This window comes from Leisingera sp. ABD4_442 (assembly GCF_056160905.1).
This window is the reverse complement of sequence record NZ_JBSWYB010000002.1, coordinates 1-110,012: the sequence shown is the minus strand read 5'-3', so window position 1 is coordinate 110,012 and position 110,012 is coordinate 1. Positions and strand designations below refer to the sequence as shown.

Annotated in this window: 111 protein-coding genes, 1 tRNA gene and 1 riboswitch; of the genes, 47 read left to right on the top strand and 65 right to left on the bottom strand. The window is 62.9% G+C overall.

Translation table 11 applies throughout. The annotated features are described in order from the left end of the window. Position 1 precedes the first annotated feature (1 nt). Positions 2 to 520, bottom strand: a complete 519-nt coding sequence (gene def / locus ACXAHG_RS02415; protein WP_475055720.1) for a peptide deformylase — start codon at positions 518 to 520, stop codon at positions 2 to 4. Between the two features lie 111 nt (positions 521 to 631). On the opposite strand from def, the gene ACXAHG_RS02410 reads away from it, so the two are divergent. Together ACXAHG_RS02410 and ACXAHG_RS02405 are read left to right on the top strand one after the other, a co-directional pair. After that, positions 632 to 1,804 carry a MalY/PatB family protein gene (locus ACXAHG_RS02410; RefSeq protein ID WP_475055719.1) on the top strand — a complete coding sequence of 391 codons (1,173 nt, stop codon included), beginning with the start codon at positions 632 to 634 and terminating at the stop codon, positions 1,802 to 1,804. A 2-nt stretch (positions 1,805 to 1,806) separates the two neighbouring features. After that, positions 1,807 to 2,337 (top strand): L,D-transpeptidase family protein, encoded by a 531-nt coding sequence (locus tag ACXAHG_RS02405; protein ID WP_475055717.1) that lies wholly within the window; start codon positions 1,807 to 1,809, stop codon positions 2,335 to 2,337. A 6-nt stretch (positions 2,338 to 2,343) separates the two neighbouring features. Here the strand turns inward: ACXAHG_RS02405 and ACXAHG_RS02400 are convergent, their stop codons facing one another. Then, positions 2,344 to 2,712 (bottom strand): hypothetical protein, encoded by a 369-nt coding sequence (locus ACXAHG_RS02400; protein WP_475040738.1) that lies wholly within the window; start codon positions 2,710 to 2,712, stop codon positions 2,344 to 2,346. A 214-nt stretch (positions 2,713 to 2,926) separates the two neighbouring features. On the opposite strand from ACXAHG_RS02400, the gene ACXAHG_RS02395 reads away from it, so the two are divergent. From ACXAHG_RS02395 to ACXAHG_RS02380, 4 genes are all read left to right on the top strand, one after another. Beyond that, positions 2,927 to 3,901, top strand: coding sequence for a glutathione S-transferase family protein (locus ACXAHG_RS02395; protein ID WP_475055715.1), 975 nt, complete (start codon positions 2,927 to 2,929; stop codon positions 3,899 to 3,901). Positions 3,902 to 4,028: 127 nt separating this feature from the next. Beyond that, the gene (locus tag ACXAHG_RS02390; protein WP_475055922.1) at positions 4,029 to 4,991 is read left to right on the top strand and encodes a threonine-phosphate decarboxylase; all 963 of its coding nucleotides are present in this window, start codon (positions 4,029 to 4,031) and stop codon (positions 4,989 to 4,991) included. Then, on the top strand, positions 4,988 to 5,899 hold the full coding sequence (gene cbiB, locus ACXAHG_RS02385; protein ID WP_475055714.1) for an adenosylcobinamide-phosphate synthase CbiB: 912 nt from the start codon (positions 4,988 to 4,990) through the stop codon (positions 5,897 to 5,899). Before ACXAHG_RS02390 ends, cbiB begins: the two co-directional genes overlap by 4 nt. 46 nt (positions 5,900 to 5,945) lie before the next feature. After that, complete coding sequence (locus tag ACXAHG_RS02380) at positions 5,946 to 7,115, top strand: lytic murein transglycosylase (RefSeq protein WP_475040731.1); 1,170 nt, start codon at positions 5,946 to 5,948, stop codon at positions 7,113 to 7,115. 10 nt (positions 7,116 to 7,125) lie between these two features. Here ACXAHG_RS02380 and ACXAHG_RS02375 read toward each other — a convergent pair whose 3' ends face one another. The 4 genes from ACXAHG_RS02375 to ACXAHG_RS02360 all read right to left on the bottom strand — a co-directional run bounded on the left by ACXAHG_RS02375 (position 7,126) and on the right by ACXAHG_RS02360 (position 12,897). Then, positions 7,126 to 7,470, bottom strand: coding sequence for a hypothetical protein (locus tag ACXAHG_RS02375; RefSeq protein WP_475040730.1), 345 nt, complete (start codon positions 7,468 to 7,470; stop codon positions 7,126 to 7,128). Between the two features lie 70 nt (positions 7,471 to 7,540). Next, entirely contained in the window at positions 7,541 to 8,008 is a 468-nt protein-coding gene (locus ACXAHG_RS02370; protein ID WP_475040728.1) for a YbjN domain-containing protein, read from the bottom strand. Between the two features lie 59 nt (positions 8,009 to 8,067). Continuing rightward, a complete protein-coding gene (locus ACXAHG_RS02365) occupies positions 8,068 to 11,523 on the bottom strand; it encodes a chromosome segregation SMC family protein (RefSeq protein ID WP_475040726.1) in 3,456 nt (1,151 codons plus the stop codon). A 165-nt stretch (positions 11,524 to 11,688) separates the two neighbouring features. Further along, on the bottom strand, positions 11,689 to 12,897 hold the full coding sequence (locus tag ACXAHG_RS02360) for an aminotransferase-like domain-containing protein (protein ID WP_475055712.1): 1,209 nt from the start codon (positions 12,895 to 12,897) through the stop codon (positions 11,689 to 11,691). Between the two features lie 166 nt (positions 12,898 to 13,063). On the opposite strand from ACXAHG_RS02360, the gene ACXAHG_RS02355 reads away from it, so the two are divergent. Further along, on the top strand, positions 13,064 to 13,834 hold the full coding sequence (locus ACXAHG_RS02355; RefSeq protein ID WP_475055710.1) for a FadR/GntR family transcriptional regulator: 771 nt from the start codon (positions 13,064 to 13,066) through the stop codon (positions 13,832 to 13,834). Positions 13,835 to 13,873: 39 nt separating this feature from the next. On the opposite strand, the gene ACXAHG_RS02350 is transcribed toward ACXAHG_RS02355, so the two are convergent. From ACXAHG_RS02350 to ACXAHG_RS02320, 7 genes are all read right to left on the bottom strand, one after another. Further along, on the bottom strand, positions 13,874 to 14,431 hold the full coding sequence (locus ACXAHG_RS02350) for a hypothetical protein (protein WP_475040721.1): 558 nt from the start codon (positions 14,429 to 14,431) through the stop codon (positions 13,874 to 13,876). Positions 14,432 to 14,651: 220 nt separating this feature from the next. After that, positions 14,652 to 15,209 carry a F0F1 ATP synthase subunit B gene (locus ACXAHG_RS02345; RefSeq protein WP_475040719.1) on the bottom strand — a complete coding sequence of 186 codons (558 nt, stop codon included), beginning with the start codon at positions 15,207 to 15,209 and terminating at the stop codon, positions 14,652 to 14,654. 4 nt (positions 15,210 to 15,213) lie between these two features. Beyond that, a complete protein-coding gene (locus ACXAHG_RS02340) occupies positions 15,214 to 15,741 on the bottom strand; it encodes a F0F1 ATP synthase subunit B' (RefSeq protein ID WP_475055708.1) in 528 nt (175 codons plus the stop codon). Positions 15,742 to 15,824: 83 nt separating this feature from the next. Then, positions 15,825 to 16,061 (bottom strand): F0F1 ATP synthase subunit C, encoded by a 237-nt coding sequence (locus ACXAHG_RS02335; protein ID WP_008553903.1) that lies wholly within the window; start codon positions 16,059 to 16,061, stop codon positions 15,825 to 15,827. 87 nt (positions 16,062 to 16,148) lie between these two features. Then, complete coding sequence (locus tag ACXAHG_RS02330) at positions 16,149 to 16,949, bottom strand: F0F1 ATP synthase subunit A (protein ID WP_039132155.1); 801 nt, start codon at positions 16,947 to 16,949, stop codon at positions 16,149 to 16,151. A 40-nt stretch (positions 16,950 to 16,989) separates the two neighbouring features. Next, entirely contained in the window at positions 16,990 to 17,334 is a 345-nt protein-coding gene (locus tag ACXAHG_RS02325; protein ID WP_409201577.1) for an AtpZ/AtpI family protein, read from the bottom strand. A gap of 195 nt (positions 17,335 to 17,529) precedes the next feature. Further along, positions 17,530 to 18,426, bottom strand: coding sequence for a DMT family transporter (locus tag ACXAHG_RS02320; protein ID WP_475055706.1), 897 nt, complete (start codon positions 18,424 to 18,426; stop codon positions 17,530 to 17,532). A gap of 90 nt (positions 18,427 to 18,516) precedes the next feature. Here ACXAHG_RS02320 and ACXAHG_RS02315 point away from each other — a divergent pair, with 90 nt between their 5' ends. Beyond that, complete coding sequence (locus tag ACXAHG_RS02315; RefSeq protein ID WP_271907605.1) at positions 18,517 to 18,861, top strand: ArsR/SmtB family transcription factor; 345 nt, start codon at positions 18,517 to 18,519, stop codon at positions 18,859 to 18,861. A gap of 10 nt (positions 18,862 to 18,871) precedes the next feature. On the opposite strand, the gene ACXAHG_RS02310 is transcribed toward ACXAHG_RS02315, so the two are convergent. The 3 genes from ACXAHG_RS02310 to ACXAHG_RS02300 all read right to left on the bottom strand — a co-directional run bounded on the left by ACXAHG_RS02310 (position 18,872) and on the right by ACXAHG_RS02300 (position 21,165). Continuing rightward, positions 18,872 to 19,282, bottom strand: a complete 411-nt coding sequence (locus ACXAHG_RS02310) for a universal stress protein (protein WP_475040713.1) — start codon at positions 19,280 to 19,282, stop codon at positions 18,872 to 18,874. A 111-nt stretch (positions 19,283 to 19,393) separates the two neighbouring features. Beyond that, positions 19,394 to 20,299: a DMT family transporter gene (locus tag ACXAHG_RS02305; protein WP_475040712.1), complete on the bottom strand. Its 906-nt coding sequence runs from the start codon at positions 20,297 to 20,299 to the stop codon at positions 19,394 to 19,396. Then, positions 20,287 to 21,165: a LysR family transcriptional regulator gene (locus tag ACXAHG_RS02300; RefSeq protein WP_475040710.1), complete on the bottom strand. Its 879-nt coding sequence runs from the start codon at positions 21,163 to 21,165 to the stop codon at positions 20,287 to 20,289. Before ACXAHG_RS02300 ends, ACXAHG_RS02305 begins: the two co-directional genes overlap by 13 nt. A 124-nt stretch (positions 21,166 to 21,289) precedes the next feature. Here ACXAHG_RS02300 and ACXAHG_RS02295 point away from each other — a divergent pair, with 124 nt between their 5' ends. Together ACXAHG_RS02295 and ACXAHG_RS02290 are read left to right on the top strand one after the other, a co-directional pair. Further along, a complete protein-coding gene (locus ACXAHG_RS02295) occupies positions 21,290 to 21,871 on the top strand; it encodes an FMN-dependent NADH-azoreductase (protein ID WP_475055705.1) in 582 nt (193 codons plus the stop codon). A gap of 126 nt (positions 21,872 to 21,997) precedes the next feature. Then, positions 21,998 to 22,750: an aspartate/glutamate racemase family protein gene (locus ACXAHG_RS02290; protein ID WP_475055704.1), complete on the top strand. Its 753-nt coding sequence runs from the start codon at positions 21,998 to 22,000 to the stop codon at positions 22,748 to 22,750. Here the strand turns inward: ACXAHG_RS02290 and ACXAHG_RS02285 are convergent. Continuing rightward, on the bottom strand, positions 22,747 to 23,274 hold the full coding sequence (locus tag ACXAHG_RS02285) for a prolyl-tRNA synthetase associated domain-containing protein (RefSeq protein ID WP_475055702.1): 528 nt from the start codon (positions 23,272 to 23,274) through the stop codon (positions 22,747 to 22,749). The two genes, ACXAHG_RS02290 and ACXAHG_RS02285, sit on opposite strands and share 4 nt — an antisense overlap. Positions 23,275 to 23,381: 107 nt before the next feature. Beyond that, positions 23,382 to 25,289: an elongation factor G gene (locus ACXAHG_RS02280; protein ID WP_475055701.1), complete on the bottom strand. Its 1,908-nt coding sequence runs from the start codon at positions 25,287 to 25,289 to the stop codon at positions 23,382 to 23,384. A 276-nt stretch (positions 25,290 to 25,565) separates the two neighbouring features. Here ACXAHG_RS02280 and ACXAHG_RS02275 point away from each other — a divergent pair, with 276 nt between their 5' ends. The 15 genes from ACXAHG_RS02275 (at position 25,566) to ACXAHG_RS02205 (ending at position 37,430) form a co-directional block, all read left to right on the top strand. Beyond that, complete coding sequence (locus ACXAHG_RS02275) at positions 25,566 to 26,093, top strand: hypothetical protein (RefSeq protein WP_475055700.1); 528 nt, start codon at positions 25,566 to 25,568, stop codon at positions 26,091 to 26,093. A 210-nt stretch (positions 26,094 to 26,303) separates the two neighbouring features. Further along, entirely contained in the window at positions 26,304 to 27,824 is a 1,521-nt protein-coding gene (gene ffh / locus ACXAHG_RS02270; protein WP_475055699.1) for a signal recognition particle protein, read from the top strand. 3 nt (positions 27,825 to 27,827) lie between these two features. After that, positions 27,828 to 28,379: a GNAT family N-acetyltransferase gene (locus ACXAHG_RS02265; RefSeq protein WP_475055697.1), complete on the top strand. Its 552-nt coding sequence runs from the start codon at positions 27,828 to 27,830 to the stop codon at positions 28,377 to 28,379. 149 nt (positions 28,380 to 28,528) lie between these two features. Then, positions 28,529 to 29,095, top strand: coding sequence for a GNAT family N-acetyltransferase (locus tag ACXAHG_RS02260; RefSeq protein ID WP_475055696.1), 567 nt, complete (start codon positions 28,529 to 28,531; stop codon positions 29,093 to 29,095). 61 nt (positions 29,096 to 29,156) lie between these two features. Further along, positions 29,157 to 29,759 (top strand): GNAT family N-acetyltransferase, encoded by a 603-nt coding sequence (locus tag ACXAHG_RS02255; protein WP_475040694.1) that lies wholly within the window; start codon positions 29,157 to 29,159, stop codon positions 29,757 to 29,759. A gap of 114 nt (positions 29,760 to 29,873) precedes the next feature. Then, positions 29,874 to 30,182, top strand: coding sequence for a chorismate mutase (locus ACXAHG_RS02250; RefSeq protein ID WP_475040692.1), 309 nt, complete (start codon positions 29,874 to 29,876; stop codon positions 30,180 to 30,182). Between the two features lie 59 nt (positions 30,183 to 30,241). Further along, positions 30,242 to 30,610 carry a 30S ribosomal protein S16 gene (gene rpsP, locus ACXAHG_RS02245; protein WP_475040690.1) on the top strand — a complete coding sequence of 123 codons (369 nt, stop codon included), beginning with the start codon at positions 30,242 to 30,244 and terminating at the stop codon, positions 30,608 to 30,610. A 4-nt stretch (positions 30,611 to 30,614) separates the two neighbouring features. Continuing rightward, a complete protein-coding gene (gene bluB, locus ACXAHG_RS02240) occupies positions 30,615 to 31,253 on the top strand; it encodes a 5,6-dimethylbenzimidazole synthase (RefSeq protein WP_475040688.1) in 639 nt (212 codons plus the stop codon). Positions 31,254 to 31,404: 151 nt separating this feature from the next. Further along, a complete protein-coding gene (gene rimM / locus ACXAHG_RS02235) occupies positions 31,405 to 31,908 on the top strand; it encodes a ribosome maturation factor RimM (protein WP_475040687.1) in 504 nt (167 codons plus the stop codon). A gap of 173 nt (positions 31,909 to 32,081) precedes the next feature. After that, a complete protein-coding gene (trmD, locus tag ACXAHG_RS02230; protein ID WP_475055695.1) occupies positions 32,082 to 32,891 on the top strand; it encodes a tRNA (guanosine(37)-N1)-methyltransferase TrmD in 810 nt (269 codons plus the stop codon). 127 nt (positions 32,892 to 33,018) lie between these two features. Further along, entirely contained in the window at positions 33,019 to 33,354 is a 336-nt protein-coding gene (locus ACXAHG_RS02225) for a YegP family protein (protein WP_475055694.1), read from the top strand. A 342-nt stretch (positions 33,355 to 33,696) separates the two neighbouring features. Next, positions 33,697 to 34,071, top strand: coding sequence for a 50S ribosomal protein L19 (rplS, locus tag ACXAHG_RS02220; protein WP_475040682.1), 375 nt, complete (start codon positions 33,697 to 33,699; stop codon positions 34,069 to 34,071). Between the two features lie 11 nt (positions 34,072 to 34,082). Beyond that, positions 34,083 to 34,304: a 50S ribosomal protein L31 gene (gene rpmE / locus ACXAHG_RS02215; protein ID WP_039132115.1), complete on the top strand. Its 222-nt coding sequence runs from the start codon at positions 34,083 to 34,085 to the stop codon at positions 34,302 to 34,304. A 114-nt stretch (positions 34,305 to 34,418) separates the two neighbouring features. Beyond that, entirely contained in the window at positions 34,419 to 36,509 is a 2,091-nt protein-coding gene (locus tag ACXAHG_RS02210) for a DEAD/DEAH box helicase (protein WP_475055693.1), read from the top strand. A 111-nt stretch (positions 36,510 to 36,620) separates the two neighbouring features. Next, positions 36,621 to 37,430, top strand: coding sequence for a division plane positioning ATPase MipZ (locus tag ACXAHG_RS02205; protein ID WP_475040678.1), 810 nt, complete (start codon positions 36,621 to 36,623; stop codon positions 37,428 to 37,430). Between the two features lie 18 nt (positions 37,431 to 37,448). On the opposite strand, the gene ACXAHG_RS02200 is transcribed toward ACXAHG_RS02205, so the two are convergent. Together ACXAHG_RS02200 and ACXAHG_RS02195 are read right to left on the bottom strand one after the other, a co-directional pair. Next, positions 37,449 to 38,678 (bottom strand): adenylate/guanylate cyclase domain-containing protein, encoded by a 1,230-nt coding sequence (locus ACXAHG_RS02200; protein ID WP_475055691.1) that lies wholly within the window; start codon positions 38,676 to 38,678, stop codon positions 37,449 to 37,451. Between the two features lie 51 nt (positions 38,679 to 38,729). Beyond that, positions 38,730 to 39,170, bottom strand: coding sequence for a MarR family winged helix-turn-helix transcriptional regulator (locus ACXAHG_RS02195; RefSeq protein WP_475040674.1), 441 nt, complete (start codon positions 39,168 to 39,170; stop codon positions 38,730 to 38,732). 71 nt (positions 39,171 to 39,241) lie between these two features. Here ACXAHG_RS02195 and hmgA point away from each other — a divergent pair, with 71 nt between their 5' ends. The 9 genes from hmgA to ACXAHG_RS02150 all read left to right on the top strand — a co-directional run bounded on the left by hmgA (position 39,242) and on the right by ACXAHG_RS02150 (position 47,545). Beyond that, entirely contained in the window at positions 39,242 to 40,597 is a 1,356-nt protein-coding gene (gene hmgA, locus ACXAHG_RS02190; protein ID WP_475055690.1) for a homogentisate 1,2-dioxygenase, read from the top strand. Between the two features lie 105 nt (positions 40,598 to 40,702). Next, complete coding sequence (fahA, locus tag ACXAHG_RS02185) at positions 40,703 to 41,959, top strand: fumarylacetoacetase (protein WP_475055689.1); 1,257 nt, start codon at positions 40,703 to 40,705, stop codon at positions 41,957 to 41,959. 36 nt (positions 41,960 to 41,995) lie between these two features. Beyond that, positions 41,996 to 42,478 carry a DUF2059 domain-containing protein gene (locus ACXAHG_RS02180; protein WP_475055688.1) on the top strand — a complete coding sequence of 161 codons (483 nt, stop codon included), beginning with the start codon at positions 41,996 to 41,998 and terminating at the stop codon, positions 42,476 to 42,478. Continuing rightward, positions 42,478 to 43,428, top strand: coding sequence for an MBL fold metallo-hydrolase (locus ACXAHG_RS02175; RefSeq protein ID WP_019296669.1), 951 nt, complete (start codon positions 42,478 to 42,480; stop codon positions 43,426 to 43,428). The genes ACXAHG_RS02180 and ACXAHG_RS02175 overlap by 1 nt, the downstream gene beginning before the upstream one ends. A 449-nt stretch (positions 43,429 to 43,877) precedes the next feature. After that, on the top strand, positions 43,878 to 45,488 hold the full coding sequence (locus tag ACXAHG_RS02170) for an FAD-dependent oxidoreductase (protein WP_475055687.1): 1,611 nt from the start codon (positions 43,878 to 43,880) through the stop codon (positions 45,486 to 45,488). A 5-nt stretch (positions 45,489 to 45,493) separates the two neighbouring features. Continuing rightward, entirely contained in the window at positions 45,494 to 45,709 is a 216-nt protein-coding gene (locus tag ACXAHG_RS02165; RefSeq protein WP_475034193.1) for a DUF2783 domain-containing protein, read from the top strand. Then, positions 45,706 to 46,248, top strand: a complete 543-nt coding sequence (locus tag ACXAHG_RS02160) for a VOC family protein (RefSeq protein WP_475040667.1) — start codon at positions 45,706 to 45,708, stop codon at positions 46,246 to 46,248. Before ACXAHG_RS02165 ends, ACXAHG_RS02160 begins: the two co-directional genes overlap by 4 nt. A gap of 58 nt (positions 46,249 to 46,306) precedes the next feature. After that, a complete protein-coding gene (gene maiA / locus ACXAHG_RS02155) occupies positions 46,307 to 46,945 on the top strand; it encodes a maleylacetoacetate isomerase (RefSeq protein ID WP_475055685.1) in 639 nt (212 codons plus the stop codon). A gap of 126 nt (positions 46,946 to 47,071) precedes the next feature. Beyond that, on the top strand, positions 47,072 to 47,545 hold the full coding sequence (locus ACXAHG_RS02150) for a nuclear transport factor 2 family protein (protein ID WP_475055683.1): 474 nt from the start codon (positions 47,072 to 47,074) through the stop codon (positions 47,543 to 47,545). A gap of 49 nt (positions 47,546 to 47,594) precedes the next feature. Here the strand turns inward: ACXAHG_RS02150 and ACXAHG_RS02145 are convergent, their stop codons facing one another. From ACXAHG_RS02145 to ACXAHG_RS02135, 3 genes are all read right to left on the bottom strand, one after another. Continuing rightward, complete coding sequence (locus ACXAHG_RS02145; RefSeq protein ID WP_475055682.1) at positions 47,595 to 48,578, bottom strand: GlxA family transcriptional regulator; 984 nt, start codon at positions 48,576 to 48,578, stop codon at positions 47,595 to 47,597. 22 nt (positions 48,579 to 48,600) lie between these two features. Then, entirely contained in the window at positions 48,601 to 51,075 is a 2,475-nt protein-coding gene (locus ACXAHG_RS02140) for a GcvT family protein (protein WP_475055680.1), read from the bottom strand. 152 nt (positions 51,076 to 51,227) lie between these two features. Further along, positions 51,228 to 52,748 carry a trimethylamine methyltransferase family protein gene (locus ACXAHG_RS02135; protein ID WP_475040658.1) on the bottom strand — a complete coding sequence of 507 codons (1,521 nt, stop codon included), beginning with the start codon at positions 52,746 to 52,748 and terminating at the stop codon, positions 51,228 to 51,230. Positions 52,749 to 52,843: 95 nt separating this feature from the next. Between ACXAHG_RS02135 and ACXAHG_RS02130 the strand changes: the two genes are divergently transcribed. Then, complete coding sequence (locus tag ACXAHG_RS02130; RefSeq protein ID WP_475055678.1) at positions 52,844 to 53,758, top strand: LysR substrate-binding domain-containing protein; 915 nt, start codon at positions 52,844 to 52,846, stop codon at positions 53,756 to 53,758. A gap of 1 nt (position 53,759) precedes the next feature. Here ACXAHG_RS02130 and ACXAHG_RS02125 read toward each other — a convergent pair whose 3' ends face one another. The 4 genes from ACXAHG_RS02125 to ACXAHG_RS02110 all read right to left on the bottom strand — a co-directional run bounded on the left by ACXAHG_RS02125 (position 53,760) and on the right by ACXAHG_RS02110 (position 57,404). Continuing rightward, positions 53,760 to 54,620 carry a metal ABC transporter permease gene (locus tag ACXAHG_RS02125; RefSeq protein ID WP_475055676.1) on the bottom strand — a complete coding sequence of 287 codons (861 nt, stop codon included), beginning with the start codon at positions 54,618 to 54,620 and terminating at the stop codon, positions 53,760 to 53,762. Next, positions 54,620 to 55,498 (bottom strand): metal ABC transporter permease, encoded by an 879-nt coding sequence (locus ACXAHG_RS02120; protein WP_475055920.1) that lies wholly within the window; start codon positions 55,496 to 55,498, stop codon positions 54,620 to 54,622. Before ACXAHG_RS02120 ends, ACXAHG_RS02125 begins: the two co-directional genes overlap by 1 nt. Next, a complete protein-coding gene (locus tag ACXAHG_RS02115; RefSeq protein ID WP_475040654.1) occupies positions 55,498 to 56,403 on the bottom strand; it encodes a manganese/iron ABC transporter ATP-binding protein in 906 nt (301 codons plus the stop codon). Before ACXAHG_RS02115 ends, ACXAHG_RS02120 begins: the two co-directional genes overlap by 1 nt. Before the next feature lie 98 nt (positions 56,404 to 56,501). Continuing rightward, positions 56,502 to 57,404: a metal ABC transporter substrate-binding protein gene (locus tag ACXAHG_RS02110; protein WP_475055674.1), complete on the bottom strand. Its 903-nt coding sequence runs from the start codon at positions 57,402 to 57,404 to the stop codon at positions 56,502 to 56,504. A 330-nt stretch (positions 57,405 to 57,734) separates the two neighbouring features. On the opposite strand from ACXAHG_RS02110, the gene ACXAHG_RS02105 reads away from it, so the two are divergent. Further along, positions 57,735 to 58,088 carry a hypothetical protein gene (locus ACXAHG_RS02105; protein WP_475040651.1) on the top strand — a complete coding sequence of 118 codons (354 nt, stop codon included), beginning with the start codon at positions 57,735 to 57,737 and terminating at the stop codon, positions 58,086 to 58,088. A gap of 27 nt (positions 58,089 to 58,115) precedes the next feature. Continuing rightward, the gene (locus ACXAHG_RS02100) at positions 58,116 to 61,052 is read left to right on the top strand and encodes a M10 family metallopeptidase (RefSeq protein WP_475055673.1); all 2,937 of its coding nucleotides are present in this window, start codon (positions 58,116 to 58,118) and stop codon (positions 61,050 to 61,052) included. 72 nt (positions 61,053 to 61,124) lie between these two features. Here ACXAHG_RS02100 and ACXAHG_RS02095 read toward each other — a convergent pair whose 3' ends face one another. From ACXAHG_RS02095 to ACXAHG_RS02070, 6 genes are all read right to left on the bottom strand, one after another. Then, positions 61,125 to 62,696 carry an alkaline phosphatase family protein gene (locus tag ACXAHG_RS02095; protein ID WP_475055672.1) on the bottom strand — a complete coding sequence of 524 codons (1,572 nt, stop codon included), beginning with the start codon at positions 62,694 to 62,696 and terminating at the stop codon, positions 61,125 to 61,127. A 142-nt stretch (positions 62,697 to 62,838) separates the two neighbouring features. Beyond that, positions 62,839 to 63,594: a maleate cis-trans isomerase family protein gene (locus tag ACXAHG_RS02090; RefSeq protein WP_475040645.1), complete on the bottom strand. Its 756-nt coding sequence runs from the start codon at positions 63,592 to 63,594 to the stop codon at positions 62,839 to 62,841. A 14-nt stretch (positions 63,595 to 63,608) separates the two neighbouring features. Then, positions 63,609 to 64,775 carry a M24 family metallopeptidase gene (locus ACXAHG_RS02085; protein ID WP_475055671.1) on the bottom strand — a complete coding sequence of 389 codons (1,167 nt, stop codon included), beginning with the start codon at positions 64,773 to 64,775 and terminating at the stop codon, positions 63,609 to 63,611. Further along, positions 64,768 to 65,958, bottom strand: coding sequence for a diaminopropionate ammonia-lyase (locus ACXAHG_RS02080; RefSeq protein ID WP_475055669.1), 1,191 nt, complete (start codon positions 65,956 to 65,958; stop codon positions 64,768 to 64,770). The genes ACXAHG_RS02085 and ACXAHG_RS02080 overlap by 8 nt, the downstream gene beginning before the upstream one ends. A gap of 2 nt (positions 65,959 to 65,960) precedes the next feature. Next, a complete protein-coding gene (locus ACXAHG_RS02075; protein WP_475055667.1) occupies positions 65,961 to 67,106 on the bottom strand; it encodes an amidohydrolase in 1,146 nt (381 codons plus the stop codon). A gap of 143 nt (positions 67,107 to 67,249) precedes the next feature. Then, positions 67,250 to 67,792, bottom strand: coding sequence for a hypothetical protein (locus tag ACXAHG_RS02070; protein ID WP_475055665.1), 543 nt, complete (start codon positions 67,790 to 67,792; stop codon positions 67,250 to 67,252). 237 nt (positions 67,793 to 68,029) lie between these two features. Between ACXAHG_RS02070 and ACXAHG_RS02065 the strand changes: the two genes are divergently transcribed. Beyond that, the gene (locus ACXAHG_RS02065) at positions 68,030 to 68,509 is read left to right on the top strand and encodes a YHS domain-containing (seleno)protein (RefSeq protein ID WP_475040635.1); all 480 of its coding nucleotides are present in this window, start codon (positions 68,030 to 68,032) and stop codon (positions 68,507 to 68,509) included. A 108-nt stretch (positions 68,510 to 68,617) separates the two neighbouring features. Here the strand turns inward: ACXAHG_RS02065 and ACXAHG_RS02060 are convergent, their stop codons facing one another. The 12 genes from ACXAHG_RS02060 to miaB form a co-directional block, all read right to left on the bottom strand. Continuing rightward, positions 68,618 to 69,250 carry a (d)CMP kinase gene (locus ACXAHG_RS02060; protein ID WP_475055664.1) on the bottom strand — a complete coding sequence of 211 codons (633 nt, stop codon included), beginning with the start codon at positions 69,248 to 69,250 and terminating at the stop codon, positions 68,618 to 68,620. Next, positions 69,247 to 70,593, bottom strand: coding sequence for a 3-phosphoshikimate 1-carboxyvinyltransferase (gene aroA / locus ACXAHG_RS02055; RefSeq protein WP_475055662.1), 1,347 nt, complete (start codon positions 70,591 to 70,593; stop codon positions 69,247 to 69,249). The genes ACXAHG_RS02060 and aroA overlap by 4 nt, the downstream gene beginning before the upstream one ends. Before the next feature lie 86 nt (positions 70,594 to 70,679). Further along, a complete protein-coding gene (trmB, locus tag ACXAHG_RS02050; protein ID WP_475055661.1) occupies positions 70,680 to 71,456 on the bottom strand; it encodes a tRNA (guanine(46)-N(7))-methyltransferase TrmB in 777 nt (258 codons plus the stop codon). Between the two features lie 104 nt (positions 71,457 to 71,560). Further along, positions 71,561 to 72,205, bottom strand: coding sequence for a COG3904 family protein (locus ACXAHG_RS02045; protein ID WP_475055660.1), 645 nt, complete (start codon positions 72,203 to 72,205; stop codon positions 71,561 to 71,563). A 277-nt stretch (positions 72,206 to 72,482) separates the two neighbouring features. Next, a complete protein-coding gene (gene metK, locus ACXAHG_RS02040; protein ID WP_475055659.1) occupies positions 72,483 to 73,664 on the bottom strand; it encodes a methionine adenosyltransferase in 1,182 nt (393 codons plus the stop codon). 6 nt (positions 73,665 to 73,670) lie between these two features. After that, positions 73,671 to 73,720: riboswitch (SAM-SAH riboswitch) on the bottom strand. 61 nt (positions 73,721 to 73,781) lie between these two features. After that, the gene (gene lnt / locus ACXAHG_RS02035; protein ID WP_475055657.1) at positions 73,782 to 75,281 is read right to left on the bottom strand and encodes an apolipoprotein N-acyltransferase; all 1,500 of its coding nucleotides are present in this window, start codon (positions 75,279 to 75,281) and stop codon (positions 73,782 to 73,784) included. Continuing rightward, on the bottom strand, positions 75,278 to 76,177 hold the full coding sequence (locus tag ACXAHG_RS02030; protein ID WP_475040626.1) for a hemolysin family protein: 900 nt from the start codon (positions 76,175 to 76,177) through the stop codon (positions 75,278 to 75,280). Before ACXAHG_RS02030 ends, lnt begins: the two co-directional genes overlap by 4 nt. 22 nt (positions 76,178 to 76,199) lie before the next feature. Further along, positions 76,200 to 76,712, bottom strand: a complete 513-nt coding sequence (gene ybeY / locus ACXAHG_RS02025) for an rRNA maturation RNase YbeY (RefSeq protein WP_475040624.1) — start codon at positions 76,710 to 76,712, stop codon at positions 76,200 to 76,202. A gap of 80 nt (positions 76,713 to 76,792) precedes the next feature. Continuing rightward, positions 76,793 to 77,803, bottom strand: a complete 1,011-nt coding sequence (locus ACXAHG_RS02020; RefSeq protein ID WP_475040623.1) for a PhoH family protein — start codon at positions 77,801 to 77,803, stop codon at positions 76,793 to 76,795. Between the two features lie 141 nt (positions 77,804 to 77,944). After that, positions 77,945 to 78,250 (bottom strand): hypothetical protein, encoded by a 306-nt coding sequence (locus ACXAHG_RS02015; protein ID WP_475045208.1) that lies wholly within the window; start codon positions 78,248 to 78,250, stop codon positions 77,945 to 77,947. Positions 78,251 to 78,263: 13 nt separating this feature from the next. Further along, positions 78,264 to 78,809 carry an OmpA family protein gene (locus ACXAHG_RS02010; protein ID WP_475045206.1) on the bottom strand — a complete coding sequence of 182 codons (546 nt, stop codon included), beginning with the start codon at positions 78,807 to 78,809 and terminating at the stop codon, positions 78,264 to 78,266. 308 nt (positions 78,810 to 79,117) lie between these two features. Continuing rightward, on the bottom strand, positions 79,118 to 80,440 hold the full coding sequence (gene miaB / locus ACXAHG_RS02005; RefSeq protein WP_475055655.1) for a tRNA (N6-isopentenyl adenosine(37)-C2)-methylthiotransferase MiaB: 1,323 nt from the start codon (positions 80,438 to 80,440) through the stop codon (positions 79,118 to 79,120). A 126-nt stretch (positions 80,441 to 80,566) separates the two neighbouring features. On the opposite strand from miaB, the gene ACXAHG_RS02000 reads away from it, so the two are divergent. Beyond that, the gene (locus ACXAHG_RS02000; protein WP_475040620.1) at positions 80,567 to 81,436 is read left to right on the top strand and encodes a glycosyltransferase family 2 protein; all 870 of its coding nucleotides are present in this window, start codon (positions 80,567 to 80,569) and stop codon (positions 81,434 to 81,436) included. A gap of 70 nt (positions 81,437 to 81,506) precedes the next feature. Here ACXAHG_RS02000 and ACXAHG_RS01995 read toward each other — a convergent pair whose 3' ends face one another. The 8 genes from ACXAHG_RS01995 to ACXAHG_RS01960 are packed head-to-tail and all read right to left on the bottom strand — an operon-like array spanning position 81,507 to position 90,465. Then, positions 81,507 to 82,301, bottom strand: coding sequence for a hypothetical protein (locus ACXAHG_RS01995; RefSeq protein ID WP_475055653.1), 795 nt, complete (start codon positions 82,299 to 82,301; stop codon positions 81,507 to 81,509). Next, positions 82,301 to 82,675: a hypothetical protein gene (locus tag ACXAHG_RS01990; RefSeq protein WP_475055651.1), complete on the bottom strand. Its 375-nt coding sequence runs from the start codon at positions 82,673 to 82,675 to the stop codon at positions 82,301 to 82,303. The genes ACXAHG_RS01995 and ACXAHG_RS01990 overlap by 1 nt, the downstream gene beginning before the upstream one ends. A 7-nt stretch (positions 82,676 to 82,682) precedes the next feature. Then, positions 82,683 to 83,642 (bottom strand): dynamin family protein, encoded by a 960-nt coding sequence (locus tag ACXAHG_RS01985; RefSeq protein WP_475040614.1) that lies wholly within the window; start codon positions 83,640 to 83,642, stop codon positions 82,683 to 82,685. Further along, positions 83,639 to 85,684 carry a dynamin family protein gene (locus ACXAHG_RS01980; RefSeq protein ID WP_475055650.1) on the bottom strand — a complete coding sequence of 682 codons (2,046 nt, stop codon included), beginning with the start codon at positions 85,682 to 85,684 and terminating at the stop codon, positions 83,639 to 83,641. Before ACXAHG_RS01980 ends, ACXAHG_RS01985 begins: the two co-directional genes overlap by 4 nt. Positions 85,685 to 85,741: 57 nt before the next feature. Beyond that, positions 85,742 to 86,962, bottom strand: a complete 1,221-nt coding sequence (locus ACXAHG_RS01975; RefSeq protein WP_475055648.1) for a hypothetical protein — start codon at positions 86,960 to 86,962, stop codon at positions 85,742 to 85,744. Then, positions 86,959 to 87,930 (bottom strand): PP2C family protein-serine/threonine phosphatase, encoded by a 972-nt coding sequence (locus ACXAHG_RS01970; protein WP_475055646.1) that lies wholly within the window; start codon positions 87,928 to 87,930, stop codon positions 86,959 to 86,961. Before ACXAHG_RS01970 ends, ACXAHG_RS01975 begins: the two co-directional genes overlap by 4 nt. Further along, positions 87,914 to 89,263, bottom strand: a complete 1,350-nt coding sequence (locus ACXAHG_RS01965) for an FHA domain-containing protein (protein ID WP_475055644.1) — start codon at positions 89,261 to 89,263, stop codon at positions 87,914 to 87,916. Before ACXAHG_RS01965 ends, ACXAHG_RS01970 begins: the two co-directional genes overlap by 17 nt. An 11-nt stretch (positions 89,264 to 89,274) precedes the next feature. Next, positions 89,275 to 90,465: a serine/threonine protein kinase gene (locus tag ACXAHG_RS01960; protein WP_475055919.1), complete on the bottom strand. Its 1,191-nt coding sequence runs from the start codon at positions 90,463 to 90,465 to the stop codon at positions 89,275 to 89,277. Between ACXAHG_RS01960 and ACXAHG_RS01955 the strand changes: the two genes are divergently transcribed. Then, positions 90,391 to 90,606: a hypothetical protein gene (locus ACXAHG_RS01955; RefSeq protein WP_475055928.1), complete on the top strand. Its 216-nt coding sequence runs from the start codon at positions 90,391 to 90,393 to the stop codon at positions 90,604 to 90,606. The genes ACXAHG_RS01960 and ACXAHG_RS01955 overlap by 75 nt on opposite strands. 374 nt (positions 90,607 to 90,980) lie before the next feature. Continuing rightward, positions 90,981 to 92,942 carry a sensor histidine kinase gene (locus ACXAHG_RS01950; protein ID WP_475055642.1) on the top strand — a complete coding sequence of 654 codons (1,962 nt, stop codon included), beginning with the start codon at positions 90,981 to 90,983 and terminating at the stop codon, positions 92,940 to 92,942. A gap of 4 nt (positions 92,943 to 92,946) precedes the next feature. Here the strand turns inward: ACXAHG_RS01950 and ACXAHG_RS01945 are convergent, their stop codons facing one another. From ACXAHG_RS01945 to ACXAHG_RS01900, 10 genes are all read right to left on the bottom strand, one after another. Further along, the gene (locus ACXAHG_RS01945) at positions 92,947 to 94,275 is read right to left on the bottom strand and encodes a sigma-54-dependent transcriptional regulator (protein WP_475040602.1); all 1,329 of its coding nucleotides are present in this window, start codon (positions 94,273 to 94,275) and stop codon (positions 92,947 to 92,949) included. 11 nt (positions 94,276 to 94,286) lie between these two features. Next, positions 94,287 to 94,412, bottom strand: a complete 126-nt coding sequence (locus ACXAHG_RS01940; protein WP_475040600.1) for a hypothetical protein — start codon at positions 94,410 to 94,412, stop codon at positions 94,287 to 94,289. Beyond that, a complete protein-coding gene (locus ACXAHG_RS01935; RefSeq protein WP_475055640.1) occupies positions 94,409 to 95,689 on the bottom strand; it encodes a c-type cytochrome in 1,281 nt (426 codons plus the stop codon). The genes ACXAHG_RS01940 and ACXAHG_RS01935 overlap by 4 nt, the downstream gene beginning before the upstream one ends. Then, positions 95,686 to 96,885, bottom strand: coding sequence for a formate dehydrogenase subunit gamma (locus tag ACXAHG_RS01930; RefSeq protein ID WP_475040598.1), 1,200 nt, complete (start codon positions 96,883 to 96,885; stop codon positions 95,686 to 95,688). Before ACXAHG_RS01930 ends, ACXAHG_RS01935 begins: the two co-directional genes overlap by 4 nt. A 110-nt stretch (positions 96,886 to 96,995) precedes the next feature. Then, positions 96,996 to 97,589, bottom strand: a complete 594-nt coding sequence (fdh3B, locus tag ACXAHG_RS01925; RefSeq protein WP_255105806.1) for a formate dehydrogenase FDH3 subunit beta — start codon at positions 97,587 to 97,589, stop codon at positions 96,996 to 96,998. A gap of 12 nt (positions 97,590 to 97,601) precedes the next feature. Further along, on the bottom strand, positions 97,602 to 100,499 hold the full coding sequence (locus ACXAHG_RS01920) for a formate dehydrogenase subunit alpha (protein WP_475055638.1): 2,898 nt from the start codon (positions 100,497 to 100,499) through the stop codon (positions 97,602 to 97,604). Between the two features lie 113 nt (positions 100,500 to 100,612). Beyond that, positions 100,613 to 100,798 (bottom strand): twin-arginine translocation pathway signal protein, encoded by a 186-nt coding sequence (locus ACXAHG_RS01915; RefSeq protein WP_475055636.1) that lies wholly within the window; start codon positions 100,796 to 100,798, stop codon positions 100,613 to 100,615. Between the two features lie 82 nt (positions 100,799 to 100,880). Continuing rightward, positions 100,881 to 101,486: a TorD/DmsD family molecular chaperone gene (locus tag ACXAHG_RS01910; RefSeq protein ID WP_475055634.1), complete on the bottom strand. Its 606-nt coding sequence runs from the start codon at positions 101,484 to 101,486 to the stop codon at positions 100,881 to 100,883. After that, positions 101,483 to 102,115: a DUF3306 domain-containing protein gene (locus ACXAHG_RS01905; RefSeq protein WP_475055633.1), complete on the bottom strand. Its 633-nt coding sequence runs from the start codon at positions 102,113 to 102,115 to the stop codon at positions 101,483 to 101,485. The genes ACXAHG_RS01910 and ACXAHG_RS01905 overlap by 4 nt, the downstream gene beginning before the upstream one ends. After that, on the bottom strand, positions 102,112 to 102,645 hold the full coding sequence (locus tag ACXAHG_RS01900) for a DUF3305 domain-containing protein (protein WP_475055917.1): 534 nt from the start codon (positions 102,643 to 102,645) through the stop codon (positions 102,112 to 102,114). Before ACXAHG_RS01900 ends, ACXAHG_RS01905 begins: the two co-directional genes overlap by 4 nt. A gap of 373 nt (positions 102,646 to 103,018) precedes the next feature. Here ACXAHG_RS01900 and ACXAHG_RS01895 point away from each other — a divergent pair, with 373 nt between their 5' ends. Continuing rightward, positions 103,019 to 104,968 carry a 4Fe-4S binding protein gene (locus ACXAHG_RS01895; RefSeq protein ID WP_475055632.1) on the top strand — a complete coding sequence of 650 codons (1,950 nt, stop codon included), beginning with the start codon at positions 103,019 to 103,021 and terminating at the stop codon, positions 104,966 to 104,968. Here ACXAHG_RS01895 and ACXAHG_RS01890 read toward each other — a convergent pair. Beyond that, complete coding sequence (locus ACXAHG_RS01890; RefSeq protein ID WP_475055630.1) at positions 104,962 to 105,702, bottom strand: hypothetical protein; 741 nt, start codon at positions 105,700 to 105,702, stop codon at positions 104,962 to 104,964. The two genes, ACXAHG_RS01895 and ACXAHG_RS01890, sit on opposite strands and share 7 nt — an antisense overlap. Before the next feature lie 59 nt (positions 105,703 to 105,761). Between ACXAHG_RS01890 and ACXAHG_RS01885 the strand changes: the two genes are divergently transcribed. The 5 genes from ACXAHG_RS01885 (at position 105,762) to ACXAHG_RS01865 (ending at position 109,645) form a co-directional block, all read left to right on the top strand. Continuing rightward, complete coding sequence (locus ACXAHG_RS01885) at positions 105,762 to 106,820, top strand: Mrp/NBP35 family ATP-binding protein (protein ID WP_475055629.1); 1,059 nt, start codon at positions 105,762 to 105,764, stop codon at positions 106,818 to 106,820. 23 nt (positions 106,821 to 106,843) lie between these two features. Beyond that, on the top strand, positions 106,844 to 107,512 hold the full coding sequence (locus tag ACXAHG_RS01880) for a biotin/lipoate--protein ligase family protein (RefSeq protein WP_475055627.1): 669 nt from the start codon (positions 106,844 to 106,846) through the stop codon (positions 107,510 to 107,512). Then, positions 107,509 to 107,982 (top strand): DUF6505 family protein, encoded by a 474-nt coding sequence (locus ACXAHG_RS01875; protein ID WP_475040584.1) that lies wholly within the window; start codon positions 107,509 to 107,511, stop codon positions 107,980 to 107,982. Before ACXAHG_RS01880 ends, ACXAHG_RS01875 begins: the two co-directional genes overlap by 4 nt. A 230-nt stretch (positions 107,983 to 108,212) precedes the next feature. Next, the gene (locus ACXAHG_RS01870; protein ID WP_475040582.1) at positions 108,213 to 108,350 is read left to right on the top strand and encodes a hypothetical protein; all 138 of its coding nucleotides are present in this window, start codon (positions 108,213 to 108,215) and stop codon (positions 108,348 to 108,350) included. 168 nt (positions 108,351 to 108,518) lie between these two features. After that, positions 108,519 to 109,645 (top strand): IS3 family transposase gene (locus tag ACXAHG_RS01865; protein ID WP_475055626.1). Its coding sequence is split into 2 segments (ribosomal slippage): positions 108,519 to 108,783 and positions 108,783 to 109,645, totalling 1,128 coding nucleotides; the frame shifts between segments, so codons are not numbered across the junction. Between the two features lie 148 nt (positions 109,646 to 109,793). On the opposite strand, the gene ACXAHG_RS01860 is transcribed toward ACXAHG_RS01865, so the two are convergent. Next, positions 109,794 to 109,870: transfer RNA gene (locus ACXAHG_RS01860), tRNA-Met, on the bottom strand. Between the last annotated feature and the right edge of the window lie 142 nt (positions 109,871 to 110,012).

The window sequence follows — 110,012 nt, the reverse complement described above, 5'->3', positions numbered from 1 at the left end:
CTCAGGCGCGGGCGCGTTCGCGCTTCAGCTTCTGCATCTTGCGGGTGATCATCTGGCGCTTCAGCGGCTTCAGGTAATCAATGAACAGCTTGCCGTCCAAATGGTCGATCTCATGCTGCACGCAAGTGGCCCAAAGCCCGTCAAACGTCTCGGCTCTCGCATTGCCGTCACGGTCCATCCATTCGACCTCCACCACCTTGGGGCGGGTCACCTCGGCGTATTGATCCGGGATCGACAGGCAGCCTTCCTCATAGACGTTGGTTTCGTCCGAGGAAGAGATGATCTGCGGGTTGAACATCACCAGCGGGCGCGGCTCGCCGTCTTCTTCCTTGACGCAATCAAGCACGATCAGCCGCTGCAGGATGCCGATCTGCGGCGCCGCCAAGCCGATGCCGGGCGCAGCGTACATGGTTTCCAGCATGTCATCCGCCAGCACGCGCAAGTCATCGCTCAGGTCCGGCACAGGCACACAGACCTTTTTCAGGCGGGGATCGGGATGGATCAGGATCGGTCGTTTCATGAGGTTCATCTATGCGATCAGCCGCTTTACCGCAACGCCCCCCTTGCGCGCAGCGCAGCAGCGATTAGCTTCGCTGGCAAAGTTACGGGCAACGACACGGGAGTCCACCGCATGAATTTCGACAAACCCGCCGACCGCCGCGGCACCCATAGCTCAAAGTGGGACAAGATGGAGCAGCTGTTCGGCGTCTCCCCCGATGACGGGCTGGCGATGTGGACGGCGGATTCGGACTACGAGACCGCGCCCTGTGTCATCGAGGCCGTCAAAAAGGCCGCGGAACATGGCGTGTTCGGCTACTCCTGGCAGCATCCGGAGTATCTGCAGGCCGTGCAATGGTGGATGAAGAACCGCCACAGCTGGGAGATCGAAACCGACTGGATCCTGACCACCCAGGGCCTGGGCAACGCGATTGCGCTCTGCTTGGATGTGCTGACCGCACCGGATGATGGCGTGGTCATCTTCTCGCCCGTCTACCATGAGTTTGCGCACAAGGTGAACAAGGCGGGCCGCAAGGTGGTGGAATGCCCGTTGGCACGCAACGGCGATGAGTACACCGTCGATCTGGACGATGCCCAGTCGCGGCTGGATGGCTCCGAGAAACTGCTCCTGTGGTGCTCGCCGCAGAACCCCTCGGGCCGGGTCTGGACGCCGGAGGAGCTGCGGGCGGTGGCAGATTTCGCCAAGCGCAACGGGCTGATCCTGGTCTCGGATGAAATCCACCACGACCTGGTCTATCCGGGCCACACCTTTGTGCCGATGGATGCCGCAGCCCCCGAAGCCCGCCCCTGGACGATTACCCTGACTGCCGCCTCCAAGACCTTCAACATCGCAGGCCAGCGCACCGGCAACATGATCATTGCCGACCCTGAGCTGCGCGCCAAGATGCGCCATCGCCTGAACACGCTGGACTATGACCCAAGCTCCCTTGGCGTGGCGATGATCACCGCCGCCTACTCGCCCGAGGGTGCCGAATGGGTGGATGCCCAGATCGCGCATCTGGAAGGCAACCGGAAACTGTTCGACGAGACCGTCAACGCCTTGCCCGGCCTGAAATCGCTGCCGCTGGCCTCCACCTACCTGGCCTGGGTTGATTTCTCCGGCACCGGGATGAGCCGCGAGGAATTCGTCAGGCGCCTGCGCGAAGACGCCAGGATCGCCACCTCGCCCGGCGATGGCTTCGGCACCGGCGGCGAAATGATGGAGCGTTTCAACCTGGCGACCCAGCGCTCGCGGGTGGAGGAAGCCTGCCGCCGCCTGACCGCCGCCTTCTCGGACCTTCAATAACCATGAAGCGCCTGCTGCACCTCTTGGCGCTGGTTGTTCTGACCGGCGCCGCCTGGATGGCCTGGCAGGCCTTTGCCCCGCGCCCGGCGCCGCCGCCCCTGGGCGCGGCGGTGGACAGGGTCGACCGCATCCTGATCGAGAAGTCCGCCCGCCGCCTGACCGCCAGCCGCGGCGGCGAGACGGTGCTGGAGTTTCCAATCGCGCTTGGATTTGCCCCATTGGGCGACAAGTTCCAGGAAGGCGACGGTAAAACCCCCGAAGGCATTTTCCAGATCGACCGGCGCAACCCGAACAGCGCCTATCACCTGTCGCTGGGGATCAACTACCCCAAACCCGAGGACAGGGCAGCGGCCAAGGCCGCAGGCGTCAACCCTGGCGGCGATATCTTCATCCACGGACAGCCGAACTCGGTCGGCAGCCTGATCACCCTGCCCGGCGACTGGACTGCTGGCTGCATCGCTGTCAGCAACGAACAGATGAAAACGCTCTGGCGCCTGGCGGACATCGGGACGGAAGTAGAAATCCGTCCCTGAACCGTTTCAGATCTTGCCCTGCGACTGGTCAAAGGGGATGAGCCCGGCAGGCCCGTCCGGCGACTTGTAGAAATCCACCGGCGCCTTGTCCGCAGCAGGGGTGGACCGCTTGAATTCATAACGCATCTCGCCGCCCTCTTCCTCGCCTGCCACGATCAGGCATTGCGAGACATGGCGGGCGCCGTCGTAGATATCGACCAGCCCGCGCAGCATCGGCGCGGTCTCCGCCTCGACCGAGAAGCCAGTCTTCCACAGCCGCAGCACCGGATACAGCTCATTATCCGCCATCACCCGCAAACGGCTCTTTTTCCGCATCCCTTGAAGGCGGGCGGTGTCCAGCGCTTCCTGCACAGCTTTGGGTACATAGGTGTTCATGGCAGCGGCCTTCCAGATGCTTCGGTTCACACGGGTCCTTCTTTCAACGGTGCGTCACAAATATATAAAATCAAGTGAACATTTCCGAAAATTTGACGGCCGCGCAATTTTGTTGCTCCTGTGCAGGGGTGCAGACGGCCTGCGCGCTGGCTTGCATAGGCGCGCAGGCTGTGTCTGCATATGTTTGCCCTGCACAGCAGCAGGAGCACACGTTATGGGCCTTTTGATCGACGGGAAATGGCACGACCGGTGGTATGACACCAAATCCACCGGCGGCGCCTTCAAGCGCAGCGAATCGCAGTTCCGCAATTGGATCACTGCCGATGGAAGCGCGGGCTCGTCGGGCAAGGGCGGTTTCACGGCCGAAAGCGGGCGCTATCATCTTTATGTCTCGCTGGCCTGCCCCTGGGCGCACCGCACGCTGATCTTCCGCCAGATGAAGGGGCTGGCGGAGCATATTTCTGTCTCCGTCGTGCATCCCGACATGCTGGGCGAAGGCTGGACATTTGAAACCGACGCGCACGGCGCCACAGGCGATGAGCTGTTCGGCAGCTCGCACATGCATCAGATTTACACCCGCGCCGATGCGGAATACACTGGCCGGGTGACGGTTCCAGTACTGTGGGACAAGGCGCAGAACACCATCGTCTCCAACGAAAGCGCCGAGATCATCCGCATGTTCAACTCGGCCTTTGACGGGATCACCGGCAACAGCGATGACTATTGGCCGGAAGAGCTGCGCGAGCCGATTGAGGCCGTGAATGCCCGCGTCTACAGCACCATCAACAACGGCGTCTACAAATGCGGCTTTGCCACCTCGCAGCAGGCCTATGACGAGGCCGTAGAACCGCTGTTCGATAGCTTGGACTGGCTGGAAGACCTGCTGTCGCAGCACCGCTACCTGCTGGGCGAGCGTATCACCGAGGCTGACTGGCGCTTGTTCACCACCCTGCTGCGCTTCGATCCTGTTTATCACACCCATTTCAAATGCAACCGCAAACGGCTGATGGATTATCCGAACCTCTGGGCCTACACCCGCGAGCTGTACCAATGGCCGGGGGTGGCCGGCACCGTGGGCATGCAGCACATCGTGCGCCACTATTACTTCAGCCACGACACAATCAATCCGCACCGGATCATCCCCGCCAATCCGGACATCGACTGGCAGGAGCCGCACGGGCGCGGCTGACACCTGACGTCGCGTTGCCCCACCGTAAATAGGGAGTTCACGCCCCCTGCAGCATAGGTTAATACGCGCAGTGCCTCATATGGCAGCCGGCAGTGGCCGGTGTGAACTCTCACCGGTGGCGACCGCGATGCATGACCTCTCTCACGACCCCGCAACCCTGCCCCGCGACCATGGCGGTAACCTGAGCGCCGCCATCGCCGAATTCGGCGGAACGCGCAGCGGCTGGATCGACCTCTCCACTGGCATCAACCCGCACCCCTACCCGCTGCCGCAATTCAGCGCCGGCGACTGGGGGGCGCTGCCGGATGCGGATGCGCTGGCAAATCTGGAACAGGCCGCCCGCAGCTTCTGGAACATCCCGGATCAGGCCGCTGTCCTGGCGGCCCCCGGTGCCTCTGCGCTGATTGCCGCCTTGCCCGCCCTGGCCGAACCGCGCTGGGTGCAGATCACCAAACCCACCTACAACGAACACGCCGCCGCCTTTGAGTCCCGCGGCTGGATCACCAGGGTGCACGGGCCCGCCGAGGCCAAGGTTGCGGTGCACCCCAACAACCCGGATGGCCGGATGTGGCGCGAGGACGAGCTTTCCGCACCGCTGACGATCATCGACGAAAGCTTCTGCGATGTGTGCCCGGGTGAAAGCCTGATCCGCATGGCTACCCGCCCCGGCGTTATCGTGCTGAAGAGCTTTGGCAAATTCTGGGGGCTGGCCGGGATGCGGCTGGGCTTTGCCATCGGCGACCCCAAGCTGATTGCGCAGCTCGCCACCTGGCAGGGTCCCTGGGCAGTCTCCGGCCCGGCCCTGCGCACCGGCGAACTGGCTTTGAAGGATCACGCCTGGGCAGAGGAAACCCGCACCCGGCTGCGTCAGGACGCGGCCCGGCTGGATGAGATAGTTCTGGCCAAGGGCGCCAGCCTGGCCGGCGGCACCGATCTGTTCCGGCTTTACAATGTGGATGACGCCGCCGCCTGGCAGCGGAAACTGGCCCGCGCCCATATCTGGAGCCGCATCTTCCCCTATTCCAAGACCTTCCTGCGCCTTGGCCTGCCGCCCGCAGACGGCTGGAACCGGCTGGAGGCAGCGCTGTGACCACTGCCGGAATGCTTGCCGTTGCCCTGCTGCTGGACGCTGTCCTGGGAGAGCCGAAATGGCTATGGTCGCGCCTGACCCACCCGGCGGTGCTGATGGGCAGGCTGGTAGGCTGCCTCGACCGCAAACTCAACACCGGCCCCAGCCGCCGCGCCAAGGGCGTGCTGGCGGCAGCGGCCCTGGTTCTGGCAGGTTTCATCGCCGGTAAGCTGCTGGCCCTGCCTGGCACGCTGGCGGAGATCCTGGTGGCAGCCGTCCTTATTGCCCAGCGGTCCCTGACCGAACATGTCGCTGCGGTTGCTCAGGGCCTGCGCAGCAGCCTGGAGGAGGGCCGCCAGGCCGTGGCGATGATCGTCAGCCGCGACACCGGCGCCATGACTGCGCCGCAGGCCGCACGCTCCGCCATCGAAAGCGGTGCTGAGAACATGTCGGACGGTGTCATCGCGCCTGCTTTCTGGTTCCTGATCGCCGGGCTGCCCGGCCTGATCATCTACAAGATGCTCAATACCGCCGACAGCATGATCGGCTACCGTAACGAACGGTACGGGGATTTCGGCTGGGCCTCTGCCCGGCTGGACGACCTGCTGAACCTGATCCCAGCCCGGCTGACCGGTCTGCTGATCGCCGCGGCCGGCGGGCAGCTGCGCCATTGGCGCGCCATCGCAGAAGATGCGCGCAAGCACCGCTCGCCCAATGCCGGCTGGCCGGAAGCCGCAATGGCGCGGGCGCTGGACACCTCCCTGGCAGGCCCGCGCTCCTATGACGGCGAAATGCGCGATTTCGCTTGGGTCCACGCCAGCGGCGCCAAAAGCGCCAGTGCCGAAACCATCACCCGCTCGGTCACATATTTGTGGCAAACCTGGGCGCTTGCGCTGGCCCTGACGGTTGCCATCGCCGCGGTTTTCTAGCACATAAGACCCTATGGGAGCGGTAAGACCAAGGAGCGCCAGAACCATGCGCCTATTGCCCTTTGTCCTCGCGGCGGCCCTGCTGCCCGCAGCAGCATCAGCCCAGTGCGGCGGCGGTTTTCAGAATTTCGTCAAGCTGATGAAAGACGAAGCCGTGCAAGCCGGCTATGACACCGCTACGGTCAATGCTTTCTTTGACGGCACCCGCCAGGATCAAAGCGTGCTCAAGGCAGACCGCGCGCAGGGGGTCTTTCAAAAGCCCTTCATTGAGTTTTCCCAGCGCCTCATCTCGCAGAACCGCCTCAAGCGCGGGCGCCAGATGGCACAAAAGCACGATGCCACCTTTAAGCGGATTGAGCGCACCTACGGCATCGACCGCGGTGTGCTGCTGGCATTCTGGGCCTTTGAAACCGACTACGGCGGCTATCAGGGCAACTTCAACACCCGCGACGCGCTGGTGACGCTGGCGCATGACTGCCGCCGCCCGGAGCTGTTCCGGCCGCAGGTTTTCTCGGCGCTGGAGCTGTTCAAACAGGGCGATTTCGACCCCAAGCGCACCACCGGTGCCTGGGCAGGTGAAATCGGCATGGTGCAGATGCTGCCCGGAGACATCCTGCAGCATGGGGTGGACGCCGATGGCGACGGCAAAGTCAGCCTGAAATCCTCAGCACCCGACGCGCTGATGTCCGGCGCGCGCATGCTGTCCCATCTGGGCTGGCAGCCGGGCGAACCCTGGTTGCAGGAAGTCACCATTCCGGAAGGGCTCGACCTGTCGCTCACCGGAACAGCCCGCAAGAAATCTGTGGCGCAATGGCGCGAAATGGGCGTCGCGGCCCGCGACGGCAAACTGCCTGAAAACACCATGCGCGCCTCGCTGCTGCTGCCGCAGGGGCACAAGGGGCCGGCCTTCCTCGCCTATCCGAATTTCGATGTTTATTTCGAGTGGAACCAAAGCTTTACCTATGTTCTGACCGCTGCCTATTTCGCCAACCGGCTGGAAGGCGCAGAGGTCTATAATGCCGGCAAACCGGACAATGGGCTCAGCGGCGCACAGATGAAGCAGCTGCAGCAGAAACTGCAGGCCCGCGGCCATAATGTGGGCAACATCGACGGCATTCTCGGCGCCCGCACCCGTGTCGCCGTGCAGAAGGAGCAAGAACGCCTCGGCCTGCCGGCGGATGCCTGGCCGACACCAGCGCTGCTGCAGAGACTTTAGGGGCCTGACCCTAACGAACCGGGAAACGGTCGCCCTTTTCAGTAATCAGGATCACCCTGCTGCCATTTCGGACATAGAGGTCGCAGCGGGACGCCCCATTGGCAAAATCCACGCAGATACTGCCATCGCCATTGATCCGGTAAGTGCCCCAGGCGGTGCCGCCGCCATTTTCCGGGGAGTAGGTGTAGGAATAGACACCATCCCTGCCATAAAGCGACTCGCCTCCGTCAAAGAACTGAAAAGACCGGCCGGGCAGACCGTCCAGCTCTTCGCGGGCGAACGGCATATCGCCAGTGCGCAGCGCCCAGCCCTCAGCCGAGGCAGCCGGGGCCAGCGCGCAAAACAAAAGGGGCATGATCCATTTCATGCCCCCACTCTAACGGTTTGCAATCTATACCGGAGTCACGATCCAGTGACGGCCGCGCTTACCAGTCGATGAAGGTCTCAAAATCCTGCATCGCCCGGTTCCAAATGCCAACCGCCTGAGCAAAGTCATCCGGGCTCATGCCCTTGTCGCCCAGGAACACATCCATTTCGATACGTGCAGAGCCTTCTTCGGAAATGTACCCGCGTACAAAGCGGTTCTCGTTGTTCCATTCGTTGATTTTTGCCAGCCGCACACTGCCATCGGTCTGATAGCCAGAGAAGAATTGGACTGCATCGCAGTCCGCATTGTTGTCGCAGCCGTAATAATAGACCGAAAAGTCGTTGCCGTAATATTCGACCTTCAGGTTCGGATCACCAACGCTGTCGGTGGTCACTTCGACCTTGGCACCTTCGTCCTTGAAAAAATTCGCGACGCTCTCGCCGGTCTTGGCCACCACGTTCTGCGCGGCAGCGGCCACCGGCATCATCAAAACCGCGGATGCGGCAATTACCTTCAGCATGTTCATTTCTTTCTCCACCAAATTAATTTCAGCAATACCTGGTGCCATCCCCCGTGGCCCCGGCTTCAGGCCACCATCGCCTCTGCCTTCTTGAGGTCAACCGAAACCAGCTGGCTGACGCCCTTTTCCTGCATGGTGACCCCGAACAGCCGGTCCATCCGCGCCATCGTCACCGCGTGGTGAGTGATGATCAAAAAGCGGGTGTCGGTCTGGCGGCACATCTCGTCCAAGAGGTCGCAAAAGCGGGTCACATTGGCATCATCCAGCGGCGCATCGACCTCGTCCAGCACACAGATCGGCGCCGGGTTCGACAGGAACACCGCAAAGATCAGCGCCATCGCGGTCAGCGTCTGCTCGCCGCCGGACAGCAGCGACAGGGTCGACAGCTTCTTGCCCGGCGGCTGGCACATGATCTCAAGCCCTGCGTCCAGCGGGTCGTCGCTTTCGACCATCACCAGATTGGCCTCGCCGCCGCCGAACAGATGAGTGAACAGCATCGCAAAGCTGTTGTTCACCTGCTCAAACGCGGTCAGCAGCCGCTCCCGCCCCTCGCGGTTGAGGCTGGAAATCCCGTCGCGCAGGGTCTTCACCGCGCCTTCCAGGTCCAGCTTTTCGGCAACCAGCGTGTCATGCTCGTTCTGCACCCCGCGGGCGTCTTCCTCAGCCCGCAAGTTGACAGCACCCAAGGCGTCGCGCTGACGCTTGTAGCGGTCCACATCGTGCTCCAGATCATCCGAGGCCGGCATTTCATCCGGTGACACGCCCAGCTTCTCCAGCAGCGCCTGCGGGGTGATCTGCTGCGCCTCGATGATGCGGCCTGCGGCCTGGGTCACGGCTTCCTTGGCCGCATCGCTGCGCGCCTCGGACCGCGCCCGCGCCTCGCGCGCTTCCGACGCCAGCCGCTCGCATTCGCGCTCCTTGTGGACCGCCTCGCGCAGCTCTGCCTCTGCCGCGATCAGGGCTTCGGTGGCGGCAGATTTGCGCGCTTCGGCTTCCGAGATCGCCTCGTTCAGCTCTTCCCGCTTTTCGGCAATCTCCGCCGGAACCGCGCCCGCCTCTTCCAGCTCCTCCTGCGAGGCCTCGCGGCGTTCGGCCAGTTCCTCAATCCGCGCCTCGGCGCTTTCCAGGCGGTGGCGCCAGCCGGACAGCTCCTTGGTCACCTCCTGCGCGCGCTTGGTGCGGGCCTCGCCCTCGCGGCGCAACTCGTCATGGCTGGAGCGGTGGGTCAGCATGGTGATCCGCGCCGCCTCCACCGCCTGTTTGATGTCCTCAACCGCGGTGCGCGCCTGGTCCAGATCGCCCAGATCCCCCAGCGCCTTCTCGGCCTCTTTCAGCTGCAGGCTGGCGTTCAGCGCGTCTTCCTCATGCCGCTTAACCGCAATGCCCAGGGTCTCCAGCTTGGCCTCTGCCAGATTGCGGTCGGCCTCCGCCCGGCTCAGCGCACGGGCCGCATCGGCCACTCGCTGATCCGCCACACGGCGCGCCTGCCGCGCGTTCTGGTCGGCCAGCGTCACCTCTTCCAGCTTGCGCAGCAGCATTTCATGCGCGGCGCGGGCGCCATCCGCCTTGGCACTGACGCGCTCCATTTCCTGCTTCAGCGCTTCCAGCTTGTTCAGCTGTTCCAGCCGCAGAGCCGCGGCACTGGGCGCGTCTTCGGCCCAGGCGCGGTAGCCGTCCCAGCGCCACAGGTCGCCTTCAACCGTCACCAGCCGCTGGCCCGGCTGCAACTGCGCCTGCAGGCCCGCTGCCGCATCGCCATCCACCAGCCCGATCTGCGCCACCCGGCGCGACAGGGCATCAGGGCCAGAGACAAACAGCGCCAGCGGCTCCACACCGTCCGGCAAGGGCGCATCGCGGTCATAGCGGGACAAGGCCACCCAGCCGGTCGGCCCGTCCTTGTCCGCCAGGGGCGCGCGCAGGTCATCGGCCAGCGCCGCACCAAGCGCCTTCTCGTACCCCGGCGAGACAGTCAGCTCATCCAGAACCTGACCGCCCTCGGCGGTATCACGCTCCACCAGCTTGGCCAGCGCCGTGACTTCAGCGCGCAGCGCGCCCAGCTCACCCTCAGCTTCCGAGCGCTGCGAGCGCGCCTCTGCCTCGCGGGCCTGGGTCTCGGTGCGCGCCTCATCCGCTGCTGCCAGCGCCTCTTCGGCTATCTCGGAGGCTTCACGCGCCTCCTCCTCAGCCGTGACTGCCGCCTCGAACTTCTCCGCCGCCAGTTCCAGCGCCTCCTGCGCCTCGGCTTGGGCGCCGCGGGCTTTCTCCGCTTCGCCCTCGGACCGGGCCAACGCCCGCTGGCCATCCTCAACCGCCCGCCGCGCCGACTGGTGCCGCGCCGCCAGGCGGGCCACATCCTCAGTCACCTGCGCCAGATGATCCTCGCGCGCCTGCAGGATCGAGCCCGCATCGCGCGCCAGTTCCGCGGCCTCCACCAGCTTGCCGTCATGCCCGTCGCCGGCCTTGGACAGCTCCCGCTGTTCCCACTCCAGCCGCTCAATGGTTTCACCGGCGTCCTTGTTCAGGCCCGCCTCACGCTCAATGTCGTTGCCCAGCTGCACAATCCGGCTGCTGAGCCGCTCGATGGTCTGACGCGCCTGCGCCTCTTGATCACCCAGCGAGTCGCGCTGCACCACCAGCCGTTGCAGGATGGCGGCGGCAATGGCCTCCTCTTCGCGCAGGGGCGGCAGTTTTTCCTCAAACGTGCCGCGCTGCGCGGCGGCGGCACGCACCAGCGCTTCCGCCTTGGCAGCTTGCTCAACCCGCACCCGCAGCTCATCCTCTGAGGCCAGCCGCAACTCATCCGCTTCGCGCCAGCGGCGGTACAGCAGCATGCCCTCAGCCAGCCGCAGCTTCTCGCCGATCTCGCGGTAGCGCTGCGCCTGCCGGGCCTGCTTGGCCAGCTGCGCCAGCTGTGCCGCCAGCTGCTCGATCACGTCATCGACCCGCAGCAGGTTGGCCTCGGTGTTCTTCAGCTTCAGCTCCGCCTCGTGGCGGCGCTGATAAAGCCCCGAAATACCAGCCGCCTCTTCCAAAATGCGCCGCCGCGCCTTCGGCTTGGCATTGATCAGCTCGGCGATCTGCCCCTGCCGCACCAGCGCCGGCGAATGCGCACCGGTCGAGGCATCGGCAAACAGCATCTGCACATCCCGCGCCCGCACGTCCTTGCCGTTGGACTTATAGGCGCTGCCCACATCGCGGGTGATGCGGCGCACGATCTCCAGACCGTCCGCATCGTTGAAGCCTGAGGGCGCCAGCCGCTCCGAGTTGTCGATGTTAAGGCTCACCTCGGCGAAGTTGCGCGCGGGCCTTGAGGAGGTGCCGGCAAAGATCACGTCCTCCATGCCGCCGCCGCGCATCGCCTTGGCGCGGGTTTCCCCCATCACCCAGCGCAATGCCTCCAAAAGATTGGATTTGCCGCAACCGTTTGGACCCACAACCCCTGTCAGCCCATCGGCAATGACCAGTTCGGTAGGATCGACAAAGCTTTTGAAGCCGTTCAGCCTGAGCTTGGAAAACCGCAAAGCTGCCCCTTCGTGATTCCGTATCGAGAAAGTTCAGCGGTTCCTACCCGTTGAGTCAACGCTCCGCACCCCCAAATCGGGGCGAATTCCGTTCAATTCACACCATATCTTGTGGATAACCCAAGCCAAGCGGCGATGTTTTGCCAAGCAGTGGCCTGACAGGCCTCAAACCTGCCGCAACAGCCGCCCCAGCCGGGCAATCCCTTCCTCGATGGCCGTATGGTTGGAATTGGAAAAGCTCAACCGGATCGTGTTCTGGCCGCTGCCGTCGGCGAAAAACGCCTGACCAGGGACAAAGGCCACCCGCTCGGTTTCCAGCGAGCGGGCCAGCAGCTGCGCCCCGTCCATGCCGTCCGGCAGAGTTATCCAGACAAACATGCCGCCCTCAGGCCGGGTCCACTCAACACCCTCCGGCATATGTTCGTCCAAGGCCATCAGCATCACGTCCCGGCGGCGCTGGTAGACCGCGTGCAGCTGCTCCACATGTTCGTCGAAACAAGCCTCGGCCACCGTGTGCACCGCCATCTGGTTGATGGTCGACGTATGCAGGTCCGCCGCCTGTTTCAGCAGCACCATCTGCGCAATCACCGGCTTTGCAGCCACCGCCCAGCCAATCCGCAGCCCCGGTGACAAGGTTTTGCTGAACGATCCGCAATAGACCGTGCGGCAGTCCTCGATTGAGCCCTTCTGCTCCATCTCCAGCGCCAGCACCGGCGGCACCGGTTCCCCGTCATAGCGCAGCGACTGATAGGCCGCGTCTTCGATGATGGCACAATCCAGGCTGTCCGCGATGTCCAGCAGCCGCAGCCGCCCGGCGTGGTCCAGCGTCTCGCCGGTGGGGTTGGCAAAATCCGGCGACAGATAGGCGAATTTCACCGCACTGCCCGCCTTTGCCGCGCCTTCGGCATAGCTTTCCGCGGTGCGGTTTCCCTTCAGCGACAGACGGTCATAGCGCGGCTCATAAGCGTTAAAGGCCGCCAGCGCCCCCAGATACGTCGGCCAGCCGGCCAAGGCAGTATCACCCGGCGACAGGAACAGCTTGCCCAGGTAATCCAGCGCCTGCTGCGAGCCGGAGGTGATCAGCACGTTTTCGGCCTCGCAGATGATGCCGATCTTCGCCATCTCCGCCACGATCCACTGGCGCAGCGGCAGGTAGCCCTCGCTCACCGAATACTGCAGCGCCTGCGCCTGCCGTTCTGGTTTCAACGCAGCTGTGAAAGCCTCGGCAAATTCATCCGCCGGGAACAGCGCCGGGTCCGGGATGCCGCCCGCAAAGGAGATGATATCCGGCTGGTCCAGCAGTTTCAGCAGCTCGCGGATTTCCGACGCCTTCATGCGGCTGTTGCGGGTGGCAAAGATCTGGTCCAACTGCATGCCTCTCTCCTGGCTGTTCTCGCTTGTGATCTAGGGTCACGGTAGGCAGGCTCAAATTAAAGTCAACAATGCTGACCTATTGTTACAGCCTTCGTGATACCGCCTGCCCTTGCAGCCGCCGCCCGCGCGTGGTCATATAAATTGACCAATCCGCCAGAGCGATCAGATGCCCTTCCAGAAAGTCCAGCCCGAGAAACTCTCCGCCTCCGTCGTCAAACAGATCGAGCAGCTGATCCTGCGCGGTGTCCTGTCTCCCGGCGAACGGCTGCCCGCCGAACGGGAACTGGCCGAACGGCTCGGCGTCTCCCGCCCTTCCCTGCGCGACGCCATCAGCGAATTGCAGGCACGCGGCCTGCTGGCCTCCAAGGCCGGCTCCGGCGTGTTTGTGGCCGATGTCCTCGGCTCCGCCTTCTCCCCCGCCCTGATCCAGCTGTTCGCCACCCATGACGAGGCGGTGTTTGACTACCTCAGCTTCCGCCGCGACATGGAAGGGCTGGCAGCCGAACGCGCCGCGCGATTTAGCTCCGATTATGACCTGCAGGTGATCCAGGCGATCTTTGACAAGATGGAAGCAGCCGGCAATCCCGCCGTGTCCGAGGAGGCCGCCAGGCTCGACGCCCAGTTCCACTCCGCCATCATGGACGCCAGCCACAACGTGATCATGCTGCACATGATGCGGTCAATGTTCGATCTGCTGCGCGAGGGCGTCTTCTACAACCGCCGGATCATGTTCCAGCAGCACACCACCTATGAGGCGCTTCTGGAGCAGCACCGCGCCATCAACGCCGCCCTGCAGGCCCGCGACCCGCAAGCCGCCCGCACCGCGGTCGAGGCGCATCTGGACTATGTGAAACAGGCCCTCACCGACCACCAGCGCGCCGAGCGCAACGCCGAAGTTGCAAAGCAGCGGCTGGAGCATGAGACCGGGAAGGGGTGAAACCGCGGGTAACGATTACCTCATTCATTCCGACGAAGATTAACTAACCTCGCACCTGTCCCACAGCGCTTGATCTCGCTGCCCGATCATTGCGCCGTAAACCATCTCGTCCAGACACTGAACTTTGTAGTTCTCCCTCAAATACTCCGCATTCATGATGAGTACTCTTTTGCGCGTAACGTAAAATGGAACAAGGTGCAGCCGCATGCTTAGATTGACTCCTGAAAGCTCTGTCGTGTGACTTGGAAGGTTTCTCGCGATTTTGTCCGTCTCGACCCCCAACTGCAAAGCTACTTCAACGTTCTTAATCTCTGCGAAGTCATCCAGAAGCAGCACCCAAATATCTACATCTTCAAAACTCTGCGGCTCCCGTGCAGCCAGTTGCCCCTGTGTATCGGACATCGTTTGCGAAAACAGCGGAGGATTTGAATAGTATTTGCCACCTTGCCAAAACACGAAAGTCGATGGGTTTAGTTTACGTTCCCAAATCGCCAAGCTGTTGAACTTCATAGATCCAAAGGCAAACAAAAATGTTGCTAGCAAAACTAGCAGATAAGCCCCCAATATCCGCACTGCCCAAGTTCGGAAATGTTTCATCTCAAAGAGATCCGTGTTGAAAATTGCTTCGCTTAGCAACGTTCTGGGTTTGAATTTACCCGCGCCAGTAATCCACTAAATTCCGTTGCAAGCAAGTTGGCGCGGATAGGTTTGTACCCGCAGGGCTGCGCTGACAGAAACTTGCTCAAAACAGCTTCCCCAAACAAAAAACCCGGCCACTCGGACCGGGTTCTTTTAACTTGCCTGTATCAGCCAGCGATTAGTGCAGCTTGGCGTCCACATCCGCGATGGCGGCGTCGATCAGCTTGTTGGCCTCGGCGGCGGTCATCTGCTTGGAGATCACCTGGTCCGCAGCGGCAACAGCGATGGAGATCGCCTGGTCGCGCACTTCCTTCACAGCCGAAGCTTCTGCCGAAGCGATCTGCTCCTGAGCAGCCGCCAGACGGCGGGCGATGGAGGTTTCCAGATCCGCTTTGGCCTGCTCAGCTGCACGGGCAGCCTCGTCACGGGCAGCCGCCACGATCTGGTCGGCCTGGGCCTGAACTTCCTGCTGCTTGCGCTCGTAGGACGCCAGAACGGTCTGGGCCTCTTCACGCAGGGCACGGGCTTCGTCCAGTTCCTTCTGGATGCCTTCGGCGCGGTTGTCGAGCTGGCCAGCCAGCAGCGACGGCACCTTGGCAAACAGCAGAATGCCGATGAACAGGATGAACGCCAGCGCAACAACCAGGTTGGTGTTGGACAGGTCCATGCCGCCGCCGGCCGCCAGCGCAGGCGATGCTGCGCCAAAGGTCAGGGCAAGAGCGAGAATATTGCGCATGTCCTTATCCTTTCGTCCGCTCGGCAACTGCCGCGGCAATTGCGTCTGCGTCTGCGGAACCGCCCAGTGCGGTCACCAGCTCAGCAGCGGTATCGGTGGCAACAGCCTTCACGCTTTCCAGCGCGCCGGCCTTGATTTCGGCGATAGCCTTTTCAGACTCGGCAGCCTTGGCAGCGATCTGCTCGTCTGCTTTGGCAATTGCGTCGTCCAGCCCGGCCTGGATTTCTGCGCGGGTCTCAGCAGCGATGCGCTGAGCCTCGGCACGGGCATCCGCCAGAGCTTTGTTATATGCGTTTTCGGCCTCGACAGCCTTGGCTTTCAGGTCTTCAGCCGCGGCGAGGTCGTTGGTGATGGTCCCCTGACGCTCGGCCAGCACCGCCGCAATGCGGGGCAGCGCGACGCGCGACAGGATGAGGTAGATCACGACCAGGGCGACCACGAGCCAGAAGATCTGGTTCCCGAAGGTCGAGAAGTCCAGCTGCGGCATTGCGGAACCGCCGCCGTGTGCTGCCTCTTGCGTATTTGATGCCATGTCGTCCTCCCAGGAACTTGCCGTTACACCGGGCAGTGCAGGATCTGCACTGCCCGGCCGTAAGGAAATAGGTTCCTAAGGTCTTAGACGGCGAACATCAGCAGCAGAGCGACCAGGAACGAGAAGATGCCCAGTGCTTCTGCAAACGCGATGCCGATGAACAGGGTTGCGGTCTGGCCGGCAGCTGCCGACGGGTTGCGCAGAGCGCCTGCCAGGAAGTTGCCAGCAACGTGGCCCACACCGATTGCGGCTGCGCCGGAACCGATTGCTGCCAGGCCTGCGCCGACGAACTGACCGAGTTGTGCGATATCGCCTTCCATGATTTCTCTCCTTACGATGGAATGTGGTGATTTCTAGTTTGGGCAGCCCCTAGGGGGCGCTGCCCGGTAAGCTTTCAGATCCTGGCCTTAGTGGCTCGGGTGCAGTGCGTCCTTCAGGTACACGCAGGTCAGGATGGTGAAGACGTAGGCCTGGATGAAGGCCACCAGAACTTCGAGTGCGTAAACCGCGGTGATGGCAAAGATCGGCAGGAAGCTGAACATGCCCAGTGCTGCGGCAAAGCCTGCGAACACTTTCAGAACCGCGTGGCCCGCCATCACGTTACCGGCAAGACGGATGGAGTGGCTGACGGGGCGCACGAAGTAGGAAATCAGTTCGATGATGGCCAGGATCGGGCGGAGCGCCAGCGGCGCGCTCGACACCCAGAACAGGCCCAGGAAGCCAACGCCGTTCTTGACAAAGCCGACCACGGTCACGGTCACGAACACCAGCGCCGCCAGAACCGCAGTGACTGCGATGTGGGAGGTGGTGGTGAAGGAGCCGGGGATCAGGCCCAGGAAGTTGGCCATCACGATGAACATGAACAGGGTCATGATATAGGGGAAGAACTTGACGCCGTCCTTGCCGGCCACGTCCTCAACCATCTTGTAGATGAAGCCATAGGCCAGTTCCGCAACCGACTGGGCGCGGCCCGGCACGATGGCGCGGCGCGAGGAACCCAGCACCAGCAGCGCGAACACGGCGGCAACGGCCAGCGCCATCCACAGGGTCACGTTGGTCGGGGTGTACCAGGAGATGTGATCGCCGAACAGCGCGCTCACCTGGAACTGATCCATCGGGTGGATCGCCAGCTTTGCTTCCGCCGGAGCGAAAATCAGACCCGACACAACTACCAGTGCCAGAGCTGCGAAAAAGAAAATTTTGCCCATCGGTCCGCTTCTCCTGTCGCCGGTCGCCGATCCCGTCGGATCAATCCCGGTCTTGCGCATTTTTTTCGGCCTCTTCGGCCAGTTTCTCTTTCTGGATCTCCTGCGCGGTGCGAAGCATCGTCTTCACCCCAGCCGCCAGGCCCAGCATTATGAACAGCACCATGAAGATGGGCAGGGTTCCAAACAGGTGGTCCAGCCCGTATCCGATGCCAAAGCCGATCCCAAGACCGGCCACCAATTCGATCACCATCCGCCAGGCCTGGTTGGCCAGGGAATAATGCTCATCCGCGCGCGGCTTGGGCTCCTGGGCCTTACGCGCCGCCGCCAATTTCTCCTCCAGCTGCGCCATGCGCTGCTTTTGGTCGTCATCGGTCACGGGCGCCATCCTCACGCGAATTTCTAGTGAGGGTGCTAAGGCCACGGGGCGAAGGAGTCAATTACAAGGATTGAAGATTCAAAATATGACCATCCCATTGTTTATGCGCGATATTTTTCCATTCACCATAGGCCGCGCCGCTCTGCCGCAGCCGCTGTTAGCGCCAAACCATCCCGGAATCCATATTCAACCAAAAGGTTGATTTTACCGGATGGGCGGTTTCGGCAGCCGCCAGCGCACAATCCGCCCGTCGATCAGCAGCAGCCCCAAGAGGATCGCCGCCATGCCCCAAAGGTGCTCCGCCAGCAGCGTCTCGCCCAGAATGTAAGTGCCCAGAAACAGCGCCGACACCGGCGCGATCAGCGTCGGCATGGTGATGTTGGTCGGCCCCACCTTGGGCAGCACCCAATAGAACGCAATGAAGGCCGCCGAGGTCAGCACAAAGCCGATCACCAGCAGCGACGCCCAGGTTTCCATTCGAGTGATCACCGGCACCCCCTCGCTCCACAGCGCAAGCGGCGCGATTGCGGCGGTCGACCCGGTCAGCGCGATCGCCACCAGCACCACCGGCTCCATGTCGCGGAAGCTGCGCGCGATATTGACAGAGAAGGCATAGCACAGCGGCGCGCCCAGGGTGATTAGCACCGCCCAGGCTTCCGAGGACTGCCCGCCCTCCAGGATCGGCAGCGACAGCAGCACGATCCCGAGGAACCCGCAGATCACCCCCAGCGATTTCAGCACCGTCGCCCGCTCTCCTCCGGGCCAGAAATGCGACACCACCACCGCCAGCGCAGGCGTGGTCGCATTGACGATCCCTGCCACGCCGCTAGCGATGTGCTGCTGGCCCAGCGCATAAAAGGCAAAAGGGCCGGCATAGCTGAGCGCGCCGAACCCGAACAGCGCCAGCCAGCGCCCCATGCCAGCGGGCACCTTCTTGCGCGCCGCCAGAACATAGATCCAGCAGCCCAGCGCGCCAAAGCCCACACGCCCCATCGAAACCGACAGCGGCCCCAGTTCGCGCAGCAGAATGGCGTTGAACATGAACGACATGCCCCAGCCGATGCCGAGAATGAAAATCACCGCCCAATAGCGCAACGCCATGCCAACTGCCCCTTTGAAATGCCTTGCACCGATCCATCGCAGGTTTTGCAGGATTGTCGACCCGCTTCCTGCCCTTTAGGAGTATCAGGCATGAGCGACACCCTCGACACCGTCTTTGCGGCCCTGGCCGATCCGACCCGCCGGGCGATACTGACCATGCTGCTGGAGGACGACATGGCGGTGACCGACGTGGCGGAACCCTTCGAGATGTCGCTGGCAGCAATTTCCAAGCATCTGACCATTCTCACCCGCGCCGGCCTCATCGCGCAGGAAAAGCGCGGCCGGGTCAAATGGTGCAAGCTGCAACCCGACGCCATGCGGGCCGCCTCCGTCTGGATGCAGGGCTTCGGCCAGTTTGAACCGGTGAACCTGGACGCCTTCGAACGCTTCCTGGAGGCAGAGCACCTGTCAGAGGATGCCCCCTCCGAAACCTAGGGGCCGAAACCTAGCGGACGACAAACACCGAAATTTCGGAATGCAGCACCAGATGGCTGGCGTGGGACGAGAACACATAGTCCAGAATGCCGGGCATATGTGTTGCAATCACGATCAGGTCCACCTCCAGCTCCTTCGCCGTCCGGGCCAGGATGGAGTCCATCTCTGATCCGACATCCACCGAATGAACCGGCAGCCCCTCAACCCTTGCACCGCTGCTTTCGGCCATCTTGCCGGCCAGTGCGGCCAGCTGATCACCGGACGGCCCCAGGGTGTGCGTGCCTTCAATCTGCTCATCCGTCACATGAACCAGCGTCACGCGTGAGCCGTGGTTGGCGGCGAAATCCGCAGCTACGTTCAGGGCCTTCTTGACCGCCGGGGGCATGTGCAGGTCAACGGGCACCATGATATGCTTGAACATCTTTCCCTCCTTCTCCTGACGCGTCCCTCAGGACCAGTATACAGGAAAACAAGGGGCTTGCGTTGACCTGCCGCAAGCGTGCCCGGCAGGCAGAACTCAGGAGGGCAGCGTTCAGGCGCGCACCGGCTTGGCGTCGCCTTCCAGCAGCATCGCCAGGGCAACAACCGACATCGCCACCCCGACCAGCACCACGCCCGGCGGCGCGCCGCGGCCCAGCGCGATCTCCCACAGGATCACCCAGCTGGGCGTCAGATAGGTATAGGCCATCACCTTGGCCGAGGGCAGCCGCAGAGTGGCGTATTGCAGCAGCACGAAAGTTGCAGAGCTGGCAAAGACCGCCAGATAGACCAACCCGATCCAGACTATGCCCGGCAGCTGCATCCAGCTGGTCGCCAGAATGTCCTGCCAGCCGAACGCCGCCAGCAGCGCGCCGCCCGCCAGCAGCATCCCGAAGGTAAACACCACCGCAGGCTCGCCCCGGTTCAGCTTGCGCACCATCGGCGTGTAGATCGCGTGCAGCAGGCAGCCCCAGAAATAGATGATCTCCCCCTGGCCGATCTGAAACGCCGCCAGCGCCTGCAGGTCGCCGCGCATGATCACCCAGACCGCGCCCGCAGCCCCGATCGACAGCGCCAGCGCCATCCAGCGGGTGGTCACCTGCCGCAGCAGCAGCCAGCCGAACCCCGCGCTCATCACCGGCACCAGCGTGAACACCGCCGCCGCGCTGACCGGCGCCGCGGTCTGCAGCCCGTAGAACATCAGCACAAAATAGCCGCCGAACAGCCCGCCCAGCACCGCAAACCGCCAGGGCGCCTGGAAATGCACCCGCCGCATTCCGGTAGTGGCTGCAGCGGCAACACCGATCACCACCGCAGCAATGCCGAACCGCGCCGCATTCAGCGCTGCCGGTGCGATCTCATTGGCCACCATCACCCCCAGCGAGAACGACCCCGCCACCAGCGCCGAAAACAGCAGCATCGCCAGATGGCCGCGCAGCGCCTCGTTCACAGCTGCCATTCCTTGGCCTGCTCCTTGAGGAACTTCAAAAACGCCTGCACCTTGGTGGTGCGGTGCAGGTCCACATGGGTCACCAGCCACAAGGTGCCTTCCCATTCCTCCTGCGGCGCCATCATCTCGACCATGTCCGGCTGCTGCCGCGCCTCCCAGGCCGCCATAAAGCCGATGCCCGCGCCGCTGCGCACCGCATTCTGCATGGTGAACCCGTTGGAGCAGCGGAAGGAAATCGCCTCAGCCGGCGCATTGGCCCGCAGCCAGCGCGAAAACGGCGCGCGGCTGTTTTCATCGTCATTGCCGATAAAGCGGTGGTTGGGCATGTCCTCCACCCCCTGCAGCACGCCGTATTTCTCGGCATATGATTTAGAGGCATAAAGCCCCACCTGCTGCTTCATAAACGGCTGCACCACATTGTCGGGCTGGTCCGGCGCGTTGCCGGCACGGATCGCCACATGCGCCTCGCCGTATTCCAGCCGGAACAGCCGGTCACCGGTCAGATAGCGGATGATCAGCCCCGGGTGCATGTCCTGGAACTCTTTCAGCGCCGGCACCAGCATCGGCGCAAAAGACGCCAGCGAAGTCACCACCAGCTCGCCCGACACATCATCGCCGTGCCCTTTCAGCCGCCCGACCAGCTGGCTGAACTGATCATCGGTCGCCTGCGCCACCCGCAGCAGGTCCTGGCCGGCCTCCGTCGGGGTGTAGCCGCGGGCGTGGCGCTGGAACAGCTTCACCCCCAGCCGCGCCTCGATTGCGTCGATATGGCGGATCACCGTTGCATGGTGGACGCCCAGCACCTCGGCTGCGCCGCTGACCGTGCCCATCCGGGCCACCTGATAGGCGGTGCGCACCTCATCCCAATTGTCCATGGCTGCCTCCTTGCCAATCCGCGCGACATGCGCACATGCGCACACTCGGTGTTACTTTTGCGGCGTTGCGTTCGCAAATGCAATAACCCAAATCTCTGTCAGCAACAAGCACAGGAATACCAAAATGACCCGCACCGTTCTGCATCTCGACTCCTCCGCCCGCACCGAAGGCTCGGTGACCCGGGACCTTTCCGCACAGATCGTCAGCCGCCTGGGCGCGGACACCGTGATCCGCCGCGACCTGGCCGCGCCGCTGCCGCTGCTGGACGGCGCCTGGATCGGCGCCAACTTCACCCCGGCCGATCAGCGCAGCGAGGCAGACAAACAGCTGCTCGCCCTCTCCGATGCACTGGTGGAGGAGCTGAAACAGGCCGATACCATCGTGATCGGCGCGCCGATCTACAACTTCTCGGTGCCCTCCACCCTGAAGGCCTGGATTGACCTGGTGGCCCGCGTCGGCGTCACCTTCCGGTATGAGGAAACCGGCCCCATCGGCCTCCTGGAAGGCAAGCGCGCCATTATCGCCGCGGCCTCCGGCGGCACCCAGGCCGGCTCCGACATCGACTTTGCCACCACCTACCTGCGCCATGTGCTTGGCTTCATCGGCATCACCGATGTCCAGATCGTGGCCGCCGACGCCCTGTCCATCGACGCCGAGGGCGCCCTCGCCAAGGCAAAATCCCAGATCAAAGCGCTGGCGGCCTGACCCCCCTGCACTGCCCAGCGCATCTGCCGCCAGCCGCACCCCGGCTGGCGGCATTTTAACGTTTGGCAGCGCGGCAGGGCCTGTGCCACTCTGCCCGCATCTGCATTTCAAAGCACAGGCATTCCCATGAAGAAGATCGGCATTCTCGGCGGCGTCGGCTGGGCCTCCACCCTCGATTACTACCGCGCCATCTGCGAAGGCGCCGGGCGGTTTTTTGCAGACCGCGGTGCCAGTTCACCGCTCCCGGTGCCGCCGGTCACCATCGAATCAGTGGTGCAGGCGCAAACCCGGTCCTTGCGCGGCCGTCCGGGGGATGAGGCCAGCTGGGCCGCTTTCGATGCCGTCTTCCGCGAGGCGATGCTGACACTGGAACGCGCCGGCTGCGACTTTGCCCTGATCGCCTCCAACACCCCGCACACCCGCCTGCACGCGATCCGCGAGGGCGTGATGATGCCGGTCCTCAGCATCTTCGACGCCACCGCCGAAGCCACCGCCGCAACCGGCGCCGCCCGCGCGCTGGTGCTGGGCACCGCTGTCACCATGCAGGCCCGCAACTATGCCAATGTGCTGGCTGAACACGGGATCAGCGCCAACGAAACCCTGCCGCAGGCGGAGATCACCGAAATGCAGGCGATGATCGACGAGGATTTCTACGGCGGCGCAGCCAGCGGCGCGCAGGACCGCCTGCTGCGGTTCTGCGCGAGACACGCCCAGCCCGGCACCGCCATCCTGCTGGCCTGCACAGAACTGCCGCTGGCCTTCCCCGATCATATTGACGACGTCAGTTTCGAGGCCGGCGGCTTCCTGTTCGTGAACCCCTCCGCCGCCCATGTCGCCGCCGCGCTGAACCTCGCGCTGGCAGAGGAAAAGGCGGGTTAGACCCAGCGCACCTCAACGCCGGCCTTCTCAAAGAACGCCATCACATCATCGCGCTTCATCGCCACTGTGCGGTCATTGACCAGCGGGTGCATATAGATCACCTCGGCCTCCTGCGCCTGCACGTCCATATAGAAGGTGACGCCTTTCTCCGCGCCGGTGATCATCGCCAGCGGGCTGACCGCGCCGGGGCGGATGCCAAGGTTCTCCAGCAGCCGGTCAGCCGAGCCAAACGACAGGTTGCCAATCCCCAGCTCAGCGCCCAGCGCCTTCAGGTCGATCTCCCGGTCCTGCTGCAGCGTCACCAGGTAGTTCCGCTTCTTCTTATCCCGCAGATACAGGTTCTTCAGCCGCAGCGCGTTTTCGCCCGGCACCATGAACTGCTCCTCGACCCCCTTGGCGTCCTCCACCGTGCGCAGCGGCACATGGGTATGCAGCTGATAGGCAATGCCCCAATCGTCCAGCTGCTTCAGCAGCGCATCCGAGGAGACAGGCAGGCTGTCCTGATAGGCCGATGACGCATCCATGATCTTACTCCGCAAGCCGTTCCGGTTTGCCGTGCAGATCACAAAAAACAGCACCGGGGCGCAAGAGGTGTTCCGCCCCCTGCGCCCCGTTTTGCGCCAGTTCGTTCCTACGCCTCGGCGAAATCCGCCCGCCGGGCCTCCTCGTAGTGGTCAAAATCGGTGCTGAACCAGCCGGTGCCGCGGGTGGCGCTGGCCAATGTGCTGCACAGATCATCCTGCGCCGACATCGGCAGCAGCGTCTCGAACACATCCCAGCCGGCAACGCCGTCTTCGGCCTCAAAGCCCAGGATCTGCCCCTTCATGCCGCTCACCACCGGCACCAGCCCGCCGGTAAACACCGACGGCACGTGGATATGCACCCGCATGATGGGCTGCAGCAGCACCGCGCCAGCCTCCGACATCGCCTCCCTGACCGCGTTCTTGCCGGCAGTGCGGAAGGCATAGTCGGAACTGTCCACCGAATGATGCTTGCCATCCTTCAGCGTCACGCAGACATCCACCACCGGATGGCCGTTCAGCCCCTGCGCCAGCGCCTCGCGCGCGCCCGCCTCGACCGAGGGGATATAGTTCTTGGGCACCGCGCCGCCCTTCACGGTTTCCTCGAACACAAACCCGCTGCCGCGCGGCAAGGGCTTCACCTCGATCACCACATCCGCAAACTGGCCCGCGCCGCCCGACTGCTTGCGGTGGCGGTGATGCACCTGCACCGCTTTCTTGATGGTCTCGCGCAGCGCCGGCGGCACCGCCCCTTCCTCCACCTCGACGCCGAACTCGTCCTTCAGCGCCTGCTTGATCCGGCGCATATGCAGCGGCCCCTGCAGGTTCAACAGCACATGGCCGCTGGCCTCATCCTGGCCCAGCACCAGCGCCGGGTCGATCTCCGCCAGCCGCTCCAGTGCGCCCGACAGCCGGGCATCGTCGCGCTCATTCACCGGCGTGATCACCCGCCGGAAGGTCGAGGGCCGCGGCTGCGCCCACTCCGGCAGCGGCGCCGCACCATCCGGCCCATAGGCAAAGCCCAGGTTCAGATGATCGGATTTCACCGCCTGCCCCATGTCGCCGGGCGTCAGGCTGGTGTTGGCGGCCGATCCGACTCCGGTCAGCGCCCCCAGTGCAGCACCGCCAACCGGCAGCCCATTGCCAACCTTGCCATCCAACGCACGCACCATCACCGTCTTGCCCAGATGCTTGACCAGATCCGCCATGCAGCCCACCGCCATCACGCTGCCGTCCTGCGACAGCCGCTCCAGCGCCGCACCCACATCCGGCGCCTCGTGGCGCAGCGACTTCATCAGGCGCATGATCCCGTTCTTGTGCTCCGCCGAGCCCATCAGCGCCGGGATCAGATCGTTGTGCTGCAACACCTTGGTCGCGACCTCATAGGCTTCCTCGGCCATCACCTGCTGATCCTCGATCAGCTCCTCCAGCAGCGTGTCGTCAAAATCCGCCAGCGCCTCCAGCAGCTCGGTGCGGGCCTCCTGCTCGCGCGCATACATCGCCACCGGCAGCTCGATCAGCGCCGAGGGCTTGCCCTCCTGATACTGCCAGGCCCGCTCGGAAATCAGATCCACAGCACCCACAACCTGCCCCCTCTCGCGGATCGGCACCTGCCGCAGGATGATGTTGTGGCTGCAATAGGCCTGAAGCGCGGCGACGATTTCCGCCACCCGGTCCGTTGCCTGGTCCATGCGGTTGACAAAAATAAAGGCGGGAACCCCCGCCTCTTCCAGCTTGCGCAAATACGGCGCGCTCAGCACCGCAGCCCCGGCATCCGCCGGCACGCACAGAACCGCAGCATCGCTGGCCGCCAGCGCCGGACCCGCCTGCGCCAGGTTGTCGGCGCCGCCCGCGATATCGATCGCGGCCCAGTCCTCCCCCATAAATGAAAAAGGCTGCAAAGCGGCGACGCCTGCAACCTCCTGCCTCTTGCCCGCGGCACTGTCCAGATTGGCCAGCGCCGAGGCCAGCGTTGATTTGCCGGACTGCGACGGTCCCAGAATAGTGAAAACGCGCATGTTCTCAGATCCTCCCTTAGCTGTTGCGGCTGCCCGGTGAGGATCGCGGACACTGAGGTTCGCGTGAACTGCCTGTGCTGAAGATCTGCCTCGCGGCTCATAGGAGCCGGCCCGTCCGGTGAGTGATCGGCGTTGGGCCACCGTGTGATGTTGGCCAACCACCCGCCCCCGAGTCAAGCGCGCAGAGGGCGTAACGGCAGCACCCAGCGCAGGGTTTTGACGCATCCGCTGCCGTTTTCCCCTCTCCCGCGGCTTTCCCTTGGGTAAGCTGACCCCATGAAAATCACCCGCAACACGCCCGAACAGCTGATCCTGTCCGATACGCCCTGGCTGATCGGGATCATGCTTGTCTTTTTCATCCTGGTCTTTGCCGGCGCCGGCCTTGGCATGCTCAGCCAGGGTGGCGACCTGATCCTGCCCGGCCTGATCTTTACCCTGGTTGGCGGCGGCATGGGCGCGCTGGCCTTCTGCCTGTTCGTGCGCCGTGTCCAGGTGATCCTCGACCGCCCCGGCGGCAGCGTGGTGATCCGGCGCCAGTCGGTGTTCGGCTACAACCAGGTGGAGCACCGCCTCGCAGACCTCTCCCACGCTGAGGTGGAAAGCACCACCAGCCGCCGCGAGGGCCGCACCCGCACGCTCCACCGCCCGGTTCTGGTGCTGGACGGCGGCATGAGCGCCGGCCGCCACCCGGTGGTCGAAGCCTACACCAATGGCCGCGGCGCCCAGCGGCTGAGCGATGCGATCAATGCCTGGCTCCCCGCCGAAAGCCCGGCAAAGGTTGACTCCGCCCCCCATTCCGCGTAACGCCTGCCCAAACATCCGGGAGATCTGAGTCTTCCGGTCCCTGCCCGTGCCAGGGATCGCCCCCCACCAGCGTGTTACGCCCGTGGGGGCAAACTCGTTTGGTTTGCCCCCACGACTGACACCAGGACCGGCGGGCATTTGCGCATGGACCGCATGTCCCCTACATACGGGGGCGCCACGTATTGAAACCGGCAACAGGAGGCCGCAGGCATGTTTGAAAATCTATCCGAACGCCTTTCCGGCGTCTTTGACCGGCTGACCAAACAGGGCGCCCTGAACGAGGAAGACGTCAAATCCGCCCTGCGCGAAGTGCGCGTCGCCCTGCTGGAAGCCGACGTCTCGCTGCCGGTTGCCCGCGACTTCATCAAGAAGGTGCAGGACCAGGCCACCGGCCAGGCGGTCACCAAGTCGGTCACTCCGGGCCAGCAGGTCGTCAAGATCGTCCACGACGCGCTGGTCGACGTGCTGCGCGGCGACGAAGACCCCGGCAAGCTCAAGGTCGACAACCCGCCCGCCCCCGTCCTGATGGTCGGCCTGCAGGGCTCCGGCAAGACCACCACCACCGGCAAGCTGGCAAAACGGCTGAAGGAGAAAGAGGGCAAGAAGGTCCTGATGGCCTCGCTCGACGTCTACCGCCCGGCGGCGATGGACCAGTTGGCCGTCCTCGGCACCCAGATCGGCGTCGACACCCTGCCCATCGTGCCCGGCCAGAAGCCGGTCGACATCGCCAAACGCGCCAAGCAGCAGGCGATGCTGGGCGGCTATGACGTCTATATGCTCGACACCGCCGGCCGCCTGCACATCGACGAGACCCTGATGCAGGAGGTCGAGGACGTCCGCAACGTGGTCTCCCCGCGCGAGACCCTGCTGGTGGTCGACGGCCTGACCGGCCAGGTCGCGGTTGAGGTGGCCGAGGAATTCGACGCCAAGATCGGCATCTCCGGCGTGGTCCTCACCCGGATGGACGGCGACGGCCGCGGCGGCGCCGCGCTGTCGATGCGCGCCGTCACCGGCAAGCCGATCCGCTTTGTCGGCCTCGGCGAAAAGATGGACGCCCTGGAAACCTTCGAGGCCGACCGCATCGCCGGCCGAATCCTCGGCATGGGCGACATCGTGGCGCTGGTCGAAAAGGCCCAGGAAACCATCGAGGCCGAACAGGCCGAAAAGATGATGAAGCGCATGATGAAGGGTCAGTTCAACATGAACGACCTGAAGATGCAGCTTGAACAGATGCTCCAGATGGGCGGCATGGAGGGCATGATGCAAATGATGCCCGGCATGGGCAAAATGGCCAAGCAGGTGCAGGACGCCGGCATGGACGACAAGGTGCTCAAGCGCCAGATCGCCATGATCCAGTCGATGACCAAGAAGGAACGCGCCAACCCCGCCCTGCTGCAGGCCTCCCGCAAGAAACGCATCGCGGCCGGTTCCGGCATGGAGGTCTCCGACCTCAACAAGCTTCTGAAAATGCACCGGCAGATGGCCGATGTGATGAAGAAGATGGGCAAGATGGGCAAAGGCAAGATGCTGAAACAGGCCATGAAAGGCATGTTCGGCAAGGGCGGCATGCCGGATATGGGCGGCATGGATCCCAGCCAGATGGACCCCAAGGCACTGGAAGCCGCGGCCAAGGCAATGGGCGGCAAAGGCGGCCTGCCCGGCGGCCTCCCCGGCCTCGGCGGCGGCATGGGCCTGCCCGCGGGCCTCAGCGGATTTGGCAAGAAGAAGTAAGCCATGCAGCTCCCCGCCATCCCTCAGCTTGAAACCGAACGCCTGGTCCTGCGCGGACCGGAGGCGGCGGACTTCGGGCCGGTGGCAGCGTTCTTCGCGAATGAGGAACGCTCCTGGGGATTTGGCGGCCCGCTCGACCGTAACGAAGCTTGGCGCTGGTTCACCATGTCGGTGGGCCACTGGGCGATGCGGGGCTTCGGTTTCTGGACCATCACCTGCAAGGACAGCGGCGCGGCGCTTGGCATCACCGGCATCTGGCAGCCCGAGGGCTGGCCGGAACCGGAACTGGGCTGGGTCGCCTTCCCGGCGGGCGAAGGCCGCGGCGTCATGGCCGAAGCTGCCCTGGCCGTCCGCACCCACGCCTATGAGGTGATGGGCCTGCCGGCGCTCTGCTCCAACATCTTCCCGGGCAACACCCGCTCGGTGGCGCTGGCCGAACGTCTCGGCGCAGTGTTTGAGACAGAATTCGACAATCCCAAACACGGGCGCGAGCTGGTCTACCGCCACCCCGCCCCGGCTGCGCCTTGCGACGGCGGGATGGAGGCTTACGCATGAGCTTTCATCAAATTGGCGCTAAGCCGGCGCTTCCGGCAGCCGCGGCAGCGCCCCGTTTAACTGAAAATTACGCCCTCTCCCCGATACTCCATCATTGGATGGGTAAACTATATGCCGGGCGGCCCGCCGCCCGGGCAAAGGGGTGTAATATGACTGACGTGCGAAAGCCGCTTCCACGGCTGCTATCTAAACGGCTGATGCTGATCTCTCCGGCAGACCCGGAGTTTGACGCCAATGCCGCCTTCCTCGATGCCGGCGCGCCGCGTTTCATCGACGCGGCAGAGGATCCCGATTCCCTTTGGTGGTCGATTGCCACCATCATCGGCCACTGGCACCTGCATGGCTACGGGCTGTTTGCCGTGGTCGAGCGCAGCACCGGCACGACCGTCGGCCTGGTCGGCCCCTGGTTCCCCAAAGGCTGGCCGGAACCGGAACTGTCCTGGCACCTGATGGAGCCTGGCCGCGGCAAAGGCTATGCCAGCGAGGCCGCACAGGCTGTGCTTGACTGGCTGTTCACCGAGGCGGGCTGGGACTCGATCGTCTCCTATGTGCCAGAGGAAAACGACGCCTCCATCGCACTGGCCCGCCGGGTCGGCGCGCAGCCCGAAAAACCGGTGTCGTTCCGACTGCAGCCCGCGCCGAACATCCGCGCCTGGCGCCACATGCCGCCGCCGCGGGTTTCCGGCCCGGAGGCCGTACGGGGCCTGCTGCACTGATGCGCCGGTACGGGATCATATCCCGGCTGTGCCGCGCCCTTCCTTCGGAAGGAGCGCGCTGATGCCGTTTGACATCCCGGTGATCGAAACCCGCCGCCTGGTGCTGCGCGGCCCCGCGCCGCAGGATTACCCTGACTTCAAGGCCACCTTCAGCTCCTACCGCTCGCGCTTCATGGGCGGGCCGCTGAACACCTACGAGGCCTGGATGCTCTATGCCGCCGAGATCGGCCACTGGCAGGTGCGCGGCTTTGGCATGTGGATGATCCACGACAAGGGCACGGATGAAACCTACGGCATGGCCGGCGGCTGGCAGCCCGCAGGCTGGCCGGAGCGCGAAATCGCCTGGATCATCTGGCCCGGCGCGGCCGGCAAGGGCTATGCGCTGGAGGCGGCCCATGCTGCCCGCCAGTATTTCTATTCGAAACTAGGCTGGGAGACTGCGGTCAGCTATATCGACCCGAAGAATCTCGACTCGATCCGGCTCGCGGAACGGCTTGGTGCCAGGAAGGACCACGAGGCCGCCACCATTGACGGCAATGACGCGGTCTACCGCCACCCCGCCCCGGACGCCCTGAAGGACAGCCAGATTGCGCATGGCATCGAAATGGAAATCGGGCATTATGCCGACCCGCTCTTCAAACCGGAGGGCTGGGCCATTGACTGATGTGCGCGTGATTTCCCGGATGCTGCGCTGCGGCGGTGCACAGGGGGTGCACAGCCGGTGCACGCCTGGCACCCCTTTGACACACACCCGGCCTGCTGCATTGCGGAGAACCCGATGACAACAGATACCCAAGACCCCGCCGCCCGCGCAGCCCAACTGCTGAAGGGCCACCGCGAAAGCATCGACCGCCTGGATGCGATCCTCGTCTATACCCTGGGCGAGCGCTTCAAGCACACCCAGGCGGTGGGCCGGCTCAAGGCCGAACACGACCTTCCCCCGTCCGATCCGACCCGCGAAGCGGCGCAGATCGCACGGCTCGAAGACCTGGCGGATCAGGCCGATCTTGACCCTGAATTCGCCAAGGCTTTCTTGAACTTCATCATCGGTGAAGTCATCCGCCACCATAAGAAACACCAAGAATAACAACGACAACAGGACAACCGGGGCATACCCCGGACAACGCCATCAAAGGAGATGTACCCATGGCAATGAAAATCCGTTTGGCCCGCGGCGGCTCCAAAAAACGCCCCTTCTACCGCATCGTGGCTGCTGACAGCCGCATGCCGCGCGACGGCCGCTTCATCGAGAAGCTGGGCACCTACAACCCGCTGCTGCCGAAAGATTCGGAAGACCGCGTGAAAATGGACCTGGAGCGCGTGCAGTACTGGCTGAGCCAGGGCGCCCAGCCCACCGACCGTATCGCCCGCATGCTGGAAGCCGCCGGCGTCCGCGAGAAGGCCGAGCGCAACAACCCGAACAAAGGCACCCCGGGCAAGAAAGCCCAGGAGCGCGCCGAAGAGAAAGCTGCAAAGGCTGCTGAAGCTGCCGAAGCAGCTGCAGACGCGGAATAATTCCGTGGAGCTGCGGGGCGCTTTTCCCGAGGAGTTCCGCAGCCAGCTTGATCTGCTGATGCGGCTCCGGCGCGACGTGCGCCGGTTCCGCAGCGATCCGGTGGAGGAGGCAGTGCTGATGCGCTGCCTCTCTGCCATTCAGCTTGCCCCCTCGGTGGGGCTGAGCGAACCCTGGCGCATCCTGCGGGTGGACAGCGGCACCGCCCGCGCTGCTGCGCTGAAGAATTTCCAAGCCGCCAATGCCCAGGCGCTAACCGGTTATTCCGGTGAAAAGGCCGAACGCTATGCGGAGCTGAAACTGTCCGGCATGCGCGAAGCCCCGGTGCAGCTGGCAGTCTACTGCGATGATGAGACCCTCCAGGGCCACGGGCTGGGCGCGGCAACCATGCCGGAGATGCGGCGCTACTCTGTGGTCACCGCCATCACCCTGTTCTGGCTGGCGTTGCGCGCCGAAGGGCTGGGCCTGGGCTGGGTTTCGGTGCTGGATCCCCAGCAGCTGAACCGCGATCTGAATGCACCCGAGGGCTGGCAGCTGATCGGTTATTTTTGCGTCGGCTACCCGGAACGGCTGTCAGACACGCCCGAACTGGAAGAAAAAGGCTGGGAAAGCCGGATGGCGGATCTGCCGCTCGAAACCCGCTGAGGCCTCATGGGACGGTTGATCCGGCTTGTGTTTTTTGTTGCAGTGGCCTTTACCGCGGGCATCTTCTTAGAACGCAACCACCAAAGCGAACTCTGCGAACAATCCGGCGGCCAATGGCTGCGCGCGGGGTTCTGTGCAAAGGACTGATACCATGAGCGATCTGATCTGCGTGGGCGCAATTGCCGGGTCCTTCGGGGTGCGCGGCGAGGTGCGGCTCAAAAGCTTCTGTGCCATCCCGGAGGAGATCGAGGACTACTCGCCGCTCAGCAGCGAGGACGGCTCCAAGACCTACTCGCTGACCATTACCCGCCCGATCAAGAACGGTTTCGCCGCCCTGCTGAGCGGTATTGAAACCAAAGAGGACGCCGACGCCATCAAGGGCCTGCGCCTGTTCGCCCGCCGCGATCAGCTGCCGCAGCTGCCGGATGATGAGTTCTACCATGCCGATCTTGTCGGGCTGGAGGTCTATGACACCGGCGGCACCCTGCTGGGCACGGTGAAATCGGTGCAGAACCATGGCGCTTCCGATCTGCTGGAAATCCATGGCCCCGGCCTGAAGGCCACGGTGCTTCTGCCCTTCACCCTGGAGGCGGTGCCGACGGTGGACCTGAACCAGGGCCGCATTATTGCCGACCCGCCGGAAGGGCTGTTCTGAATCCTGCATAGGGGGCTTTGCCCCCTCGCGCCCCTGGCGCTCACCCCCAGGATACTTCCCGCCAGAAGAAAACCGGATCCCTTGTTCATCTGGCCTGAAATATCCCGGAGCGCGAGGCAGAGCCTCGCATAACTCCGCTTTCTTCGCAGCGCTCCATCGCCTATGAGAACGCCATGACCGACACGCCCTCCCGATCCCACGGCCGCAAGGCCATCCGCCCCACGCTGAAACCGCGCGAGCTGATGACGCCGACGCCGGACCTGGCAGGCGTGTGGAAGGCCAAGATCATCACCCTGTTTCCAGGGGCCTTTCCTGGTGTGCTGGGCGAAAGCCTGACCGGCAAGGCGCTGCAGGAGGGTCTTTGGCAGCTGGAGACCACCGATCTGCGCGAATTTGGCGTCGGCAAGCACCGCAATGTCGATGACACGCCCGCTGGCGGCGGAGCAGGCATGGTGCTGCGCGCTGATGTGCTGGGCGAAGCGATCGAGCACACGATGGCAGACACCCGCGGCAACTGGCCTCTGGTCTACCTGACCCCGCGCGGACGGCCGATGAACCAGCAGATGATGCAGGGTTTCGCCCAATGCGACGGCATCACCCTGCTGTGCGGCCGGTTCGAAGGCGTCGATGAACGGGTGCTGGAACACTACGGCATCCAGGAGGTTTCCCTGGGTGATTTTGTCATGACCGGCGGCGAGCTTGCGGCACAGGCGCTGATCGACGCCACGGTGCGGCTGATCCCTGGCGTTCTGGGCAACCAGGCCTCGACGGAGGAGGAGAGCTTCGCCTCCGGTCTGCTGGAGCATCCGCAGTACACCCGCCCGGCCGAATGGAAAGGCCGCGGCATCCCCGAGGTTCTGATGTCCGGCCACCACGGCAAGATCGCCGGCTGGCGCCATCACATGAGCGAAGAGATCACGAAGGCCCGGCGCCCTGATCTTTGGGAGGCCTTCCAGCGCGCCAAGGACAGCAGCAAACCCTGATCCGAGACTTCCGGAGAGGCCGCAAGTGGCGCGGCCGCCGCGCTTTTTCCCCGGGAGAAGCCGTTGCCGCAATTCAAAACCCGTGTTTTACTCTCCCTGCATAAGTTAAATGACAGGAGAGAACAGGGTGGCTGGAAAATTTGAACTTTACGAAGACAAAGCAGGTGAATTCCGTTTCCGCCTGAAGGCAGGCAACGGCGAGAACATCCTGGCAAGCGAAGGCTACAAGCAGAAAGCCAGTGCGGAAAACGGCATTGAGTCGGTCAGGAAGAATGCCGGCGATGATGCGCGCTACGAACGCAAGGAAACCTCGGCCGGCAAGCATATGTTCAACCTGAAAGCCACCAACGGCCAGGTGATCGGCACCTCGCAAAGCTATGCCAGCGCTTCGGGCCGCGACAATGGCATCGAGTCGGTCAAGAAAAACGCGCCGGACGCAGCCCTGGACGATCAGACCGCGTAAAGGCCTGAAGAGCCGGGGGCGGCAGCCCCGAATCTTTTCCGAAATGATTTGGCAAGAGTTTTCAGAAAACTCTTGCTGACCATGCAGCTCAGCACTTGTTTTACTGGTCCTGCGGACGTATACAGCGCCGGTCTGGATTCGCATTTGCGGCTCCGGGCCGTTGGCTGTTGGATCGCTCACCTGAAAATCTTCTTCGGTTTTCCCCGGGATCCTGCTGCCGGCAGCAAGGAACAGACGGCGTGATCTCTGGCGGGCGCAACGGCGGACCCGGTGAAGACCAGGAGCTCTCATGACGGCACAAACCTCTGCGGAATAAACCGCAGGCAGATTAGGAGAGTTGCGATGGACCTGATCGCACAGCTGGAGGCGGAACAGATCGCCGCCCTGGGGAAAGAGATCCCCGACTTCAAAGCCGGTGACACCATCCGTGTCGGCTACAAGGTGACCGAAGGCTCGCGTTCGCGCGTTCAGAACTACGAAGGCGTTTGCATCAGCCGCAAAAACGGCTCGGGCATTGCCGGCTCGTTCACCGTCCGCAAGATTTCGTTCGGCGAAGGCGTGGAGCGTGTGTTCCCGCTGTATTCGACCAACATCGACAGCATCACCGTTGTGCGCCGCGGCCGCGTGCGCCGCGCCAAGCTGTACTACCTGCGCGCGCGCCGCGGCAAGTCGGCCCGTATCGCAGAAGACGCGAACTACAAGCCCAAGAAAGCCTGAGGAGTGGTATCATGAAAAAAGACACCCATCCCGACTACCACTTCATCGACGTCAAAATGACCGACGGCACCATCATCAAGATGCGCTCCACCTGGGGCTCCGAGGGTGATCAGCTGGCACTCGACATTGACCCGACCGTGCACCCGGCCTGGACCGGCGGCACCTCGCGCCTGCTGGACGCCGGCGGCCGCGTGTCGAAGTTCAAAAAGAAATACGAAGGCCTGGGCTTCTAAGCCGCCTGCCGTATTTTTCAGAACTCCCGAAGGCTGCCCCGGACGGGCAGCCTTCTTTCTTTTTCTTCTGACGCTGGGGCCGGATCATTGCCCCGCGGGAAAGACAGCCCCCTCGTGAAACAAGCCCTGGCCAACGCACTGCAAGAACGCGGATATGAAACCCTGACCCAAGTGCAGGAGGCCGTGACCCAGCCCGAGGTGGAAGGGCGCGACCTGCTGGTGTCCGCGCAGACCGGCTCCGGCAAGACCGTCGGCTTTGGCCTGGCTTTGGCCCAGGATCTGCTGGGCGAAGACGAGGCGTTCGGCGAGGCCGCGGCGCCGCTGGCGCTGGTGATTGCCCCGACCCGCGAACTGGCGCTGCAAGTAAAACACGAACTGGGCTGGCTGTACCGCGGCGCGGGCGCACGGATTGCCTCCTGCGTCGGCGGCATGGACATGCGCGACGAGCGCCGGGCGCTGGAACGCGGCGCTCACATCGTTGCAGCAACGCCGGGCCGTCTGCGCGACCATATCGCGCGCGGCTCCATCGACCTCAGCCAGGTGCGCGGCGTGGTGCTGGACGAGGCCGACGAGATGCTGGACCTCGGCTTCCGCGAGGATCTGGAATTCATTTTGGGCGAAGCGCCCGAAGACCGCCGCACCCTGCTGTTCTCCGCCACCGTGCCGCCGGCAATCGCCAGCCTGGCCGAAACCTTCCAGCGCGACGCGATGCGGATCAAGACCGCGGGCGAGACCAAGCAGCACGCGGATATCGAATACCGGCTGATGAGCGTGGCGCAAGCGGACGCGGAAAACGCCATCATCAACGTGCTGCGCTTCTACGAGGCGCCGAGCTCCATCGTCTTTGCCAACACCCGCGCAGCCGTGAACCGTCTGGCCGCGCGCCTGACCAACCGCGGCCTGCCGGTGGTGACCCTGTCGGGCGAGCTGTCCCAGACCGAGCGCAGCCACGCGCTGCAGGCGATGCGCGACGGGCGCGCCCGGGTCTGCGTGGCCACCGATGTGGCCGCCCGCGGCATCGACCTGCCGGGGCTGGAGCTGGTGGTCCATGCGGAGCTGCCCTCGAACCACGAAACCCTGCTGCACCGCTCCGGCCGCACGGGCCGCGCGGGCCGCAAGGGCGTCAGCGCGCTGATCGCCCCGCCCAAGGCACGCAGCAAGGCTCTGCGCCTCTTGAAATGGGCCAAGCTGAACGCCGAGCATTGCGAGGCGCCCTCCGCCGACGATGTGCTGGCGCGTGACGAAGAACGCATGCTGGCCGATCCGGTCTGGCAGGAGCCGGTGGCCGAAAACGAGCAGGCCGGCGTGCAAACCCTGCTGGACACCTTCACCCCCGAACAGATCGCTGCCACCTACCTGCGCCTGTTCCGCAGCCGCCACTCGGCGCCTGAGGACCTGCGCCCGGCTGACACCCCGGAGCCGCGCAAGGAACGCAAGGAGCGCAAAGCCTTTGGCCCCTCCGTCTGGTTCTCTCTGTCCGGCGGCCGCGAGGCAGGCGCCGACCCGCGCAAGGTGCTGCCGATGCTGTGCAAAGCCGGCAACATCGACCGCGGCGCCATCGGCGCGATCCGGGTGCAGGAAAACGAGACCTTTGCCGAAATCAGCGAAGGCGCAGTTGAGGGCTTCCTCAAGGCGCTTGGCGGCAAGACAGAGCTGGAACCGGGCGCCGTGCTGACACAGCTGTCCGAAGCACCGGAACTGGCCCCTGCCCCGCGCCGCGGCCCCGGCGGGCCGAAAGGCGGCTTCAAGGGCGACCGCAAACCGCATCGCGGCAAGGACGATGGCGCCAAGCCCTACCGCGCTAAATCCGATCACCGCGAAGACAGCCGCCCGCCCCGCAAGGAATGGAGCGGCAAGCCTGAGCGCAAGGAGCGGAGCGATAAACCTGCACGCAAGGACTGGGGCGACAAGCCCGCGCGCAAAGACTGGGACAGCAAACCGGCCCGCAAGGAGGACCGCCCCAGCAAGCCCAAACCGGCCGTGACCGCCAAGCCCAAAGGCGCGTCCGACCCGTCCAAGCGGATGACCAAACCCGGCGCGCCTGCGGCCAAGCCGTTTACGGCGAAAGGCCCCAAGCCGCCGGTTGGCAAGCCCAACAGCAAGAAGAACAAGGCACGCGCCGCTGCAGCCCTGTCTGCAAAGGGCGGCAAAGGCGGCGATGCCCGCCCCAAGCGCAAGCCGGCGGGTCCTGCAAAACACAGGTGATACACTAAGTTTACCAGACTGCCCGCACCGCTTTTCTTGGCGGAATCCAGAGCCTATACAGGGACCCAAAGCGAAAGACGTGCAGCAAAGCACGAGCGAAGGGACCTGTATATGGCGCATATCATTGTCGTCGGCAACGAGAAGGGCGGCGCGGGCAAATCGACTGTTTCCATGCACGTCGCAACCACCCTGGCCCGGCTGGGCCACAAGGTCGCGGCGCTGGACCTGGACCTGCGGCAGCGCTCGATGGGGCGCTATCTGGAGAACCGCAAGGATTTCTGCGCCAAGGCCGGGCTGGACCTGCCGATGGTGGACATGCATGAACTGCCGGAAATTGACCCGGCCAGCCTGCAGCCGGGTGAAAACATCTATGACCACCGGTTGTCGGCAGCGGTTTCGGCCTTGGAGCCGGGCCATGACTTCATCCTGATCGACTGCCCCGGCTCGCACACCCGTCTCAGCCAGGTGGCGCATTCGCTGGCCGACACATTGATCACCCCGCTCAATGACAGCTTTGTCGATTTCGACCTGCTGGCGCATGTGGACCAGAAGGGTGAAACCATCACCGGCCCGTCGGTCTATTCCGAAATGGTCTGGAACGCCCGCCAGCTGCGGGCGCAGGCGGGGCTGAAGCCGATCGACTGGATCGTGATCCGCAACCGGGTCGGCACCCAGCGCATGGTCAACAAGGAAAAGATGGAACGCGCCATTAAGATGCTGTCCAAACGGATCGGCTTCCGCGTGGCGCCGGGCTTTTCCGAGCGGGTGATTTTCCGCGAACTGTTCCCGCGCGGGCTGACACTGCTGGACCTCAAGGACATCGGCGTCAAGCAGCTGAACATCTCCAACGTCGCCGCCCGCCAGGAGCTGCGCGACATGATGAAAGAGGTGAACCTGCCCGGGGTCGAGATCAGCATCTGATCCCGCCCCGGCAGCCCGTCAGCCGCAACCGCAGCTGCCGCGGTAGATGGTATAAAGCTCGATCGGTTCGGCCACACCGCGCAGCATGTAGCGGCCCAGCGATACCAGATCATGTTCGGTGCCCTTGGCCGCCTTCATCACATCCTCGGACATGATGATGTTCTGCCCCACGGAACGGTGCATCCCCGCAATCCGCGCGGTCTGGTTCACGGTCTGGCCGATCACGGTGAAATCCAGCCGGTTCTTGGCCCCGATATTGCCATAGAGAATGTCGCCGGCATGCAAAGCCAGAGTGAACCCGGCGGTTGGCAGCCCTTCAGCCTCACGCTCTGCATTGAAGGCGCGGATCTTGCCGCAAAGCTCATTTGCTGCCGCAAGCGCTGCGTGGGCGTCTTCCTCGATGCTGCCAAGATTGAACATGGTCAGCATGCCGTCGCCCATGAACTTAAGGATATTGCCGCCATGGGCCTGGATGGTGGCAACCGCCAGGCCGAAATAGCCGTTCAGCATGTCGATCAGCTCTTCGCCCGGCAGCCGTTCAGCCAGCTGAGTGAACCCCTTCAGGTCGAACAGGCAGATCACCGCATCGATTTCCTGCGAGGATCCGCGCCGGATTTCACCCGACAGAACCCGGCGGCCCGCGTCGCGGCCCAGGTAGATCTGCAAGAGATCGCTGGCGATTTGCCGGTTCGATGAGGATTTCAGCGCCAGCCCCAGATGCGGCAGCGTGGTGCGGATCAGGTCCAGCTCGCGGCTGGAAAAACCGCCCTTGCGGTCAGTGGTCCAGGACACCAGGATGCCTTCGCCCGGGCGCCGCGGGTCTGGCTGCTTTTCTTCCGGCGGATGAAACCGGAGACCGGCCGCAAAATAATCGGTCGCGCCGGCCTCATAAAGCTCATCAATGACCGGGAAGTCAAACGGCGGGCCAGCCTCCATCTGCACCCGCAGATCCGGCAGCTCCTGTTGCAGCAGCCGGTAGAAGGGGCTGTTCAGCCAATCCTCTCCCGGGTTCTCCTGGTATTCGTAATGATGGCTGGTGATGCTTTCGCCGCGGATCCAGCGGATTCCGATGCCCCCGAACTCCGGGTGATAGGCCCGCTGCGCCAGGTGAAAACGCATCAGCGGCACCCCGGCCTCGGTCAGGCGCTGGCAGTAGCCGTCCAGCAGTTGCTGCTGGCTGGTGCCCTGCAGGCCCTGCTCCATCAGCCAGGCAATCAGCGGCCCTGAATTGACATCAATCTGTATCATCGCTTCACCTTCAATCCCGCTGCATTATCTGGGGGCTGGGCCCTTCAATGTCTATGGCTCGATCCCTGCTAAATTGCGCAGCATATACCGCAAAATTGCAACCTCGCCGGTGGTGAAGCGGGCGCAGATTTGGGTATCGAAATCCAGCGCGTGCTCGCGCAGGTCCTTGTACGCCGCCTCCCCCGCCGGCGTCAGTGCCAGATGTTCAGCGCGGCGGTCGTTTTCATCGCGGGTGCGGGTCACGAAACGCTTCTCCGCCAGCTTGGCCACGGCGCGGCTGATTTTGGTTTTGTGGATCTTGGCCCGGCTGCCGATCTCCTTGGCGGTCATCTGGCCGTAGTTGCCCAGGTGAAACAGCACCCGCCATTCTGTGCGCAGCATCCCGTAACGGTTCTTGTAATGCTTTTGGAACCCCAGCGAGCTTTCCTCGGCAGCGCGGTTCAGCAGATAGGGCAGGAAATCCTGCAAAGCGAAATCATCTTTTTCGTTCATTTTCGTCCCCTCTCCCTTGTTAGTTACAAAAACAACTAATATCCCGCAAGCAGCAAGAGGAGAAACGCGCGATGAATCGGCCAGCCGATCCCCATGAAATGATTCAGGCTCCCTCGCTTCAGGGGCCGCACGAGGGCTATATGCCCGGCTTTGCCAACGACTTTGAAACCGAGGCGCTGCCCGGCGCGCTGCCGCAGGGCATGAACAGCCCGCAAAAGTGCAACTATGGCCTCTACGGCGAACAGCTGAGCGGCACCGCCTTTACCGCTGATGTGCCGGAACGGACCTGGTGCTACCGCATCCGCCCGTCGGTCAAGCATTCGCACCGCTATGAAAAGATTGACCTGCCGCATTGGAAATCGGCGCCTTGCGTCGACCCGGATGTGATCTCGCTGGGCCAGTACCGCTGGGACCCGGTGCCGCATTCGGATGAAGGCCTGACCTGGCTCACCGGTATGCGCACCATGACCACCGCGGGCGACGTGAACACCCAGGCCGGCATGGCAAGCCACATCTACCTGGTCACCGAGTCGATGGTGGACAGCTATTTCTTCTCTGCCGACTCCGAACTTCTGGTGGTTCCGCAGGAGGGCCGGCTTCGGTTCGCCACCGAACTCGGCATCATCGACCTGGCACCACAGGAAATCGCCATCATCCCGCGCGGGCTGGTCTACCGGGTGGAAGTTCTGGAAGGCCCGGCCCGCGGTTTTGTCTGCGAGAACTACGGCCAGAAATTCGACCTGCCGGGCCGCGGGCCGATTGGTGCCAACTGCATGGCCAACCCGCGCGACTTCAAGGCGCCGGTGGCGGCGTTCGAGGACCGCGAGGCGCCCTCCACCGTGACCATCAAATGGTGCGGCCAGTTCCACGAGACCAGGATCGGCCACTCGCCGCTGGACGTGGTCGCCTGGCACGGCAACTACGCGCCTTACAAATACGACCTGACCACCTATTGCCCGGTAGGCGCGATCCTGTTCGACCACCCGGATCCGTCGATTTTCACCGTGCTGACCGCGCCGTCGGGCGTGCCCGGCACTGCCAACATCGACTTTGTGCTGTTCCGCGAGCGCTGGATGGTGGCCGAAAACACCTTCCGCCCGCCGTGGTACCACAAGAACATCATGTCGGAGCTGATGGGCAATATCTACGGCCAGTATGACGCCAAGCCGCAGGGCTTTGTGCCGGGCGGCATGAGCCTGCACAACATGATGCTGCCGCACGGGCCGGACAAGAACGCCTTTGAGGGCGCGTCCAACTCCAACCTCGGCCCCGAGAAGCTGGAGAACACCATGTCCTTCATGTTCGAAACCCGCTTCCCGCAGCATCTGACCGCATTTGCAGCCAAGGACGCGCCGCTGCAGGATGACTACATCGACTGCTGGAGCGACATCGAAAAGAAATTCGACGGCACGCCCGGCCTGAAATGAAACGGTGAGGGGGCGCTGCCCCCTCTGGGCCTCAACGGCCCATTCACCCCCGGAGTATTTCCGGAAAGATGAAAAGGATCTTCGGATCCGGAAACTGGAGACACGATGCCTCTGCTGAAATCCTGGGTGGCCTCGGCCAATGATGCAAACCACCCGTTCCCGCTGAACAACCTGCCTTATGGCGTGTTTTCCGTTGATGGCGATGATCCCCGCTGCGGTGTGGCCATCGGCGATATGATCCTGGACATGCAGGCCACTGAGGAGGCCGGGCTGGTCCAGCTGAGCGACGCGCCGCTGTTCGATGTGCCCTACTGGAACGACCTGATGGAGGAAGGCCCGGCCGTCTGGGCCGCCCTGCGCGACCGTCTGACGGCGCTGCTGTCCGAAGGCGCCGCCGAGCAGGACAAGCTGGAACCCCTGCTGGTTGCCGCCGCCGATGCCGAGTTGCACATGCCCTTTGCGGTCAGCGAATACACCGACTTCTACGCCGGCAAGAACCACGCCTTCAATGTCGGCACCATGTTCCGCGGCCCGGAAAACGCGCTGCCGCCGAACTGGCTGCATATCCCGATCGGCTACAATGGCCGCGCGTCCTCCGTGGTGGTCTCCGGCACCGATGTGCGCCGCCCCTGGGGCCAGCTGAAAGGCCCGAATGACGACAAGCCAAGGTGGGCGCCCTGCGCGCGCTTCGACATCGAGCTGGAAATGGGCGCCATTGTCGGCACCCCGTCGGACGGACCGATCACCGTGCAGGAAGCGGATGACAACATCTTTGGCTATGTGCTGCTGAACGACTGGTCGGCGCGTGACATCCAGGCCTGGGAATACCAGCCGCTTGGCCCGTTCCAGGCCAAGGCCACTGCCAACACGATCTCCCCCTGGATCGTGACCAAACCGGCGCTGGAACCGTTCCGCTGCGACACGCCGGAACGCGAAGTAGAGCTGCTGGACCACCTGAAGGACTGCGGTCCGATGCTCTATGACATCGGCCTCGAAGTGACCCTGGCGCCGGAAGGCAAAGAGGCCACCACCATCGCGCGGACCAATTACAAGGAAATGTACTACTCCGCCGCACAGCAGCTGGCGCATCACACCACCTCAGGCTGCCCAATGAACGCGGGCGACCTCTTGGGCTCCGGCACCATCTCCGGCCCGGTGAAGGAAAGCCGCGGCTCACTGCTGGAACTCAGCTGGGGCGGCAAGGAGCCGCTGACGCTGGACACCGGCGAAGAGCGCTCCTTCATTGCGGATGGCGACACGCTGACCCTGAAAGGCGCGGCCAAGGGCGACGGCTACACCATCGGGTTCGGCGACTGCACCGGCACCGTGCTGGCAGCCCTTGAAGATCCATTCGCCCGCTAGCACTGTGCCAGAAGTCGAAAATCAATCCTGACGGGAATGACAATGACAATTCGAACAACTCTCTGCGCAGCTGCTTTTCTAATCGGCATTTCTCAGCCTGTGCTCGCATCTGATGCACGTACTCTGGCTGAGAAGTATGTGAAGATGCCTGAAACTCAGAAAATGATCTCTGATATGTTCGCGCCGGAGACCATGGCTAATCAGATCGCTAGCTCGCTGCCTCCCCACGTGAAGATGACGAGTGATCAAAAGCAGCGAGTAGGGATACTCATGTCAAACGCGATGAATGAACTTCGACCCCGTCTTGAAAGTCAGATGATTGAAGGAAGCGCGAAGATCTTCTCAACTGAGGAACTTCAGGCCTTGATTGACTTTTACAGCTCGAAGCACGGCGCAGCAGTCATGTCCAAGATGCAGCCGTTTATGCAAAACACCATGGCCGAGCTAGCACCTGAAATTCAGCGCCTTCAGGAAAAGCTGACCCCCGAGCTTACGAAAATTTTTCAGGAGACCAACTGATGGCAAAAGCTTTTGCGTCCCAAGGGGACCTGACCGAAAAGAAGATCACCTTTGATGAGATCGGCGAGGGGCTCTATGCCTTCACCGCCGAGGGCGACCCGAACTCCGGCGTGATCATCGGCGACGACTCCGTGATGATCGTCGAGGCGCAGGCGACACCGCGGCTGGCGAACAAGGTGATCGAATGCGTGCGGTCAGTCACCGACAAGCCGATCACCCATGTGGTACTGACCCACTATCATGCTGTCCGCGTTTTGGGCGCCAGCGCATTCGGCGCGCAGCAAGTGATCATGTCCAACGCCGCATACAACATGGTGCTGGAGCGCGGGCAGGAAGATTGGGACAGCGAATTCCAGCGTTTCCCGCGCTTGTTTGAAGGCCACGAAAGCATTCCGGGACTGACCTATCCCACCACAACCTTCACCGATCAGATGACTGTCTTCCTCGGCAACCGCCGGGTCGACATCAAACAGATCGGCCGCGCCCATACTGCCGGCGACGCGGTGATCCATGTGCCGGATCAGAACGTCATGTTCACCGGCGACATCGTCGAATACCACTCGGCCTGCTACTGCGGCGACGGGCATTTTGCCGATTGGGGCCAGACGCTCGACAACATCAAAGCCTATGACGTGGACGCGATTGCACCGGGCCGGGGCGATGCGCTGGTCGGCAAGGAAATGGTCAATGCCGCCATCGAGAACACCCGCGACTTCGTCGAAAGCACCTACCGCCCGGTTCAGCGCATCGCTGCACGCGGCGGCTCGCTGAAAGAAGCCTGGGACGCCGTGCGCGCGGAATGCGACCCCAAGTTCGCCGACTACGCGATCTACGAGCATTGCCTGCCCTTCAACGTCGCCCGTGCCTATGACGAAGCGCGCGGCATAGCACACCCCCGCATCTGGACCGCCCAGCGTGATCTGGAGATGTGGGAAGCGCTGCAGGGTTAAGAACCGATGAAGATAAGAAGCAAAGTAAGCCGAGGCCCCTACAAGGGCGAAACGCAAAAACCCTGGAGAAACAAAAAGGGGCAATACGCGCTCACAGCCTACCCGAAAGACGCATCAGAAAAGGGTCACCACGATGCACACTACATTCTGGTGAAAGACCTTCAAAGCGTCGCAAATGGGCTACGCGCTGGGCTTCGCCTCCGAATGCAATCTGACAATGTCGATGACAGCATCAGGAAGGCAAGCAGAATCACAATCAATGGCAAGCCTGCCTCTGAATACGACCCGCCAAAGCGATAATTCTTAGGAGCTTTGCAACCGGGGCGGTTTGATCCAGATCGTATCGCCCCGGCAGAACCTGTGAGACGCTAGACCATCCTCCCGGCGTGCCCATGCCGGGAAACGGTGAAGCTGTGCCTGACGGCACCCGGAAATTGGGAGGAGACCTGATGAACAAGATCTTTGAAGTCCCGTTGTACCCCTACGCGCGCCATGCGGATCAGGATGCTCCTGCACCCGTGCGCCGCAAGGTAGTGGTGATCGGGGCAGGCCCCATCGGCCTGGCTGCCGCCATCGACCTGGCGCAGGCCGGCACCGAAGTGGTGGTGCTGGATGACAACGACAAGGTGAGCTTCGGCTCCCGCGCGATCTGCTTTGCCAAGCGGCCCCTGGAAATCCTCGACCGGCTCGGCTGCGGCCAGCCGATGGTGGACAAGGGCGTGCAGTGGAACGTCGGCAAGGTGTTCTTTGACGACCGTCAGGTCTATGACTTCAACCTGCTGCCGGAAGAGGGCCACAAGCGCCCCGCCTTTATCAATCTGCAGCAGTATTATTTCGAAGAATACCTGGTGAACCGGGTCCGCGAACTGCAGGAACAGGGCGCACCGATCGAGATCCGCGGCCGCAACAAGGTCTCGGCCATCGGCACCCATCCCAGCCATGTAACGCTGGAAGTCGACACGCCCGAAGGCCCCTACAACCTGGAGGCCGACTGGCTGATTGCCTGCGACGGTGCAGGCTCCCCCACACGGCAGATGCTGGGGCTGGATTTTGTCGGCCGGGTGTTCGAGGACAACTTCCTGATTGCAGACGTGATCATGGAGGCCGATTTCCCCACTGAACGCTGGTTCTGGTTCGACCCGCCCTTCAACAAAGGGCAATCGGCCTTGCTGCACAAGCAGCCGGATGGCGTCTGGCGCATCGACCTGCAACTGGGCTGGGACATCGACAAGGAGCGCGAAAAGCGCCCCGAGAACGTGATCCCGCGGCTGCAGGCAATGCTGGGCGAAGATGTTAAGTTCGAGCTGGAGTGGGTCTCGATCTACACCTTCCAGTGCCGCCGGATGGAGCAGTTCCGCCATGGCCGGGTGCTGTTTGCGGGCGATGCCGCGCATCAGGTTTCCCCGTTTGGCGCCCGCGGCGCAAACTCCGGCCTGCAGGACACCGACAACCTGTGCTGGAAGCTGCAGCTGGTGATGGACGGCAAAGCGCCGGAAAGCCTGCTCGACAGCTATGATGTTGAACGCATCCACGGCGCCGATGAGAACATCCTGAACTCCTCGCGCTCCACCGATTTCATCACCCCCAAGTCGGAGATGAGCCGGGTTCTGCGCGACGCGGTTCTGGACCTGTCCGAACAGTATGACTTCGCGCGCCCCCTGGTGAACTCCGGCCGCCTGTCGGTGCCCTGCACCTATGACGGCTCGCCGCTGAACTCGGCCGATGCGCTGAACGGGCCGGAACGCACCCGCCCCGGCTCCCCCTGCCCCGACGTGCCGCTGGCCGACGGGTTCCTGCTGGATCAGCTGGGGGACAGGTTCACCCTGCTGACCATCGACGCCGATGCCCCCGATGAGATCGAGGAAGAAGGCATCAAGGTCACCCGCCTGGCGCTCTCCATCAAGGACGACAAGACACTGGCGCTGAAGGAGCGCTACCTGGGCAGCGCCGAAAGCGGCGTCTACCTGATCCGCCCGGACCAGCACGTGGCCGCCCGCCGCCCCAGCTTTGACGACAATCAGTTCCGGCACGCAATCCGCCGGGCCATCGGCAAGGAGTGATCAAGATGACCGAAGACCAACTGATCCTGACCGCCAACCTCGAACGCGCCGACGATTTCTATGCCGATCTGCTGGCCGCGCATGAGGACCTGAGCAAGGCCGAAAGCGATGCGCTGAACGCGCGTCTGGTGCTGGTGCTGGCTAACCACATCGGGAAACGCGCGATCCTGAAACAGGCGCTGGCAGCAGCCGCGCTGAAACCTGGGGAGGATACCGCTTGAAAATCGAACAAATCCACCACGTCGCCTACCGCTGCAAGGACGCCAAGCAGACGGTGGAGTGGTACAACAAGATGCTGAAGATGGACTTTGTCCTGGCAATTGCCGAGGACCATGTGCCGTCGACCCATGAACCCGATCCCTACATGCATATCTTCATGGATGCGGGCAACGGCAACGTCCTGGCCTTCTTTGAGCTGCCGACCAAACCGGAAATGGACCGCGACCGCAACACCCCCGTCTGGGTGCAGCACATCGCCTTCAAGGTGAAGGACCGCGAAACCCTGATCCAGTTCAAGGACCATCTGGAGGCCAACGGCGTCGAGGTGCTGGGCGTCACCGACCACTCGATCTTCCACTCGATCTATTTCTTCGACCCGAACGGCCACCGGGTGGAGCTGGCCTGCCCCGACCCGGAGGAGGAGGCGCTGCTGCAAAGGCTGGACGCGGTGAAATGGGAAATGCTGGAAGAGTGGTCGAAAACCAAAAAGGCGCCCCAGCACGCCGACTGGCTGCACGCCAAGGAATTGAACAAGGCCTGACTGGCACAGGCCGGCAAGGCAGCCCGGCGGGCTGCCTTTCTTGCACGGGAGGACACCGATGGGCAGCACCATCCTTTATGATTACTGGCGCTCATCGGCCAGCTACCGGCTGCGCATCGCGCTGAACCTCGCCGGGATCGACTACACCTCGGTGCCGGTTGACCTGGTCAAGGGCGAACACAAGCGCCCGGAACATCTGGCCCGCAATCCGCAAGGGTTCGTGCCAGTGCTGGAGATCGACGGGCTGCGCCTCACTCAGTCGCTGGCGATCCTAGATTATCTGGATGAAACCCGCAGCCTTGGCCTGCTGCCCGCAGACCCCGGCCAGCGCGCCAGGGCACGGGCACTGGCCCATTCCGTCGCGGTGGATGTGCATCCGGTCTGCAACCTGCAAGTGGCCAAACAGGCCACACACCTCAGCGGCGGCGCAGAAGACATGCCCAAGGCCTGGATGCAGCACTTCATCCGGCCCGGGTTGCAAGCCTTCGAGGCGCTGCTGTCAGGGTTCGAACGGGCGCCCTTTTGCACTGGCGATACACCGGGTCTTGCTGACATCTGCCTGATGCCGCAGCTTTATAATGCGCGGCGGTGGGAGTCGGATTTCTCTGATCTGCCCCGGCTTTGCGCAGTAGAGGCTGCCTGCTCTGCACATCCCGCCTTCAGCGCAGCGCATCCGGATAACGCCATATCCTCCTGACCGCCTGCGGCGGCTGTTCGGCCGATCCGGCCACGGGAAGATCACCAGAAGGTGATGGCATCCGGCTTGAATAGGCTAACCGGTTAGTACACCTTTTACCCATCATTGACAGATCGGTAAACCATCATGCAAGAAGCCCCCCGCCCGCCACTGCCGCCGTTCACCCGCGAGACCGCAATTGCCAAGGTCCGCGCCGCCGAAGACGGCTGGAACACCCGAAACCCCAAGGCCGTGGCGCAGGCCTATACCCCGGACACCACCTGGCGGAACCGCGCCGACTTCCCCCGCGGCCGCCAAGACGTTCAGGCCTTCCTCTCCGCCAAATGGGAGCGCGAACAGGAGTACCGGCTGATCAAGGAACTCTGGGCCTTTGACGGCAACCGCATTGCCGTGCGCTACGCCTACGAGTGGCACGATGCCTCCGGCCAGTGGTACCGCTCTTACGGTAACGAGAACTGGGAATTTGCCGAAGACGGCCGCATGGCGCACCGCTTTGCCTCGATCAACGACCTGAAGATCGCGGAAGCGTACCGCTTGTTCCACTGGCCCCAAGGCCCGCGTCCGGCGGATCACCCCGGCCTCAGCGATCTGGGGCTCTGACCCTTAACCCTCAAAATGCCGGGCTGGCCGCCAGCCCGGCGCAGCCGCCTCAGAACGGCCGCTCCTGATGCGGCGACTTGCCGAAATAGCGGCGGTAGACCTTGGCGAAATGGGTCTGGCTGTTGAAGCCCGAGGCCAGCGCCACGTCGATGATCCGCATATTGGTCTGCAACAGCAGGCTGCGTGCATAATCCAGCCGCAACCGCGTGTAATAGACCTTGGGCGTGGTCTGCAGATACTTCGAAAACAACCGCTCCAGCTGGCGCACCGACAGGCCAACCAGATCGGAAATGCCGCCCGGTGTCAGCGGCTCTTCCAGATTGCTGCGCATCAGGCTCAGCGCCGCGGCCAGTTTCTCATGCCGCACGCCCGCGCGGCCGAACTCGGAAATCGTCTGATCCTGGCTGCCCTTACGGGCAGAGGAACAGACCATCAGGTCAGCAGCTCCGGTCGCCACATCTGCCCCGTGATGGTCCGAGATCAGGTTCAGCATCATATCGACCGTGGCGGTGCCGCCGGCGCAGGTGATCAGTTTGACCTCCATGGTGAACAGCGAGTTCTTCACCTCCACATCCGGATGCGCCTCCGCCAGGATCGCCCGCAGCGCCCAATGGGCCGAAACCTCGCGCCCCGCCAGCAGGCCCGACCGCGCCAGCGTCAGCACCCCGCCGCCCAGCGCGCCCAGGGTCACCCCCATGCGCTGCGCCTTCCTGAGCCAGCCCAGCACCTTCAGCGAGACGCCCGGCTCAGCCCCCTGTCCACCGCAGACAAAGATCATATCGCCGCGCGCCAACTCCGGCAGCCCGCCGTCCACTGCCACACCCAGACCGTTGGGCGCGGTGACCGGCAGCCCGTCTTCACTGACCACGCGCCAGCCGTAGCGCGCGGTCCCGTCATGGCTGTTCGCCCCCTCCAGCGCAGCCACCGCGCTGGACAGGTCCAGCGGCGAGAAGGTGGGCAGCAGCAGGAAGATGCAGCGGCAGGCCGGCACGGCCTCAGCCGCTTCGGGGAGCTTCCGCATGGGTTTGGTCATGGTTTCCGCCCCCCTGCCTTGATCAGGCGCGCATGTTGGCGCCGTTGGCGTCATAGATCGGCGCGCCCAGCACCTCGGCGTCATACATCTCGCCCAGAATCTCCACCTGCAGCTTGGTGCCCGCTTCCGCGTGTTCTGCCGCGACATAGCCCATCGCCATGGATTTCTGCGCGTGATGCGCATAGCCGCCGGAGGAGATGTAGCCCACCGCCTCGCCATCCTTCAGGATCGCCTCGTCGTTGGAGACATCGATGCCATCCACGTCGATGGTCATGGTGACCAGCTTGCGGCTCGGACCGGCTTCCTTGGCAGCCAGTGCGGCCTCCTTGCCAACGAAGTCCTTCTTCCAGTTGATGAAAACATCCATGCCGCTTTCCACCGCGTCGAAATCGGGGCGGAAGTCCAGGGTCCACACCCCCCAGCCCTTCTCCAGGCGCATCGACATCAGCGCCCGCGCACCGTACCAGCGGTAGCCCAGATCACCTCCTGCCTCCTCGATCGCCTCAGCCAGGCGCAGCAGGTACTGCGGCTTGCAGTAGATTTCATAACCCAGCTCGCCCGAGAAGCTGATCCGGTTCAGGATCACCGGCACGCCGCCCACGAAGGTCTGGCGCAGATCCCGGAACTTGAACGCCTCGCCCGAGACATCCTCGCGGGTGATCCGCTGCAGCAGTTCGCGCGACTTCGGACCCGACAGCGCAATGCCGTGCCAGTCATCCGAGACGTTCTGATACGTCACATCCGCAGGCAGGTCTTTTTCGAACCAGCGGCGGTGCGCCTCCTGCATGGTGCCGGAGCCGAACAGCATGAAGTGATCCTCGGCCAGGCAGGCCACGGTCAGATCGCCATAGAGCTTGCCCTTCGGCGTCAGCATCGGCGTCAGGGTCAGGCGGCCCGGCTTCGGCACATAACCTGCCAGCACCCGGTCCAGATAGGCCCGTGCGCCGGCGCCCTTGAACTCATGCTTGGCAAAGTTGGCGACCTCGATGCCGCCCACGGCCTCACGCACGGTTTTGACCTCCCGCGCCACGTAGTCGTGGGACCGGTTGCGCTCGAAGGTCGGCTCCTCATGGGCGTCTTCCGGCCCATCGGCAAACCACAGCGCGTTCTCCAGGCCAAAGCCCTGGCCCATCCGCGCGCCCTTGGCGACCAGCCGGTCGTACAGAGCAGTCGTTTTCTGCATCCGCCCCTTCGGCAGCGTCTCGTTCGGGAAGGTCATCACAAAGCGGCGTTCATAGTTCTCGGTCGATTTCACGGTGCCCCAGTCGGGGGTCGCGAAGTCGCCGAAGCGCGCCACATCCATCGCCCAGACGTCGATCGAGGGCTCGCCGTCGATCATCCATTCAGCCATGGTCAGGCCAACGCCGCCGCCCTGGCAGAAGCCCGCCATCACGCCCACGGCGCACCAGTAGTTCTTCATGCCCGGAACCGGGCCGATCATCGGGTTGCCATCGGGGCCGAATGTGAAGGGCCCGTTGATCATGTCCTTGATGCCCGCCTCGCCAATCGCCGGGATCCGCTCAAACGACATTTCCAGGCGGTCGGCAATCCGGTCCAGATCAGGCTGCAGCAGCTCGTGGCCGAAGTCCCAAGGCGTGCCGCCCACCTTCCATGGGGTGCCTTTCGGCTCGTAAGTGCCCAGCAGCATCCCCTGGCGTTCCTGGCGGAAATAGATGTTGGCCTCATAATCGATCCCGGCCGGCAGGCGGGTCGGGTGGTTCGCCACCGCGTCGATCTTGTCGGTGATCAGATAGTGGTGCTCCATCGGCTGCACCGGCAGGTTGATGCCCTGCATGTGGCCGACTTCCCGCGCCCAAAGGCCGCCGCAGTTCACGATATGCTCGGCATTGATCACACCGCGCGGAGTCACCACGTCCCAGCTGCCATCGGGGCGCTGCGTGGTGCCGGTCACCGGCGTGTGGGTGAAATACTGCGCCCCGTGCACCTTGGCGGATTTCGCAAACGCATAGGTCGCGCCCGATGGGTCCAGATCGCCGTCCTGGTCATCCCACAGCGCCGCGTGATAGTGCTTCGGGTCGATCAGCGGATGGCGCTCAGCCACTTCTTTGGGGCTGATGAACTCCTGGTTCAGACCCATGTAGCGCGCCTTGGAGCGTTCCCGCTTCAGGTAGTCGTACCAGGTCTTGTTTGACGCCAGGTAAAACCCGCCGGTGATGTGCAGGCCAACCGAGTGGCCCGAGGTCTCCTCGATCTCCTTATAGAGGTCGATGGTATAGGACTGCAGGCGCGAGATGTTCGGGTCTGACGAGATCGTATGGATCTGCCCCGCCGCGTGCCAGGAGGAGCCGGAGGTCAGTTCGTCACGCTCCAGCAGCACCACGTCCTTCCAGCCGAACTTGGCCAGATGGAACAGGATCGAGCAGCCAACCACACCGCCGCCGATGATCACCGCCTTGGCGTGGCTCGGCAGCTTCTTGTCGCCGGTGTTCTCCTCCTTGTGGATGTTGAGCGTCGATTGGGCAAAATTGTCTGACATGGGTTTGTCCTCAGATCTGGGGCAAAGCGCGGGAATTGCGGCAAGTGGCACCTAGGGGGTGCACAGGGGGTGTACGGGGGGTGCACAGGGGGTGCCGGGGGAAACCGGCATTTCCTGCATAAGCTGTAGAAATGGGTGAAGAATTCCTTACTTCAGTACCACGCATCCGGGATCTCCTCCTTGCGGCGGGCGACATAGGCAGCCAGTTCCTCTTTCACTGCCTCATCCATCGGCGGCGCCTCATACTGGTTCAGCATCTCGTTCCAGCGCTCATAGGCACGGCGGCGCATGTCCTTGGAGCCGCCTTCTTCCCAGCTCTCGACATTCTCGCTGTCGCTCAGCTTCGGCTCATAAAACGCAGTCTGGTAATTGCGCATGGTGTGGCCGGAACCCAGGAAATGCCCGCCCGGCGCCACTTCGGCGTAGGCATCACGGGCCATCGCCTCATCGCTGGTATCCAGCCCCTGGCTCAGCACTTTCTGGTAGGATCCCAGCCGGTCCGCATCCATGATCAATTTCTCAAACCCGGTGCACAGCCCGCCTTCCAGCCAGCCCGCCGAGTGCAGCACATAATTGGCCCCGGCCAGCATGGTGGAATGCATCGAGTCGGCACTTTCATAGGCCGCCTGCGCATCTTCGATCTTGGACGCCGTCAGCGACCCGCCGCAACGCAGCGGCAGCCCGGCCCGGCGGGCCAGCTGGCCGATGGCATAGTTCGACACAACCGGCTCCGGCATCCCGAATGTCGGCGCGCCGGACTTCAGCGACATGGAGCTGAGGAAGTTGCCCAGCACAAACGGCGCGCCCGGGCGCACCAGCTGGCTGAAGGCGCAAACCATCATCGCCTCCGCCATCGCCTGCGCCACGGATGCCGCGGTGGAAACCGGCCCCATGGCGCCCGTAAGGATAAACGGCACAACGACAATTCCCTGCCCGCGCGCGGAATAGGTGCGGATCGCCTCCGTCACCACCTTGTCGACCAGCAAGGGCGAATTGGTGTTCACATTGCCCATGATCACGCAGTTCTCGTCCATGACCTCTTTGCCAAAGACGATCTCCGCCATGTCGACGCTGTCCTGCGCCCGGGACATCTCGGTGATGGCACCCAGATGCGGTTTGTCACTCAGCGTCATATGGGCAAACAGCATATCGAAATGGCGCTTGCTCACCGGCACATCGCAGGGTTCACAGATCACGAACCCGCCGTGATGCAGGTTCGGATGCATATAGGTGAGCTTCACCAGCTTCTCGAAGCTCTCCATGTCGCCATAGCGCCGCCCGCCCTCCAGATCGCGCACAAACGGCGCGCCATAGATCGGTGCAAACACCTGATTGCTGCCGCCAATAGTGACAGAGCGCGCCCGGTTGCGGGCCAGCTGGGTGAACTCCCGCGGCGCCTTGGCGCATAAGCTGCGGATCCACTGCGCATCGGCACGCACGGTGTCCTCCTCGATCCGGGCACCGGCCTCTTTCCAGATCCGCAACGCCTCCGGATCATCGCGGAAGGCAATGCCGACCTCCTCGAAAATCCAATCAACCTGAGCCTCCAGCTTGACCAGCTTCTCCTCGTCCAGCACGTCAAAGAACGGCAGCGTGCGCTGGATCCAGGGCGATGCCGGAGCGCCGGCAGAGGCGGTGTTTCTGTCACGGGATGCGCGGGCGCGTCGGGCCATGGGGCTCTCCAAACTCTCAAGTGATGAATCACGATACGCCCGGGCCCGTCATTTGTGACGGTTGAAAAATCTGATAGTTTGGATAATTGAGAGTTATGCAAGAACTCTGGAAGCTCCTCACCAGCCCCCGCCACCTGATCGTCTTCGAATCCGCCGCGCGGCACGCCTCTTTCACCCGCGCGGCAGAGGAATTGAACGTGCAGCAGCCTGCCGTCAGCGCTGCGATAAAGCAGATGGAATCGTCTTTGGGCGTTATTTTATTCCGCCGCGGCCACCGCAAGGTGGAACTGACCGGCGCCGGGACAAGGCTCTATGCTGATGTCTCCAAGGCGCTTGAGGACATCCTGTCCTCGGCCAAGGCGGTACGGCAGTTCGGGCGCAACGACCATGTCACGCTCAATTGCTCCTCAGCTTTTGCATATTACTGGGTGATGCCAAAACTGACCCGGCTGCACGAAGCGCACCCCGATATCGACCTGCGGCTGCAAAGCTCCGACCGGGAGCCGGACATCAATACCGAGGGCATCTCGCTGGCGGTGCGGCGGGGGGATGGCAACTGGCCGGACTGCCACTCCGCTCTGATCGCGCCAGAAGTGATCTATCCGGTGGCCAGCCCGCGGGTGATGGCCTCGGCGGTCAACCTGGCGACGGTACCGAACCTGCTGCATGAGCGGCTGATTCACCTGGAGGAGCCGATCCGCGAGCGCCCCAGCTGGCGGCAGTGGTTTGCCCATTTCGACGTCACCGGCCGGCTGCCCGCCGCGGGCCTCAGACTCAATGACTATGCGCTGGTGCTGCAGGCGGCGATTGCAGGCGAGGGCTTTGCCTTTGGCTGGCAGCATGTGACCGAGCCCCTGATCAGACAGGGGCTGCTGGCGGCGCGCCAGGACTGGTCCTGGACCACCGGCGCAGGGTTTTACCTGGTGTGGTCCAAGAGCCAGGACCTGGTGCCCAACGCCGAACTGGTGCGGCAATGGCTGCTGGAGATGGCTGCCTCCGGAACCGCGTGAGTCACGCGATGCCGGAGCCATCCTTGGCCCGCTGCATCGACGTCCGGTGCGTCAGATACAGCCGCCGCACGAAGGCCAGGGTGAACAGCAGCGTCAGGATCAGCACGATGGTCGGCGCCGGCGCACTGTCGAGGAAGAAACTGGCATAGGTGCCCGCCACCATTGAGAACATGCAGACCAGCACGGAAACCCACAGCATGGTGCTGAACTTGCGCACCACCAGAAAGGCCACGGCACCGGGCGCAATCAGAAGACCAATCGCCAGGATCAGACCCGCCGCCTTGAGCGTGGCAACGATTGTCAGCGACAAGGCCGCCAGCAGCCCGTAGTGCAGCACTGTGACCGGCAGGCCCGAGGCCTGCGCCTGCGCCGGATCAAAGCTGTGCAGCAGCAGGTCCTTCCACTTCAGCACCAGCGCCGCGCCAACGGCCAGCGAAATGATGCCCGCGGTCCACAATTCATCCGGCTCCACCCCCAGCATGTTGCCGAACAGGATGTGGTCAAGATGCGCGTTGGTCTCGAGGCCGACATAAAGAACAATGCCCAGCCCGAACATGCCGGAAAACACCACCCCCATCACCGTGTCCTGCTTGACCCGGCTGTTGCCCGCCAGGAACCCGGTGGCGACAGCACACAGCATACCTGCCGCAAAGGCGCCGATGATCAGCGGAATGCCGATGACATAGGCCACCACAATCCCCGGCAGCACCGCGTGGCTGACCGCATCGCCCATCAGCGCCCAGCCCTTCATCACCAGAAAGCAGGACAGCAGCGCGGTAGGCACCGAGACAATCAGCGAGATCAGAAAGGCGTTCTGCATGAACGCAAATTGGAACGGCATCAGCAACGTATCGAGATCCATTACACCGCTCCCTCTTGTGCCATGGGCCCGCGCTTCAGCGCCTCGCGCGCCTTGCGCTTGGCGGCCAGCAGCCCGTGTTTCGGGGCGAATATGAAGACCGCCAGGAAGATCAGCGTCTGCAGCGTTACGATGATGCCGCCGGTGGCGCCGTCCAGGAAATAGCTGGCATAGGCGCCAATGAAGCTGCTGGCCGCGCCGATCAGCACGGACATCATGATCAGCCGCGGGAAGCGATCGCACAGCAGGTAGGCCGTGGCCCCGGGCGTCACCACCATGGCAATCACCAGAAACGCTCCCACGGTCTGCATTGCCGCCACGACAGAGGCCGACAGCAGCACAAAGAACACCGCCTTGAGCAGCCCGGGCCGCAGGCCAATGGTGCGGGCGTGGTTTTCATCAAAGAAGGTGACCATCAGGTCTTTCCACTTGGCCAGCAGCACTGCCAGCGACACAAAGCCGATGATCGCCAGCTGAGCCGTGTCCTCTGGCGTGATGGCCAGGATGTTGCCCATGGTGATGGTCTGCACTGAGACGGACATCGGACTGATTGAGACGATGAACAGGCCCAGCCCGAAGAAGGACGTGAAGATCAGGCCGATGATCACATCGACCTTGAGGCCGGAGCGTTCGGATAGAAACAGCATCGCCCCCGCCGCCAGCCCGCCCGCGATGAAAGCACCCAGTGCAAACGGCAGGCCCAGTATGTAGGCGCCCGCCACGCCAGGCACCACTGAATGCGAGAGCGCGTCGCCGATCAGCGACCAGCCTTTCAGCATCAGATAGGCGGACAGGAAGGCGCAGACGCCGCCCACCAGCGCCGAGACCCACATCGCATTGGTCATGTAGCCGTAGGAAAACGGCTCCAGCAGATACTCCATCATTCCTGTTCCCGGCTTTCGCTGGTCTGGGTCTTTTCGCCGTATTGGACAAAGGGGCGCTCGTCGTCGGTCAGGATGGTGACCTCGCGGGTGTCGCCGTCATCGTGCAGCGCGTCACCGCCCAGGGTGAAATGGCGCAGCACGCCGCCAAAGGCGTGTTCCAGGTTGGCGCGGGTAAAGGTGGTTTCGGTCGGCCCGTAGCCCAGCACGGTGCCTTTGACCAGCACGGTGCGGTCGCAGAACTCCGGCACGCTGCCCAGGTTGTGGGTGGAGACCAGCATCACCCGGCCCTCGGCGCGCAGCTCGCGCAGCAGGGCAATGATCTGCTCTTCTGTCTTCACATCCACACCGGTGAAGGGTTCGTCCAGCAGGATCACCTGCCCGTCCTGGGCCAGGGCGCGGGCCAGGAACACCCGCTTGCGCTGGCCGCCGGACAGCTCGCCGATCTGGCGGTGGCGGAAGTCCTGCATGTTGACCCGGCGCAGCGCCTGATCGACGGCTTCGTGGTCGGCGGCCTTGGGACGGCGCAAAAAACCCATATGGCCATAGCGGCCCATCATCACCACGTCCTCGACCAGCACCGGAAAGGCCCAGTCGACCTCCTCCGACTGCGGCACATAGGCGACCAGGTTCTTGCGCAGCGCGTCCTTGACCGTCATGCCGAGAATGCGGATTTCGCCCTGTGCGGCCGGCACAAACCCCATGATGGCCTTGAACAGGGTCGATTTGCCCGCCCCGTTCACCCCGACCAGTGCCGTGACCGTACCGCGGGGAATGCCAAAGCTGGCATTCCACAGCGCGGTATGGCCGTTGCGGTAGGTCACCGTGACATTTCTGGCGGCAATCCCGCCATCCAGGGGCGCGGCGCTGGTATTCATGATGTGGGTCTCGCTGGCATCAAGCATTAGGCTGTCCTGCAGAGTTACACACAGAAATTGTGCTTTGTGAAATGAAACGCCCCGCAACTTGCGCTGCGGGGCAAAAGACTATGCCAATAAGCGGTTTAGTTGGTGACCTCAGTCAATCCGCGGGCGACAGTCTGAGAGGTCACCTTGAGCAGGTCCAGATAGGTCGGCACCGGACCGTCCGCCTCGCTCAGCGAGTCGACGTAAAGCTCGCCGCCATAGGCCACGCCAGTTTCGCGGGCCACCTGCTCAGCCGGGGCGGTGTTCACGGTGCTTTCGCAGAACACCACCGGAATATCATTGGCGCGCACGCCGTCGATCACGCTGCGCACCTGCTGCGGGGTGCCGACCTGATCGGCGTTCATCGGCCAGAGATACAGCTCCTTCATGGCAAAGTCGCGAGCCAGGTAGCTGAAGGCGCCCTCGCAGGTCACCAGCCAGCGCTTATCTTCGGGGATTTCGGCGATCGCCTGGCGCAGCGGCTCAATGGTGGCGCGCAGCTTGTCCTTGTATTCACCCGCATTCTTGACATAGACGGCAGCGTTCTCCGGATCATGCTCGGCAAAGGCCTCGACGATATTGTCGATATAGATCAGCGCGTTATCCAGACCCATCCAGGCATGCGGGTTGGGCTTGCCCTCATAAGAGCCGGCCGCGATCGGGATCGGGCTGATGCCGTCGGTCAGGGTAACGGAAGGCACGCCATCCAGGTTGGTCAGGAACTGCTCGAACCACAGTTCCAGGTTCATCCCGTTCCACAGGATCAGATCGGCGTCGGAGGCGCGCACGATGTCGCGCGGCGTCGGTTCATAGCCGTGGATCTCCGCCCCCGGTTTGGTGACTGAGACGACCTCAGCGGCGTCCCCTGCCACATTGGCCGCCATGTCCGCCAGCACGGTGAACGTGGTGACAACCTTCATCTTGTCTTCGGCCAGGGCAGAGGTGGCGGCAACTGCTGCGATGGCGGCGGCGGAAACTGTCTTGAGCAGGTTCGGAAACATCCGATTCTCCGTGTCTGTGCTGTCGTTTCCATATCGTTATTGCAAATCATTCTCAACTGTCAACGTTTTTGCGAATGATTTGCAAAAACAAGTTCGAGGCGCAGCACCCCTGCTGGAAATCCAGACATCTTTGCAAATGGTTAACGGGGGTTAACGACGTCTTAATCTTGCCCGGATCGCAACCGTCTTTTCGCCCGATTCCCTGCTTAGACCTGACCCTGCAGCCAGAACGGCGCGGGACTGAATCTGAACCTTCAACCGTCTGAGCGAGCATTCTTCATGCCTTCAACTGGAACTCTTTCCGGCTGCACAGCTGCAGTCTGGCTGCTGGTGTCCGGCACCGCCGCAGCGGATACCCCTGTGCGCACCGTTCAGCTTCTGTGCGGCGCTCCGCTGCAGCAACCCCTTTGCGATGCGTTGTCGCGCCACCTGCAGGAGCGCTTTCCCGCAGCCTCAGTTACTGCCGGGAGCACCGCCCAGGACAAGGCGGACCTGACGCTGCGCTACATCGCGCGACATCAGTCAGCAGACTGGATCAGCGGCCACCTGACCTGGGAGCACCGCGACGGCCGCCAAGGCCAAAGCCCGGTGATTGAGCATTCGGTCATGGATGGCCGGCTTAGCGGCGGCTCTCTTTCTGACTTTGCCGGGCAACTGCTCCGGCACACGGAATTTCCTTTGTAATTTAACGATCTAGGATGGAACACGGTCATGTGCGAATATTGCGGTCAAGCCAATCATAGAATTCCCGAAAATACCGACGGCAGCGGAACCGGCTCCGGCGGTGGAACTGCGGGCAGCAAGCCGACCTATACTGTCGACCAGGTGGCCGAGTATCTTTACAAGGGGTACTGGCAGTCCACCGGCCGGACAGAGCGGTCTTTCGATGTTCAAACCGGCGGGCAGCTGACGGTGAACCTCAGCGGGCTGAATGCCTATGGCAAAGAAACCGCCCGCAAGGCGCTGGAAAGCTGGACCGCACTGAGCGGGATCGAGTTTGTCGAAACCACCGGCAGCGCAAAAATCACCTTTGACGACAACCGCTCCGGCGCCTACGCCAGCTCATCCGTCAGCAACGGCACCATCCTGAGCTCGACCATCAATATCGACGATGCCTGGGCGAACTACGGCAACTACTACCTGCAGACCTACATCCACGAGATCGGCCATGCCCTGGGCCTGGGGCACACAGGCAACTACAACGGCAGCGCCAGCTATGGCGCAGATGCGCATTTTGCCAACGACAGCTGGCAAATGTCGATCATGTCTTATTTCAGCCAGGCTGAAAACACTGCTACAGACGCTTCATTTGCCTATCTGGCCACGGCTCAGCTGGCCGATATCGCTGCCGTTCACCACCTCTACGGCACACCGGTGAACATTGATACCGGCGACACGACATACGGCGACGGCCAAACCACCGGCCGCTTTGGCATGGACCTGAAAGGCGGTTTTGGCGTGGCCATCGTCGACAATGGCGGCACCGATGTAATCGACCTGGGTTCCCGCAGCTATAACCAGACACTAAACTTGAGCGAGGAAACATTCTCGGACATCGACGGCAAGACCGGCAACTTCGCCATTTCCCGCGGCACCGTGATTGAAAATGCCATCACCGGATCCGGCACGGACAAGATCATCGGCAACGCTGCCGGCAACCATTTGAACAGCGGCGCGGGCAACGACCAGATCGAAGGCAACGACGGCAACGATACGCTGATCGGCGGCGATGGCGCGGACTTGCTGACCGGCGGCGCAGGAGCAGACCGTTTTGTCTATACGGACCTCAGCGAGGCAGGCGACTCCATCATGGACTTCGACCTGGCGGCAGGCGACCGCGTCGACATCAGCCAGCTTCTGCAGGAAATCGGCTATGCCGGCAGCGATCCGGCGGGCGACGGGGTGATTTCGCTGCAAGCGGGCAATGGCGGCTCCTGGCTCAAGGTGTCAAACGGTGGCTCCAATACGCTTCTGGTTTTCCTGACAGGCATCGAAAGCACTGCCAGCATTGCAGATATCATCGACACCTCCGGAACGCCTACCCCCGATCCGGAACCGACACCTGATCCAGAGCCTACGCCCGATCCCGATCCAACCCCGGATCCGGACCCTGAACCCACGCCGGATCCAGACCCGGACCCGACACCGGATCCTGATCCGACTCCCGATCCTGATCCCGACCCAACACCGGGAACCATCGACAACGTCTATGTCTTCGACAACAGCTTCGTTCAGAACTGGACTGTGCAGCTTGGTACTGTCACTGACACCAACGGCGGCATCGACACGCTCGACCTGACAGCGGTCACCCTGCGATCCACCATTGATCTGTCCGGTGAAACCCCCGGCAAGATTGGCAGCAAGTCACTGGTGATCAGCAGCGGCACCGTGATTGAGAACCTCCTTCTCGGAAGTTCTTCGGACAAGGCCTATGGCAACAGCGAAGACAATGTGATCGAGGGCGGCGCCGGGAATGACCTGCTGGACGGCCGCGATGGCGACGACACGCTGGATGGCGGTACCGGCAACGACAAGATCTATGGCGGCCTTGGGGAAGACAGCCTGACAGGCGGCGAAGGCAACGATAAAATCTATGGCGGCGAAGGCAACGACGCGATTGCCGGCGGCGATGGCAGAAATTTCCTGACCGGTGAAGACGGTGACGACACTTTGACGGCAGGTGCAGGAGATGACCGCCTGTATGGCGGTTTGGGCAATGACAGCCTAAATGGCGGCGATGGCAAAAACCGCATGGAAGGCGGAGAAGGCGATGACACGCTGATTTCCGGAGACGGGAAAGGCAAGCTGGACGGCGGCGCCGGGAATGACCTGCTGGCCAGCGGCAGCGGCAACGGTAAGCTAACCGGCGGCGACGGCGACGACACAATGTCCGCCGGCGGTGGTGATAACAAGCTGGACGGTGGTCTGGGCAACGACAGCATTTCCAGCGGCAGCGGCAAGGACAATCTCAAGGGCGGCGGTGGTGATGATACACTTTCAGCTGGCGACGGCGACAACAGGGCTGACGGCGGTGAAGGGCATGATGAAATCACCAGCGGCAGCGGCAAGGACAATCTTAAAGGCGGCGGCGGTGATGACACATTGTCAGCTGGCGACGGCGACAACAGGGCTGACGGCGGCGAAGGGAACGACGTGATCACCAGCGGCAGCGGGTTGGACAAGCTCAAAGGCGGCGACGGCGATGACACTGTCAGCGGCGGAAGCGGCGGCGACAAGATCAAAGGCGGCGCAGGAGATGATGTTGTCGACGGCGGGTCTGGCGCTGACAAGATCGACGGCGGCGACGGCTTGGACCGTTTGGAAGGCGGCGCCGGCGCGGATACCCTCAAAGGCGGCGCAGATGCGGATGTGTTCGTGTTTGCATCCGCCGGCGATGCAGGGGACACCATCACGGACTTCAAGCTGGACCAGGGCGACAAGCTTGATGTGGATGATCTGCTTCTGGAACTGGGGACCAGCCTTGATGACGCGCTGACCAGCGGCGCCCTCAGCCTTGGCAGCGGGCGCGCGGTCTGGCTGGAATATGACGCCGATGGCGAAGGCGGTGCTGACGCGCTGCAGATCGCCTACCTGAAAGGGATCAAGGCCGGCGAGCAACTGACAGACGACTGGTTCGTCTGGGCTTAACGCCTGCAAAACGCCCGGTTTCCCCTCCGGAAACCGGGCGTTCACTTGGCAATAGTGCAGGCCGGCTTGACCTCAGCCCTTTCTGCCCGGATACCGTGCGGCAGCGCGCGGCCCCTGCGGCGTGATCGACACCAGCGACAATGTGTGGTCCGCATTCCTCATCCGGTGCCGCAGCATCCTGCGGGTCAGCCGGTTGAGATCAGCAGCATATTCCGGCTTCCCGGCAACGTTTTCCAGCTCGCCCCGGCCCTGGGCATCAAACAGCATTGGCGGCAGGTCGGCGGCGAATTCGACCAGCGTGAACCGGCTGTCACGCAGGATGCCCAGGCTGCTGTCGCTTGGCGATGTGCCCAGCGCCTGCTGCCACAGCGTTGGTTTCTGCGGTTCCGAAAAGTCCAGTTCTGAGAAGGAATACTGCCGCCAATCCTGCGGCACATCCCCCTTGAGCAATGGCAGCAGTGACCGGCCGTCCATTGAATTCGGGATCTCTTGCCCGACCCAATCCAGAATGGTCGGCGTCACGTCGATCGACTCGGTGATCTGGCTGAGGCAAGCACCGGCATTGGCCTCATTGCCCGGCATCCTGATAATCAGCGGCGTATGGTAAGCAGCATCATAGACCGTCATCTTGCCCCAGGAGTGCCGGTCGCCCAGCATCTCGCCATGGTCGGCGGTGATCACCACCATGGTATCGTCGTACTGGCCGGTATCCTTGAGGAACTGCACCACCCGGCCGACATGGTGGTCGACTTCAGTGGCCAGCCCCAGATAGACGGATCGCAAAGTGGCAATGTTTTCGTCCGTCGCTTCCAGATCCGGGAAGCCCTCGACAAAACCTGCAGCGGTATTGTTGCGCAGGACCGGATCAAAGAAAGGGTGCTGCGCGCATTCTGCCTCCGGCGAAGCCAGCCGTTCCGGCAGCGGCAAGGACGCGGGGTCGTACATCGTGTTATAGGGCGCCGGCGCCACCAGCGGCGGGTGCGGGCGGATGTAAGTCAGATGCGCGAACCAGCTTTCCTTATGATAGGCAGTCATCTTGCCCAGGAAGGAATTGGTCAGAAAGGCAGTATCACTGTCCTCTGCCGCATATAGCGCGGGATCATTCAGCCTGGGCGCGCCGCCATCCGGAGAGACCGGTTTGTAGACATCCCAGTAGTTCTCAAACTCATACCCCCGGTTCATCAGATGCGACTGCCACGGATAGGACATCTCCATCCGCATCTCGGTCATCTCGTGGAACCCGTTCATCGGGAACTCATAGGTCCTGAGCGCCGGGTCATTGGCGTCAAAGGCGCGCGGGTCCTGCGAGGTGTCGGTATAGCCGAACAGCATCGGCATATAACCGGCCTTGCGCATTTCGGTGGCGATATTCGGCGCATCATGGCGCAGGGGCGTGCCATTGCGGACCGAACGGTGGTTCATCGCATATTGCCCGGTCAGGATCGAGGCGCGCGACGGCCCGCAGGGGTTGGTCACCGAGAAATGCCGCTTGAACGACACTGCCTCCTTCATAAAGGCGCGGATGCTGGGCAGTTCCACATGTTCGGCCATGGCACCGAACACGCAATCCGCGCGCAGCTGGTCGATGATGATAAACAGCACGTTGCGGGTCGCAGGCCGGGTGGCGGATCGGGTGGCAGGCATCCGGGTTTCCCCTCAGTCTCGAATCGTTTTCAGAAGCGCAAACTGTGGTGATCTGCAGATGGATTACAAGCGCAGTTTACCCCTGCAACCAGGCTGCCGGGCAATATATTGTCAGCTGACAAATCCCGTATAATTTTAACGATCAGGCTGCCAATCCGCAGGTAAACAGCTTGCCAAACCGGGCGGGCTTCTCTGCCACCCCGGCCAGTCTCAGCATATGCCAGGCCAGCGCCTGATTGCTGGAGATCACCGGCAGCCCGGTCTGTTCCTCAATCGCGGGGATGACTTGCAGGCAGCGCAGGTTGGTGCAGGAGATCACGATGGCATCGCAGTCTTGCTGGCCCGCCACCTGCACCGCCGCGCCGGCGATTGCCGCCTCGGAGATCCGCGCAACGACCCGGTCGTCCATTTCCTCGAAAGACCCGAAACCGGCAATCGCGAAGCCTGCGTCCTCCAGCTTGTGCCGCATCTGCGCCGACACCTCCGGCAGGTAGGGCGTGACAAACCCCAGCCGCGCAGCGCCCAGCGCCCTGCCTGCGGCGATGATCGCCGCCAGCGGGTCAGTCACCTGAACGCCGGGCAGCACAGTCTGCACAGCCGCTGCCACCTTGGCCGAACCGATCACTGTCGACGCGGACGTGCAGCCATAACCGATCACGTCAAAGTTCAGCGAGGACGGCAGCAGCCTGGCAGCGGCTGGCAGATCCGCCTGCATCTGCGCCAACGTCTCGGGCCGGATCTCAGGCACCATCGGAATACGGCTGTGATACAGCGCCACCCCGTCCTGCGCCATCATGCGGGAGAATTCAGGCTCCAGTGTCTCGTCGGTTTCCAGCACGATCACACCCAGCGTGGCACGGGTGCCAATGCCTGCGTCCGTGTCAAAGGGCAGCTTCATGGGCCTTGTCTCCTTCAGATCACCGGCAGTTCGGGGGTGGCACGCGCTGTTAGCAGTTCGGCACCATCCGCCCGCACGACAATGTTTTCCTCATGCACCATGATATGGCCATCACCATAACCCAGCGAGGGTTCCAGGGTCAGCACCATGTTCTCCTCGATCACCGTCTGGTCAAACGCCGCGTGCGAAGGCCATTCGGTCAGCTGCATCCCCAGCCCATGGCCCAGCCGCCCCACGTCGCCGCCCTGATCGTCCAATTCCGCGATCACCGCCTGCATCGCCTGGAAGAGTTCCCGGCAAGTGGCCCCCGGTTTGGCGGCGGCGATGCCGGCCTCGGTTGCCCGCCACAGCACGTCATAGGCCCGGCGCGACGGGTCGTCCGCCTGGCCAATGGCAAAGTTGCGGTCAAAATCGCAGAAATAGCCATCCCAGGTGGCACCGGTATCCAGCATCACAATGTCCCCTGCCTGCAGCGGGCGGCCGGCCGGCGGGGAAATCACGTCGCTATAGCCGCCCTGATCGGCCCCGCCGACCAGGTAAGGCACATCATCGGCGCCCTGCGCCAGCGCCTCGCGGCGGAAGGCGCGGAACAGGTCCTCAAACGGCTGGCCCGCATGGGCGATCTGCGGCACCTGCGCAAATGTGCGCGAGCCGATACCACAGATATGCGACAGCTTTTCGATCTCTGCCGCGGATTTCACCATCCGCAGACTGCGCACCAGCGGGGTCGCATCCGCAACCTTCAACCCCGGCAGCCCATCCATCAGCCGTTCGTAGTCGCCCAATGGCATCCGCAGCGCGGTTTCATGCCCTTTCATGATGCCAATGCTGCCGCCGCGCCCGGCAATCGGCGACAGCAATTCGGTCAGCAGGCTGAGGCCATCATCCTCGGGCTCAGGTGCGCTCCAGGTGCGGATATCCTCGACCCAGGTGCGGCGCATCAGATCGGCGCCGATCTCAGGGATAATGGCAATCGGCTTGCCCGCCGGCGGCACAAACAGGAACCAGGGCCGGGTGGGGCTTTGCCAGAACAGGGTGTGGAAGCCGCTGAAATAGCGCACCTCCGGCTCTGTCAGCAGCAGCAGCCCGTCAAGCCCCTGCTGCGCCATCAGAGCCTGTGCCTTCTCTGTCCGGGCGGCAAATTCCGCCTCTGGAAACCCGCGGGCGGGGGCGTCAGACATGGTCCTTGCCTTCCATGATCGCGGCAAAAATCGCCGGGTCGGTCACGCCTTCGGATCCGATCAGCAGCACGCGGGAATTTTCATCCAGACCCAGGGTCTCCATCATCTGGGCAGACTGGCAGGCCGCGATGACAGCAGCCAGCCCTGCCACCGCGCTTTCGCCAGCCTCGACCACGGGATCGCCGGTTTCAGAATTGGCCAGCAGGCGGACCGCAGGGGCCACGATGCTGTCCGGGATGGTCAGAAAATCTGAGGCCTCCTCGGCCAGGATCTCCCAGGCCATTTCCGACGGTTCACCGCAGGAGAGGCCCGCCATGATGGTCTCTTCCTGAATTGCGAAATTGGTTGCCTTGCCATTGCGGGCGCTGTCGAACAGGCAGGCGGCCAGCTCTGGCTCGACAATCACCACCCGCGGCGCATTTTCTCGGTAGTACTGCCGCAGACCCGCTGCGACCGAGGCCGCCAGCCCGCCAACGCCGCCTTGCAGGAATACATGGGTCGGCGCCTGTTCCAGCGCTTCGCAGGCCTCGCGGGTCATCACGCTGTAGCCTGCCATCACGTCGCGCGGCGGCTCGGTGTAGCCTTCCCAGGAGGTGTCCGAGACCACGAACCAGCCGTTTTCCTCCGCTTCCTTCTTGGCCAGCAGAACCGACTCGTCATAGTCGCCGTCGATCCGGATCACCTCGGCACCCAATTCCCGCATCGCCACGGCGCGGCCCTCGCTCACCTCGGCATGGATGTAGATCCGGCACGGCGCGCCAAAACGCTGGCAGCCCCAGGCCAGAGAGCGGCCATGGTTGCCGTCGGTGGCAGACACCAGGGTGATGCCTGCACAAGCTTCCTTGTGGTTACCCTTGCGGATGGACTCCAGACTGACATCCTGGCCCAGCGTCTTGCTAAGCTCCCGCTGCAGCACCCGCAGTGCGGCATAAGACCCGCCCAGCGCCTTGAAACTGCCAAGCCCGAACCGCGGGCCTTCGTGCTTGTAGTCGATCCGGCCGACACCGGTTTTGCCCGCTAGGCCGGTCAGCGCGACCAGCGGCGTCGGCTCATAGCCCTCCCATGCGGTGATTTCTGCCTGCGCGTTGGCGAAATCCTGTTCCGACAACACTGCGTAAGCGGCCTCTCCGGTTTTCGGGCTTCCAGCCGTATGGCGGATGGCAACGTCAAAATTCTCAAGCATGGTCAGTCCTTTCCAGCAGGCAGCCGGTCGCGCACCAGCTGCACCCAGAACTCCGCGCCGATCGGCAGCAGAGCGTCGTTGAAATCATAATCCGCCGAATGCAGCGGCTGGCCGTTCGGGCCGTCTTCACCATTGCCCAGCAGCAGGAAGCAGCCCGGGACCGCTTCCGCGAAATAGGCAAAATCCTCGGAGAAACTCATCGGCGGGCGGTTGCGGATCACCTCGCAGCCCGCAGCCCCAGCAGCTCGATAGACGGCCTCAGCCGGGCCTTCCGCGTTGATGGCTTCAACAAACTCAGTATTGAAACTCACTTCCGCCTCCACCCCATGGGTGGCAGCAACCCCGGCAGCGATCTGGCGCATAAACCGCTCAACCGCTTTCCGGTCCTCTGGAACCCGTGCCCTGACGTCGCCTTTCAGAACCGCCTGGCCCGGCAGCACGTTGCGCTGGCCATCGGTCAGGAATTCAGTGACCGAAACCACGGCCCCTGCCCCCGGCGCCAGTTTACGCGAGACGATGGTTTGCAGCGCCAGCACCATCTCCGCCCCGACAGTGATCGCATCCACCCCCGCCTGCGGCATCGAGGCGTGGCCGCCCTGCCCCGTGATCGCGATTTCAAACAGGCTCTCGCTGTTGCAGATCTGGCCAGCCCGGGTCGAGACCTGACCGACCGGCGCGCCTGGCAGGTTGTGGATGGCATAAACCTCTTCGATCGGGAATTTTTCCAGCACGCCTTCAGCAATCATCGCCTGCGCGCCCAGGCCGTGCTCCTCGTTGGGCTGGAAGATGAAGACCACGGTGCCGTTGAATTCCTGTTCCTGCGCCAGCCGTTCGGCCGCGCCCAGCAGCATCGCCATATGGCCGTCATGGCCGCAGGCGTGCATCTTTCCCGGTGTTTGCGAGACATAGCCGTGGGTGGAGGTTTCCGTTATCGGCAGCGCATCCATGTCGGCCCGCAAACCGATAGCCCGGTTGCCCTGGCCGCAGCGCAGCAAACCAACCACGCCTGCGCCCTCATGCACCTCCAGCCCCAGGCTGCGCAAATGCTCCGCGACCTTGGCCTTGGTACGGTGCTCTTCAAAGCCAAGTTCGGGGTGCCGGTGAAAATCCCGGCGCAGCGCTGTCATACGGTCCTGAAAGCTGGTCATATGCGTTCCCCGTGCAATCTGCCGCGACTTTAAGCCGGCGGCTGCGACGGGGCGCATAGTATTCATGCAGATGGGCGACGAATTTCATCATGGTTTCGCCGCTTTGTGCCGAAACCCGTACTCATCTTTCAGGGACAGCGCCCTCAGATATCCTCACCCTTTTCCAAGAGTTCCTCGATCAGCTGCCGCTGAATGCCCGGACTGTCGCCGCCACCGAATTGCAGGGCACCGCCGGTATACAGCGTGCCATAGGTGCGGGCGATGTTAACGGTCTGGCCCAGCGAGGAAATCAGCTGGTCCTTCTTCAGCGGCGAAAGCGGATGGATGAAGACAGCCCAGAGCTGGCCGCGGGCCACGGCATAGCGGGCATCCAGTGCCGTATCGAAATTGGCCTGCATCATCCGCATAAGCTCTTCCGCCGTCAGCCCTTCGGCCGGGCGCAGCGGCACCATGGCCCGCATCCGGTCCGCAGCCCGGTCAGTGACCACCAGCATCGGCACCCCGGAAATCGTAAGCTGAAAGCCAGGGCCCGCAGGCTGTGCATTCTCATCCAGCGCAAAGATGATCCGGCCAAGCCGCTCATAGGTCATCGGCGGCTCTACGGGCGTCGGCGCCTCAGGCGCATCCTGCCCCCAGGCAGGCGCCGCCAAGACACACACAGTCGCAACAATCCGCAGCCAGAACATGACGGCCCCTCCTCCTTGGCACAGCCCCCCCAGGCTACTGCCACATAGCGCCCGGCTCCATGCACAGATCGGTGAACGGCTGTGACAGACGTGGCGCCAGGTTTCCGTACGATCTGCAATACCAACCGTACGATTAGGAATTAAACGTTCAAGTCTCCGGACCTAACTTCAGGTCACCGGGCCGCAGCGCCCGCCCCGATCAAACCGAACCTGCAACAAAACCTGATGAGGATGAACATGAAAACGCTTCTGACAACCGCCCTGATTTCGCTCTCCGCTGCCCTGGCCGCACCGGCATTTGCTGCCGATGAAGTGAACGTGTCCAACGGCATCTCGGCCGGCGGCGCGCCGCTGGCAGCCCATGGCGTCGACCTTGTGGCGCTGCTGGACAGCCGCAACCCGGTCGAGGGCATGGCAACCTACTCCGCAACTGTGGACGGCGCGTCGTATTACTTCGTCTCAGAGGAAAACAAGACGGCGTTCGAGGCCAACCCGGCGAAATATCTGCCGCAACACGGCGGCTTCTGCTCTTACGGCGTCTCGGTCGGCAAGAAGTTCGACGGTGATCCGGACCAGTACCTGGTGCATGACGGCAAGCTGTTTCTGTTCCTGAACGCTGCCACCCGCGCCGCCTTCCTGGAAGACGTGGCCGGCACTGCCAAGACCGCTGACAGCCAATGGGGCAAGATTAAGCACACCGCCGTCAGCGAGCTCTGATCCCGCGCGATCCGGTGTCCCAGAGGGCAGGCTGAACATAGCTCCGTCATGCCTGCCTTCCGCCCGCAGCTGGTGCGTCAGCTGCGGGTGTTTTACGTGACCCGCGGCTTAGGCCAGGGTTTCCCCGGCCGCCCGGCGGGCCTCGATGACTTCAATGGCCCTGGCCAGTGCCTCCTCGATACTCAGATCACTGGTGTCGATAAGAATGGCGTCGGCCGCCGGGCGCAGAGGTGCCTCGGCGCGGTTCATGTCACGCTCGTCACGGGCCTTCACGTCACCCAGCACTTCTTCGAGGGTGATCACCTTGCCTGCTGCAGCCAGTTCCAGGAACCGGCGCCGGGCGCGGACTTCGGCACTGGCGGTGACAAAGAACTTCACCTGCGCATAGGGGCAGATCACGGTGCCGATGTCGCGCCCGTCCAGAACCGCGCCGCCTGCGCGGCGGGCAAAGGCCCGCTGGAAGTCTACCAGCGCCGCGCGCACCTCGGCAATCACCGCGACCTTGGAGGCCGCCTGCGCCACCTCCGGTCCGCGCAGGTCGTCTCGCGCCAGATCTTCCGGCATCAAATTCTGCGCAGCCTCAACCGGCGCCGCACCGTCCAGCATCCTGGCTCCAACAGCGCGGTACAAAAGCCCGGTGTCCAAATGGCCAAAGCCGTAATGCGCGGCCAGCGCCTTGGACAATGTGCCCTTGCCTGCGGCCGCAGGCCCGTCAACGGCTATGGTGTAACTTTCGCTCATGTGCGCTCCAGCTTGGCGCCGAGCCCCCCCATCAGGCTCTCGAAGATCGGGAAGGAGGTGGCAATCGGGCTGCCATCGTCAACCGAAACAGGGTTTTGCGCGCCCATGCCCATCACCATGAAGGACATGGCAATGCGGTGGTCCAGGAAGCTCTCGCAGGTGCCGCCACCGGGCACGCCGTCGATGCCAAGGCCGGTGACTTCCCACCAGTCATCGCCTTCGCCGACAGTCACGCCATTGGCGCGCAGGCCCTTGGCCATTGCGTCGATGCGGTCGCTTTCCTTGACCCGCAGTTCCTTGACGCCCGCCATCATGGTCTTGCCCTCGGCAAAGGCGGCCACCACCGACAGCACCGGGTATTCGTCGATCATTGAGGCCGCGCGTTCCGGCGGCACTTCGATGCCCTTCATGTTCGGCGAGTACTTGGCGCGCAGATCGGCAACAGGTTCGCCGCCCTCCTCGCGCATGTTCTCGAATGTCAGGTCCGCACCCATGTCCTGCAGGGTGTAATAGAGGCCCGCACGGGTCGGGTTCAGGCCGATGTTCGGCACCAGCACGTCAGAGCCGGGGGTGATCAGCGCGGCACAGACCGGGAAAGCGGCGGAGGACGGGTCACGCGGCACCGCAATCACCTGCGGTTTAAGCTCCGGGCGGCCGGTCAGGGTGATGACGCGTCCCTCTTCGGTTTCTTCGGTGGTGATCTCGGCGCCGAAACCGGCCAGCATCCGCTCGGTATGGTCGCGGGTGGCTTCCTTCTCGATCACCACTGTCTTGCCGGGCGCGTTGAGGCCTGCAAACAGCACTGCCGATTTCACCTGTGCCGAGGGCACCGGCACCACATAACGCACCGGAACCGGGTCAGCGGCGCCAACAATGGTCATCGGCAAGCGGCCGCCGGAACGGCCCACAGACTGGGTGCCGAACAGCGCCAGCGGATCGGTCACGCGTGCCATCGGGCGCTTGTTCAAGGACGCATCGCCAGTGAAGGTCGCGGTGATCGGAGAGGTGGCCATCACCCCCATGATCAGCCGCACCCCGGTGCCGGAGTTGCCGCAGTCGATCACGTTGTCCGGCTCGGCGAAGCCACCGACGCCAACGCCGAACACCGACCAGTTGCCGCCGCCGTGGTTGACCACCTCAGCGCCAAAGGCCTGCATCGCCTTGGCAGTGTCCAGCACATCCTCGCCCTCCAGCAGGCCGGAGATCTTGGTCTCCCCCACCGAAAGCGCCCCCAGGATCAGCGAGCGGTGCGAGATCGACTTGTCGCCGGGTACCTCTGCCACGCCCTTGAGCGGGTCAGCACGGTGGGAGGTCATCGGGATGGGCGTGCCGTGTCCGGACATAGGGCTTCCTTCGTCTGTCGGTCGTTCGTCTGTTCGTTTGCGCTATCGGTAACGGATTGGGTCTGGCCGGTCCAGCGCTATCGGCTTCAGCCCAGGCGGCGGAAGGTCAGGTAATGCGGGGTGCGGCCTTCGCGCAGGGCCTTCTGCTCATAGCGGGTGGAGATCCAGTCATCCCACGGCTGGCGCCAGTCGGCGGGGCCTTCCGCCAACCATTCAAAGCCTGCCTTGGGCACTTCCTCCAGAGTCTGGCGGACGTAGTCGGGGATATCGGTCGCCACCCGGAAAATCGCGCCCGGCTTCAGGGTGCGGGCCAGCGGCTCCAGATGTTCCTGCGTCACAAAGCGGCGGCGGTGGTGGCGGGCCTTGGGCCAGGGGTCGGGGTAAAGCAGGAAGGCCCGGGAGATGGACGCCGCTGGCAGCACATCCATCAGGTCGCGTGCATCGCCGGGGTGCACGGCGATATTGTCCGCACCCGCATTGCGGATTTTGCCCAGAAGCATGGCTACACCATTGATAAAGGGCTCTGCACCGATGATGCCAACGTCCGGATTGCTGACCGCCTGATGCACCAGATGCTCACCGCCGCCAAATCCGACCTCCAGCCAGACATCATTGCCGCCGAACAGCGCGTCCAGGTCCAGCGGGTTGCGGTCCGGGTTTTCCTCCCAGCCAACGGCCCCGGGGCTGAGGCTTGCCAGGTCCTCCTCCAGGTAACGCTTCTGGCTGTCTTTCAGGGTCTTGCCCTTGAAGCGGCCATAGAAGTTGCGCCAGGGCGCGCCGCTGGCGTGTTTCTCTGCCGCGTCCGCGGCGGTGGGCTGGGTATCCGCGGATTGGGTGCCGCTGGGCTTCTGGTCGCCGGACATGCGTCTGGACTCCTGTTCGAGGCAGTATTTGAAAGGCTGGCCGCTCCTCTGCCGCAATGGGGCCTCAGGGTCAAGCCGGCGTCACGTCTGCCCGGTCCGCCACCCTAGGGCCGCTGACCAGGCAGCACCTCCCGCAGCACCCCCGCCGCGATCAGCCGCAGGCGGCTGGGGTACCATTCCCCATCCGGGTCCGTGCGCATGGTTTCGATCGCAAACCCCGGATCGACCCCGCGGGCCACCATATAGCTCAGATGGTCATAAATCTCGCGCTGGGTGTCCTCATAGATCCAGGAGCCGAATTCAAACGGCGTCGCCCAGCGCTGCGCCTTGCGTTCGCTGCGGTAGTACTTATGCACCGCTTCTGCAGGCCAGTTGCGCTGGTGAAACCCGATCCGCGACCCCAGAGTCATCCGCCGCCGCTGGCCAGCCAGAAACACATCAACGCAGGCGCTGATGCAGTCCCCGTCAATCGAGGTATCCAGGCCGTATTCCAGCACCAGCCCCGCGATTTGCTCGCCGGCATAGACGCTGCCGCCGATACTGTTGAGCTGCAGTTCCGAAATCTCCGGGTTCTTTTTCAGGATCTTGCGCAACCGCCCGATGTCTTTCTCAGTGATCTCGGCCGGCTCGCCCTCCACCTTTGTCTCTGTGTCATAGACCAGGGTACCGCCCTGCAGGCTGAATTTCTGCGGCAGACCATCCTTGGCCGCGGTGCCCTGCGCCAGAGCAAGGCAAAAAAACACAGTCATCAATCGCAGCATCACAGTCCCGGCAGCTGAAAATCCCGCCCCACTATGGCGCAGCCCGCCACGGCGCTCCAGACGGAAAGAAGGTCAGCGGTATTGTCCCAATGTTTCGCGCGCGAAACATCCGGTCAGCAGTGCTGACTGGTCCGCCGCGCTGCGGCGCGGCGCCCGGCCCAACGGGAGAAGGGTATTTCCCGAATGCCCTTTTCCGGGCGGGAGCGCTTCGGCAAACGAAAAGAGCGGACCCCGCGGCCCGCCCTCTCAAACTGTCGTTCCGGCCTCAGACCGCTTTTTTCAGCGCCTCGGCCAGATCGGTGCGTTCCCAGCTGAAGCCGCCGTCGGCCTCCGGGTCGCGGCCAAAGTGGCCGTAGGCCGCAGTGCGCTGGTAGATCGGCTTGTTCAGGCCCAGGTGCGACCGGATGCCGCGCGGGGTCAAGTCCATCACCTGGTCAATCGCCTTTTCGATGGCCGCAGGCGCAACCTCGCCGGTGCCATGGGTATCAGCATAGATCGACAGCGGCTTGGACACGCCAATGGCATAAGACAGCTGGATGGTGCATTTCTCCGCCATCCCTGCAGCCACCACGTTCTTGGCCAGGTAGCGTGCGGCATAGGCTGCCGAACGGTCCACCTTGGTCGGATCCTTGCCGGAGAACGCACCGCCGCCATGCGGAGCGGCACCGCCATAGGTGTCAACGATGATCTTGCGGCCGGTGAGGCCTGCATCGCCATCCGGGCCGCCGATCACGAACTTGCCGGTGGGGTTTACGTGCCATTCGGTGGCATCGGTCAGCCAGCCTTGCGGCAGCGTTTCGCGGATGTAAGGCTCCACGATGGCGCGGATGTCATTCGAGGTCAGCGATTCATCGAGGTGCTGGGTCGACAGCACCAGCGAGCTGATGCCCACCGGCTTGCCGCCTTCATAAACCACCGACAACTGCGATTTCGCGTCCGGGCCCAGCGCCGGCTCGGTGCCGTTCTTGCGCACTTCCGCCAGGCGGCGCAGGATTGCGTGGGAGAACTGGATCGGCGCCGGCATCAGCGCGTCTGTTTCATTGGTGGCAAAGCCGAACATGATGCCCTGGTCGCCGGCACCTTCGTCCTTATCGGCCGCCGCATCCACGCCCTGGGCGATATGGGCGGACTGTTCGTGCAGCAGGTTGGTCACTTCCACGGTTTCGTGGTGGAACTTGTCCTGCTCGTAACCGATGTCCTTGATGCAGGCGCGGGCAATCTCGTCGATTTTGCCCATGTAGTCGTGCAGCTTGTCCTGATCGGACAGGCCAACCTCGCCCCCGATGACAACACGGTTCGTGGTGGCGAATGTCTCTGCCGCCACACGTGCTTCGGGCTCTTCCGCCAGAAAAGCGTCCAGAACCGCATCCGAAATGCGGTCGCAGACCTTGTCCGGGTGGCCTTCGGAAACCGATTCCGAAGTGAAGGTGTAGTTCATACGGGTCATGAAAAGTGCTCCATTGGTTCCATCCTTGCCACGCCAGGAAGCCGTTGTGGCAGGTATCAAGCCGCATTACGCGGCTCATCCGCGCGGGTCAATCTATATTCCATCAGAGTTAAGCAGCTATGACCGCGTTGCAAGGGTGCGGGACCGCAACAGCACGGCGCCCGCGGCAAACAGGCCCAGCAACAGGACAGGCCAGTCTCCGGTCCTGCTATAAAGCGTCGGCGGCAACGGTGCCGGCAGGGCCGCATCAATATACCCTGCCTCGCCCAAGGGCAGATGTTCCAGCATTTTTCCATCCGGCGCGATCATTGCCGACACACCGGTATTGGCGGCCCGGATCATCGGCAGACCCTGTTCCAATGCCCGCATCCGGGCCTGAACCAAATGCTGATAAGGGCCGGAGCGGGTGCCGAACCAGGCATCGTTAGTGATCTGCACCAGCATCTGCGGCCGGGTTTCTGCGGCGTTCACATCCTGAGGAAAAACAGCCTCATAGCAGATTAGCGGGAGGGCGCTGCCAACCGGCAGGTCCATGAGTTGCGCCCCGGGTCCGGCAGCATATCCTGCCCCCGCCTGCGACGCGAAACCGTGGATACCAAAGCGCGCCATCACATCGCCAAAGGGCACGTATTCCCCAAAGGGCACCAGATGAGCCTTGTCATAGGTGGCGGCAGGCAGGCCATCGGCCTCCAGCAGCACAGCGGAATTGAAATAGGCGCCCTGCTCCTCCCGCTGGATACCCAGCAGCACCGGCACGCCGCCTGCGCTGTCCGAGATGATCCGCAGCGTGTCCTCTGCATAGTTCAGCAGCTGCGGCACAGCGGTTTCCGGCCAGACGATCAGATCCGGGCGCGGCTCTGCTGCGGAAAACGCAACGGACCTGCGGACAAATTCCCAGCGGTGCTCCGGGTGCCACTTCTGATTCTGCGGTGCGTTGGGTTGAACGATTCGCACGATCTTGCCGGTTTGTTCCGCTGGCGGCGGGGCAGGAACGGCAAGCACCGCAACCGCAGACAGCGCAAGCGGTGCGGCGGCGGCAAGAACATTGTGCCGTATCAGAGCCAGCGGCAGAAAGGCCGCAAGCAACAGCAGCGCCAGCCCCTGCGGCCCGATCCAAGGCAGCAGATGCGCAGCCGGTGTATCAATCCAGAACTGACCCAACCCCGCCCAGGGAAAACCGGTCAACAGATAAGCCCGGGCAAATTCAGCCAAGCTCCAGAGCGCCGCCAGCATTGGGATACGCCAGGCGCCGCGGCTGAACCGGGCTGCCAGGCCAAAGGCCGCCCCCCAGAACAAGGCGAGGCCTGCCGCCAGAAAGACCAGCGCAAATGGCGCCATCCAGGCGTGCCGCTCCGGGTCGATTTGGAACGGCTCGATGATCCAGGACAGGCCAAAGGCAAAATAGCCAAGCCCGAACAGCCAGCCCGCCAGCGCCGCGGCACGGGCCGAAGCGGACCGCAGAATCAGAAAACCCGCCGCGGCCAGGGCCGCAGGTACGCCGATCAGGACATGCCAGGGGGCCAGCGCCAGCGACAGCAGCGCCCCGCTGCCAACCGCCAGCCCGGCGGGTGCCAGCCTGAGCTGCCGCGCGGCGCTGCCCAGCCCGAGTGAGATCATGCGGCGGCGTCCGGCAGCCGGACCCGCAGGCGCTTGATCCGCCGCGGGTCGGCATCCATGACTTCAAATTCGGCGCCTTCGGGGTGTTCGATCACTTCGCCGCGGGCCGGCACCCGGCCGGACAGCATGAAAACAAGGCCGCCAAGCGTCTCGATCTCCTCCTCGTCCACATCGTCGTGGCTGGTGAGCGACTGGCCGATCTCTGCCTCGAACTCCGGCAGCGGAGTACGGGCCAGCGCGATGTAGCAGCCGGGCTTTTCCTGGAACCAGGTCTGCAGCTCGTCGGCGTCGTGCTCGTCCTCGATCTCACCCACCACCTGTTCGATCAAGTCTTCGATGGTGACCAGGCCGTCCACACCGCCGTATTCGTCAATCACCAGCGCCATATGGCGGCGCTCTGCCTGCATCTTGGTCAGCAGCACGCCAATCGGCATTGACGGCGGCACGAACAACAGCGGCCGCAGCATCTGCGACAGTTCAAAGTCAGAGGTGCCGCCATTGAAACCGTGTGTCAGAGAAAAATCCTTGAGATGAACAAAGCCCAGGGGCGTGTCCAGCGTGCCCTCGTATACAGGTATCCGGGTAAAGCCGCTTTCACGGAAAATGCCGACCAGGTCTTCCTTGGCAATGGTCACCGGCACGGCGGCCACTTCGGCAGAGGGGATGGCAACATCCTCGACCCGCAAACGGCGCAGGTTCATCATGCCGCGCGGCTCAGCCCCGGCAGCGGGCTGTTCGCTGCCGCTGTCTTCCTGGGCCGGGGTGTCGGTGTTGAAGGCGCCGACAAGCCGCGCCCAAAATCCCGGTTTATCCTCTGCAGGCGGCTCCGCGCCTGTCCCGTTCACGTTCTGCAGCGCGCCCTGCGCCGCGTTAGAACTGCCTTCTATGTCGCCCATCGGTCCTATCCAAAAACCCCGGTCACGGGGCGTCCTCACTCATATATGGGTTCGCGATACCCATTTTGCCAAGTATCTGCACCTCAATCCCTTCCATCAATGCGGCATCGCGGTCACGAATGTGATCATACCCCAGAAGATGCAACATTCCGTGAACGACCAAATGGCGCGTGTGGTCAGCCAGCGGCTTTCCTGCCTCTGCTGCTTCGCGGGCGCAGGTATCAAAGGCAATCGCGATATCCCCCAGCGGGATTTCACCGGTGAAATCCGGCTCAGGCGTCAGCGGAGAGCCGCCGTCCTCCTGGGGCCCCCGCTCTTCTGCAGGCCAGCTGAGGACATTGGTGGGGGCCGGTTTTTCCCGGAATTCCGCGTTCAGCCCGGCGATTTCTGCGTCATCGCAGGCCAGAAGAGAGATTTCACAGTCCTCCGGATCGAGCTGGAAATGCTCCAGAACGGCGGCAACAGCCTCTTCGGCCAGGACCTCAAGCCCGGCATCCTGCCAGCGGCGGTCTTCGATGGTGATGTCGAGCGTCATGGATCGGCTGCATACGCGGGGGCCGCCCCCCGCACCCCCGGAGTATTTTCACAAAGAAGAAGCCTGACGGGCAGAGCGCATCAGGCCGGTTTTGCGTCCGCGTCATAGGCTTCGATGATCGCCGCCACAAGGGGGTGGCGGACCACATCGCGGGCGGTGAAGTAGTTGAAGCTGATCTTGGGGATCGATTTCAGCAGCCGTTCGGCGTCAGCCAGGCCGGATTGCACCCCGCGCGGCAGGTCAACCTGGGACCGGTCGCCGGTGATCACCATGCGCGAGCCCTCGCCCAGGCGGGTCAGGAACATCTTCATCTGCATGGTGGTGGCATTCTGCGCCTCATCCAGCACCACAAAGGCATTGGAGAGCGTGCGGCCGCGCATGAAGGCCAGGGGCGCGATCTCGATGCGCTTTTCCTCAATCAGCTTGGCCAGCTGCTTGCCCGGCAGGAAATCGTTCAGCGCGTCATACAAGGGCTGCATGTAGGGGTCGACCTTGTCCTTCATGTCGCCGGGCAGGTAGCCAAGCTTTTCGCCAGCCTCAACAGCAGGGCGGGACAGGATGATGCGGTCGACATGGCCGGTGATGAACATGGAGACACCCACGGCCACCGCCAGATAGGTCTTGCCGGTGCCGGCCGGGCCGATGCCGAAAGCCAGTTCGTTCTCGAACAATGAATGCACATAGGCCTTCTGCGCCTCGGTGCGCGGCTCCACCAGTTTCTTGCGAGTCTTGATCTCCACCCGGCCGCCGTGGAACATCTTGAGCTGCCCGTCCGGTTCGGCGTCATCACTTTCCGGGCCCATCCGCAGCTCGCGGTCGATGTCGCCGCTTTCGACACTGCGGCCGGTTTCCAGGCGGTCATAAAGCGCTGTCAGCACACCTGCCGCCTGTTCGCGCGCCGAATCTTCGCCCATGACCGACAGCTGATTGCCGCGGCGGACGATCTGCACACCCAATTTTTGTTCGATGTCAGCCAGGTTGCGGTCGTATTCGCCGCACAGGTCGATCAGCAATCGGTTGTCGGGAAATTCCAGAAGCACTTCGTGGGTTGCGGACTGGTCTTGCGCGTCATTCAGGGCACTGAAGGCCAAGCTGATCTCCTCAATCTGGCGTTGCTCTTTCAGTTTGCCGCCCCGCCACCGTTTGCGCAAGCATGCGCAGCAGAAAATCACTCAAATGAAACAAAAGAGCCGCCCCGGAGGGCGGCTGCTGAGAAGGGTAAGGCGCTGCAATCAGATCGGATCGCCGAAGGTCGAGCCCTTCTTGAACGGGCCGGTTGCCACATTGCGCGGCAGTTCGCTATTGCAGACGGGCTTGCCATCAGGCGTGCGGCGCAGGTCCGCATAACCTTCCAGGCCATCGTCAATAATCCAGTGCTCGCAGCCCTGGGGATCCACCCAGATGCCCGCGGTCAGATTGGACAGGTCCAATGACCTGCCATCACCGACGTGCTGGTCGGATGTTTTGTCGATTGCGGGCGTGCAGGCCGATACTGCTGCGGCAGCGGCAAGGAACACGGCGGCTTTTGCTGTTTTCATCATTCCTCTCCCCTCAGCGCAGGCAGTAAATTTCGACACGGCGGTTCTGCGCCATGTTGGCCGCGCTGGTGTTGGGCACCCGCGGGTCGCGTTCGCCATAGGCGCGCACATCGTTGATCCGGGCGCCGACTGAACGGGCCACTTGCGCCACCGCACCGGCGCGGCGTTCGGACAGGCGGATATTGTATTCATCCGAGGCCCGGCTGTCAGTGTGGCCCGCGATCACAAAGGAGCGCACGCCATCCGACTTGGCCTGCTGGAAAAACTCACCCAGGCGTTTGCGGCCGGCGGCGTTGATGTAGTGCTTGTCCGTGGCAAAAAACTGGTCGGTCGGCATGACGCCGCAAATGTTGCCCTGGCGGCAAACCGGTTTGCCGTCCGGGGTGACATGCGGGGTCATGAAGCCCTCTGCCCCGTCGTCCATCACCCAATGCTCGCAGCCATCCGGGTCAACCCAGATGGTGGGAATATAGCGTTCGCCCTTAATGGTCCGCTGCCCGGACTGCGCGCTGGCAGGCGCGGCGGCGATGCTGAACGCGGCCGCAGCAGCAGCGGCCATCGCAATCGCCTTGTTCAATTTGAGTGTCAACACAACCAGATTTCCTTCACCTAAGTTCCCCCAGGGTGTTTGCCGCATACGTGCCCACCGCTCAGGCCATAAGAGCAAAACTACCTGAAATTGATACAGCTTACCTGCTAAATTGATTATTATTCCGCGCAGACTATGCGCATTCGCGGAACACTCAAAGCGCCCAAGGGAAATTGTTGCCTGAACCGATGCAATCGGGACTCACTTGCTGTCCGCCGGAACGGGAAAAAGCCGCCCCTGCAAGGGCGGCTTGAGAGATTCGCGGCACTTTTGGGGGATCAGCCGATCAGCTCGCCCGCAAGGGAATTCGCGCCCGAGGACACGATCCTGACGCGGGCCAGATCACCAACCGCACGGCTGCAATCGGCGACGTGCACCGCGTGAAGGTAATCGGATTTGCCCACCATCTGACCTGGCAGGCGGCCCGCCTTTTCGAACAGCACGCCAACCTCGCGGCCGACCATGCTGTCCTGCACCTCGCGCTGCTGCTTGGTCAGCAGGGCCTGCAGGCGCTGCAGACGGTCGTCAGCTGCTGCCGGGTCGACCTGGGCACGTTCTGCCGCCGGGGTGCCAGGGCGGGTGGAGTATTTGAAGGAATAAGCGGTGCCGTATTTCACCTCTTCCACCAGGTCCATGGTGGCCTGGAAATCCTCTTCGGTCTCTTCCGGGAAGCCGACGATGAAGTCGCCTGAGATCAGGATGTCGGGCCGCGCCGCGCGGATGCGCTCAATCAGGCGGATATAGCTTTCGGCGGTGTGTGAACGGTTCATCCGTTTAAGGATCTTGTCAGATCCGGCCTGCACCGGCAGGTGCAGATAGGGCATCAGCTTGGCGCAGGTGCCATGCGCCTCAATCAGGTCATCCTGCATGTCGTTCGGATGCGAGGTGGTGAAGCGGATGCGCTCCAGCCCGTCGATCTTGTCCAGCTCCCAAATCAGCTGCGCCAGGGTCAGGTCGCCATTGGGGCCTGCACCGTGGTAGGCGTTCACGTTCTGGCCCAAGAGGGTGATTTCCCGCACGCCGCGCTCCACCAAATCCTGCGCCTCGCGCAAGATACGGTCTGCCGGGCGCGAAACTTCGGCACCGCGTGTGTAAGGCACCACGCAGAACGCGCAGAATTTGTCGCAGCCTTCCTGCACCGTCAGGAAGGCCGCCGGGCCGCGTTTGGCCTTGGGGCGGTTCTTCAGTTTCTCGAACTTGTCTTCCTCGGGGAAATCGGTGTCCAGCACCTTCTCCCCTTCCCGCGCCTTGGCTTCCATCTCGGGCAGGCGGTGATAGCTTTGCGGGCCGACCACCAGATCGACCAGCGGCTGGCGGCGCATGATCTCTTCGCCCTCGGCCTGGGCGACGCAGCCCGCAACGCCGATTTTCAGGTCCGGCTTTTCCGCCTTCAGCCCTTTGAAACGGCCCAGCTCGGAATAGACCTTCTCGGCCGCCTTTTCCCGGATGTGGCAGGTGTTGAGCAGGATCATGTCGGCATCATCCGCCGATTTGGTCTCGACATAGCCTTCGCCGCCCAGCGCTTCGGCCATGCGTTCGCTGTCGTAGACATTCATCTGACAGCCATAGGTCTTGATAAAAAGCTTCTTGGGCGCGCTCATGAGTCTCAGCCTTCCAGCCTGATCCGGGGTCAGCGGCCTGCCTTACAGTCAAATGCCGCCGCTTGCAATGAGGCGGGAATTACCCGATTTTGACCGCAAAGGCCAGAAAGGCAAAGGCAGACAGGCATGATGTATTCTTCGCTGCAGGATTTTCTGAAAGAGGGCAAGGCACTGCTGGCCAAAGGGCCGGTTGCTCTGGTCTTTATCGAGGATGAAGCAGAAATCGCCACCACGTTGCGCCACCATTTGCAATGCGGCTTCAAGGCTGTCGTGGCGCTGATGCCGGATGCATTTGACCTGCCGCAAGACGTGCGCGCCAAGGTGCACCGGGTGCCGTTTGACTGCACCCCGGAGGGCGCTGTGACGAAGGCGGTCAATGCGGTGATCGGCGCTGCCCAGCCTGGTTGCTGGCTCTATTACTGCTACAACGCGGAATACCTGTTTTACCCGTTCTGCGAAACCCGCAGCGTCGGCGAGATGCTGGCTTTTCACACCGAGGAGCGGCGCGATGCGATGCTCAGCTATGTGATCGACCTTTATGCCGGCGATCTGGAGGCCTGTCCCGGAGCCGTGTCACTGGAGGCCGCCTATCTCGATAAGTCAGGCTATTACGCCCAGTCGCGCAGTGATCCGGCAACCGGCCATCCGCGGGAACGGCAGCTGGACTTTTTTGGCGGCGTCCGCTGGCGGTTCGAGGAGCACATTCCCGACAAGAGCCGCAAGATTGACCGGATTTCCCTGTTCAAGGCCAAGCCCGGGCTGGAACTGCAGCCGGATCACACCTTTAACGATCAGGAATACAACACCTATGCCTGCCCCTGGCACCACAACCTGACTGCCGCGGTGTGTTCCTTCCGGACTGCCAAGGCGCTGAAACGCAACCCAGGGTCGACGTTCGACATCCAGACCTTCCGCTGGCACAATTCCGCGCCGTTCGAATGGCATTCACGCCAGTTGCTGGATCTGGGCCTGATGGAACCCGGACAGTGGTTCTGACCCGCTCCTGACCCTTCTTGAGCCGCGGACGTCCTGCAGCCTGCGCGATTTGTGCAAACGGTTGTGCGGTTCAGTTGCCGGGAAATATCCGGGCCCAGTTGTCCAGCATTCTGCCTGCGGCCTCTGCACTTATGGCCAGCAGCATGGTGTCCTCTCCTGCGGACACCGCAAGAATGCAGTCTTGAGGCGTCACCGGCAGCAATAGGCACTCCGGCTTCTGTGGGGGCATTCTTGCGGAAACCGGGCCAGAGGCTTGCTGTGACATCGCGGACCGGACAGCCTCAAGCTGGCGCAGCTGGGCATCCGGCCCGCTGGTTTCCGGGAACTTGCTGTCCCGCCCGATATACAGCCACGCCTTAGCCTGCGCTGCTGCGAGCGGCCGGAGGCGGGCCAGCGGACCGCTGCTGCGGCTGCCCTGCAACGCGGTCTCCAGCATTTCTGCAGAGCAGCTGCCGGCTTCAACCGGCGCCTTGCAGCGGCTTCGGCGGATGGAAAACTCCTGGGTTCCGGCTTCAGCCGCCAGCGTTTGCAACCGGGCTGCGAAGAGATGTGCAGCAGCCTCCGGACTGTCTGCACCTGTGCTGATGTCTGCCGGACCGCCCAGCGTCAGGCCGGAAATCCTTCGCTGCGCCGCGGTAAACTCTGCCGCGGGCTTTGCCCCGAAGAACACAGCTACCCTGCGCGGCAGCATGGTTTCCCTGATCTCACGCAAAACCGCCGCGATCAGAGGCGGCTGCCCGCAGCCAGTCTGGCACAAACGCAACCGGGTTTGTTCCGGCGTTTCAGCCAGGCGGTGCAGCGCCTGCCAAAGGCGCTCCTTGCCGGGCTCCGGGCATGGTGCAGGAATTGCAGGCAGTTCAGCCATCATGCCTCCTCCGCCGCCGCGGACAGCAATTCGCAAGCCCGAGCGGTGAGCCGCCGCGCACTTTCTGCATTGTCGCAGATGCAAAGAACCGCATCACCGGAGCCATCTTCCGCACGCACAAAAACACGGGCCTCGCCCGGGGTCAGAAGCAAGATCTCTTTGCCAGGCGGGCAGACGCCGGGATTGGCAGATGCAGCTTCCAGCAGAAGGAAACCGCGGCGGGCCTGCTGGCAGAGTTCATCGAGATATTCCTGGGGGTGGCTGGCCGCGCTGCTGCTGCGCAGCACAATGCTGGCCTGCAGATCACCGAAAGCTGCCAGGCGGCAGCCGGCGTCACTGAGGCGCAAGGCATCAAGCTGGCTGGACAGTGTCATGCGGCGATCACTCCCCGGCAGGCTGAACAACGGGACGGCTCCGCCCCGGCCGCCCGCTGCGTTTACCCGTTGTCACCCGGCGCGGCAGCACTTGCGGGCCTGCCTGCCCGCGAGATGCCGCCTCTTGAGGCTTGTCCTGCTCTGCGCGTATGCGCTTGCCGTCGAAATCCAAAACCTCGCCGGTCAGCGGCGTGCTCTGCCGGGATGGCGACGGCGGGTCCGCCTTTTCTTGCAGCGCGGCGGCTGTCCCGCCGGACTGCCCCCAGTTCAAAAGCATGTCGACCAGATACTCGATAAAGCTGTCCGCGCCGCTGGATTTCCAGGCTTCCCGGTCTTCGCCTGCTGACAGCGCCTGGCTGAGCGACAGCGGGAAGATAGCGGCAAAGGCTTCTCCCGCTTCCTTTTTCACACGGCGCAGGACACGTTCCTGGTCGCGGGCATTCCTGAGCTTATCGAAATGTGTGACCAAAAGAGTGCCCGGACCGCTGAGACTGGGGGAGATTTCCTCCCACACGGCGGCTTCGGATTGACGCCAGGCCTGGGTGGCATGGGTGCACCAAATCACGCTGTCCACCTCCGGCAGCAGGGACTGCCAGACGCCGGCGGGCATGTTGGGATCGGAGATGCCGGGCATATCGATAAGATCGCAAAGCTCCAAAGCTTCTGCCGGGAGGGTCAGCCGGATCAAAGCGGTGGTTTCCATCGCCACATTGGCAAGATCGCTGACCGGAACCGGGGTTTCGCTGCCATCTGCGCCGGTGATGCAGGCGCCCTCCGGCCCATGCGAAATCCAGACCGGCGGCAGCCGGGTGGCGGTGACACGAGTGGGTAGCGGCTGGCGCCCCACCAGAAGATTCGTCAGCGTGCTTTTACCAGCGCTGAATTCCCCCATCAGTGCCAGACGGGGTTTACGCTGCGGCTCCGCAGCCGGTGAGACGGGCATAAGCATGGCGGTTTCCTGGGTCATTCGGCAAAGCTCCTGAGCGTATCGAGGGCGGCATCGGCCTGGGCCTGGCCACTGCCGTCAGCGAAAAGAGCCTGTATGCCGCTGCGGTTGTGGCCTGCGATTTCCATAAGAATATCGCGCTGGTCGTCGAAGAAGGCCTGCAGCCGGGCCAGAACGGCCGTGCTGGCATCTGCGGTCTGGACGAATTTGAGCTGGGCCATGAAATCTTCTGTCTCGCCTTCGATCAGGCTGCGGAAGCGGTTTGCAAACGCCTTGTAACCGCGCGTGCGGCGCCACCAGGCGGCCCACCAGCTGTCGTTGAAGTCCAACGCAATGGACTGGGCCAAGGCTACGGGGGAGGCAGGCTGCGGCACTTCGGGAACCGAAAGCTGAATGCCCTCAACCGCCTGTCCGAAACCATCGAAAAGCAGCTCCGCCACGTCCTGCACCGCGGCCTCGTAACGTTTTTGCGCGGCGGTCTGCAGACGGCTGGCCATCACCGAATAGGCAGACCGCAACAGCATACGCAGCCCCGCGGGATCGTATTCCCAGTGGCCGTCTTCACCCCATTTTTCCAGATGCTCGATCAATGCATGGGTCGCGCGGTCCGTGAATGTGTCATGCGCCCGGTCGGCGCGGTCACGGAAGGCCTCCAGAATTTGCCCGACCTCTGCTTCCAATGCATCCGTATGGCGCTGGCACAGGGTCTCGAAAGCAGCGCGGGTGTCATCGAAATTGACCTGGGCACCATCCCCAGTCCCCTGCACCAGGATCGCATTTGCAGCCTGCTGGCCAGTGGCCGCAGTGACCGCCGAGCTGGCGACACGGGTGAGCAGCGGTGCGCCCAGATCACCGGCAATGCGTTCGCTGATCACCCGGTTCAGAGCGGGGATGCCCGACAGCTCCCAAACCATGTTCTGGGCCGAGGCCTGAGCCTGGGATGCATTGACCGAAGCCTCCGCCCATTTCAGGAGTGCAGCCGAACTGGCCTGGTCCATTTGCTCAAGCCCGCCCGTTAGCACTTTGTTTGCCCAGTAGGCGCTGCCAAAGATGAGCGCCGCCTCCTGAGGCCCGTGATGGGTTTCCAGCGTCTGGCGGATGCTGGCTTCGATCTCTGGTATCTGCGCGGCGGGATCCGTCAGCTCGTCAATGCGGTTGACGAATATCACAACCTCGCGCGACTTGAGATTAGAGATCATCCGGATCAGCCCCATGTCGACCGAAGTCAGCGCCTGGCCCGCTGACAGAACCACCACGCAAAGGCGGCTGTCGCGGATCGCCTGGATGGTGATCTGCTCGCGCATCATGAAAGTGTCGTTGACGCCCGGCGTGTCGCGCAGGCACAGGCGGTGCGGCACGGTCTGGCAATTCAAATACAGGTCGGCGGCGCGGGTGATATCGGCGAAGCGGCCCTGCTCGTCCGTTCCGCCCGGCGGAGCATCGTCAAAGTCGTCACCCAGGCAAATGTAACGTTCGATCAGGTTCTTGTCGAAATAGCCGTAGTCATGTTTCTGCCCCATCAAAAGCTCGAACTTGCGGCCCAGCCGCTGCCGGGAACGTTCGCGCATCTCCTCAATTTGGGCGCGGATCTTCTGCAGCTCACTACCGGCGCCGGCGCGTCCCGCCATTTCACCGATGCGGCCGCCCTTGGTGGTCAGCCGGTCCCATTCTGCCTCAGTCATAAACTGGAAGCTTGCCTTGTTTCCGGTGCGGTTTTCACCCGGCTCCAGATGCAGCGAGGTGACAACAGAGGTCCAAGGATTGACATCGGAGGGCAAAAGGTCAGCCCAGCCTGCCATCGCATTGACCAGCGAGGTTTTGCCGGATTTCACCTGCCCCAGCAGGGTGACGCTGGGCTCAAATGCATCAAGCTCGCCCTGCAACCGGGCAAGGCTGCGCTGGACCCGCTCGCCGGAAACTTCCGAAAGAGTCCCCAGTGCAGTCTCCAGCCGCCGAACTTTCCGGGCAAAGTCAGACAGCGGCTCCATCCCGGCGCTCAAATTTGTTGGGCGCGCTGTGGCGCGGATGTCGGTGGCACTCTCGATTTGGGTTTCCATATTCATGGCGGAGCCTGCTGTGTTCTGCTTTGACGTTTGTTCTGTTCTGCGCGGCGGAAAAGCTCAGGGGCCGCGGGCGATGCCGTCCGGATCAGCCGGGGGATCGCTGGTAAGCTCCTTTTTCAACTGCAGCAGGAGGGTCACCGCGTCGACTGCAGCATCTTCGCCCTGTTCCAGCTGGCACAGCATCAGCAATTCCTCTCCGTCTTCTGCGGCCTCGCGTGCGGCGGCCACTGCATCGCTGGCGGGCATGGCATCGAGCGACGTTGACAAGGCCCGGATCATCTCCATGCATTGGGCCAGCACCGGGCCTGCCTCAGGTCCGCCTGCAGCCTTGGCCTGGGCCAGCATGTCCTCGGCCCCGCTTTGCAGCTGATCAAGCGCCGCAGCCAGGCTGGCACCAGAGGGATTGGGCGGCGCGGCGGGTGCAACCTGCGGCGGCTGCGAACCCGCTTCGGAAATACCGCAGCCAAACTGGCGGATCAGAAGTTCGGCCTGATCGACGTCCGATGCGCGGCCCAGTTCGATCTGGCGCCTCACATCATCTGCCAGCTGTTTACCGCCGCTGGAGCGCCAAAGCTCTTCTGCCGGGGCAGCGGCAGACTGGGCTGTCAGCCCTTGGATCGCAGCCACCGGGTAAACACCCAGGAATTCCTCTGCAGCAACGGGCTCCAAAGTCTCGATCAATGCGCCTAGGGTCCCGCGCATGAATAATCGGTCGGCCATGGTGAGGACCAGAAAACTGTGATCCTTGGTGGTATCGGGAACCTCCGCCCAAAGCGACTGCTCAGTGCCGGTGAACTCTTCGGTGCACCACAAGAAGATGTCCGCTGCCGCAGACGCCTGCCGCAGCAGTTGCTGCTGGCGGGGCTGCGGGCCGGCCAGCGGCAGCTCGCGGTAACTGTGCCAGCGCAGGCGCGTGTCTGGCAGCGTCTGGCGCACCCGCAGGCACCCTTCGGGAACATCGAGCTCGGCAAGCACACCCGGCTGCGGCCGGCACGCGCCGGAAGCGGTCTCAAAGGTCACGCTTTCCTGGCTGCCGTGGCAGATATCAATCAGCAGACCGCCGCCGTTGCGCCCGAGTACCACCCGGCCCAGCAGCATGTCGATCAGGGCGGATTTACCGGTTCCGGGAGCACCGGTTACGGCAACCTGCACGGGCTGGCGCAGCCGCTGCAGCAGCTGGCTGCCCCAGCCGGAAAACTCCGGTGGCAGCTGGCCGGTGCTCAGCGTCTGCTCAAGCTGGCCTGCCAGCGGATTTATGTCTCTCTGAGGAAGGCTCAAACCGATGCATCCGTTTTGCTGCGGCGCCCGTCCGGCGTGGAACGCCAGGTCGCGGATGCCAGGAGGGTGATGACACGGCGCCCCGTGCGCGGGCGGGCCGGTGCGGGCGCCTGTTCAGTGGGCCGCGGCTGCGGTGATGCAGTTTCGCCCGCCTGGTCCGGCGCGGGAAATGCCGCCTGCGGATCGAAGGGTTTGATTACGCAGATAGCGGCGTTGTCCTGCTCAGGGGCGTTCAGCACCTGCAGCTGCTGCATCAGCGCGGCGCCGATACGGGCGCTGGAGCTGAAGCATTCCTCGGACAGAATACTGGCAATTTCCTCTTCCTCCAGGAATTGCAGCCCGTCACTGGCTGCCAGCACGATATCGCCATCCTGAAGCCGCACCGGCGTGCTGCGGCAGTCTATGCAGGGGATATCCGCGCCAGTCAGAACCGAGGTGACACAGTGGCGGTCCGGGTGGCTGGCGGCCTCGGCCGGGTCCATACGGCCCTGGGCCACCAGCCTGTCGATTTCGGCTGCCATTGAATGGTCCGCATTAAGCCGGATCAGCGCGCCGTCGCGAAACAGGTAGAGCGGTGAATCGCCCACTGAAATCCAATACAGCCGGTCGCTGAACAGCACCGGGGCCAGCAAGGTAGCCCCCATACCGTGGGCCTGGGGCTGGCGGCTGGCGTATTCGCTCAGGCAGGCATTGGCGCCATTGGCCGCCTGCTGCAGCACCGCGGTAATATCCTGTTCAAGCGCGTGCGGATCATCGGCGCGCAGCTTCAGTTCACTGAACACCTCCGTGACTACGATCTTGGCAGCAACGTCGCCTGCAGCATGGCCGCCCATGCCATCCGCCAGCACTGCAAACCCGGTGCCAGTGCCGGTCAGAAAATCGGCCGCCACCGCATCCTCCTGACGCTCGCGTCGGCCCTTGCTGATGGCCGTCGCGGTATCAAATTCGAACTCAGCGGTACACAGCATGAGAGCCATCACCGTGCTGCGGCTGATCCCAGCCGAAATCGGCGCCGCACAGCGGCACGAAGCGCAGCGTTGTTTCACCGATGCGGATCAGATCGCCCGCCGCCAAGGTTTCCGTGCTGAGCACCGGGCGGTCATTGCGGCGCACCAGGTTCGCTTTGCCGCCGTGACCGATGTAGAAGGCTTTCTGTTCCGGATCATAGGCAATGGCAGCATGGTTGTCGCGGGAGATGCTATTGTCGCCGAAGTCCAGCCGCACGGTCTGGCCTTCGCCGCGGCCAATGACGGTAACGCCGCTGAACAGCGTGAAAGCAGCGCCGCGGCCCGGCCCCTTAACGATGGCAAGCCAGCCCACCGGGAACTGGGTATAGCCGGGCGCTCCGGCCTCCGCACTGCGGGTGAACGGATCGCTGCCGGCTGCCTGCGCAGGGCTAAAGCCCAGCAGGCGGGTCTTGACCCGGCCGGCACGGCTGGTGCCGCGGCCCATCGAAGGGGCCGGCACGTCGATCGGCGCAGCAGGTGCTGATTGAGGGCCGGGATCAGCGCGGGAAACACAGTGCCGGGTCTCGTCCATTGGCGGCAGAGCCGCGTCTGGCTCGTCCTCGGGTTCAAATGCCATCTCAGGGTCCGCCTGGACCTGCGGTTCTGGCCGTGGCGTGTAGCTGGATGCAGAGTCCGCTGGATCTGTTAAAGCTGCGGTGGGAAGCACAACTTCTGAAGCGGATTCCAGACCGGGCCGCGCGGCTGCATTGCGTTTGAAAATCCGGTAGCTTTCTGCAGCGTCTGCGCCGCTGCTGCTGTCTTGCGCGCCGCTGAAACCTTGCTCCTCCTCATCCGCACCGGACCAGTCTTCTACCAAACCCGCAGACCCCGTTTCGGGATTACCAGCAGGCAATTCCAACGCACCGGCGGGCGGCGCATCATCTTCCGCCTGGGCTTCAAGGGAGTGCGCCTGCTCGCGGGCAAAGAAGGCAGCAATCGCGTCTTCCTCCGGCGCGGCGCTTTCTGTCCAGATGTTGCCGGTGTCCTGAATTTCAGCCTCTGCAGTTCCGCCGTCATCGCTCCGGAGATCCTCAGGCTGAGCGCTTGCTCTTGCCGCTGTGCCATGGGCGTTTGGGCCATTGCCGCCGACAGGCTCCGGGTCCGTCTCCAGCAAAAAGCCGCGATCAAGGCTCAATGGTGCCCGGTCCGTGTCCGCCCGGCTCTCAGCCCCAGGGGGGCGGGCAGGAAAACTGTCCTGAGCCGGCGGCTCGACCGGCGCTGCAGACAGCGGGTCAATGCCATCCAGGCGGACGCGCTCCCGCTTTTCACCGATGATATCCTTGATGAATTTCATGCCCATTCCCTTCAGTTCTTAGCCGTGAGCGGAGCGCTGCGCTGGCGCCCGAAAATCTTACGCAACCGGCTGGCGATACCCGGCTTTTTCCGGCGCAGCTCCCTGATCGGTTCAGCCAGGGGCGGCGCAGAGATTGGCAGCGGAGCGGCCGGTTGTTCCGCGGCGGGGGTATTCTTCTTGCGCCGCGACAGCGCGTCCTCTTCTTCCAGCCAGGTCTCAAGATCGCTGACTGGTTCGCCAAAAATGTTGACCAGTTGGCGCTGCGGTTTGACCTGAGGCGGCTCTGCAAAAGCCTCCGCCTGCCGGGCCGAGCGCGGAAGCCCTGGCGTCAGGCTGCCGTTTGTCGCAGCGACGAGATCGGCAATGACTGCGTCCAGCCCGCAGGCCTCCGCTGGCTGGACCGGCTGACGCTTGACTGCTTCAGCGGGCAGCGGCACGTCATCGCACTCCGCCAGCATGTCTTGCCATTCCTGTGCAGATTGAAACCGCTCTGCAGGCAGTACCGACATTGCGTGGTCGACTGTTGCAAGCAACGCAGGATCCAATTTCCACGGGCCGCCCAACAGAGGACAGCAGGGGTCGGGATCACCTGCCATGACGGCCGTCATGCGCTGCTGACTGCCGGGCGGCGTCCGGCCGGTGATCAGATAATAAAAGGTGGCACCTAGGGCATAGATGTCGCAGGCCGGACGCTGTGGCAATTCCGGCCGGTACAGTTCCTGTGCAGAGTAGCCGTCCTTGACAGCCAGCAGCACCGGCAAAGCCGTATCATCGCTGGGTGTGCTGCCGCAGGCGGCTCCGAAGTCGATCAAAGTTAGGACGCCGTCCTTGCCAAGCAAGAGATTGTCCGGTGAAATATCGCGGTGCAGTATCCCCTGCTTGTGAAGGCAGCGCAGCGCCTCCAATGCCTGATCGAGCACCCGCCGCAGAACCGGACCGGTCAATCGGCCGGGCTGCTCTTCCCGCACGGTCAGCAAGTCCAGGCCGTCAACAAATTCCATCGCGATATAGGCCGTCTGGTTCTCCTTGAAGACCTGATGCACCTCTACAATGGAAGGGTGCCTGGCACGGGCCAGCAGGTGGGCCTCGCGCAGGAAGGTGCGCAGCACATTGCGGCAGGACTTGGCATGTTCCGGCGCGCTAGGCTCAACGCTGGTGCCGCTGCGACGGCAGATGCCTGCGGGAAAACACTCCTTGATCACCACCCGGCGTTCGAGGCTGTCCCGGGCCAGATACGTGATCCCGAAGCCGCCGCTGATCAGCGGCCGCTCAATCTGGTACTGTCCCTGAAGCAGCTTGAAGCCGCAGGGCAGTTCGCAGGTGTCGGCCTGATCGGCGGCTAGTGTGTCGTGAGGCACTGCGTCATTTCCCCATGGCAGCTGGAACCCCAACCGGCAGCATCCGGATGGACCTCAACGCTGGAACCGGAATGCGGAGTGTTTGCGGCAGCTTTCGGGCAATTAAGGCAATCGCGCCGCAATTCCGCCGCAATCGCCCGCAAGGGCCAGCAATCATTGGGTTAAGCCAGGCCTAACTACTTGCCTTGAAGTTAGTTAAACTGCAGCGCTAGTTGAAAAATCCCCTCTAATCGGTGCAGTTCCGCGGACGTTGAGCAGATCGCTCCCGCTGCCATCCCGGACCGGCATGAACAGTAAGTGGATCCCCCGTTTCAGCATCCAGTATTTGCCCCGTATCCGGCACAGGGTTAGGGTCGGGCATGGCCCCTCTTTCTTCTGTCCGGTTGCGCCTGCTGGTCATGGCCCTGCTGCCGCTGATCGTGCTGATGCCTTTTTTGCTGCTCCTCGGCATGACACGCTGGAGCGCGGACTATGACGCGCTGCTGATCGCCAATGTGGAAAGCGACCTGCGCATTGCCGAGCAATACCTCGAAGAGCTGATGACCGGGACCAAACGCGATCTGTCCGGCATATCAGGCTCAGTGGAATTCAAAGAGGTGCTGCAAGGAACCACGGCTGAGCGGGAGGAGTATTTCACACTGAAACAGGGGCATCTCGGCCTGGATTTCCTGTATTTCCTGCCGCAAAGCGATGCCGGCAACGCTGCCGGGCAGTGGCCGGTGATCAAGGCAGCAATGAACGGAACCGGCGGCACCGCAATTGACATCATGGCCCCCAAGGATCTGAACACGCTATCGCCAGGCCTGGCGCTGCGGGCCAGGTTCGATCTGATCGAAACCGCCGCAGCCGTGCCAACCAGCCGCACGGTCGAGGACCGGGGCATGGTCGTTCACAGCGCCAGTCCTGTCCTGGCTAACGGGCACAGCGGGGTGCTGGTCGGAGGGATCTTGCTGAACCGCAATCTGCAGTTCATCGACACGATAAACACACTGGTCTATCTGAACGCCGTAACCGGCGGCGAGCGCCAGGGCACCGCGACCCTGTTCCTGGAAGATGTGCGCGTCTCTACAAATGTGCGCCTGTTCGAAGACGTGCGCGCCCTTGGCACCCGGGTTTCAGCAGCGGTACGCAACCGGGTTCTGGGCCAAGGGGAAACCTGGCTGGACCGCGCCTTTGTCGTCAATGATTGGTATATTTCGGGGTATCTGCCATTGACCGACAGTTTCGGCAAACGGGTCGGCATGCTTTACGTCGGCTTTCTGGAAGCTCCCTTCAACGCGGCCAAGCGTGCCGCCTACCTGTGGATGATTGCAGCCTTTGCGGGGGTTCTGCTGCTGTCGGGCCCGCTGTTCCTCTGGCTCGCCAAGGGTATTTTTGCCCCGCTGGAACGCATGAACAAAACCATGCGGCTGGTCGAACGGGGCGATCTCTCGGCCCGCAACGGCGATACAGGTGCAAAAGGGGAAATCGGCGCGGTCGCAGCGCATCTGGACAGCCTGCTGAACCAGGTTCAGGACCGCGACCAGAAGCTGCGGGCCTATGCTGACGGGCTGAACCAGATGGTTGACCAGCGCACTGCCGAACTGCGCAAGGCCAATGCCAAGCTGGAAGAGACCTTCAAACAGCTGGTGATGTCGGAAAAGCTCGCGTCCATCGGCGAAATAACTGCCGGCGTTGCCCATGAAATCAACAATCCTGTGGCGGTGATCCAGGGCAATGTGGACGTGATCCGGGAAACACTAGGCCCGGATGCCAAAGACGTGCGAACCGAGCTTGCGCTGATTGACCAGCAAGTGATGCGGATTGATGCGATTGTCGGCAAACTGCTGCAATTCGCCCGGCCCAGTGAGTTCTCCGGCTACGACGAAACGCTGCTGCTGGGTCCGCTGGTCGAAGACAGCCTGGTGCTGGTGGATCACCTCCTGTCCAAACGCGCCATTAGGCTGGTTAAGGAATTCGCTGAAGTTGCCCCCGTGCGCATTGACCCCGGCGAAATGCAGCAGGTGGTGATCAACCTGATTGTCAACGCAACACAGGCCATGGGGGACAGCGGCACCCTGACTTTGCGTCTTGCCCCTGGCAGCAACGAGGGGCGCGCAGGGGTCTGCTTTGCGGTCCGTGACAGCGGGCCGGGGATCCCGGCTGACAAGCTGTCTTCTGTTTTTGACCCGTTTTTCACCACCAAACAGGCCGAGGGCACCGGGCTAGGCCTGTCGATCAGCCAAACCCTGGTTCAACGGGCCGGGGGGCTGATTTTGGCCCGCAATCCCGAGGTCGGCGGTGCCGAATTCACCGTATGGCTGCCAGAGGCTGAAGGCTGATCCGTCACATTCCCCAAGATGCGCATTTGCGGTCGATGGTCTTGCGGGAAACGCCCAGGCGCCGGGCCGCTTCGGCACGGTTGCCATCGCATCGGTCCAGGACGTGCAGGATGTGGCGCTGCATCACCAGCTCCAGGCTTTCCATTGCTTCGGCCCCTGTCACCCGTCCGCTGCCTGCGAACTCCTCAGGAAATTCGCCAAGGATCAGCGACCGTTCGATCAGGTTGCGCAGTTCGCGCACATTGCCGGGCCAGTCGTACCGGCGCAGGTTCAAAAGCGTTTCTTCATCCAGCATCAGAGCAGGCATTCCCAATGCCCGGGACAGATGCGTCATGAAAAAGGCGGCCAATTCGACGATATCCTCCGATCGCTCGCTCAGGGGCGGCATGGTGATATTCACCACGTTGATCCGATGAAAGAGGTCCGCGCGAAACCGCCCCTCTGCCACAGCCTGGAACAAATCTGCATTGGTGGCGAAACAGAAGCGCAGATTCAGCGGAATGTCCCGCTCCGCCCCGACCGGGCGGATGCGCTGATCCTCCAGCACCCGCAACAGCGCTGCCTGCAGCGGCTCGGGCATTTGCGCCACCTCATCCAGAAACAGCGTGCCGCCGTCAGCCAGCAAAAACAGGCCCGCCCGGCGCTGCTCCTCCGCCTCGACGATGCCGAACAGTTCGTGTGTGATCCGCTCTGGCGCAATTGCGGCACAGTTTACCGCCACAAATGGTTTCTCCGCACGGTCCGAAAGCTGGTGCAGCGTTCGCGCGGCGATCTCCTTGCCGGTGCCGCTGGGACCAGTGAATAGCACAGGCGTCGGCATTGGCGCCAGCTTGTGCAGCATCGCCCTGACCTCAGCCAGCGCTGCAGACTGGCCCAACAAGGTGCCGGGCCCGCCCTCGGAAAACAGCTCGTGGCGCAACAGAGTATTGTCGCGGCGCAGGTTCTTACGGTCCAAAGTACGAGAGACTGCGTTCAAGATCTGATTGGCGCGGAACGGCTTCAGCACGAAATCGCTGACCCCCGCGCGCAGAGCCTGAATCGCGGTTTCCAAATCAGCATAGGCCGTGATTAGGATGGTATCCGCAAACAGCCCTTTCCGGCGCTGTTCCGCCACCCATTCCAGGCCCGTCTTGCCCGGCATGATGTTGTCCAGTATCACCAAGTCGAAATGCGCCTTGTCCAGCTGCTCCGACCCTTCGGCCGGGGAACCCGCCTGCACCACCCGCTTGCAGCGCGGCGCCAGGATCTTGGTCAGGAAGTTGCGCATTCCCGGCTCATCGTCGACCACTAGGATCGAAGCCCCTGCCAGGCTGCTGCCATAGTCGTCCGCCACCTGTCCCCCGCTCAGTTCAGCCGCACCGCAGCACCAGATTGCCGTTCTGCTGCAGAGAAACCAGAACTCTTCAGAACAAGGCTTGCTGCAATGGAAATAACAATCATTGCCGCGAATCCGGCCAGCATCGCTTTCATTGGCTTTCTCCTCCGGTCGCCTGTTTCAAAAAATCAATCAAGTCGGCCCGGTCGCCTGCGCCTGCGATCACCTGCATCGGCATCTTGGACCCCGGTATGAAGCGATCCGGCCCCTCAGCAAACAGCGCATCTATGGTATTATCATTCCAGACAATTTCCGATCCGTCCAGCGTGGGCGAGTAGCTGTAGCCCGGCAATGTTCCTGCCTTGCGGCCAAAAACCCGGTGCAGGCTTGGTCCAGCCTTGCGCGTGGGGTCTGCGGTCAGCGCGTGGCAGATAGAGCATTTCCGCATGAACTGACGTTCGCCGTTCGGCATTGCTGACACATCACGCAGAAAGCCTCGCTGCTGCCCCATTGCCGGTTCGAACGTGTCCAGCAGGTCCACCGGCCAGCCAAATGCAACATCATCCAGACCGCCCGCCCAGACCATGCGGCCGTCTGCCGAGAACGCCAAGGCCCAGACCGGCCCCTGCCTTGTGGCATGAAAGTCGCGGGTGATGCGCCACTCTTCCGTGTCCAGCACCATGATGTACCCCTGCCCGTCCCCGACCGCCAGCTGCCGTGTGCCAGCATGATATGCCAGCGCCAGAATGGGCCGCCGGTCGAGGGTGAAATCGGCAATCAGAGAGCCGGTCTCCGGATCAATCACGCGGGTGCTGCCATCCACAGCGCCATAGGCCAGCCAGCCAGCCCCGGCCACAATGCAGTTGATCCCGAAACCGTGCCTGACCAATGGCAACGGCGCCTGGTCAGGCTGGCTCAGATCATAGCGCAGCAAGCCGCCGGAGGTGGTCGCCGCAAACAGTGCCGATCCGGCAAAGGCCAGATCGTTCACACCGGCCCCCGGGCTGGCCAGGCGCAGCGGTTCTGCGCCATCCAGCGGCCACAGGATGACAGAGCCGTCCCAGCTGCCTGTCGCAACCCGGCGGCCACCCGGTTCTGCTGCAACGGTCGCCACCTTGCCCTGATGCCGGCCCAGCAATTGAGGACCTTCCGAACGCCATAAGTAGACACTGAAATCATCGCCGCCGGTAACCAGCCCGGCAGGTGTGAACGCCAATGCGGTCACAGCTGCACCATGTGCCTCCAGCCAGCGCGGCACACGGTCGTGCCACAGGGCAGCAGAGTTGTCAAAACTCGCCGTTGCAACCTGCCCTGAACCCGACACGGCAATAGCCATGACTGGTCCCCCATGCCCTTTGAGCGTGGTAAACTCCTGCGCCGCCGCAGGCAGCGGCAGCGCCGCCAGAAGCAATGCCGCGGCCCAGCGCCTCATTCGGCCGGCGCCGCCTCCGAAGGCGCTGCTTTCTGTTTTGCCAGCTCCTCCTTGAGCCAGATGGCGTGGTGCTGATGTGCCCAGGCTTCATCCACCTCACCCGTGCCCATGGCGTCAAAGGCGCCCTCCATTCCGATTGAGCCGATGTAGATATGGGCAAGAATGATCGCCATCAGGACAAAACCAACAATGGCGTGCCAAACCTGGGCAAGCTGCATTTCCTGATGCGGTGCCAGTACCTCCGGCAGCGGATCCAGCCCGATCAGGCCCGGCGCGCCAATGCCGTTCAGCACGGCAAATGTCTTAGCAAAAAGCGGCAATTCGAAGGGGAACAGCAATGACAGGCCGGACACCGCGATCGAGCCACCCAGCAGGATCACTGCCCAGAAGATTACCTTTTGCCCGGCGTTGAATTTCCTGGCTGGCGGGTGCGCATTGCCGATGATGCCGCCAAACTGGCGCAGCCAGACAAGATCCGTGCGGTTCGGGAGGTTATGCGCGACCCACATCACAAAGACCATCACCAGCCCCAAGATGAAGGCCCAGGCCACGTTGTTGTGCAGCCATTTCGAAGCCATCAGAAGCGAGGCATTCAGATCTTTTCCAAGATAGGGCGCCACAAAAACCCGGCCGAACAGAACCAGCAGACCGGTTAGGGCCAGCACGATGAACGAACCTGCAAGCAGCCAATGGGCAAAGCGCTCAATCGCCTTGAACCGGGTCACGGTGCGCCCGGACGGTGCCGCGTCCAGAGCAATCCGTCCGCGCAGCAGATAAAATAGTGCGAGCGCACCACACACGCCCAGCAACAGCCAGCCGCCATACTGGCGCAGCGGCCCGTCCCGGAAAGTCAGCCAGGCCATACCGCCATCCTGAACCAGGACTGCTGCTGGCGCTCCGCCCGCAGACACCGTGACATCCGCAGAATTGAACCGCAAAGCCCGCCACAATTCCGGATCCGACGCCCCGCCCAAAGTGCCAAGCTGCGCCGCAAGTGCGGCCGCCGACCCCGGATCGCCAGTGTCTTCGCGACGGAAGGAGTCGTCTACCTTTTCCCCGCGCTGACGGGCCAGAATGTCCTCCAGCGTTTGCGCCCCGCCGGTCGCTGAACGGTCCGGGGCCTCTGCCCGGGATACGTCAGGCAGGCTGCCCAGCAACAACAGCGATAAGACAAGTACGAGTGCCATGCGCAGCATGTACCACCCTCCTTGAGTTCATTTCTCCAAGGAAAGGACAGGCCAGCCCGATTGCGGACCGCCCCATCCATGCCAATCCGGGGAGGGGCAGAGCGCCCTCCCAGGCAGGTTCAGCCGCCCTTCTGGTCGTAGGCGGTGCCCCAGCCCCAGGCGCCGGAACCGAAACCGCGCGCTACTACGCGCTCGCGGTAGATCGCTGAGACCACATCGCCGTCACCCGCTAACAGGGCCTTGGTCGAGCACATCTCAGCACAGATCGGCAGTTTGCCCTCGGCAATCCGGTTGCGGCCGTATTTGGAGAACTCCGCATTGGAGTGCGTCTCCTCCGGTCCGCCGGCGCAGAAGGTGCATTTGTCCATCTTGCCGCGCGACCCGAAATTGCCCGCCTGCGGGTACTGCGGCGCTCCGAACGGACACGCATAGAAGCAATAACCGCAGCCAATACACAGATCCTTTGAGTGCAGGACGACGCCTTCTTCGTTTTGATAGAAGCAATCGACCGGACAAACCGCCATGCAGGGAGCATCTGAACAATGCATGCAGGCAACCGAAATGGACCGTTCGCCCGGCTTGCCGTCATTGATCGTCACCACCCGGCGGCGGTTGATGCCCCAAGGCACTTCATGCTCGTTCTTACATGCGGTGACACAGGCGTTGCATTCAATGCAGCGTTCGGCGTCACACAGGAACTTAGCTCTCGCCATTTTCTGATCTCCTTATGCTGCCGAGATTTTGCAGAGAGTACATTTCGACTCCTGCATCTGGGTGACAGAGTCATAGCCATAGGTCTGTGCCGTATTTGAGCTTTCGCCCAGCACATAAGGGTCGGCCCCGTCGGGATATTTGTCCCTGAGGTCCGCCCCCTGGAAATGACCGCCGAAGTGGAACGGCATGAAGGCAACGCCCTCGCCGACCCGTTCGGTCACCATTGCCATCACCTTAACCTTGCCGCCCTCAGGGCCTTCGACCCAGACCTGCGCCCCGTCGCGCACCCCAAGGTTATTGGCATCTCTCGGGTGGATCTCCACGAACATGTCCTGCTGCAGCTCAGCCAGCCAGGGGTTCGACCGGCTTTCCTCACCGCCGCCCTCGTATTCGACCAGGCGCCCCGACGTCAGGATCATCGGGTAATCCTTGCTGAAGTCGTTCTTCTGGATCGAAGCATACATGGTCGGCAGACGGTAGGCATGCCGGTCCTCGTAGGTCGGATAGTCCTCCACCAGATCGCGCCGGTTGGTATAGAGCGGCTCGCGATGCAGCGGAATCGGGTCCGGGAAGGTCCAGACCACAGTGCGGGCCTTGGCGTTGCCGAAGGGGGCGCATTCATGCTTGATCGCCACCCGCTGGATACCGCCGGACAGGTCGGTCTTCCAGTTGGTCTTCGGACCGGCAACAGCGTCAATCGCGCCGCGCTCTTCTTCCGTCAGGTCGCTGTCCCAGCCTAGGTCCATCAGCATCTGCATGGTGAATTCCGGGTAGCCATCCTGGATGTCGGAATTTGCCGAATAGACACCATCGGCCAGCAGGCTCTCCCCGTCGCGCTCCACCCCGAACCGGGCCCGGAAGGTCAGGCCGCCCTCGCTGACGGGTTTGGACATGTCATAGAGGTTCGGCGTGCCCGGATGGTTCATCTCCGGTGTTCCCCAGCTGGGCCAGGGCAGACCGTAGTAATCGCCATCCGCCGGTCCGCCCACCGCCTGCAGGGTGGTGCGGTCGAAAGTGTGCTGATTGGCCATATGCATCTTCAGCCTTTCCGGGCTTTGACCGGTATAGCCAATGGTCCACATACCGCGGTTAATCTCGCGCAGCGTGTCTTCGACATCCGGGGTCACCCCGTCTTCTTCCAGTTTGATATTGCGGAAGAAGCGGTCATGCCAGCCGAACTTCTTGGCAAACAGGCCAATGATCTCATGATCGGTTTTGCATTCGAACAGCGGATCAACCACCTTCTCGCGCCATTGCAGCGACCGGTTCGAGGCCGTGACAGAGCCGCGGGTTTCGAACTGCGTCGCAGCAGGCAGCAGATAGACCCCGTCGGTGCGGTCATGCAGCACGGCAGAGACGGTCGGATAGGGATCAACCACGACCAGCATATCCAGCTTCTCCATCGCCGTCTTCATTTCCGGCCCGCGGGTCTGCGAGTTCGGGGCGTGCCCCCACAGAACCATTGCGCGCACCTTGTCCGGGTTGTCCATATTCGCCGGGTCTTCCAGCACACCGTCAATCCAGCGGCTGACCGGGATGCCGCTCAGGTTCTGCAGCGCTTTCTCGGTGCCATCGGCGCCGGTGGTGGTGGCAAACTGCCCCGCCAGCCATTCCGGGTCCTCGCCCCAGACCCGTGCCCAATGCGCCCAGGCGCCCTTGGACAGGCCATAATAGCCTGGCAGGGTGTGGGACAGCACGCCCAGATCCGTGGCCCCCTGCACATTGTCATGGCCGCGGAAGATATTGGTGCCGCCGCCGGATGTGCCCATGTTGCCCAGTGCCAGCTGCAGCACGCAGTAAGCCCGGGTGTTGTTGTTGCCGTTGGTGTGCTGGGTTCCGCCCATGCACCAGATCACCGTACCGGGACGGTTATTGGCCATGGTCCGCGCAACGCGCTTCAGCTGGCTGCCCGGTGTGCCGGTCACACGTTCGACCTCTTCCGGGGTCCATTTAGCGACCTCTTCGCGGATCTGATCCATCCCCCAGACACGGGTGCGGATGAATTCCTTGTCTTCCCAGCCGTTTTCAAAGATGTGCCACAGTATACCCCAGATCAGCGCTACATCGGTGCCGGGCCGGAAGCGCACATATTCATCAGCATGGGCGGCCGTACGGGTAAAGCGCGGATCGCAGACGATCAGCGGCGCATTGTTCTGCTCTTTCGCGCGCAGCACATGCAGCAGCGACACGGGATGCGCCTCTGCCGGGTTGCCGCCAATGATGAAGATGGCCTTGGAGTTGTGGATGTCGTTGTAGGAATTCGTCATCGCGCCATAGCCCCAGGTGTTGGCAACACCTGCAACCGTGGTCGAATGGCAAATCCGCGCCTGGTGATCCACGTTGTTCGTGCCCCAGTAGGCGGCAAACTTGCGGAACAGATAAGCCTGTTCGTTGCTGTGCTTAGCCGATCCCAGCCAATAGACACTGTCAGGCCCGCTTTCCTCGCGGATCTTCATCATGCCGCCGCCGATTTCGTCGATCGCCTGCTCCCAGCTGATGCGTTTCCACTCACCGCCCTCTTTCTTCATCGGGTACTTCAGCCGACGCTCGCCATGAGCGTGCTCGCGCACTGAAGCCCCCTTGGCGCAATGGGCGCCGAGGTTGAAAGGGCTGTCCCAGCCGGGCTCCTGTCCGACCCAGACACCATCAGAAACCTCAGCAACAACCGTGCAGCCGACGGAACAATGGGTGCAAACAGATTTTTTCAGCTCCACCGTTCCGGTTGCCGCTGTGGCCGCACTGGCCTGCTGCACTGTACCGCCGGTGGCCGCGATTGCGGTGAGCCCGCCAATCGCCAGACCCGACCCGCGCACGAATGCGCGGCGGTCAACCGAAGCATTTGCGGCTTCAGACAGGATACTTGTCCGCTGGGGGCGTCGCGCAACCCCGTTGGTCTTTTTCCTAAGCATGTTTTTCTCTCCCTTGCCTGCGGGAACCCCGCTTGCTTGGTAACTGCGGAATGTGCCTTTGGCGGTCGGGCGTCACGCAACCAGTTGCCACAAGGCGGAATAGCGCGTCCGGGTCAGAACCGGGCGGTCTCGAGGTAAGCGCGGGTATGCGCGGTGTCCTGCATCTTTTCGGACGTCAGGTCCGGCTCTGCCGCTTCCGCTTCCTTGCCGCCGGCTGCAACGGCCACCGCCGTTGCGGGTGCTGCTGTGCCGACCAGTTTCAGAAACTCCCGGCGCGATGCCTTGGTTTCCTTGCTCATCCTTTCCTCCTCCTTGCTGCTTCTGTTCCGTTCCAACGGTTGCCCGCCAATTGTCCGCGCGGCGCATGCCGCCGCTGCGGCTTCAGGCCCCGCTCAGGCGGAAACCTTCGGTCTCGATCTCCATGAACACCCGGCCGACAGCGCCGACCCCAGCATAAAGAACCGAATTCTTGGCCGCCTCGAGGTCTGCAAAAAAGTGCGGTGCCCAAGGTGCGATGTGCCGGTTAAAGAAGATCTTTTGCTCATTAAGCGGAACAGGCAGCCCAAACCGCCCCGCGATCTGCGCCGCCATCATTTCCATCAAGCTGGCAATGTTGTCTTCAGGCTCAAACACGTTCTCTGCCCGTGCCAACCCGCGTGCCGTCATATCCTGACGCAGCACCGCCAGCGGTTTTTCGTTCAGAAAACCAGTCAGGTAGTAGGAGGCATAGGGCAGCAGTTCCCCCCGTCCCAGCCCGATGAAAAGCTTATTGAATTCGCCTTCTGCTGCCTTCGGCTTGGTTAGCCGCGCCAGTTTCGCCAGCGTCGCAATCGCCTGCCCCAGCTCGGTTTCGTCGCCGCTGAGGCCGGCAGTCTGATCCAGCAGCATCTGGTTCGGCGGCCCGGATAGCATCAGGCCGAGATAGTTGTACAAATCTGCCCTCAGGCGGTCTTCTTCGGCAATTCTGGTGTCCACTGCTGCGCTCATCCTGTCCTCTGATTGTCAAAGGTGAAAATCATCCGCCGCGGCCCGGGGCCTGCGGCGAACACCGCTTCCTGCTCTTCCGGGTGCATGTCAGCCGGCCGCTCAGCGGCCTGAGTAAGGGGGGCCTCAGACGTGTTGTCCTCAGGTTCGCCTGTGTCCGGATCCACGGGTGCCGCATCCGCGGTCTCTGTCGCCGTTGCTGCCGGCTCCGCAGCCGCACCAGGCTGTTCAGCCTCCGCTTGGCGCTGCAGTTCCTCGACATGGGCAAACATGCCCTTGCCGACCTGATAGGCGCTCTGCATATTTTCGAGAATTGTGGCTGCGTCGGTGAAATCCTCACCATAATCAACCAGCCCGTCCAGATTGGCGAGCACCGGATTGACCCGCCACAAATGCCGCAGAGCGCGGGTTTTCAGCCGGGCTGGCACTGCCTCAGCCAGGAACTGACGGAAGTCTTCTCCCGCGTTCAGTGTCTCCGGTTCCGGCAGGCCAAGGTCCTCAAGCAGTTCCGCGTCGCTCTTGTCCGCCTGCCGCGCCTCCTGCTCTGCTGCCGCCTCCACAGCACGAAGCCGTTCCCCGGCCCGGGCTTCAGCAGCAACGGCAGCACGCCGGCGGGACCAGCCATCCATCATTGCAGCCTCCGCTTAAGCAGCGAGGGCGAGCGGTAGACATCGGCTGTCTGAACAATGCGGGGATCGCCGATCCCATCTTCGGCCAGATCAACCCGCTTCCTGTCGCGGCGGCGTTTTACAAAGGCTTCTTCCTGATAAAACTCTTCGACGAATTCCCGCACCCAGGCCAGCAGCGCTGGCGGCATCGGAACCTTCTCGACAATCTCCTCGCCGCTGTCGGTGTAATCCTGTGCCTCATAGGGCGAAGCAGTGACCAGCAGCATGTCCAGAGGCGCATCCCCAGCCTGCTGCCGCATCACAACATAGACACTCGGCAACCGCGCGTTCAGCCCGTGGTGATAGGCCTCTGCCTCAGCCCCGTGCAGTTCCAGCGTCAGTGTCGCGGCATGATACTCCACCGCGTCATTCTCACGGCGCATTTCATGCCAGTGGGCCGGAGCCGCCCCGGGCAGAACCGCAATCGCGCGCCAGCACCATGGCACCCAGCGGGTTACGCCCCGGGTTTTGCGCAGTACGATGCCAAGCGGCATTGTCCGGTACATCTTCGGATTGTGAATCAACCGGTTTTCCTCCCCGGTTTCCAGACTGCGCCACGTCCCTGCCACCGGCAAAGCGCGGAATTGCGTGCCTTCGCATTCCGGGCTGTTTCCGGTCAATTTGGGCAGCCCCTCCAAGGCCCGTTCACCGCGCCGGACGTTTTGTCCATATCGACAAAAAGACTCAGGAAAAATGAGCGGCCCAGGACACCCGAATCACACACCCCAAACTTGGCCTGATTCGGAGCCGCTGCGCCGCGTCCCGCCTCACAAAACCGGTTGTGGCAGATTTCGAATCGCGTCTAAATCGAGAGAGACATCAGGGAAAACGAGGCCGCAAAGCACCTAGACGGCCCACGGGGAAGACATGGTCAAATCACTGATAACATGTGATTGTTTAGGCACTCAACAAGTTGACGCACAGGGCTTGGCGGACGCGACCGGGCTATCAGTTCCAACGCCCTGCACCGCACTTTGCACCCGCCAGATTGACCGTGCTGCGGCAGCTTTGGACTCAGGCGATGCAATTATTTGCTGCACCCAGGAAAGCCGGATTTTCGAGGCTCTTGCCACAGAGCTGAACGCCCCTCCTCCGGCGCTTCTGGACCTGCGTGACCGCGCCGGATGGAGTGCGGACAAGGCCTCGAAACTGCCCAAAATGTCCGCCCTCGCCGCTGAGGCGCTTCTGCCTGCCGCAGCCCCCAGAACACGCGATGTCACCTCGGACGGCTTGTGCCTGATCCTGGGCCCTGCAGAGGCAGCACTGCAAGCCGCCGAGCAGCTGCAGGAAACGCTTGGCGTCACGGTCCTGCTGGACAGCGCCCCGGACCTGCCCCCGTCGCGCGGCTTTGACGTGGTGCTGGGCCGCCTGTCGCGGGCCTCTGGCGCCTTGGGTCAATTCCAAGTCCGCATTGACACCTTGCAAGTGATGGAGCCCGGAGGCCGCGGTGCCTGGAGCTGGAGCGCGGCCCAGGACGGCGGCCAGTCGGACTGTGACATCATCCTGGACTTGCGCGGCGGGGCGCCGCTGTTCTCCGCACCGGAAAAGCGCGAGGGCTACTTGCGCGCCGACCCTACACACCCGCCGGCTGTCGCTGCCGCTGTGCTGGCCGCCTCGCAGATGGTTGGCACCTTTGAAAAACCGCTCTACGTGCGGGCGGAACCGCTGCTGTGCGCCCACAGCAGGGCAGAACAGAAAGGCTGCACGCGCTGCCTGGACCTGTGCCCAACTGGCGCCATCACCCCGGCCGGCGATCACGTGTCCATAGATCCAATGATCTGCGCCGGCTGCGGTGCCTGTTCTGCAGTCTGCCCGTCCGCTGCCATCAACTATGACGCACCGCCGGTGGATCTGACGATGCTTCGGGTTCAGACCCTGGCCAAGGCCTTTCTTGACGCCGGCGGCGTGGCGCCCCGGTTGCTGATCAGCGATGTCCGCGGAGCAGAGATGATCCGCCTTTCCGCCCGGTTCGGCCGCGGCCTGCCTGCAGATGTGATTCCGATGGAACTGCCGGCCCTCAACCTGTTCGGACATGCCGAGATGCTGGCTGCGCTGGCAGGTGGCTTTGCCCGCGTCTGCCTGCTGCAAGGCCCCGGGACTGATCCGCACGCGCTGCAAGAGCAGGCGGCGCTGGCCCAGGCGCTCAGCAGCAGCGAAGCCGTGAAGATACTGGACCTGTCTGACCCGGACGCTTTGGAAGCCGCCCTTTATGACAACGCGCCGCCACCCTCATGCGCCGCAACGGTCCGCCCGCTTGGCACCCGCCGCCAAATCACCCGGCAAGCCGCCAGGGCCCTGAACCCGGATGCCCGCGTGCTGCCCTTGCCCAAGGGGGCTCCATATGGTGCGGTCGCGGTTGAAACCGGCAACTGCACGCTTTGTCTTTCGTGCGTTTCGCTGTGCCCGTCCGGCGCTCTCAGCGACAACCCGGATGCACCGCAGCTGCGGTTCCAAGAGGACGCCTGCCTGCAATGCGGTCTTTGTTCGCGAATTTGCCCGGAAAACGCGATAACACTCGTGCCGCAGCTGGACCTCACCCCCGCGGCGCTTTCGCAAAAGGTCCTGAATGAGGAGGAGCCGTTTGCCTGTGTCGAATGCGGGGCTCTATTCGGGGTGAAATCCACCATTGAACGCATTACCGACAGACTTTCAGCCCACAGTATGTACCAGGATCCCGGTGCGCTGCGGATGATTCAGATGTGCGACGATTGCCGGGTGAATGCGCAATTCCACAGCGAAAACAACCCCTTCGGCGGAGGAGAACGCCCGAGCCCCCGCACCACCGAAGACTACCTCAGCAAACGCCGTGATCATTGATGCTGCAGCGGCGCCCCCAGATCTGCCGGTGTCAGCGCAGCGGCATAAGCAAGCAGTGCCTCCACTTCTGCCAAAGTCAGGCTGACAGGGTGGACAGGCGGTGGACGGTCTTGCGGGAAGGGGGCGGTAACATCTTCGATTTCCGTAAAGGCCGGATGCGGGTTGAGCGCATAAAAGGCGGAAAACCGTTCCTCCCAGTCGCTGAGGCTGCGCAGCACTTGAAAGCTGGGGGTGGATCCGATGCCGGCAATCCCGGCCCCTTCTGCTACCACATGGCAGCGGCCGCATTGTGCCTCTGCCACTTGCCGCCCCAGCACAGCATCGCCGTCCACGCCAGCCGGTACCGGCTGTCTGGCCGCTTGCAGCGGTGCTGTGAACACAGCCCCCCCCTTTGGCGCGAAGCCCAGAACCGTCCGCCGGCCGACCTCGGAACGCAGCCACGCGGCCAGTTTGCCGGCTCCAGCATGTCCAGGGCGCCGCAGCTGCAAGTGCCACACCGCACCAGCCCCCTCAAACAGCGCCTCCCCCTCCGGCCCCAGAGCCAGGTCGGCGTCTGCAAGGCCCGTCAGCTCCACCTTGACCTGAGTTTTCAGCGAAAACCGCGGCAGGATATGGCGCAACAGGCCGCTCTCCGCCAGCGCCGCAGGCGCGTGCAGCCGCACCATCCGCCCCTCGTCGGCGAAAACAGGATGGGGCAGCAGCCAGAATATGACAACCAGATATCCCGCACGCATAATAGGATCAGCCTAGGCGCGGCCCTGCAGGCCCGTCAACGGCAGGAAGGAAACAAAAGATGAGCAGAGAGGCCGTTCTTACGGTTTTAAAAACCATTGCCGATCCGGTGCAGGGCGGTGATATCGTTACCAGCGGCGCCATGAGGGCGCTGAACGTTGACGGCTCCACCGTACGTTTCGTGCTGGAAATCGCCCCCGAGCATGCCTCTCAGTTTGAGGCCGTGCGCAGCGAGGCAGAAGCGCGGCTGCAAGAGCTGGACGGCATCGGCAAGGTGTCCATTGTGCTGACCGGCCATTCCTCCAAGGCACCGCCTGACTTGAAACCCAAAGCCGCGGTGCAACCACAAGGACCGCAGGCCATTCCTGGCGTCCAGCGCATCCTCGCCGTCGCGTCCGGTAAAGGCGGAGTTGGCAAATCCACCGTCTCTGCCAACCTCGCCTGCGCGCTGGCAGCCCGCGGCCGCCGCACCGGTCTGCTGGATGCGGATGTTTATGGCCCCTCACAGCCGCGTATGCTGGGTGTCTCAGGACGGCCGTCCTCTCCCGATGGCAAGACAATCCTGCCGCTGCGCAATCACGGTGTCACGATGATGTCCATCGGCCTCATGACCAATGAGGACCAGGCCGTTGTCTGGCGCGGCCCGATGCTGATGGGCGCGCTGCAGCAAATGATGATGCAGGTACAATGGGGCGCATTGGACGTCCTGATAGTGGACCTGCCGCCCGGAACAGGCGACGTGCAGATGACCCTGGCGCAAAAAGCCCGTGTCGACGGGGCGATCGTCGTATCCACCCCGCAGGACATTGCTCTGCTGGACGCACGCAAGGGGATAGACATGTTCCGGCAGCTCCACGTCCCAATCGCCGGCATGATTGAAAACATGTCCACGCACATCTGCTCCAACTGCGGGCATGAAGAGCATGTGTTCGGCTACGGCGGCGTCGCGGCAGAGGCAAAAAAGCTCGGCGTGCCCCTGCTTGCGGAAGTGCCTCTGGACATGCAAATCCGCCTTGCTGCCGATGGCGGGGCACCGGTCACCGTCTCCAATCCCGATGGTCCCCAGGCCCAGGCCTTTCACAGCATTGCGCAGACGCTGATCGGGCAGGGCATGGCATGACCCGGTTGCGCTTCCCACCCCTCATGGACGGTGAACCCTGCACCGACAGCCCTTTTGCCACCGCCTGCCGCCGCGCTGTACTGGGCTGCGACGCTGGTTTGGTCTGCTACAGATTGGCCCCCCCCGTGCTGGAGGCGGCAATTGTGTTTGCACCGGATGTGCCGCTTCAGCAGGCGATGGCAATGATGCCGCTGTGCGGTGTCAGCTTTCAAAATGCCCTTGGCGCTCTCGGCCCCCCAGAACTTGCCGTGCATCTGGCCTGGAACGGCGCCATTTCCATAAATGGAGCCACCTGCGGCACCCTGCGCGCAGCAAGCGCTGCGGCAGATCCGATGCAAGTCCCCGATTGGCTGGTAATCAGCCTTTCCTTGCCGCTTTGGCCATCAGAAACCCCTGGCGCCACGCCGGACCAGACCTCCCTTTACGCCGAAGGCTGCGCTGATGTGCAGCCCGCCAGCCTGATCGAGGCCTGGGCCCGCCACACCCTCAACTGGATCACCCGCTGGGAAGACGAAGGCCCCCGGCCGCTCCATTCGGAATGGCGGGGGCTGGTTCAAGACCTTGGCAAGACTGTAACGCAAGACACATACAGCGGCACGTTTACCGGCGTGGACGAGGACTTCGGCATGCTTCTGCGCAACGGCCCTGATACCCGCCTGATCCCGCTCACAACCCTTTTGGAGCAGCCATGAAACTCGCCCGCGCGATTCATTTCGACGAGTCCGACACCCGTGTCTACAATAGCCCTGCCCGTACCGGCGAATGGTGCCTGCCGGGCGGGTTCGAGTTCTCCGACTGGTCGGAGGCAGACCTCAACGGCAAGGCGCGCCAGGCATTTGCCAACGGCTGGCTCGGCCTGGAAACCGGTGGCCGGGTGACATTTGTTGCTGTCACCGACATCACGCCATCGGAAATGGAAGGCCTAAAGACCCTGCTGGCACAGCATTTCGTGACCTACTACGGCGCGCCGACGCTGGAGGCTGCCTTGCCTATCGCCGCAGAAGAGCTTGCCCAGATGGCCGACCTTTGCGGCGAGCATGCCCCAAACACTCTTTTGACCGTTACCCGTGAGCTTACGGAATCGGGCGTACGCGAATCCTACCGGTTCATTACTCCGGAGGACGCAGATCTGACCCAGTTTGCGGTACACAGCAGCCCCTGATCAGGCAGGTCAATGTTTGGTAGCGGACTTGCAATCCGGCCACCGGCATAAGCTGCGATTGCAGTCTTCAGATCTTCGACGAAAAGGAGATCAATAAAGCCGAAACCAAGCAGCACGTGCCCGGTTTCAAGGTGAGGGCCGCGCTTTAGGTGCTGAAGGAGGAGGAGACCGGTGCTGTGCCGACGGGCCGGTTCCGGGTGCACCCGGCGATGATCCACCAATGAAAAAATGTGCTCCTCAAGGTTGCCTCCGGCGTATTCGAACGCGGCAGCCGGAAAAAAACCGAGACCGACGAGGAGCAGGTGAAGGAGCTTCACGCCAAGATCGGGAGGCTGGCAGTGGCCGGCTCTTTTTGGAAAGAAAGCTGATGCCTTGGGGCGGGAAGTGAGGCGCGGCATGGGTGAGCCCGGTTTTCCAAAAGCCCAGCACCAACAAACCGACGAAAGAGCACAAGACCAATCCCGACCTGCTGAAGAGGCTTGGAGTGCCCCATCTGAACTGGTCCACCGTTATGTTTAGGAAACGGAGGACAGAGAATGGCGAACAAGCGGCACAAGCCAGAGGAAATAGTTCAGAAGCTGCGGCAGGTTGATGTGCTTGTCGGGCAAGGAATGGCGCGGGTTGATGCAGTCCGGGAGGTTCGCATCACGGAGCAGACCTACTACCGCTGGCGCAAGCAGTATGGTGGGATGGGAACCGACCAACTGAAGGAACTCAAGCGTCTCCAGAAGGAGAACGAGCGGCTGAGAAAGGCCGTGTCGGATCTGACACTGGACAAGCTCATCCTGAAGGAAGCCGCACGGGGAAACTTCTGAGCCCCGCTCGTCGCCGAGCCTGCATCCAGCTGATCCGTAGCGGGATGAAGGTATCGGAGCGTCGGATCTGCCGCGTGCTCGGGCAACATCGCTCGACACAGCGGCATCATCCAAGGGGCCGGGAAGACGAGGAACGGCTGGTTGCCGACATGACCGAATTGGCCAGGCAATACGGCAGCTACGGCTACCGGCGCGTTGCTGTGCTGCTGAGGGATGCAGGCTGGCAGGTCAGTGATGGCCGGATTGAGCGGCTGTGGCGACGAGAGGGGCTGAAGGTGCCACCGAAGCAACCGAAGAAAGGAAGGCTTTGGCTGAACGATGGGTCATGCATCCGGTTGCGCCCCGAGTATCGCAACCATGTCTGGTCGTATGACTTCGTGCATTGCCGAACCGACGATGGGAAAGCGTTCCGCACACTGAACATCTTGGATGAGTTCAGCCGTGAATGCCTGGCGATCCGAGTGAAACGGAAACTCAACTCGACCGACGTGATTGATGCCCTGACGGACTTGTTCATCCTGCGCGGGCCGCCAGCTTACGTTCGAAGCGACAACGGGCCGGAGTTTGTTGCCAATGACGTGCGGGCCTGGATTGAGGCTGTCGGGGCTAAGACCGCTTTCATCGAACCCGGAAGCCCCTGGGAGAACGGCTACGTCGAGAGCTTCAACGCCCGGATGCGGGACGAACTGCTCAACCGTGAGATATTCTATTCGGTGAAGGAGGCTCAAATCATCATCGAAGGCTGGAGGAAACACTACAACACAAAGAGACCCCACAGTGCATTGGGCTACAGGCCCCCGGCTCCAGAAGCCATCATCCCGATGGAACCGAGGCCAGTGATGCACTAACAATCAAACTGGACCAGTCAGATCAGGCCACCCAGGGGGCTTGATGCAACGCTTACGTTGGGCCTAGCCACGGGCAACAAGGGCGCGAACACGAGGAAGGCCCCGGATGGGTTATCCGAAGCCTTTGATATTTATGAGGAAATTGTGCTGGTTGCGGGAGCAGGATTTGAACCTGCGACCTTCAGGTTATGAGCCTGACGAGCTACCTGGCTGCTCCATCCCGCGGCATTTTGGTTGTCCTACCGCGTGGAACGCTTCTTGAGGACAGTTTTTTTTATCGTTCAGAGAGATTTTTTGGATTTTACTAGGTTTGGCGGTGACCTACTCTCCCAGGGCTTTAGCCCAAGTACCATCGGCGCGGCAGTGC

Excerpts from the sequence above, each read along its gene's own strand:
- ACXAHG_RS02130 (WP_475055678.1), top strand. The coding sequence starts at position 52,844 with ATGCAAGAACTCTGGAAGCTCCTCACCAGCCCCCGCCACCTGATCGTC.
- ACXAHG_RS01995 (WP_475055653.1), bottom strand. The coding sequence starts at position 82,301 with ATGGCTGAACTGCCTGCAATTCCTGCACCATGCCCGGAGCCCGGCAAG.
- ACXAHG_RS02045 (WP_475055660.1), bottom strand. The coding sequence starts at position 72,205 with ATGACTGTGTTTTTTTGCCTTGCTCTGGCGCAGGGCACCGCGGCCAAG.
- ACXAHG_RS02265 (WP_475055697.1), top strand. The coding sequence starts at position 27,828 with ATGCAGCTCCCCGCCATCCCTCAGCTTGAAACCGAACGCCTGGTCCTG.
- ACXAHG_RS02100 (WP_475055673.1), top strand. The coding sequence starts at position 58,116 with ATGTGCGAATATTGCGGTCAAGCCAATCATAGAATTCCCGAAAATACC.
- ACXAHG_RS01990 (WP_475055651.1), bottom strand. The coding sequence starts at position 82,675 with ATGACACTGTCCAGCCAGCTTGATGCCTTGCGCCTCAGTGACGCCGGC.
- maiA (WP_475055685.1), top strand. The coding sequence starts at position 46,307 with ATGGGCAGCACCATCCTTTATGATTACTGGCGCTCATCGGCCAGCTAC.
- ybeY (WP_475040624.1), bottom strand. The coding sequence starts at position 76,712 with ATGACGCTCGACATCACCATCGAAGACCGCCGCTGGCAGGATGCCGGG.
- ACXAHG_RS02335 (WP_008553903.1), bottom strand. The coding sequence starts at position 16,061 with ATGGAAGGCGATATCGCACAACTCGGTCAGTTCGTCGGCGCAGGCCTG.
- ACXAHG_RS01920 (WP_475055638.1), bottom strand. The coding sequence starts at position 100,499 with ATGCTTAGGAAAAAGACCAACGGGGTTGCGCGACGCCCCCAGCGGACA.
- ACXAHG_RS02205 (WP_475040678.1), top strand. The coding sequence starts at position 36,621 with ATGGCGCATATCATTGTCGTCGGCAACGAGAAGGGCGGCGCGGGCAAA.
- ACXAHG_RS02095 (WP_475055672.1), bottom strand. The coding sequence starts at position 62,696 with ATGCCTGCCACCCGATCCGCCACCCGGCCTGCGACCCGCAACGTGCTG.
- ACXAHG_RS02295 (WP_475055705.1), top strand. The coding sequence starts at position 21,290 with ATGACCCGCACCGTTCTGCATCTCGACTCCTCCGCCCGCACCGAAGGC.
- ACXAHG_RS02065 (WP_475040635.1), top strand. The coding sequence starts at position 68,030 with ATGAAAACGCTTCTGACAACCGCCCTGATTTCGCTCTCCGCTGCCCTG.
- ACXAHG_RS02290 (WP_475055704.1), top strand. The coding sequence starts at position 21,998 with ATGAAGAAGATCGGCATTCTCGGCGGCGTCGGCTGGGCCTCCACCCTC.
- ACXAHG_RS02195 (WP_475040674.1), bottom strand. The coding sequence starts at position 39,170 with ATGAACGAAAAAGATGATTTCGCTTTGCAGGATTTCCTGCCCTATCTG.
- trmD (WP_475055695.1), top strand. The coding sequence starts at position 32,082 with ATGACCGACACGCCCTCCCGATCCCACGGCCGCAAGGCCATCCGCCCC.
- trmB (WP_475055661.1), bottom strand. The coding sequence starts at position 71,456 with ATGTCCGGCGACCAGAAGCCCAGCGGCACCCAATCCGCGGATACCCAG.
- ACXAHG_RS02090 (WP_475040645.1), bottom strand. The coding sequence starts at position 63,594 with ATGAAGCTGCCCTTTGACACGGACGCAGGCATTGGCACCCGTGCCACG.
- ACXAHG_RS02345 (WP_475040719.1), bottom strand. The coding sequence starts at position 15,209 with ATGCGCAATATTCTCGCTCTTGCCCTGACCTTTGGCGCAGCATCGCCT.
- miaB (WP_475055655.1), bottom strand. The coding sequence starts at position 80,440 with ATGAGCGCGCCCAAGAAGCTTTTTATCAAGACCTATGGCTGTCAGATG.
- ACXAHG_RS02015 (WP_475045208.1), bottom strand. The coding sequence starts at position 78,250 with ATGAAAACAGCAAAAGCCGCCGTGTTCCTTGCCGCTGCCGCAGCAGTA.
- ACXAHG_RS01895 (WP_475055632.1), top strand. The coding sequence starts at position 103,019 with ATGGTCAAATCACTGATAACATGTGATTGTTTAGGCACTCAACAAGTT.
- ACXAHG_RS02075 (WP_475055667.1), bottom strand. The coding sequence starts at position 67,106 with ATGACCAGCTTTCAGGACCGTATGACAGCGCTGCGCCGGGATTTTCAC.
- ACXAHG_RS02070 (WP_475055665.1), bottom strand. The coding sequence starts at position 67,792 with ATGTTCTGGCTGCGGATTGTTGCGACTGTGTGTGTCTTGGCGGCGCCT.
- ACXAHG_RS02255 (WP_475040694.1), top strand. The coding sequence starts at position 29,157 with ATGCCGTTTGACATCCCGGTGATCGAAACCCGCCGCCTGGTGCTGCGC.
- ACXAHG_RS02340 (WP_475055708.1), bottom strand. The coding sequence starts at position 15,741 with ATGGCATCAAATACGCAAGAGGCAGCACACGGCGGCGGTTCCGCAATG.
- ACXAHG_RS02150 (WP_475055683.1), top strand. The coding sequence starts at position 47,072 with ATGCAAGAAGCCCCCCGCCCGCCACTGCCGCCGTTCACCCGCGAGACC.
- ACXAHG_RS02170 (WP_475055687.1), top strand. The coding sequence starts at position 43,878 with ATGAACAAGATCTTTGAAGTCCCGTTGTACCCCTACGCGCGCCATGCG.
- ACXAHG_RS02315 (WP_271907605.1), top strand. The coding sequence starts at position 18,517 with ATGAGCGACACCCTCGACACCGTCTTTGCGGCCCTGGCCGATCCGACC.
- ACXAHG_RS01880 (WP_475055627.1), top strand. The coding sequence starts at position 106,844 with ATGGACGGTGAACCCTGCACCGACAGCCCTTTTGCCACCGCCTGCCGC.
- ACXAHG_RS01940 (WP_475040600.1), bottom strand. The coding sequence starts at position 94,412 with ATGAAAGCGATGCTGGCCGGATTCGCGGCAATGATTGTTATTTCCATT.
- lnt (WP_475055657.1), bottom strand. The coding sequence starts at position 75,281 with ATGATCTCACTCGGGCTGGGCAGCGCCGCGCGGCAGCTCAGGCTGGCA.
- ACXAHG_RS02275 (WP_475055700.1), top strand. The coding sequence starts at position 25,566 with ATGAAAATCACCCGCAACACGCCCGAACAGCTGATCCTGTCCGATACG.
- ACXAHG_RS02350 (WP_475040721.1), bottom strand. The coding sequence starts at position 14,431 with ATGAAACATTTCCGAACTTGGGCAGTGCGGATATTGGGGGCTTATCTG.
- ACXAHG_RS01915 (WP_475055636.1), bottom strand. The coding sequence starts at position 100,798 with ATGAGCAAGGAAACCAAGGCATCGCGCCGGGAGTTTCTGAAACTGGTC.
- ACXAHG_RS02060 (WP_475055664.1), bottom strand. The coding sequence starts at position 69,250 with ATGAGCGAAAGTTACACCATAGCCGTTGACGGGCCTGCGGCCGCAGGC.
- ACXAHG_RS02400 (WP_475040738.1), bottom strand. The coding sequence starts at position 2,712 with ATGAACACCTATGTACCCAAAGCTGTGCAGGAAGCGCTGGACACCGCC.
- ACXAHG_RS02135 (WP_475040658.1), bottom strand. The coding sequence starts at position 52,748 with ATGGCCCGACGCGCCCGCGCATCCCGTGACAGAAACACCGCCTCTGCC.
- ACXAHG_RS02250 (WP_475040692.1), top strand. The coding sequence starts at position 29,874 with ATGACAACAGATACCCAAGACCCCGCCGCCCGCGCAGCCCAACTGCTG.
- ACXAHG_RS02115 (WP_475040654.1), bottom strand. The coding sequence starts at position 56,403 with ATGCTTGATGCCAGCGAGACCCACATCATGAATACCAGCGCCGCGCCC.
- ACXAHG_RS02200 (WP_475055691.1), bottom strand. The coding sequence starts at position 38,678 with ATGATACAGATTGATGTCAATTCAGGGCCGCTGATTGCCTGGCTGATG.
- ACXAHG_RS01930 (WP_475040598.1), bottom strand. The coding sequence starts at position 96,885 with ATGCTGCGCATGGCACTCGTACTTGTCTTATCGCTGTTGTTGCTGGGC.
- ACXAHG_RS02085 (WP_475055671.1), bottom strand. The coding sequence starts at position 64,775 with ATGTCTGACGCCCCCGCCCGCGGGTTTCCAGAGGCGGAATTTGCCGCC.
- ACXAHG_RS02140 (WP_475055680.1), bottom strand. The coding sequence starts at position 51,075 with ATGTCAGACAATTTTGCCCAATCGACGCTCAACATCCACAAGGAGGAG.
- ACXAHG_RS02165 (WP_475034193.1), top strand. The coding sequence starts at position 45,494 with ATGACCGAAGACCAACTGATCCTGACCGCCAACCTCGAACGCGCCGAC.
- rimM (WP_475040687.1), top strand. The coding sequence starts at position 31,405 with ATGAGCGATCTGATCTGCGTGGGCGCAATTGCCGGGTCCTTCGGGGTG.
- ACXAHG_RS01965 (WP_475055644.1), bottom strand. The coding sequence starts at position 89,263 with ATGAAATTCATCAAGGATATCATCGGTGAAAAGCGGGAGCGCGTCCGC.
- ACXAHG_RS02010 (WP_475045206.1), bottom strand. The coding sequence starts at position 78,809 with ATGGCCGCTGCTGCTGCGGCCGCGTTCAGCATCGCCGCCGCGCCTGCC.
- ACXAHG_RS02000 (WP_475040620.1), top strand. The coding sequence starts at position 80,567 with ATGATGTATTCTTCGCTGCAGGATTTTCTGAAAGAGGGCAAGGCACTG.
- ffh (WP_475055699.1), top strand. The coding sequence starts at position 26,304 with ATGTTTGAAAATCTATCCGAACGCCTTTCCGGCGTCTTTGACCGGCTG.
- ACXAHG_RS02110 (WP_475055674.1), bottom strand. The coding sequence starts at position 57,404 with ATGTTTCCGAACCTGCTCAAGACAGTTTCCGCCGCCGCCATCGCAGCA.
- ACXAHG_RS02030 (WP_475040626.1), bottom strand. The coding sequence starts at position 76,177 with ATGGGCGACATAGAAGGCAGTTCTAACGCGGCGCAGGGCGCGCTGCAG.
- rpsP (WP_475040690.1), top strand. The coding sequence starts at position 30,242 with ATGGCAATGAAAATCCGTTTGGCCCGCGGCGGCTCCAAAAAACGCCCC.
- ACXAHG_RS02370 (WP_475040728.1), bottom strand. The coding sequence starts at position 8,008 with ATGAACATGCTGAAGGTAATTGCCGCATCCGCGGTTTTGATGATGCCG.
- rpmE (WP_039132115.1), top strand. The coding sequence starts at position 34,083 with ATGAAAAAAGACACCCATCCCGACTACCACTTCATCGACGTCAAAATG.
- ACXAHG_RS02300 (WP_475040710.1), bottom strand. The coding sequence starts at position 21,165 with ATGGACAATTGGGATGAGGTGCGCACCGCCTATCAGGTGGCCCGGATG.
- ACXAHG_RS02355 (WP_475055710.1), top strand. The coding sequence starts at position 13,064 with ATGCCCTTCCAGAAAGTCCAGCCCGAGAAACTCTCCGCCTCCGTCGTC.
- ACXAHG_RS02120 (WP_475055920.1), bottom strand. The coding sequence starts at position 55,498 with ATGGAGTATCTGCTGGAGCCGTTTTCCTACGGCTACATGACCAATGCG.
- ACXAHG_RS02310 (WP_475040713.1), bottom strand. The coding sequence starts at position 19,282 with ATGTTCAAGCATATCATGGTGCCCGTTGACCTGCACATGCCCCCGGCG.
- def (WP_475055720.1), bottom strand. The coding sequence starts at position 520 with ATGAAACGACCGATCCTGATCCATCCCGATCCCCGCCTGAAAAAGGTC.
- ACXAHG_RS01935 (WP_475055640.1), bottom strand. The coding sequence starts at position 95,689 with ATGAGGCGCTGGGCCGCGGCATTGCTTCTGGCGGCGCTGCCGCTGCCT.
- ACXAHG_RS02285 (WP_475055702.1), bottom strand. The coding sequence starts at position 23,274 with ATGGATGCGTCATCGGCCTATCAGGACAGCCTGCCTGTCTCCTCGGAT.
- ACXAHG_RS01970 (WP_475055646.1), bottom strand. The coding sequence starts at position 87,930 with ATGCTGTGTACCGCTGAGTTCGAATTTGATACCGCGACGGCCATCAGC.
- ACXAHG_RS02180 (WP_475055688.1), top strand. The coding sequence starts at position 41,996 with ATGACAATGACAATTCGAACAACTCTCTGCGCAGCTGCTTTTCTAATC.
- ACXAHG_RS01905 (WP_475055633.1), bottom strand. The coding sequence starts at position 102,115 with ATGATGGATGGCTGGTCCCGCCGGCGTGCTGCCGTTGCTGCTGAAGCC.
- ACXAHG_RS02320 (WP_475055706.1), bottom strand. The coding sequence starts at position 18,426 with ATGGCGTTGCGCTATTGGGCGGTGATTTTCATTCTCGGCATCGGCTGG.
- ACXAHG_RS02410 (WP_475055719.1), top strand. The coding sequence starts at position 632 with ATGAATTTCGACAAACCCGCCGACCGCCGCGGCACCCATAGCTCAAAG.
- ACXAHG_RS02380 (WP_475040731.1), top strand. The coding sequence starts at position 5,946 with ATGCGCCTATTGCCCTTTGTCCTCGCGGCGGCCCTGCTGCCCGCAGCA.
- ACXAHG_RS01885 (WP_475055629.1), top strand. The coding sequence starts at position 105,762 with ATGAGCAGAGAGGCCGTTCTTACGGTTTTAAAAACCATTGCCGATCCG.
- ACXAHG_RS02330 (WP_039132155.1), bottom strand. The coding sequence starts at position 16,949 with ATGGGCAAAATTTTCTTTTTCGCAGCTCTGGCACTGGTAGTTGTGTCG.
- ACXAHG_RS02305 (WP_475040712.1), bottom strand. The coding sequence starts at position 20,299 with ATGGCAGCTGTGAACGAGGCGCTGCGCGGCCATCTGGCGATGCTGCTG.
- ACXAHG_RS01910 (WP_475055634.1), bottom strand. The coding sequence starts at position 101,486 with ATGAGCGCAGCAGTGGACACCAGAATTGCCGAAGAAGACCGCCTGAGG.
- ACXAHG_RS02175 (WP_019296669.1), top strand. The coding sequence starts at position 42,478 with ATGGCAAAAGCTTTTGCGTCCCAAGGGGACCTGACCGAAAAGAAGATC.
- ACXAHG_RS02325 (WP_409201577.1), bottom strand. The coding sequence starts at position 17,334 with ATGGCGCCCGTGACCGATGACGACCAAAAGCAGCGCATGGCGCAGCTG.
- ACXAHG_RS01980 (WP_475055650.1), bottom strand. The coding sequence starts at position 85,684 with ATGAATATGGAAACCCAAATCGAGAGTGCCACCGACATCCGCGCCACA.
- ACXAHG_RS02390 (WP_475055922.1), top strand. The coding sequence starts at position 4,029 with ATGCATGACCTCTCTCACGACCCCGCAACCCTGCCCCGCGACCATGGC.
- hmgA (WP_475055690.1), top strand. The coding sequence starts at position 39,242 with ATGAATCGGCCAGCCGATCCCCATGAAATGATTCAGGCTCCCTCGCTT.
- ACXAHG_RS02405 (WP_475055717.1), top strand. The coding sequence starts at position 1,807 with ATGAAGCGCCTGCTGCACCTCTTGGCGCTGGTTGTTCTGACCGGCGCC.
- fdh3B (WP_255105806.1), bottom strand. The coding sequence starts at position 97,589 with ATGGCGAGAGCTAAGTTCCTGTGTGACGCCGAACGCTGCATTGAATGC.
- metK (WP_475055659.1), bottom strand. The coding sequence starts at position 73,664 with ATGACCCGTATGAACTACACCTTCACTTCGGAATCGGTTTCCGAAGGC.
- fahA (WP_475055689.1), top strand. The coding sequence starts at position 40,703 with ATGCCTCTGCTGAAATCCTGGGTGGCCTCGGCCAATGATGCAAACCAC.
- ACXAHG_RS01890 (WP_475055630.1), bottom strand. The coding sequence starts at position 105,702 with ATGCGTGCGGGATATCTGGTTGTCATATTCTGGCTGCTGCCCCATCCT.
- aroA (WP_475055662.1), bottom strand. The coding sequence starts at position 70,593 with ATGTCCGGACACGGCACGCCCATCCCGATGACCTCCCACCGTGCTGAC.
- ACXAHG_RS02395 (WP_475055715.1), top strand. The coding sequence starts at position 2,927 with ATGGGCCTTTTGATCGACGGGAAATGGCACGACCGGTGGTATGACACC.
- ACXAHG_RS02080 (WP_475055669.1), bottom strand. The coding sequence starts at position 65,958 with ATGCTTGAGAATTTTGACGTTGCCATCCGCCATACGGCTGGAAGCCCG.
- ACXAHG_RS02260 (WP_475055696.1), top strand. The coding sequence starts at position 28,529 with ATGACTGACGTGCGAAAGCCGCTTCCACGGCTGCTATCTAAACGGCTG.
- rplS (WP_475040682.1), top strand. The coding sequence starts at position 33,697 with ATGGACCTGATCGCACAGCTGGAGGCGGAACAGATCGCCGCCCTGGGG.
- ACXAHG_RS01955 (WP_475055928.1), top strand. The coding sequence starts at position 90,391 with ATGTTCCGGCGCGCTAGGCTCAACGCTGGTGCCGCTGCGACGGCAGAT.
- ACXAHG_RS02145 (WP_475055682.1), bottom strand. The coding sequence starts at position 48,578 with ATGACCAAACCCATGCGGAAGCTCCCCGAAGCGGCTGAGGCCGTGCCG.
- ACXAHG_RS01950 (WP_475055642.1), top strand. The coding sequence starts at position 90,981 with ATGGCCCCTCTTTCTTCTGTCCGGTTGCGCCTGCTGGTCATGGCCCTG.
- ACXAHG_RS02360 (WP_475055712.1), bottom strand. The coding sequence starts at position 12,897 with ATGCAGTTGGACCAGATCTTTGCCACCCGCAACAGCCGCATGAAGGCG.
- ACXAHG_RS01900 (WP_475055917.1), bottom strand. The coding sequence starts at position 102,645 with ATGCCGCTTGGCATCGTACTGCGCAAAACCCGGGGCGTAACCCGCTGG.
- ACXAHG_RS01875 (WP_475040584.1), top strand. The coding sequence starts at position 107,509 with ATGAAACTCGCCCGCGCGATTCATTTCGACGAGTCCGACACCCGTGTC.
- ACXAHG_RS02375 (WP_475040730.1), bottom strand. The coding sequence starts at position 7,470 with ATGCCCCTTTTGTTTTGCGCGCTGGCCCCGGCTGCCTCGGCTGAGGGC.
- ACXAHG_RS01985 (WP_475040614.1), bottom strand. The coding sequence starts at position 83,642 with ATGACCCAGGAAACCGCCATGCTTATGCCCGTCTCACCGGCTGCGGAG.
- ACXAHG_RS02125 (WP_475055676.1), bottom strand. The coding sequence starts at position 54,620 with ATGGATCTCGATACGTTGCTGATGCCGTTCCAATTTGCGTTCATGCAG.
- ACXAHG_RS02280 (WP_475055701.1), bottom strand. The coding sequence starts at position 25,289 with ATGCGCGTTTTCACTATTCTGGGACCGTCGCAGTCCGGCAAATCAACG.